Source organism: [Actinomadura] parvosata subsp. kistnae (assembly GCF_900323885.1).
GTDB classification, from domain to species: domain Bacteria; phylum Actinomycetota; class Actinomycetes; order Streptosporangiales; family Streptosporangiaceae; genus Nonomuraea; species Nonomuraea composti.
The window spans coordinates 3,412,785-3,523,205 of record NZ_OOHJ01000018.1 but is presented as its reverse complement, the minus strand read 5'-3'; the positions used below and the strand labels follow the sequence as shown (position 1 = coordinate 3,523,205).

Annotated in this window: 119 protein-coding genes, 1 tRNA gene, 1 pseudogene and 1 riboswitch (2 of these 122 running past the window's edge); of the genes and pseudogenes, 61 read left to right on the top strand and 60 right to left on the bottom strand. The window is 71.6% G+C overall.

The window, feature by feature from the left end:
• Positions 1-180 carry the end of a DNA-binding protein gene (locus KIS93_RS36730; RefSeq protein ID WP_080043356.1) on the top strand. Its footprint begins 258 nt before the window's first position, so the window shows 180 of its 438 coding nt (coding positions 259-438); its start codon lies off the left edge, out of view; the stop codon is at positions 178-180.
• A 21-nt stretch (positions 181-201) separates the two neighbouring features.
• Here KIS93_RS36730 and KIS93_RS36725 read toward each other — a convergent pair whose 3' ends face one another.
• Positions 202-1,110: an asparaginase gene (locus KIS93_RS36725; RefSeq protein ID WP_080043357.1), complete on the bottom strand. Its 909-nt coding sequence runs from the start codon at positions 1,108-1,110 to the stop codon at positions 202-204.
• Between the two features lie 68 nt (positions 1,111-1,178).
• Here KIS93_RS36725 and dtd point away from each other — a divergent pair, with 68 nt between their 5' ends.
• Positions 1,179-1,604 (top strand): D-aminoacyl-tRNA deacylase, encoded by a 426-nt coding sequence (dtd, locus tag KIS93_RS36720; protein ID WP_080043358.1) that lies wholly within the window; start codon positions 1,179-1,181, stop codon positions 1,602-1,604.
• Between the two features lie 818 nt (positions 1,605-2,422).
• On the opposite strand, the gene ygfZ is transcribed toward dtd, so the two are convergent.
• The 4 genes from ygfZ to KIS93_RS36700 form a co-directional block, all read right to left on the bottom strand.
• Positions 2,423-3,361, bottom strand: a complete 939-nt coding sequence (gene ygfZ / locus KIS93_RS36715) for a CAF17-like 4Fe-4S cluster assembly/insertion protein YgfZ (RefSeq protein ID WP_080043359.1) — start codon at positions 3,359-3,361, stop codon at positions 2,423-2,425.
• A gap of 74 nt (positions 3,362-3,435) precedes the next feature.
• Complete coding sequence (locus tag KIS93_RS36710) at positions 3,436-3,849, bottom strand: Fur family transcriptional regulator (RefSeq protein ID WP_080043360.1); 414 nt, start codon at positions 3,847-3,849, stop codon at positions 3,436-3,438.
• A gap of 296 nt (positions 3,850-4,145) precedes the next feature.
• A complete protein-coding gene (locus KIS93_RS36705; RefSeq protein ID WP_080043361.1) occupies positions 4,146-4,445 on the bottom strand; it encodes a DUF2470 domain-containing protein in 300 nt (99 codons plus the stop codon).
• A gap of 4 nt (positions 4,446-4,449) precedes the next feature.
• Positions 4,450-4,938 (bottom strand): heme-binding beta-barrel domain-containing protein, encoded by a 489-nt coding sequence (locus KIS93_RS36700; RefSeq protein WP_080043362.1) that lies wholly within the window; start codon positions 4,936-4,938, stop codon positions 4,450-4,452.
• A gap of 62 nt (positions 4,939-5,000) precedes the next feature.
• Here KIS93_RS36700 and KIS93_RS36695 point away from each other — a divergent pair, with 62 nt between their 5' ends.
• Positions 5,001-5,363, top strand: coding sequence for a DsrE family protein (locus KIS93_RS36695; RefSeq protein ID WP_080047300.1), 363 nt, complete (start codon positions 5,001-5,003; stop codon positions 5,361-5,363).
• On the opposite strand, the gene KIS93_RS36690 is transcribed toward KIS93_RS36695, so the two are convergent.
• From KIS93_RS36690 to KIS93_RS36665, 6 genes are all read right to left on the bottom strand, one after another.
• Positions 5,357-6,151: an ArsR/SmtB family transcription factor gene (locus KIS93_RS36690; RefSeq protein WP_080043363.1), complete on the bottom strand. Its 795-nt coding sequence runs from the start codon at positions 6,149-6,151 to the stop codon at positions 5,357-5,359. The genes KIS93_RS36695 and KIS93_RS36690 overlap by 7 nt on opposite strands.
• A 70-nt stretch (positions 6,152-6,221) precedes the next feature.
• Positions 6,222-7,250, bottom strand: a complete 1,029-nt coding sequence (locus KIS93_RS36685) for a YihY/virulence factor BrkB family protein (protein ID WP_080043364.1) — start codon at positions 7,248-7,250, stop codon at positions 6,222-6,224.
• Positions 7,251-7,321: 71 nt separating this feature from the next.
• A complete protein-coding gene (locus KIS93_RS36680) occupies positions 7,322-8,035 on the bottom strand; it encodes a type 1 glutamine amidotransferase (RefSeq protein ID WP_080043365.1) in 714 nt (237 codons plus the stop codon).
• Entirely contained in the window at positions 8,025-9,254 is a 1,230-nt protein-coding gene (locus tag KIS93_RS36675; protein WP_080043366.1) for a Mur ligase family protein, read from the bottom strand. Before KIS93_RS36675 ends, KIS93_RS36680 begins: the two co-directional genes overlap by 11 nt.
• Before the next feature lie 87 nt (positions 9,255-9,341).
• On the bottom strand, positions 9,342-12,188 hold the full coding sequence (locus KIS93_RS36670; RefSeq protein WP_230465629.1) for an ATP-binding protein: 2,847 nt from the start codon (positions 12,186-12,188) through the stop codon (positions 9,342-9,344).
• A 179-nt stretch (positions 12,189-12,367) separates the two neighbouring features.
• Positions 12,368-14,311, bottom strand: a complete 1,944-nt coding sequence (locus KIS93_RS36665) for a hypothetical protein (RefSeq protein ID WP_186404612.1) — start codon at positions 14,309-14,311, stop codon at positions 12,368-12,370.
• A 169-nt stretch (positions 14,312-14,480) separates the two neighbouring features.
• Here KIS93_RS36665 and KIS93_RS36660 point away from each other — a divergent pair, with 169 nt between their 5' ends.
• From KIS93_RS36660 to KIS93_RS36650, 3 genes are all read left to right on the top strand, one after another.
• The gene (locus tag KIS93_RS36660; protein WP_080043368.1) at positions 14,481-15,143 is read left to right on the top strand and encodes a hypothetical protein; all 663 of its coding nucleotides are present in this window, start codon (positions 14,481-14,483) and stop codon (positions 15,141-15,143) included.
• The gene (locus tag KIS93_RS36655; protein WP_080043369.1) at positions 15,140-15,784 is read left to right on the top strand and encodes a hypothetical protein; all 645 of its coding nucleotides are present in this window, start codon (positions 15,140-15,142) and stop codon (positions 15,782-15,784) included. Before KIS93_RS36660 ends, KIS93_RS36655 begins: the two co-directional genes overlap by 4 nt.
• Before the next feature lie 424 nt (positions 15,785-16,208).
• Positions 16,209-17,135 carry a hypothetical protein gene (locus tag KIS93_RS36650; protein WP_080043370.1) on the top strand — a complete coding sequence of 309 codons (927 nt, stop codon included), beginning with the start codon at positions 16,209-16,211 and terminating at the stop codon, positions 17,133-17,135.
• Here KIS93_RS36650 and KIS93_RS36645 read toward each other — a convergent pair.
• A complete protein-coding gene (locus tag KIS93_RS36645; RefSeq protein WP_080043371.1) occupies positions 17,122-18,363 on the bottom strand; it encodes a hypothetical protein in 1,242 nt (413 codons plus the stop codon). The two genes, KIS93_RS36650 and KIS93_RS36645, sit on opposite strands and share 14 nt — an antisense overlap.
• 192 nt (positions 18,364-18,555) lie before the next feature.
• Between KIS93_RS36645 and KIS93_RS36640 the strand changes: the two genes are divergently transcribed.
• The gene (locus tag KIS93_RS36640) at positions 18,556-19,107 is read left to right on the top strand and encodes a helix-turn-helix domain-containing protein (protein WP_080043372.1); all 552 of its coding nucleotides are present in this window, start codon (positions 18,556-18,558) and stop codon (positions 19,105-19,107) included.
• Between the two features lie 454 nt (positions 19,108-19,561).
• Here the strand turns inward: KIS93_RS36640 and KIS93_RS36635 are convergent, their stop codons facing one another.
• The 10 genes from KIS93_RS36635 to KIS93_RS36595 form a co-directional block, all read right to left on the bottom strand.
• A complete protein-coding gene (locus KIS93_RS36635) occupies positions 19,562-20,308 on the bottom strand; it encodes a methylated-DNA--[protein]-cysteine S-methyltransferase (protein WP_080043373.1) in 747 nt (248 codons plus the stop codon).
• Positions 20,305-20,871, bottom strand: a complete 567-nt coding sequence (locus tag KIS93_RS36630; protein WP_230465630.1) for an RNA polymerase sigma factor — start codon at positions 20,869-20,871, stop codon at positions 20,305-20,307. Before KIS93_RS36630 ends, KIS93_RS36635 begins: the two co-directional genes overlap by 4 nt.
• 144 nt (positions 20,872-21,015) lie before the next feature.
• On the bottom strand, positions 21,016-21,321 hold the full coding sequence (locus KIS93_RS36625; protein ID WP_080043374.1) for a DUF1416 domain-containing protein: 306 nt from the start codon (positions 21,319-21,321) through the stop codon (positions 21,016-21,018).
• Positions 21,321-22,160 carry a sulfurtransferase gene (locus tag KIS93_RS36620; protein ID WP_080043375.1) on the bottom strand — a complete coding sequence of 280 codons (840 nt, stop codon included), beginning with the start codon at positions 22,158-22,160 and terminating at the stop codon, positions 21,321-21,323. Before KIS93_RS36620 ends, KIS93_RS36625 begins: the two co-directional genes overlap by 1 nt.
• A 346-nt stretch (positions 22,161-22,506) precedes the next feature.
• Positions 22,507-22,590 (bottom strand): putative leader peptide, encoded by an 84-nt coding sequence (locus KIS93_RS69200; protein WP_350668905.1) that lies wholly within the window; start codon positions 22,588-22,590, stop codon positions 22,507-22,509.
• A 78-nt stretch (positions 22,591-22,668) separates the two neighbouring features.
• The gene (locus KIS93_RS36615; RefSeq protein ID WP_080043376.1) at positions 22,669-23,004 is read right to left on the bottom strand and encodes a thioredoxin family protein; all 336 of its coding nucleotides are present in this window, start codon (positions 23,002-23,004) and stop codon (positions 22,669-22,671) included.
• A gap of 28 nt (positions 23,005-23,032) precedes the next feature.
• Positions 23,033-23,971: an anti-sigma factor family protein gene (locus KIS93_RS36610; protein WP_080043377.1), complete on the bottom strand. Its 939-nt coding sequence runs from the start codon at positions 23,969-23,971 to the stop codon at positions 23,033-23,035.
• Complete coding sequence (locus KIS93_RS36605) at positions 23,971-24,483, bottom strand: sigma-70 family RNA polymerase sigma factor (RefSeq protein ID WP_080043378.1); 513 nt, start codon at positions 24,481-24,483, stop codon at positions 23,971-23,973. Before KIS93_RS36605 ends, KIS93_RS36610 begins: the two co-directional genes overlap by 1 nt.
• Before the next feature lie 37 nt (positions 24,484-24,520).
• Complete coding sequence (locus KIS93_RS36600; protein ID WP_080043379.1) at positions 24,521-25,186, bottom strand: LmeA family phospholipid-binding protein; 666 nt, start codon at positions 25,184-25,186, stop codon at positions 24,521-24,523.
• Positions 25,187-25,267: 81 nt separating this feature from the next.
• Complete coding sequence (locus KIS93_RS36595; protein WP_080043380.1) at positions 25,268-25,519, bottom strand: MoaD/ThiS family protein; 252 nt, start codon at positions 25,517-25,519, stop codon at positions 25,268-25,270.
• A 176-nt stretch (positions 25,520-25,695) separates the two neighbouring features.
• Between KIS93_RS36595 and KIS93_RS36590 the strand changes: the two genes are divergently transcribed.
• The 3 genes from KIS93_RS36590 to KIS93_RS36580 all read left to right on the top strand — a co-directional run bounded on the left by KIS93_RS36590 (position 25,696) and on the right by KIS93_RS36580 (position 30,409).
• Positions 25,696-26,388 carry a response regulator transcription factor gene (locus tag KIS93_RS36590; protein WP_080043381.1) on the top strand — a complete coding sequence of 231 codons (693 nt, stop codon included), beginning with the start codon at positions 25,696-25,698 and terminating at the stop codon, positions 26,386-26,388.
• A 109-nt stretch (positions 26,389-26,497) separates the two neighbouring features.
• Positions 26,498-29,971, top strand: a complete 3,474-nt coding sequence (locus tag KIS93_RS36585; RefSeq protein WP_080043382.1) for a tetratricopeptide repeat protein — start codon at positions 26,498-26,500, stop codon at positions 29,969-29,971.
• Between the two features lie 69 nt (positions 29,972-30,040).
• The gene (locus KIS93_RS36580; protein WP_080043383.1) at positions 30,041-30,409 is read left to right on the top strand and encodes a hypothetical protein; all 369 of its coding nucleotides are present in this window, start codon (positions 30,041-30,043) and stop codon (positions 30,407-30,409) included.
• Between the two features lie 6 nt (positions 30,410-30,415).
• Here KIS93_RS36580 and KIS93_RS36575 read toward each other — a convergent pair whose 3' ends face one another.
• Positions 30,416-31,075: a hypothetical protein gene (locus KIS93_RS36575; protein ID WP_080043384.1), complete on the bottom strand. Its 660-nt coding sequence runs from the start codon at positions 31,073-31,075 to the stop codon at positions 30,416-30,418.
• Positions 31,076-31,127: 52 nt separating this feature from the next.
• Here KIS93_RS36575 and KIS93_RS36570 point away from each other — a divergent pair, with 52 nt between their 5' ends.
• Positions 31,128-32,039, top strand: a complete 912-nt coding sequence (locus KIS93_RS36570; RefSeq protein ID WP_080043385.1) for an aminoglycoside phosphotransferase/kinase family protein — start codon at positions 31,128-31,130, stop codon at positions 32,037-32,039.
• Positions 32,040-32,059: 20 nt separating this feature from the next.
• Here KIS93_RS36570 and KIS93_RS36565 read toward each other — a convergent pair whose 3' ends face one another.
• Positions 32,060-32,581: an SET domain-containing protein gene (locus KIS93_RS36565; protein WP_080043386.1), complete on the bottom strand. Its 522-nt coding sequence runs from the start codon at positions 32,579-32,581 to the stop codon at positions 32,060-32,062.
• 3 nt (positions 32,582-32,584) lie between these two features.
• Entirely contained in the window at positions 32,585-33,778 is a 1,194-nt protein-coding gene (locus KIS93_RS36560) for an FUSC family protein (protein WP_080043387.1), read from the bottom strand.
• An 87-nt stretch (positions 33,779-33,865) separates the two neighbouring features.
• Between KIS93_RS36560 and KIS93_RS36555 the strand changes: the two genes are divergently transcribed.
• The 6 genes from KIS93_RS36555 (at position 33,866) to KIS93_RS36530 (ending at position 40,746) form a co-directional block, all read left to right on the top strand.
• Positions 33,866-34,474 carry a dienelactone hydrolase family protein gene (locus KIS93_RS36555; protein ID WP_080043388.1) on the top strand — a complete coding sequence of 203 codons (609 nt, stop codon included), beginning with the start codon at positions 33,866-33,868 and terminating at the stop codon, positions 34,472-34,474.
• Positions 34,471-34,833, top strand: coding sequence for a VOC family protein (locus tag KIS93_RS36550; protein WP_080043389.1), 363 nt, complete (start codon positions 34,471-34,473; stop codon positions 34,831-34,833). Before KIS93_RS36555 ends, KIS93_RS36550 begins: the two co-directional genes overlap by 4 nt.
• An 88-nt stretch (positions 34,834-34,921) precedes the next feature.
• Entirely contained in the window at positions 34,922-35,560 is a 639-nt protein-coding gene (locus KIS93_RS36545; RefSeq protein ID WP_080043390.1) for an ATP-binding cassette domain-containing protein, read from the top strand.
• Positions 35,544-36,776, top strand: a complete 1,233-nt coding sequence (locus KIS93_RS36540; RefSeq protein ID WP_155128646.1) for a hypothetical protein — start codon at positions 35,544-35,546, stop codon at positions 36,774-36,776. Before KIS93_RS36545 ends, KIS93_RS36540 begins: the two co-directional genes overlap by 17 nt.
• Entirely contained in the window at positions 36,776-38,476 is a 1,701-nt protein-coding gene (locus tag KIS93_RS36535) for an ABC transporter permease subunit (RefSeq protein WP_080043392.1), read from the top strand. Before KIS93_RS36540 ends, KIS93_RS36535 begins: the two co-directional genes overlap by 1 nt.
• Positions 38,473-40,746: a hypothetical protein gene (locus tag KIS93_RS36530; protein WP_080043393.1), complete on the top strand. Its 2,274-nt coding sequence runs from the start codon at positions 38,473-38,475 to the stop codon at positions 40,744-40,746. Before KIS93_RS36535 ends, KIS93_RS36530 begins: the two co-directional genes overlap by 4 nt.
• A gap of 15 nt (positions 40,747-40,761) precedes the next feature.
• Here KIS93_RS36530 and KIS93_RS36525 read toward each other — a convergent pair whose 3' ends face one another.
• Both KIS93_RS36525 and KIS93_RS36520 read right to left on the bottom strand, forming a co-directional pair.
• Positions 40,762-41,457: a zf-HC2 domain-containing protein gene (locus KIS93_RS36525; RefSeq protein ID WP_080043394.1), complete on the bottom strand. Its 696-nt coding sequence runs from the start codon at positions 41,455-41,457 to the stop codon at positions 40,762-40,764.
• 34 nt (positions 41,458-41,491) lie between these two features.
• The gene (locus KIS93_RS36520; protein WP_471633760.1) at positions 41,492-42,016 is read right to left on the bottom strand and encodes a sigma-70 family RNA polymerase sigma factor; all 525 of its coding nucleotides are present in this window, start codon (positions 42,014-42,016) and stop codon (positions 41,492-41,494) included.
• A 180-nt stretch (positions 42,017-42,196) separates the two neighbouring features.
• Between KIS93_RS36520 and KIS93_RS36515 the strand changes: the two genes are divergently transcribed.
• The 5 genes from KIS93_RS36515 (at position 42,197) to KIS93_RS36495 (ending at position 49,773) form a co-directional block, all read left to right on the top strand.
• A complete protein-coding gene (locus tag KIS93_RS36515; RefSeq protein ID WP_186404611.1) occupies positions 42,197-46,375 on the top strand; it encodes an FtsK/SpoIIIE domain-containing protein in 4,179 nt (1,392 codons plus the stop codon).
• A gap of 5 nt (positions 46,376-46,380) precedes the next feature.
• Positions 46,381-46,545 carry a hypothetical protein gene (locus tag KIS93_RS36510; RefSeq protein ID WP_186404610.1) on the top strand — a complete coding sequence of 55 codons (165 nt, stop codon included), beginning with the start codon at positions 46,381-46,383 and terminating at the stop codon, positions 46,543-46,545.
• A gap of 182 nt (positions 46,546-46,727) precedes the next feature.
• On the top strand, positions 46,728-47,825 hold the full coding sequence (locus tag KIS93_RS36505; protein WP_080043397.1) for an NAD(P)/FAD-dependent oxidoreductase: 1,098 nt from the start codon (positions 46,728-46,730) through the stop codon (positions 47,823-47,825).
• 1 nt (position 47,826) lies between these two features.
• Positions 47,827-48,819 (top strand): aldo/keto reductase, encoded by a 993-nt coding sequence (locus KIS93_RS36500; RefSeq protein ID WP_080043398.1) that lies wholly within the window; start codon positions 47,827-47,829, stop codon positions 48,817-48,819.
• Positions 48,820-48,858: 39 nt separating this feature from the next.
• Positions 48,859-49,773, top strand: a complete 915-nt coding sequence (locus tag KIS93_RS36495; RefSeq protein WP_080043399.1) for an LLM class flavin-dependent oxidoreductase — start codon at positions 48,859-48,861, stop codon at positions 49,771-49,773.
• Between the two features lie 40 nt (positions 49,774-49,813).
• Here KIS93_RS36495 and KIS93_RS36490 read toward each other — a convergent pair whose 3' ends face one another.
• The 11 genes and pseudogenes from KIS93_RS36490 to KIS93_RS36440 form a co-directional block, all read right to left on the bottom strand.
• Positions 49,814-50,257 carry a hypothetical protein gene (locus KIS93_RS36490; RefSeq protein ID WP_080043400.1) on the bottom strand — a complete coding sequence of 148 codons (444 nt, stop codon included), beginning with the start codon at positions 50,255-50,257 and terminating at the stop codon, positions 49,814-49,816.
• A gap of 8 nt (positions 50,258-50,265) precedes the next feature.
• Positions 50,266-50,715, bottom strand: coding sequence for a hypothetical protein (locus KIS93_RS36485; RefSeq protein ID WP_080043401.1), 450 nt, complete (start codon positions 50,713-50,715; stop codon positions 50,266-50,268).
• Between the two features lie 3 nt (positions 50,716-50,718).
• Positions 50,719-52,236 (bottom strand): RHS repeat protein, encoded by a 1,518-nt coding sequence (locus KIS93_RS36480; RefSeq protein ID WP_186404609.1) that lies wholly within the window; start codon positions 52,234-52,236, stop codon positions 50,719-50,721.
• 21 nt (positions 52,237-52,257) lie between these two features.
• Positions 52,258-52,605: pseudogene (locus tag KIS93_RS69555) on the bottom strand (hypothetical protein); the annotation flags it as partial.
• Positions 52,602-55,262 carry a DUF6531 domain-containing protein gene (locus KIS93_RS36470; RefSeq protein ID WP_186404608.1) on the bottom strand — a complete coding sequence of 887 codons (2,661 nt, stop codon included), beginning with the start codon at positions 55,260-55,262 and terminating at the stop codon, positions 52,602-52,604. The gene KIS93_RS36470 and the pseudogene KIS93_RS69555, both read right to left, overlap by 4 nt.
• 4 nt (positions 55,263-55,266) lie before the next feature.
• Positions 55,267-55,569, bottom strand: a complete 303-nt coding sequence (locus tag KIS93_RS36465) for a WXG100 family type VII secretion target (protein ID WP_080047303.1) — start codon at positions 55,567-55,569, stop codon at positions 55,267-55,269.
• Between the two features lie 5 nt (positions 55,570-55,574).
• Positions 55,575-56,171 carry a hypothetical protein gene (locus KIS93_RS36460; RefSeq protein ID WP_080043403.1) on the bottom strand — a complete coding sequence of 199 codons (597 nt, stop codon included), beginning with the start codon at positions 56,169-56,171 and terminating at the stop codon, positions 55,575-55,577.
• Positions 56,164-56,550: a hypothetical protein gene (locus tag KIS93_RS36455; protein WP_155128648.1), complete on the bottom strand. Its 387-nt coding sequence runs from the start codon at positions 56,548-56,550 to the stop codon at positions 56,164-56,166. The genes KIS93_RS36460 and KIS93_RS36455 overlap by 8 nt, the downstream gene beginning before the upstream one ends.
• A 259-nt stretch (positions 56,551-56,809) precedes the next feature.
• Entirely contained in the window at positions 56,810-57,115 is a 306-nt protein-coding gene (locus KIS93_RS36450; protein ID WP_080043405.1) for a hypothetical protein, read from the bottom strand.
• Positions 57,108-58,373: a protein kinase family protein gene (locus tag KIS93_RS36445; RefSeq protein WP_080043406.1), complete on the bottom strand. Its 1,266-nt coding sequence runs from the start codon at positions 58,371-58,373 to the stop codon at positions 57,108-57,110. Before KIS93_RS36445 ends, KIS93_RS36450 begins: the two co-directional genes overlap by 8 nt.
• A gap of 182 nt (positions 58,374-58,555) precedes the next feature.
• On the bottom strand, positions 58,556-58,930 hold the full coding sequence (locus KIS93_RS36440) for a VOC family protein (protein WP_080043407.1): 375 nt from the start codon (positions 58,928-58,930) through the stop codon (positions 58,556-58,558).
• 81 nt (positions 58,931-59,011) lie between these two features.
• Between KIS93_RS36440 and KIS93_RS36435 the strand changes: the two genes are divergently transcribed.
• From KIS93_RS36435 to KIS93_RS36420, 4 genes are all read left to right on the top strand, one after another.
• Positions 59,012-59,446, top strand: coding sequence for a MarR family winged helix-turn-helix transcriptional regulator (locus KIS93_RS36435; RefSeq protein ID WP_080043408.1), 435 nt, complete (start codon positions 59,012-59,014; stop codon positions 59,444-59,446).
• 76 nt (positions 59,447-59,522) lie between these two features.
• On the top strand, positions 59,523-60,140 hold the full coding sequence (locus KIS93_RS36430) for a hypothetical protein (protein WP_080043409.1): 618 nt from the start codon (positions 59,523-59,525) through the stop codon (positions 60,138-60,140).
• A gap of 145 nt (positions 60,141-60,285) precedes the next feature.
• Positions 60,286-61,776 carry a M28 family peptidase gene (locus tag KIS93_RS36425; protein ID WP_080043410.1) on the top strand — a complete coding sequence of 497 codons (1,491 nt, stop codon included), beginning with the start codon at positions 60,286-60,288 and terminating at the stop codon, positions 61,774-61,776.
• Between the two features lie 139 nt (positions 61,777-61,915).
• Positions 61,916-63,304 carry a M28 family metallopeptidase gene (locus KIS93_RS36420; protein ID WP_080043411.1) on the top strand — a complete coding sequence of 463 codons (1,389 nt, stop codon included), beginning with the start codon at positions 61,916-61,918 and terminating at the stop codon, positions 63,302-63,304.
• Between the two features lie 83 nt (positions 63,305-63,387).
• On the opposite strand, the gene KIS93_RS67715 is transcribed toward KIS93_RS36420, so the two are convergent.
• Positions 63,388-64,884, bottom strand: a complete 1,497-nt coding sequence (locus KIS93_RS67715; protein WP_080043412.1) for a M28 family peptidase — start codon at positions 64,882-64,884, stop codon at positions 63,388-63,390.
• Between the two features lie 169 nt (positions 64,885-65,053).
• Positions 65,054-66,001, bottom strand: coding sequence for a DNA polymerase domain-containing protein (locus tag KIS93_RS36410; protein ID WP_080043413.1), 948 nt, complete (start codon positions 65,999-66,001; stop codon positions 65,054-65,056).
• Between the two features lie 10 nt (positions 66,002-66,011).
• Between KIS93_RS36410 and KIS93_RS36405 the strand changes: the two genes are divergently transcribed.
• From KIS93_RS36405 to KIS93_RS36385, 5 genes are all read left to right on the top strand, one after another.
• A complete protein-coding gene (locus KIS93_RS36405) occupies positions 66,012-66,275 on the top strand; it encodes a histidine phosphatase family protein (RefSeq protein WP_186404607.1) in 264 nt (87 codons plus the stop codon).
• A 45-nt stretch (positions 66,276-66,320) separates the two neighbouring features.
• On the top strand, positions 66,321-66,560 hold the full coding sequence (locus KIS93_RS36400; protein ID WP_155128650.1) for a hypothetical protein: 240 nt from the start codon (positions 66,321-66,323) through the stop codon (positions 66,558-66,560).
• A gap of 30 nt (positions 66,561-66,590) precedes the next feature.
• Positions 66,591-67,988, top strand: coding sequence for a WD40 repeat domain-containing protein (locus tag KIS93_RS36395; protein WP_186404606.1), 1,398 nt, complete (start codon positions 66,591-66,593; stop codon positions 67,986-67,988).
• A 21-nt stretch (positions 67,989-68,009) separates the two neighbouring features.
• Positions 68,010-68,105: riboswitch (TPP riboswitch) on the top strand.
• Entirely contained in the window at positions 68,099-68,902 is an 804-nt protein-coding gene (gene thiD, locus KIS93_RS36390; RefSeq protein ID WP_080043416.1) for a bifunctional hydroxymethylpyrimidine kinase/phosphomethylpyrimidine kinase, read from the top strand. (Overlaps the previous riboswitch by 7 nt.)
• 11 nt (positions 68,903-68,913) lie before the next feature.
• Entirely contained in the window at positions 68,914-69,582 is a 669-nt protein-coding gene (locus KIS93_RS36385) for a TenA family protein (protein WP_080043417.1), read from the top strand.
• On the opposite strand, the gene KIS93_RS36380 is transcribed toward KIS93_RS36385, so the two are convergent.
• From KIS93_RS36380 to KIS93_RS36365, 4 genes are all read right to left on the bottom strand, one after another.
• Complete coding sequence (locus KIS93_RS36380) at positions 69,571-71,694, bottom strand: carbon starvation CstA family protein (RefSeq protein ID WP_080043418.1); 2,124 nt, start codon at positions 71,692-71,694, stop codon at positions 69,571-69,573. The two genes, KIS93_RS36385 and KIS93_RS36380, sit on opposite strands and share 12 nt — an antisense overlap.
• A 3-nt stretch (positions 71,695-71,697) precedes the next feature.
• The gene (locus KIS93_RS36375) at positions 71,698-72,039 is read right to left on the bottom strand and encodes a hypothetical protein (RefSeq protein WP_080043419.1); all 342 of its coding nucleotides are present in this window, start codon (positions 72,037-72,039) and stop codon (positions 71,698-71,700) included.
• A gap of 93 nt (positions 72,040-72,132) precedes the next feature.
• On the bottom strand, positions 72,133-72,783 hold the full coding sequence (locus KIS93_RS36370) for a response regulator (protein WP_080043420.1): 651 nt from the start codon (positions 72,781-72,783) through the stop codon (positions 72,133-72,135).
• A gap of 37 nt (positions 72,784-72,820) precedes the next feature.
• Positions 72,821-73,930, bottom strand: coding sequence for a sensor histidine kinase (locus tag KIS93_RS36365; protein ID WP_222107710.1), 1,110 nt, complete (start codon positions 73,928-73,930; stop codon positions 72,821-72,823).
• Positions 73,931-74,089: 159 nt separating this feature from the next.
• Here KIS93_RS36365 and KIS93_RS36360 point away from each other — a divergent pair, with 159 nt between their 5' ends.
• The 7 genes from KIS93_RS36360 (at position 74,090) to KIS93_RS36330 (ending at position 80,471) form a co-directional block, all read left to right on the top strand.
• Positions 74,090-76,099, top strand: a complete 2,010-nt coding sequence (locus tag KIS93_RS36360; RefSeq protein WP_222107709.1) for a GxGYxYP domain-containing protein — start codon at positions 74,090-74,092, stop codon at positions 76,097-76,099.
• A 141-nt stretch (positions 76,100-76,240) separates the two neighbouring features.
• A complete protein-coding gene (locus tag KIS93_RS36355; protein ID WP_080043422.1) occupies positions 76,241-76,876 on the top strand; it encodes a LysE family translocator in 636 nt (211 codons plus the stop codon).
• 101 nt (positions 76,877-76,977) lie between these two features.
• Positions 76,978-77,439 (top strand): GNAT family N-acetyltransferase, encoded by a 462-nt coding sequence (locus KIS93_RS36350; protein WP_080043423.1) that lies wholly within the window; start codon positions 76,978-76,980, stop codon positions 77,437-77,439.
• 65 nt (positions 77,440-77,504) lie between these two features.
• Positions 77,505-78,236: a UMP kinase gene (gene pyrH / locus KIS93_RS36345; RefSeq protein WP_080043424.1), complete on the top strand. Its 732-nt coding sequence runs from the start codon at positions 77,505-77,507 to the stop codon at positions 78,234-78,236.
• Positions 78,233-79,201 carry a CehA/McbA family metallohydrolase gene (locus tag KIS93_RS36340; RefSeq protein WP_080043425.1) on the top strand — a complete coding sequence of 323 codons (969 nt, stop codon included), beginning with the start codon at positions 78,233-78,235 and terminating at the stop codon, positions 79,199-79,201. Before pyrH ends, KIS93_RS36340 begins: the two co-directional genes overlap by 4 nt.
• Before the next feature lie 86 nt (positions 79,202-79,287).
• Positions 79,288-79,689 carry a Cpe/LpqF family protein gene (locus KIS93_RS36335; RefSeq protein WP_080043426.1) on the top strand — a complete coding sequence of 134 codons (402 nt, stop codon included), beginning with the start codon at positions 79,288-79,290 and terminating at the stop codon, positions 79,687-79,689.
• Between the two features lie 20 nt (positions 79,690-79,709).
• Positions 79,710-80,471: an alpha/beta fold hydrolase gene (locus KIS93_RS36330; protein WP_186404605.1), complete on the top strand. Its 762-nt coding sequence runs from the start codon at positions 79,710-79,712 to the stop codon at positions 80,469-80,471.
• Position 80,472: 1 nt separating this feature from the next.
• Here the strand turns inward: KIS93_RS36330 and KIS93_RS36325 are convergent, their stop codons facing one another.
• The gene (locus tag KIS93_RS36325) at positions 80,473-80,868 is read right to left on the bottom strand and encodes a VOC family protein (protein WP_080043428.1); all 396 of its coding nucleotides are present in this window, start codon (positions 80,866-80,868) and stop codon (positions 80,473-80,475) included.
• A gap of 68 nt (positions 80,869-80,936) precedes the next feature.
• Here KIS93_RS36325 and KIS93_RS36320 point away from each other — a divergent pair, with 68 nt between their 5' ends.
• The 3 genes from KIS93_RS36320 to KIS93_RS36310 are packed head-to-tail and all read left to right on the top strand — an operon-like array spanning position 80,937 to position 83,259.
• A complete protein-coding gene (locus KIS93_RS36320) occupies positions 80,937-81,374 on the top strand; it encodes a MarR family winged helix-turn-helix transcriptional regulator (protein WP_080043429.1) in 438 nt (145 codons plus the stop codon).
• Positions 81,371-82,207: an alpha/beta fold hydrolase gene (locus KIS93_RS36315; RefSeq protein ID WP_186404604.1), complete on the top strand. Its 837-nt coding sequence runs from the start codon at positions 81,371-81,373 to the stop codon at positions 82,205-82,207. Before KIS93_RS36320 ends, KIS93_RS36315 begins: the two co-directional genes overlap by 4 nt.
• A 56-nt stretch (positions 82,208-82,263) precedes the next feature.
• Positions 82,264-83,259 (top strand): endonuclease/exonuclease/phosphatase family protein, encoded by a 996-nt coding sequence (locus tag KIS93_RS36310; RefSeq protein WP_230465632.1) that lies wholly within the window; start codon positions 82,264-82,266, stop codon positions 83,257-83,259.
• Positions 83,260-83,336: 77 nt separating this feature from the next.
• Here KIS93_RS36310 and KIS93_RS67710 read toward each other — a convergent pair whose 3' ends face one another.
• Positions 83,337-84,146 (bottom strand): helix-turn-helix domain-containing protein, encoded by an 810-nt coding sequence (locus KIS93_RS67710; protein ID WP_080043432.1) that lies wholly within the window; start codon positions 84,144-84,146, stop codon positions 83,337-83,339.
• A gap of 64 nt (positions 84,147-84,210) precedes the next feature.
• Here KIS93_RS67710 and KIS93_RS36300 point away from each other — a divergent pair, with 64 nt between their 5' ends.
• The 4 genes from KIS93_RS36300 (at position 84,211) to KIS93_RS36285 (ending at position 87,389) form a co-directional block, all read left to right on the top strand.
• A complete protein-coding gene (locus KIS93_RS36300; protein ID WP_080043433.1) occupies positions 84,211-84,621 on the top strand; it encodes a nuclear transport factor 2 family protein in 411 nt (136 codons plus the stop codon).
• Positions 84,622-84,656: 35 nt separating this feature from the next.
• Positions 84,657-85,223 (top strand): helix-turn-helix domain-containing protein, encoded by a 567-nt coding sequence (locus tag KIS93_RS36295; protein WP_080047305.1) that lies wholly within the window; start codon positions 84,657-84,659, stop codon positions 85,221-85,223.
• An 83-nt stretch (positions 85,224-85,306) separates the two neighbouring features.
• Positions 85,307-86,575 carry an MFS transporter gene (locus KIS93_RS36290; RefSeq protein WP_222107707.1) on the top strand — a complete coding sequence of 423 codons (1,269 nt, stop codon included), beginning with the start codon at positions 85,307-85,309 and terminating at the stop codon, positions 86,573-86,575.
• 10 nt (positions 86,576-86,585) lie between these two features.
• Positions 86,586-87,389, top strand: coding sequence for a class I SAM-dependent methyltransferase (locus tag KIS93_RS36285; protein ID WP_222107706.1), 804 nt, complete (start codon positions 86,586-86,588; stop codon positions 87,387-87,389).
• A gap of 244 nt (positions 87,390-87,633) precedes the next feature.
• Here the strand turns inward: KIS93_RS36285 and KIS93_RS36280 are convergent, their stop codons facing one another.
• Complete coding sequence (locus tag KIS93_RS36280) at positions 87,634-87,981, bottom strand: hypothetical protein (protein WP_080047306.1); 348 nt, start codon at positions 87,979-87,981, stop codon at positions 87,634-87,636.
• A gap of 201 nt (positions 87,982-88,182) precedes the next feature.
• Between KIS93_RS36280 and KIS93_RS36275 the strand changes: the two genes are divergently transcribed.
• The gene (locus tag KIS93_RS36275) at positions 88,183-88,908 is read left to right on the top strand and encodes a VOC family protein (protein WP_080043436.1); all 726 of its coding nucleotides are present in this window, start codon (positions 88,183-88,185) and stop codon (positions 88,906-88,908) included.
• A gap of 208 nt (positions 88,909-89,116) precedes the next feature.
• Here the strand turns inward: KIS93_RS36275 and KIS93_RS36270 are convergent, their stop codons facing one another.
• Positions 89,117-89,395, bottom strand: a complete 279-nt coding sequence (locus KIS93_RS36270) for a hypothetical protein (protein ID WP_080043437.1) — start codon at positions 89,393-89,395, stop codon at positions 89,117-89,119.
• 144 nt (positions 89,396-89,539) lie between these two features.
• Here KIS93_RS36270 and KIS93_RS36265 point away from each other — a divergent pair, with 144 nt between their 5' ends.
• The gene (locus tag KIS93_RS36265; RefSeq protein WP_155128652.1) at positions 89,540-89,719 is read left to right on the top strand and encodes a hypothetical protein; all 180 of its coding nucleotides are present in this window, start codon (positions 89,540-89,542) and stop codon (positions 89,717-89,719) included.
• A 63-nt stretch (positions 89,720-89,782) separates the two neighbouring features.
• On the opposite strand, the gene KIS93_RS36260 is transcribed toward KIS93_RS36265, so the two are convergent.
• From KIS93_RS36260 to KIS93_RS63690, 3 genes are all read right to left on the bottom strand, one after another.
• A complete protein-coding gene (locus KIS93_RS36260) occupies positions 89,783-90,211 on the bottom strand; it encodes a nuclear transport factor 2 family protein (protein WP_080043438.1) in 429 nt (142 codons plus the stop codon).
• Positions 90,212-90,366: 155 nt separating this feature from the next.
• Complete coding sequence (locus KIS93_RS69195) at positions 90,367-90,648, bottom strand: NUDIX hydrolase (protein WP_222107705.1); 282 nt, start codon at positions 90,646-90,648, stop codon at positions 90,367-90,369.
• A complete protein-coding gene (locus KIS93_RS63690; protein WP_222107704.1) occupies positions 90,638-90,946 on the bottom strand; it encodes an NUDIX hydrolase in 309 nt (102 codons plus the stop codon). The genes KIS93_RS69195 and KIS93_RS63690 overlap by 11 nt, the downstream gene beginning before the upstream one ends.
• Before the next feature lie 413 nt (positions 90,947-91,359).
• On the opposite strand from KIS93_RS63690, the gene KIS93_RS36250 reads away from it, so the two are divergent.
• Complete coding sequence (locus tag KIS93_RS36250; RefSeq protein ID WP_080043439.1) at positions 91,360-91,704, top strand: type II toxin-antitoxin system RelE/ParE family toxin; 345 nt, start codon at positions 91,360-91,362, stop codon at positions 91,702-91,704.
• Positions 91,705-91,709: 5 nt separating this feature from the next.
• Positions 91,710-92,009, top strand: coding sequence for a helix-turn-helix domain-containing protein (locus KIS93_RS36245; RefSeq protein ID WP_186404603.1), 300 nt, complete (start codon positions 91,710-91,712; stop codon positions 92,007-92,009).
• Positions 92,010-92,388: 379 nt separating this feature from the next.
• Here KIS93_RS36245 and KIS93_RS36240 read toward each other — a convergent pair whose 3' ends face one another.
• The gene (locus KIS93_RS36240; RefSeq protein WP_186404602.1) at positions 92,389-92,835 is read right to left on the bottom strand and encodes a hypothetical protein; all 447 of its coding nucleotides are present in this window, start codon (positions 92,833-92,835) and stop codon (positions 92,389-92,391) included.
• Positions 92,836-93,100: 265 nt separating this feature from the next.
• Here KIS93_RS36240 and KIS93_RS36235 point away from each other — a divergent pair, with 265 nt between their 5' ends.
• The 4 genes from KIS93_RS36235 to KIS93_RS36220 all read left to right on the top strand — a co-directional run bounded on the left by KIS93_RS36235 (position 93,101) and on the right by KIS93_RS36220 (position 96,658).
• Positions 93,101-93,955, top strand: coding sequence for a helix-turn-helix transcriptional regulator (locus KIS93_RS36235; protein ID WP_080043440.1), 855 nt, complete (start codon positions 93,101-93,103; stop codon positions 93,953-93,955).
• A gap of 190 nt (positions 93,956-94,145) precedes the next feature.
• Positions 94,146-95,090, top strand: a complete 945-nt coding sequence (locus KIS93_RS36230) for an NADP-dependent oxidoreductase (RefSeq protein WP_080043441.1) — start codon at positions 94,146-94,148, stop codon at positions 95,088-95,090.
• A 22-nt stretch (positions 95,091-95,112) separates the two neighbouring features.
• Positions 95,113-96,063, top strand: a complete 951-nt coding sequence (locus tag KIS93_RS36225) for an alpha/beta hydrolase (protein ID WP_080043442.1) — start codon at positions 95,113-95,115, stop codon at positions 96,061-96,063.
• 94 nt (positions 96,064-96,157) lie between these two features.
• Positions 96,158-96,658, top strand: coding sequence for a cupin domain-containing protein (locus KIS93_RS36220; protein WP_080043443.1), 501 nt, complete (start codon positions 96,158-96,160; stop codon positions 96,656-96,658).
• 425 nt (positions 96,659-97,083) lie between these two features.
• On the opposite strand, the gene KIS93_RS36215 is transcribed toward KIS93_RS36220, so the two are convergent.
• Both KIS93_RS36215 and KIS93_RS63685 read right to left on the bottom strand, forming a co-directional pair.
• Entirely contained in the window at positions 97,084-97,416 is a 333-nt protein-coding gene (locus KIS93_RS36215; protein ID WP_230465634.1) for a helix-turn-helix domain-containing protein, read from the bottom strand.
• 132 nt (positions 97,417-97,548) lie between these two features.
• Positions 97,549-97,992, bottom strand: coding sequence for a type II toxin-antitoxin system RelE/ParE family toxin (locus KIS93_RS63685; protein ID WP_080043445.1), 444 nt, complete (start codon positions 97,990-97,992; stop codon positions 97,549-97,551).
• A 278-nt stretch (positions 97,993-98,270) separates the two neighbouring features.
• Between KIS93_RS63685 and KIS93_RS36205 the strand changes: the two genes are divergently transcribed.
• Positions 98,271-98,732, top strand: a complete 462-nt coding sequence (locus KIS93_RS36205; protein ID WP_155128654.1) for a hypothetical protein — start codon at positions 98,271-98,273, stop codon at positions 98,730-98,732.
• 579 nt (positions 98,733-99,311) lie between these two features.
• Here the strand turns inward: KIS93_RS36205 and KIS93_RS36200 are convergent.
• A complete protein-coding gene (locus KIS93_RS36200; RefSeq protein ID WP_222107703.1) occupies positions 99,312-100,274 on the bottom strand; it encodes an Lrp/AsnC family transcriptional regulator in 963 nt (320 codons plus the stop codon).
• 125 nt (positions 100,275-100,399) lie between these two features.
• On the opposite strand from KIS93_RS36200, the gene KIS93_RS36195 reads away from it, so the two are divergent.
• Entirely contained in the window at positions 100,400-101,248 is an 849-nt protein-coding gene (locus KIS93_RS36195; protein WP_186404601.1) for an NAD(P)H-binding protein, read from the top strand.
• Positions 101,249-102,159: 911 nt separating this feature from the next.
• Here KIS93_RS36195 and KIS93_RS36190 read toward each other — a convergent pair.
• Entirely contained in the window at positions 102,160-102,606 is a 447-nt protein-coding gene (locus tag KIS93_RS36190; protein WP_080043447.1) for a hypothetical protein, read from the bottom strand.
• Positions 102,607-102,904: 298 nt separating this feature from the next.
• Between KIS93_RS36190 and KIS93_RS36185 the strand changes: the two genes are divergently transcribed.
• Positions 102,905-103,246, top strand: coding sequence for a hypothetical protein (locus KIS93_RS36185; RefSeq protein ID WP_155128656.1), 342 nt, complete (start codon positions 102,905-102,907; stop codon positions 103,244-103,246).
• Positions 103,247-103,857: 611 nt separating this feature from the next.
• Here the strand turns inward: KIS93_RS36185 and KIS93_RS67705 are convergent.
• Positions 103,858-103,986 (bottom strand): hypothetical protein, encoded by a 129-nt coding sequence (locus KIS93_RS67705; protein ID WP_268966904.1) that lies wholly within the window; start codon positions 103,984-103,986, stop codon positions 103,858-103,860.
• 408 nt (positions 103,987-104,394) lie between these two features.
• Complete coding sequence (locus KIS93_RS36175; protein WP_080047310.1) at positions 104,395-104,598, bottom strand: hypothetical protein; 204 nt, start codon at positions 104,596-104,598, stop codon at positions 104,395-104,397.
• A gap of 205 nt (positions 104,599-104,803) precedes the next feature.
• Here KIS93_RS36175 and KIS93_RS36170 point away from each other — a divergent pair, with 205 nt between their 5' ends.
• Positions 104,804-105,340, top strand: a complete 537-nt coding sequence (locus tag KIS93_RS36170; RefSeq protein ID WP_222107702.1) for a tyrosine-type recombinase/integrase — start codon at positions 104,804-104,806, stop codon at positions 105,338-105,340.
• Positions 105,341-105,420: 80 nt separating this feature from the next.
• Here KIS93_RS36170 and KIS93_RS36165 read toward each other — a convergent pair.
• Positions 105,421-105,494 (bottom strand) — tRNA-Gly (locus KIS93_RS36165).
• Positions 105,495-105,594: 100 nt separating this feature from the next.
• Between KIS93_RS36165 and dcd the strand changes: the two genes are divergently transcribed.
• The 3 genes from dcd to KIS93_RS36150 all read left to right on the top strand — a co-directional run bounded on the left by dcd (position 105,595) and on the right by KIS93_RS36150 (position 108,419).
• The gene (gene dcd, locus KIS93_RS36160) at positions 105,595-106,170 is read left to right on the top strand and encodes a dCTP deaminase (protein WP_080047311.1); all 576 of its coding nucleotides are present in this window, start codon (positions 105,595-105,597) and stop codon (positions 106,168-106,170) included.
• Between the two features lie 614 nt (positions 106,171-106,784).
• Entirely contained in the window at positions 106,785-107,402 is a 618-nt protein-coding gene (locus KIS93_RS36155; RefSeq protein ID WP_043625094.1) for a DUF47 domain-containing protein, read from the top strand.
• Between the two features lie 9 nt (positions 107,403-107,411).
• Entirely contained in the window at positions 107,412-108,419 is a 1,008-nt protein-coding gene (locus KIS93_RS36150) for an inorganic phosphate transporter (protein WP_080043450.1), read from the top strand.
• On the opposite strand, the gene mshD is transcribed toward KIS93_RS36150, so the two are convergent.
• Positions 108,420-109,328: a mycothiol synthase gene (gene mshD, locus KIS93_RS36145; protein WP_230465635.1), complete on the bottom strand. Its 909-nt coding sequence runs from the start codon at positions 109,326-109,328 to the stop codon at positions 108,420-108,422. It abuts the gene before it with no gap.
• Between the two features lie 107 nt (positions 109,329-109,435).
• Between mshD and KIS93_RS36140 the strand changes: the two genes are divergently transcribed.
• A protein-coding gene (locus tag KIS93_RS36140) for a bifunctional metallophosphatase/5'-nucleotidase (protein ID WP_080043452.1) crosses the window boundary here: on the top strand, positions 109,436-110,421 show its 5' portion. The gene runs 820 nt beyond the window's last position; 986 of the gene's 1,806 nt are visible here — the first part of the coding sequence; the start codon lies at positions 109,436-109,438; the stop codon falls past the right edge of the window.

The following is a 110,421-nucleotide window of genomic DNA, read 5'->3' as shown; positions in this document are numbered from 1 at the left end:
CCGCTGGTGCGGGGAGAGCTGGACGCGCTCGAGGCCACGCTGCTCCAGCTCGCCCGCGGTCGCGGCATGACCTGGCAGGACATCGCCTTCGGCCTCGGCCTCGGCACCCCCCAGGCCGCCCGGCAACGCTACGAACGCCTCGCCGACCGCGTCCCGGACGACCAGCCACCCGTTTCCTGAAGCACCCCGAGCCGGGCCACCTCAGCGGACCCGCAGCTCACCGACCGGCCGGCCGCCGCCCAGCACCACACCCCTGGCCAGCTCATCCAGCTCGGGCGCGTCCAGGCCCAGCGAGCGCAGCGCCGCCACGGTCACGGGCACGCGGGCGCGCGGGGAGCCGTCCTCGATCTTGACGGTGCCCGCGCGCCCGTCCTCGAACGCGAACGCGTCGAACGCCTCCGCCCCCGCCTTCAGCATCAGCCCCGGCAACGCCCGCATCAGCTTCGCCTCCGGCCGGTCCGTGCCGGAGGTCCACTCCGGGTAGGTGCGCATCGCGTCGAAGATCTTGCGCTCGTACGAGTCCTCCGACGACATCGGGAACGCCCGGAACGCCTTCGTCACCCCCAGCATCGAGACGAAGAACAGCGGCGCCCCGCACCCGTCCACCCCCGAGGCCGCCACCCGCTCGCCGGTCAGCTCCTCCACCGTCTCCCGGATCGCCCGCTGCAGCGGATGCGCCGGCTCCAGGTAGGTGGTCAGCGGCCAGTCGTTCGCCACGCAAGTGGCCAGCATGGCGGCGTGCTTGCCCGAGCAGTTCATGTAGACGCGCCCGCGCTCCGTCACCGCGCGATCGAACGGATAATCCTCCGGGCACCGCAACGCCGACTCGTCCAGCCCCGCGCCCGCCAGGATCTTCCTGACGCCGTCCACGTGAAAGGGCTCACCGGAGTGCGAGGCACAGGCCAGCGCCAGCAGCTCACCCTCCAGCCGCAGGCCACTGCGCAACATGCCGAGCAGTTGCAGCGGCTTCATCGACGACCGCGGCGAGGCCGGCACGTGCACCGCACCCCTGGTCTCGACCGGGCGGCCGGCCGCGTCCACGGTCAGCATGCGGGCCTGATGCGTCGACTCCACGAACCCGGACCGGACAACTTCCACAATCATCGACATATCGCTTTCCCTTTCGACATTCGACATGAGTGTATGAAGCGTTCGGTCCTGGTCCAGAATGGGATGCCATGCGAGCAGTCGTACAGAGAGTCAGCTCGGCCTCGGTCGAGGTCGACGGCCAGGTCGTCGGCGCCATCACCGAGCCCGGCCTCCTCGTCCTGGTAGGCGTCACCCACACCGACACGCCCGCCGAAGCCGCCAAGCTCGCCGCCAAACTCTGGGGCCTGCGCATCCTGCACGGCGAGAAGTCCTGCTCCGACGTGTCCGCCCCGCTCCTGGTCATCAGCCAGTTCACCCTGTACGGCGACGCCCGCAAGGGCCGCCGCCCCACCTGGCAAGCCGCCGCCCCAGGGCCTGTGGCTGAACCGTTGGTGGATGCGGTGGTGGCGGAACTACGGGCACTGGGGGCCCGGGTGGAGACCGGGGTCTTCGGGGCCGACATGAAGGTCTCACTGGTCAACGACGGCCCGATCACCCTGGTCGTGGACATGTGACATTTCGGCCCCCGCCCCCCACTCCCACCCTGGGCACCGCGCACATTGCGCCGCCCACCACCACACACCGCCCCGCCGACCCGGCGCCGGCCCGCCCGCCACGCAGGCCCTGGCAGGACAGGGCACGGGCCACACGTGCCACGCAAGCCCACCACACGTGCCGCGCAAGCCCACCGCACGGCCGCCCACCACGCCACCCCGGGCGCCGCGCACGTTGCGCCGAGCACCACCGCACACCGACCCGCCGACCCGGCGCCGGTTCGCACCAGGCGGGTCGGCACGTGAGCCTGCGTGGGCAGTCCGAGGTGCGGGCCACACGTGCCGAGCAAGCCCACCGCACGGCCGCCCACCACGCCACCCCGAGCGCCGCGCACGTTGCGCCGGGCACCACCGCACACCGACCCGCCGACCCGGCGCCGGTCCACACGAGGCGCCCGCCACGCAGGCCCGAGCATGGGCGCCAGCCGGAGGCGCACGCCGGGCGCACCAGCCGGACATGCACACCCCCAGCGCCCCGGCGCGGATCCCGACGCGCAAGCGGCGCGCCACACGTGCCACGCAAGCCCACCACACGACCGGACACCACGCCACCCTGGGCGCCGCGCGCGTTGCGCCGGGCGCCACCGCACACCGGCCCGCCGACCCGGCGCCGGTTCGCATCAGGCACTCCGGCACGTGAGCCTGCGCGGGCTGTCCTGCGCGGGCGGGTCGGCGCGAGGGCCGAGGGGCGGGCGGCGGGCGCCGTGAGTCGGGCGCGTAGGCCGGTGCGGTGGCGCGCGGCGCGTGGGTAAGGTGCGGGCCCGGGTGGGGTGGTGGGGTTAGCGGATGCGGCGGCGGAGGGAGGGGTCGATGGTGACGTTGCGGCCGGCGTCCGGGGGGACGATGACCTCCTGGGAGGCCGCTACCCCGCCCGCCAGAAGGGGTGCGTCCACCGGGACCGTGCGTTTGACGACGGCCAGGGCGATGGGGCCCAGCTCGTGGTGGCGGGCGGCGGAGCCGACGACGCCCACCTCCTGGCTTTCGAAGATCACGGGCGCGCCGTGCGCGGGCAGGGTGTCGACGCTGCCGTCCAGGTGCAGGAAGACCAGGCGCCGCGGCGGGTGGCCCAGGTTGTGGACGCGAGCCACCGTCTCCTGGCCGCGGTAGCAGCCCTTGCTGAGGTGGACGGCCGCGCCGATCCAGCCCACCTCGTGCGGGATCGTCTTGTGGTCGGTCTCGAAGCCGAGCCGGGGCCGGTGCGCCTCGATGCGCAGCGCTTCGTACGCCCACAGCCCCGCCAGCGGCTTGCCCAGGTGGTCGGCGAGCTCGGCGCGCGGCACGAGGAAGTCTTCGGTGGCCGTGGACAGGACGGCCAGGTCGTCGGCCCGTGAGACCTCGACGCGCAGCATGAACCGCATGCGGTCGAGGTAGTCGATCAGGCTCTGCGCGGTGCCCGGCTCCACGTGGGCCAGGACGCTCTCGCCGTCGTCGGTGAGCGTGAGGTGGTGCTGGACGCGGCCCTGGAGGTCGAGGTCGAGCGTCTGCGTCCACTCGCCCGGTTTGAGCGTGTCGAGCTTTTGCGAGGTGAGGTCGTTGAGCCATTTCAGGCGGTCCGCGCCGGAGATGCGGATCACCTCGCGGTTGCTGCGGTCGACGACCGCCTCTCCCTTGACCAGTGCGCGCTGCTCGGCGAACAGGTCGCCGTAGTGCGCGGCTACGTCGGAGTCGGGGGCGTCCGCCGGTACGGCGCCCGGGAGGTCGAGCAGAGGGCTACGCATGCCATCCAGGCTATCCGTACCGCCGGCGCCCGTTGCCCGGTGCCCGTCGCACTCGCCCGGGGTGGTGAGGGGGGTCAGCAGCAGTTGCGGCAGCGGCCGAAGACCGTGAGGTGGTGGACGTCGGCGACGAAGCCGAGCTCCTCGTCCAGCCCCCTGACCAGCCCGTCCGCCAGCTCGGGCCGGACCTCGAACACCTCGTCGCACCCCCGGCACACCAGGTGCACGTGGTCGGCCTCGGCGGCCAGGTGGTAGGTGGGGGCGCCGTGGCCGAGGTGGGTGTGGGTGACCATGCCGAGCTCTTCGAGCAGCTCCAGCGTGCGGTAGACGGTGGAGATGTTGACGCCGCGGGCGGTCTGGCGGACCTTGACGCAGATCTCCTCGGGTGTGGCGTGCTCCAGCTCCTTGACCGCCTCCAGCACGAGCTGGCGCTGGGGGGTGACCCGGTAGCCCTTGGCGCGGAGTTCCTCATGCCACTGCGTCTCGGTCATGCCTTCGATACTACGGCCGGACGATATTCACTTGCCCGTTTCGCGGCGGAGCGCATAGCTTCTTGGGTACGCGGAAAGGAGGTGGTCCGAATAATGGTTAGTCATAGTCGGGCTAGCGAGGTGGTTGTCCGCTGACGTCGCGGACTGTTGTCTCGTGACGTGACGCGAATACGAGGCAACCACCGGGGCCCCTGGCAGCCGGAGGGCGGGACGTTCGATCCCGACCATGGTCCATCCGGCCCGCCGCATCGGCGGAGTGTTGCCTGGGGCCCTCTTCAATTTCCGGGGTGATGTGGTCAGTGTTCGCCGCGGGCCGGGAGGCCGAGCTTGGCGCACGCCTCGCGGTAGAGCCGTACGACGGCCTTGCGCACCTGGGCGCGTTCGGTGAGGGTCTCGCCCCAGGGCACGCGCACCCGCTCGCCCCCGTCGATCGTGAACGTGATGGCTTCGGCGTCGACGTCGCTGGTGAGCGCCGTCTGGGCGTCGGGCCGGCCGCCGAGGGCGCGGACGATGGTCAGCCCGTCGTCGGCGTGGTCGTCGTTCATGTGCCGCTTGATCGCCTCGACGACGTCGGCGGTGAACGGGGCGCCGCTCATGGGGTCAGGCCACCTTCTTCAGCTCGGCCGACATGTGGTCGGTGAGGGGGTGCCCGACGGCGGCCATCTCGTAGGCCCACATGAGGTTGCCGTTGACGAGGCCGTAGAGGCGGTGGCCGGCGGTGTACTCCTTGGCGGAGGCGGTGCGCGCGACCACGTCCGTGCGCAGCTCGATCTTGTGGAAGACGACCTCGCCGATGTAGATCTCGACGATCCCGGTGGGGTGCGACAGCACGACCTCGATCTGCCGGTCGGGCTGGGGCCGCCAGTAGCCGGACTCGGTGGCCAGCGGTTTGACGCGGTTGCCGGCCTCGTCGAGCAGCCAGGTGCGGCTCACGTAGGTCAGGAACGGTTTGCCGTTGTGGCCGAACTCGATCTCCTGGCCGAAGTTGAAGCTCTCGATCGTCGGGTAGCCGCCCACGCCGGCGCCTTCCCACCGCCCGAGCAGGAACGCGATGGGCTCCAGGTCGGGGTGCACCTCAGGTTCTTCCATGGTACTCAAGCGTAGTGGCGTGGCACGCCCGTACGGGCTCGTGCGGGGCTAGGGTGGCGGACATGGCACGATCACTGGTGATCAAGGTGACCGCGGGGGCCGACGCTCCCGAGCGCTGCAACCAGGCGTTCACGGTCGCGGCCGCCGCGCTCGCGAGCGGTGTATCCGTTTCCCTGTGGCTGACCGGCGAGTCGTCGTGGTTCGCGCTCCCGGGCAGGGCGAAGGAGTTCGCCCTGCCGCACGCCGCTCCGCTGGCCGACCTGCTCGACGCCGTGCTGGCGGCCGGCCGGGTGACGCTCTGCACGCAGTGCGCCGCCCGCCGCAACATCACCGTGGACGACCTCATCGAGGGGGTCCGCATCGCAGGGGCGCCGGCGTTTGTGGAGGAGGTCACGACGGAGGGCGTGCAGGCGCTGGTCTACTGACCGGCGGGCAGGGTCTGGCCGGTTTCCAGCAGGGTCTTGAGGCTGGACAGGATCTGCGGCCAGCCGCCGCTGATGCCCTTGCGCACGGCGCTGCCGGGCCCGAAGCCGCCGTGCGTGACGGTCAGCTTGACCTGCTCCCCCTGCTGCTCGATGTCGAAGCTGACGGCGGACCTCGGGTCGTTCATGAGGGAGTCGAGCTGGTCGGCACTGAACCCGGCGACCCGGGCGAACTCCGGCGTGAAGGTGTGCCAGGTGTAGGCCAGGCGCCTGCCGGGCTCCGACTCCAGCACGACCTGCTCGGGGTCCTTCATCGTGACGCCCTGGTACTCCCAGGTCACGGGTGATCCGACGGCCCAGTCGGAGTCGAGCTTGACGCCCCAGTAGCGCTCGGTCCAGGCGGGGTCGGTGAGCGCCTGCCAGAGGCGTTCGGGGGTGGTGCGGATGTAGGTGGTGTAGACGAAGTCGGGGTCGTTGGCCATCGGGTGGTCCTCCAGAGCCGTTTTGAGATCCGCCAGGGCGTCGGCGCGCCGGCGGTCGTACCTGTTGATCCAGCGCTCGGCGATGGCGTTGATCGGCACGGCGTTCAGGTAGTGCAGTTTCTCCCGCCCGCGCCGCACGGTGGTGACCAGGTTGGCCTCCTCCAGCACGGCGAGGTGCTTGCTGACCGACTGCCTGGCCATGTCGAGCCCCGCGCACAGCTCGCGCAGGGTCTGGCCGTTGCGCGCGTTCAGGCTGTCGAGCAGCCTGCGGCGGCTGGCGTCCGCCAGCGCCTTGAACACTTCGTCCATCGTCTCTCGCCATCCCAACATGCAGCCGTTCGGCTGCCTTTTCCAAAATAGGCAGCCGAACGGCTGCATGTCAAACCCTCCTGAAGACCCTTCTGAACGCGGCGATCACCGCCGACCCCACCTCACCCACGAAGGGCTCGCGCTCCTCCTCGGCCGTGGGCCCCGGGTCGGGGTGCGCGGGCTCGACGCAGCCGGCCCGGCACGCCTCCAGCTGCGCCGCGAACGCCAGCCCCAGGAAGAGCGCGACCGAGCTGAGGAACGACCACAGCAGCAGCGCCATGACGGCCGTCAACGGCCCGTACGTGTCGCCGAACGTGCTGTTGTACTCGGTGTAGGCGGCCAGGCCCAGCGTGAACAGCGTCCATAACCCGAGCGCCACCAGCGCGCCCACGGCCAGCCACGTGTGCCCCGGCTGCCGGCGCCGCGGCGCGGCCCGGAACAGCGTGACCATGGACGCCAGCGCCAGCAGGAAGCCGAGCGGCCAGCGGGCCACGGCGAAGGCCCGGCGGGCCCCGGCACCCCAGCCGAACGTCTCGCCCAGCGCGTGCCCGAGCTCGCCCCCGCCCACCAGCACCGTGAACCCGGTGATCATGCACAGGCCCGCGGTCAGCGCGAGCACCACCGCTCTGGCGTACTTGCGGTGGAACGGCCGGTCGCGCTCCACGCCGTAGATCCGGTTCGCCCCCCGCTCGAACTGGGCCATCGCCGTGGTGAGCGAGGCCAGCGTGGTGGCCAGGCCCAGCCAGAGCGCCAGCTCGTCCTTGGCGCCCTTCCCGCCGTCGAGCACCTCCGAGACCGCCCGCGCGCCGCCGCCGGGCGCCAGGGCGCTCAGCGTGAGCCGCAGCACCCGGCCCAGCTCCTCCTGGTGGGTGACCGCGCTCAGGCCGACCACGGCGATGGCGCCGGGGATGATGGCCAGGCAGATCTGGAAGGCCAGGGCCCGCGCGTGGCTCATGCCGTCGCCGTAGCGGAACCTGACGAACGAGTCGCGCACGAAGTGCCAGACGCCGTACTTGCGCAGCGTCTCCCAGGCGTCGTCGGCGGACAGCTCCTCGCCGCCCATCGTGCGCGTCTGGGGGACGGTGACCGTGGATCCCACGGCGGACGTCCTACCCCAAGACCGGCATCATTCGCCCCCGGCCGCGGGAGCGGCCGGGGGGCGGGTCGCGGTCAGTCTTGCAGGACGGTCGCCAGGCGCTCCTGGCGCAGCGCCTCGTAGCGGGAGTCGTCGAGCGGCGGCAGGTCTCCCACCCGCCACGACAGCAGCAGGTCCGCCAGCGCGGGGTTGCGGGCCAGCGCCGGCCCGTGCAGGTACGTGCCCACCACGTGCCCGGCGTAGCAGCCCTCGAAGCCGTCGCCGTTGCCCACGCCCTTGACCGTCTTCGACAGCGGCCGGACGCCGGGGCCGAGGTGGGTGACGCCCATGTGGTTCTCGAAGCCGGTCAGCGTGGGCAGGTTGAGAGCCGCGTCCACCTCGGCGACCAGCTCGCCCACCGCGCGGGCGGGGCCGCGGGAGCTGGAGATGTCGAGCAGGCCGATGCCCTCGACCGGCTGGCCCTCCTCGCCGCCGAACGTGGTGCCCATGATCTGGTAGCCGGCGCACACGGCCAGCAACGAAGCACCGCGCGCGATCGCGCGGTGCAGGCCGCCGTCCTTGCGCAGCCGCCGGGCGGCCAGGATCTGCGGGCGGTCCTCGCCGCCGCCGATCAGGTAGATGTCGCCGGTCTCGGGGACCGGATCGGCCGAGCGGACGTGGATCGTCTCCGTCTCGATCCCCCGGCGCTGCGCCCGCTGCTCCAGGACCAGCACGTTGCCCTGGTCACCGTACGTGCTCATCAGGTCGGGATAGATCCAGACGATGCGAAGGGCGCTGTCAGACGGCACGGCCGAACTCCGATCGGATCTGCTGGAAGGCGGTGTAGTTGGCGATCACGTCCACCCGCCCCGGCGGCTGCATGGCCAGCGCCTCCATGAACGTGCCGCACAACGTGAAGGGCACGTCGGCGACGTCGAGGCGCAGCGCGAGGTCGAGCCGGCGCTCGCCGGTGACGAACACGGGACGGCCGCGCAGGATGCGGTAGTCGACGTCCCACAGCCACGACGTGTCACGCCCGTCGGGGCCCTGCGCGTTGACCGACAGGATGATCGGCAGCTGCGGGTCGGCGACGTCGAACGCCTCCAGCCAGCCCGCCGGGTTCTTCGCCAGCAGCAGCCGCGCGTGCCGCCCGTCGCGCTCGACGGTGGTGTAGCGGCCCGCCACCGAGGTCACCTCGCGCAGCCGGGGCAGCGCCCGGTCGACCGGCACCCCGAACGTCTCGGCCACCGCCAGCGCCATCACCGCGTTGGAGCGGTTGGCCTGGCCGGGCAGCTGGATGTCGAGCAGCCAGCGCTGCCCGCGCGGGTCGATCGCCGCGTCGCCGTCGACCACCCACTGCGGCTCGGGACGGTGGAACGTGCACTCCCGGCACGCCCAGTCGGCGTCCTTGCGGTCGAGCGGGCCGCCGCACTCGGGGCAGCACCACGAGTCCTCCTTCCACCGCTGGCCGCCCGAGACCCAGGTGACCTTGGCGGCGGTGGAGGCGCCCCACGTGACGAGCGGGTCGTCGCAGTTGGCGATGACGTGGGTGGGCTTGCCGGACAGGGCCTTGCGCCACTTCTGGGCGAGCAGCCAGATCTCGGCCGCGCGGTCCATCTGGTCGCGGCTGAGGTTCATCAGGCAGACGACGCCGGCGCCGGTCGTGGCGAGCACCTCGGGCAGGTATTTCTCATCCACCTCCAGCACGCCGTACGGGGCTCGCTTGTGCTGGGAGAGCGCGGAGACGTGACCGGCGGGCATGTTGGCCCCGAAGGCGTTGGTGGCCACCTCACCGAGCTCCAGCAGCGCCGAAGTGATGAGCCGGGTGGTGGTGGTCTTGCCGTTGGTCGCACTGACCAGGGCCAGCTTGCGGTCGCGGGCGAGCTGGCGCAGGAGGTCGGGCTCCAGCAGCAGGCCGACCCGTCCGCCGATCACCGAGCCGTCGCCACGCCCGGTCATCCTGGACAGCGTGGCGGCGCTGCGGCCCAGGGCACTGGCGAGCTGGGCCCGCAGAGGAAGCTGGGTCATGTGCATGGATCCTAGTCGGCGTTGGCCCCAAGTCTGGAGACACGCGCGAAAACCCGGCCGTTTGCGATCAAGACGCGGTGGCGGCGGTCATGAGCCCGGCGGTTCCGTGAAGGCGATCTCCGGGGAGCCGCCGTGCTCGAACGGCAGCACGAAGCGGCGCGGCCACGACAGCACGCTCTCCAGCCACCCCGCCCCCATCGTCTGCCCCACGTGCCGGATCCTGGCCGAGGACTCGACGCCGATCGCGACCGTCACGATGTCGCGCTGCACGCCCTCGTGCTCGTCGTCGCCGAGGATGACCCGCCAGGCCAGCGCCCTGTTGTGGTCCACCTCCATCGACAGCGGGTGGTGGCGCAGGGCCTTGGCGCGGTGGCCGAGCAGCTCGGGCTCGACGGAGCCGTGGCCGCCGCCGGGCTGGCGGAACAGGGCGTACTCCATGGGCGGGGCGGGGCTGCGCAGGTTCGGGGCCGGCTGCCCGTACGGGAAGAGCCGGTCCACCTCGTGCAGCCAGCGCACCTGCGGGATGACCCACGAGGCGCCGGGGCGCTCGCCGCCGCTGTCGGCGCCGGCCAGCAGCCGGGTGGCGGTCTCGGCGGCCTTCTCGGTCAGCAGGGCCGGGTCGAACCAGGTGCGCAGGGCCCAGGCGCGCCGCTGCACCGCCCGTTCCACAAGAGTGGCGAGCAGGCACTCGCGGCGCCGCGCCGGCAGCTCCGCCCAGGCGGCCGACAGGGCGCGCGGCACGCCGGGCAGCGGCCGGTTGCCGACGAAGGCCAGCACGACCGTGTCGCACCAGATGCGCAGCCACGCCCATTCGGCCGCGCCGGCCAGCACGTCGGCCTCGCGCAGCTCGACGAGCGTGCACGCCTGCCCGGTGCGGCACTGCGCGCCGCAGGCGGCCGAGCGGCGCCCGCGGATCGGCGGCGGCGGCCCCGGCAGCGCCTTCTCCCTGGACTCCCCGAGCGGGACGCGCACCCGCAGCGGCCGGTCCATGCCGCCGGCGAACACCGCCGCCGAGCCCGGCTGCAGCGAGACCACGTGGCGGGACTGCTCGTCGCTGAGGTTCATGGCGGCGCCGACGAGCTGCCGGTCGTCCTCGGCGGGCAGCCGGTGCACGACCTTCAGCGCCGTGTTCTTGACGACGTCGGAGACGAGCTTGGTGGGGATCTGCTCGGCCACCACGATGCCCTCCCCGTACGCCCTGATCTCGGCGAGCATCCCGGCCATCAGCTCGACCGCGTGGGTGGAGGCCCGGCCGGTGCCGCGGTCGCGCAGCAGCCGGTGCGCCTCCTCGATGACGATGACGTGCCGCAGCCCGCCGGAGCGCTCCCGCCTGGCCCGCATGCGGAGGTGCTCCACAATCCGGATGATCAGGGTGCCCATGAGGAACGCCTTGTCCTCGTCGTTGGCGACGTCCTCGATGGCGAGCACGACCTGGCGCTCCAGCAGGCCGCCGATGTCGGCGGGGTGGCCGCCCTCGAAGAAGCGGCCGGCGGAGCCGACGCGCAGCGAGCGCAGCCGCAGCGAGATGAAGCCCTCCACGTCGGCCTGCACCTCGCGGCCGTAGCCGATCTCCTTGATCACGTCCATGGCGTGCCGCTGGAGCTGTTCGAGGGTGGGGACGCTGGGCGGGACGTTCGAGCCGGGCACGGCGCCGCCGGTGACGACGTCCCAGCCGGTCGCCTCGTAGACGCGTTGCAGCGCCAGCGACATGATCTGCGGGAACGGCTCCTCGGCGTCGAAGGCGGCCATGAACAGCGCCCTGACCATGTCGATGTGCGCCTGGACGGGGTAGCCGGGCTCGGGTTCGAGCGGGTTGACGCTGAACGGCACGCCGTCGGGCGCCGACGGGTTGATCACGGTGACGGGGTCGTCGACGCGGCCGGCCATGGCGGCGTACTCGGACTTGGCCGGCTCGATGGCCAGCCACGGGATGCGGGCCCTGCTGAGCTGCTCCAGCAGGTGCCGCACGGTCTGCGACTTGCCCGAGCCGGTGGCGCCCGTGACGAACGCGTGCCGGTTCAGGGTGGCCAGCGGCACCCGGAACGCGCCCACCCCCCGGTCCTGGCCGTCGAGGATCTCGCCGAGCTCCAGCTCGCCGCCGTCCGACTCGGAGGTCACGTCGAAGAAGCCCGAGTCCAGCACGCGCACGCCGGGCACCTCCCGCCGGGGCAGCCCGGCCAGCGCGGCCAGCGCCCCCGCGGTGGCGGCGAACGGGGCGGCGGCGCCGTCGGCCGGGTCCTGCATGGTGATCGCCAGCGCTTCCGTCAGCGTGTACGCGGCCCCGTGCGAGCTGCGCAGCCGGTACGGGTGCTGGCTCATCTCGACGGACCCGACGAGCACGGGCGCGATCTGCCGCAGCTCCTCGGCCGTGGCCCCGCCGGCCAGCACGCGCACGTTCCACAGGCCGGCCTCGCGGAAGGCGTCCAGCTCCTGCATGCGCCGCTCGGCCCGCTCGGCGTCGAAGCGGGAGCGTTCGGAGGCGTCGCCGTACTGCCGCAGCACGTTGAGCTGCGTGCGCAGGTGCGCCACCTCGGCGTCGAGCAGGTCGGTCGGCTCGGCGACGACCAGCCACGCGAACGGCCGCGACATGAGCGTCACCAGCGTCGACTCGAACAGCGTGGGCCGTTTCAGCTCGTCGGGGTCGAACTCGCGCCCCTTGCTGCCCAGCGGCGGCGCCTGCCGCCCCGGGCACGGCGTCCACACCAGGTCCGACAGGTCGGCCAGGTACTCCTCGTTCAGCAGCACCCCGCGCGCGCCGCCCGGGAACAGCAGCGGCTGCGGCCCGCTCGGGTCGTCCGGCAGGTCGGTGGACCTGCGCGGCTGGCGCGGCGGCGACAGCGGGCCCGCGTTCGTGATGAGTTCGAGCGGCGCCCCCGAGCCCCGGGACAACCAGCCGATGACGAACGGCCGGCCACGCTGCGCCGCAGACAGCACCGCGGGAAGCACGGTGACGAAATCCCACTCCGCCGACGAGCTTCGCGAGGGTGCTGCGATCGACTGAATTCGATACCAGGGCCCGCTCAGCGAGACACTCGGCTGCATTTCAATCCCCCACAGACGGTTCTTTGTTAAATTCCGCCAACCGTCAGCTCGTCACGTTGACATTGACCATGTCATTGCCTGCCCTTGCGCCAGTCCAGGCGTGGCGGTGGTGGCCCGAGGTTCGGCGGCGGCTCTCCGTTGCCGTCGCCGGCCCGGGGGTCGAGGGCCAGGACGGCCTCACGGACGTCCTCCAGCTCGCCGAGCGTGGTCTTGGGGAAGGTGAGGATGGCCGGGTTCGCGTCGGCGAGGCGGACCCGGCGGCCGTCGGCGGTGGCGTCCGTGACGATCACGGACGTCGTGGGGAGCTGCTGGAGCTGGTGCGGCTCGACGAGGAACTCGCGCGAGCGCTGCAGCACCCGCTCCTTCTCGGAGATCTTGTCGGCGGTCCTGCCCCACTCGGTGGACTCGGTGATGTCCTCGGCCAGGTCGGCGCGGTCGCCGTCGTGCTCCTCCCGGTCGTCCTCGACCTGGGAGATCGTGGAGGTGTAGCCGCCGTCCAGGCCCGGCAGCGACTCGCTGATCGTCTCGGTGAGCTGGGCCAGCTCCAGGCGGTGCTCGGTGCCGACGTGCTCGCTGGCGACCCGCGCGTCCTCGGCGTTGCCGAGCCGCATGAACGCGACCGCCGCGTGCCCCCTGCCGAGCCGTTCCCGCACGGTCGGGGTCAGCGACCGGTACGTCAGCACGAGCCCCGTCCGGGAGGTCTCGCAGGCGTCCATGAGCCGGTCGAGCACGTCGCCCCTGAGCTTGTCCGCGCCCGCCACGATGATCGTGTGGTACCAGGGCCGGTCGGAGGAGGGCGACTGGCGCAGGATGTGGGTCAGGGCGGTCGCCACGTACGTGCCGAGCACCCGGTTGCCGAACACCCCGGCCTGCCGGTCCATGCTCACCACCCGCAGCCTGGCGGGCGGCAGCCGCACGGCCTCGGTGCCGAGCGTCTCCAGCTTCCGGAGCTGCGACTCCAGCGCCCAGGCCCGCTCGATCACCACCCGGTCGCTCACGCCGCGCCCGAACAGCGTGCCGATGCGTTCGAGCTGCGTCGCCGTGATCAGCCCGAACCGCAGGTCGTCGCGCGGGTCGCCCACCTGCGCCAGCGCCCGCAGCGCGGCGGTGACCTGGCTGATCGTCGCGTTCTCCCCCAGCACCTCCAGGACGCGCTCCAGGATCGCGTTGTCGAAGCTGAGGTCGCGGGTGCTGCGCTGCTCCTCGCTCACGCTCACCACGTGGGCCAGCACGTCCGCGAACGCCTCCGGCTTGAGCGTGGCGCCCAGGTCGAGCTTCGGCAGATCGACCGGCAGCACCCACACCAGCGGGTCGTCGCCGCCCTTGCGGGCCAGCTCGATGAGGTCCTTCGCGATCGCGCCCTCCGACAGGTCCAGCACGGTCAGGTGCCCGCCGCTGTAGAGCCGGGTGGCGCCCAGCAGCGTGACCAGCGCGGACCAGCCGGGTAAGGTGCCGCCCGCCACGTCGATGCGGTCGATCTCGTCCGGTACGGCCACCGCGTACCAGGTGAGCTGCCGGTCGTAGCGCTCCTTCGACTCCTGCCACTCCCGGTAGCGCTGGGCGTGCTCCTCCTGGGCGCGGAACAGGTCCTTGTCGCGTTCCCTGCGCTGCCGCTCGTCCCTGGCCTGCTGCTCCAGCACCCGGTACTTGACGGCCCGGTCGCCCTGCAGCAGCGCGTAGCTGAGGATCGCCGCCACGCCGCCCGCGGCGACCAGCGCGACCAGCGCGAACGGCCAGGCCAGGTAACCGGCCAGGGCGGCGGCGAGGATCACCACGGTCAGGGCCAGCATGACCAGGCGCAGGAACCGTACCGGCCGGTTGAGCATGTCCTCCTGCAGCCGCTCGCGGCGCAGCAGCTCCTGCCGGACGGGATCGGGCCCCTCCGGGGGCTCCTCCTCGACGGGCGAGGGACGCTTGGGCGGCGGGCCGGGGTCGGGGTGCAGCAGGATGTACTGCCAGCCCAGGTAGATGCGGTCCGCCTGGAGCTGGGCATGCTCGGGATGCACGTCCGTCACGTGACCCTCCGGCCGCCGATATGTCATGAGGAGTAGGGGTCAGCCCTTCCGCTCCGTGACAGCGTATGAGCTACAACCGCTATAGCGGCAGGGTTCTCGGCAATTTCGACCGGTCCGATGGGAGCATTGCGGCAGATGGGACAAGCGAGACCTATTACCATTCGTACCCATGACGGAACCCTCCGGCGGCAGCACTGACAAGCCCAGACGCCCGGTAGCCGTCCCGGCGATCGCCCTGGTGGCCATCACGGTCGTCGGCATCACCGCGCTGCTGGGCGGTCTGAACGAGGCCCCGGAGGAGCCGGAGACGCTCGGGCCGGGCGCGGTGCTCGACCAGGGCCGCTACACCACCAAGTTCGTCGAGTCGCGCGTGACGGTGGAGCGCGCCGACTCCGACTTCGCCGAGGACAAGCGGTTCCTGGAGCTGGTCTTCGACGTCACCAACACCAGCGACGAGACCTCCGGGGTGGGGAACCCGCCCGCCAAGATCGAGCTCGCCTACCAGGCCGCCGACTTCGCCGGCTCCCTCGTCAAGATCTCCCCGGCGTTCCCCGAGGACGCGGGGCCGTTCAGCTTCGTCCGGGTCAAGGGGGGCGAGAGCCGGCAACTGCACCCCGGGGTCACCCGCCAGGTGATCGTCCGGTACACGCTGAAAGAGGGCCAGCAGCCCCCGGACAAGATCACTCTCGACGTGGGCGCCTTCGAGTACTCCGAAGATCCCGTCGCCGCCGTCCCGCACTGGGGGCTGGAGAGCAAGGAGGCCGGCAAGGGATTCCTGCCCGAGATCAAGGCCCGGGTGGTCCTGCCGGTCAAGAAGGGTGACACGACGTGACCGCAACAGAGCAGGCGCCCGCCGTCGTGCCGTCCCGCCGCGAGAGACGCGAACGGCGCCGCCAGAGCGGCGGAGCCAGAGCGCTCGGCGCGGTCGCCGGCGTGCTCCTGATCGCCGCCGCCGTGTGGGTGCAGTCCCACCACATGACCGACAACGAGTTCAGCGACGCGCTCGTCTACACCGGCGACAAGGGCGAGGCCGTCGACGCGCGGCGCTTCAGCCTGCGGCTCGAATCCCTCACCACCGCCAAGGCGATCCAGAGCAGCACCACCACCGTCGAAACCGACGAGCTCTTCCTCATCCTCACCGTCAAGGCCAAGTCCGCCGTCAAGCCCTACCACCTCGGGCAGCCGGTGCTGGAGACCGCCGACGGCAAGAAGTTCGACGCCACGGACCGGGTGCCGTCCACCGTGACACTCCAGCAGAAGTGGGTGCAGCCGGACATCTGGACCAGCGGCCGGTACTTCTTCGAGGTGCCGGCCTCGGCACTGCCCGGCGCGAGCGTCACGTTCGGCCTGCCGGCCACCTTCATCGTGGAGTCCTACCAGCCCTCGGTCGAGATCGACCTCGGCCTCGACGAGGAGGCCGCCAAGAAGCTGGCCGCCGCGCCGCAGAACGTCTACTCGACCGACAAGAAGTGATCGCAGCATGAGTTCGCACGACGAGCGCGACTGGTTCGCTCCCCGGAACGAGAGCCGGCGCGACGAGCAACCGGCGCCGCCGCCCGTACCGCAGCCATCCGACCCGCAGGAACCGTCGGACCTGCGCCAACCTCCGCCCAGCCCGCAACCGCCGCCCGGCCTGGGCGCCTACCCTCCCACCCCACACCCCGTCCCCCCGCCCCACGCGGGTCCGGCTCACTCGGGTCCGGCTCACGCCGCTCCTTGGGGAGCCGATCCGGCGCAAGCGGGGCCGTCGGCGCAAGCCGGGCCGCCCCAGGGCGAGCCGTCGCCCGGGCAGCCGGGGCGGCACGCGCAGGGTGCGCCGCTGCGGCAGCGGCCGGCACGCAGGCACGCCGCGCCGCAGGGGCAGCCGCCGTCCCAGGACCAGGCCGGTGGGCCCGGCGTGCCCGGATACGGCCCTCAGCCACCCTCCGGCCGTCCGCTGGGGCAGGGGCGGCAGGCTCCGTCCGACCAGCAGGTCTGGCCTCCCGCCCCCAAGGGCGAGCATCCCATCGGCGCCGCCACCCAGCCCATGCCCGCCGTACGGCCTCCCGCGCCCCTCTACCAGGCACATCGGGCCGCGCACGGCATCATGCCCCCCACGCCGCACCCGGAGGACCCCGAGCAGACCGTCCCCGCCCCGGCCGCACGGCCCGCGATCCCACCGCCGGCGGCAGCCTCCCAGCACCCGGCCGACCCTGGACAGCCGGCGGACGCCGGGCAACCGGACGCGGCCCAACCCGCGCCCGGCAAGCCGCGACGAGGGCGCAAGGTCCTGATCGCGGTGGGCGCCGTCGCGGTGTCGCTGCTGATCACAGGGGCCCAGGTCTACGACGGCTACGGCTTCTACGAGGTGCAGACGACGAAGGAGACCAAGGAGATCAGGGTCGCCCCCGGCCAGGCCGCCCAGGTCAACGGCGTCGAGTGGACGGGCTCCGTCAAGCGCATGGAGCCGGCCCCGAAGGACAACGGCGGCTACGGCCCCGAGGTGACCTGGATGCAGGTGGACATCACGAAGAAGGTCGTCGACGAGGCCAGCGCCACCATGACCGCCCTCCCGGCCGACCTGCGGCTCACGGACCGCGCCGGCCGTACCTGGGTGGTGGAGGTCGCGACCACCGTCGAACGGCCCACGGACCGCATGGAGGTGGGCAAGACGTACGAGATCCCGGCGGGCGCCATCGTGCCCACCGCGGTGGCGGACGAGGTGGAGCTGTCGTTCCGGCCGAGCAACTACCGCTCCGACACCCCGACGGAGGACATCTTCAACCGCGCGGCCATCGAGAAGATGCCCAAGGACATCGAGGTCCTGCGGTTCACACGTCGGTGAGCGGCCGGCCGCTGAGCCGGGCCCTGGTGGCCGCGATGTCGTACGTGGCCGCCAGCAGCGCCATGGTGAGCACGGTCACGACCAGCTCGTGCAGGAAGAACAGGGGCGGCCCCTGAATCACCCACTCCCACTCCGTGCGGGAGCCGATCAGCGTCCGCACCCAGCGGTCGGCGAGCTGGCCGCCCACGTCGAGCGCCACGTAACACAGGCACATCATGCCGAACAGCGGCAGCCCGGCGTTGACGATCATGCGCAGCGAGTTGGCCAGCGGCAGCCAGCGGTCCCGGAACCCGCCCGTCACCTGGTTGAACGACTTCTGCGTCAGATCGTGGGAGCTTTCCAGCCGGTCGACCCCGCGCTCCAGGCGGGTGCCCTTGACGAGGGCGCGGGTCTCGTCGGAGTAGGCGCCGAACACCAGCATCGCCACGGTGAGCCAGGCCAGCGGCACCGCGACCGCGTCGAGGAACAGCGGCCAGAAGTCGCCGAACGCGTCGGTGATCGCCTTCCAGGCCGGCAGGTGCTCCTGCGCCTCCTGCCAGGCCTCCTTCGTGCCGGCCACCACCGTGCGGTGGTCCATCCACTCCGAGCGCGCGTCGGCGATGGCGACGGTGCCGTTGAGGCCGTAGAAGACGAAGGCGAACTCGGAGAAGGCCGCGCCGAAGCCGGCGAACTTCCCCTTGCCCTGCTCCACGAGCTTGGCGAACAGCAGCTTCAGCACGAACGTGACGGCCATCGCCCCGATGGACACCCGCCAGTCGAGGTCGATGAGCCCCCGGCCGACGAGGTTGCCCTCGCCGAAGAACGAGTCGTTCAGCCCTTCCTGCAAGTTGTGGAAGTAGTCCATCTGGATGACTTCTCTGGCGTCCGCGTTCTGGAACCCCCAGGCCAGGTAGAGCACCGCGAACGCCGGGGCGACCCGGTCGAGCGCCCTGAAGAAGCGCTCGTCCGCCACCCCGTCACCGGCTCTGGCGCGCATCTCCCACAGCGCGCCGCGCAGGCTGTAGAGCATGCCGGTGGTGACCGTCAGCGACGCCAGCACGATGATCGTGAGCAGCGTCATCACGATGACCAGGCGGACCTGCCGCGCGTCGCCGTAGGCCACTTCGGTGGCGGCATACATCAGGACGAACCGCGCCAGCTCCCCCGCCGAGAACCACAGGATCAGCGGCATGGCGCACTTGCCCGCCAGTCGGAGGGCGTGCAGGGGCAGCGAGTACGGGGACGGCATCTGCTGAGCCGGCGTAGGCCCAGGTCGCGGGGGTGCCGTCACACCTGTCGATCCGGACATCTGTGGAATCGTAGCGGTCTGTCCCGTGGAGCGCAGCAGCACCATGCCAAAAGCGCTACTCTCCGCAGATCGATCATGAACAGGCGGCTAACGCGGCCCACAGGCTGGACGAATGTGCGGCAATATGACTGTATGGACCCGCAGCCCGCACTCGACACCGATCCGCGCGTGGTAGGCGATCGGTTGCGGCGGCTGCGGCAGGCGCGCGGGGTCTCGCTCTCCGAGCTCGCCAAACGCGCCGGCATCGGCAAGGCCACGCTGTCCGGCGTCGAGACCGGCACCCGCAACCCCACCCTGGAGACGCTCTGGGCGATCACCGCGCAGCTCGGCGTTCCGATCGGGGCCATCCTCGACGCGCCGCCCGAGCCGCAGATCATGCGCGGCACCGCGATCGAGGCCGAGCTGCTCGAGGTGTTCGAGGACGACCGGGTCACGTACGAGCTCTACCGCGTCCGCATCCCGCCGGGGCTCACCCAGACCTCACCCGCGCACCACGAGGGCGTCAGCGAGCACGTCACGGTCTTCACCGGCACCCTCAGCGCCGGCCCCATCGACGAGCCCCTGACGGCGGGCCCCGGCGACCATATCTCGTGGGTGTCGGACGTGCCCCACGGCTACCGCGCCCACGGCCCCGACGTCGTCCGCGCCACCCTCCTCATGCGCTACCCGACCAAACCCATCTGAGCCACGCGGGAATGTCCTCCAGGGCTGGGCGGCAGGCACGGCACGGGCGGTAGCGCGCCGCGCCGCCCCGCCCATCTCACGCCCCTCCAACCGGCGCCGGGTCGGCGGGACGGTGTGCGGCGGAGCTCGGCGCGACGTGTACGGCGACCGAGGCGGCCCGCACAACGACGGCCGTCCCAAGGCCGCACCGACCGAGGGGGGGCGGGGCTGGGCAGGGGGCTGGACGCGACGCCGTGCGGGCCGGACGGGCCCGGCACAGAGGCGCCGGACTGTGCACGCATCGTCGGCAGGGCCGTGCAGAGGGCAGGACCGTGCAGGGAGCACGGCTGCGCAGGGAGCACGGCTGCACGCACACGGTGGGCAGGGCCGCCCCAGGAGGCAGGGCTGCGCACGCCGCAGGGCGCGCAGGATGGGCGGGATGGGGACGGCAGGTGGGATCGGGGGTGCGGAGGGGTTAGGCGGGGACGTCCTCGGCTGGGCGGCAGGTGCGGCAGGGGCGGTAGCCGGCTGCGCGGGCCTGGGCCACGCTGCGGAAGCCGTGCCGGTGCGCCGGGGTGATGCGGCGGGCGTTGTGGCAGGTCGGGAAGCACACCACGCCGGTCGTGTCGCTGGCCAGGTAGAACACGCGCTCCCCCGCCAGCCCCCGGAGCCGGTCCAGGTCCACGCCTTCGGCGAGCAGGAGGCGTTCCTTGGCCGTGGTGCCGAAGACGTAGTCGCCTACGGCGCCGTCGGAGCGGGTGACCCGGTGGCAGGGGATGAGCAGGGGGACGGGGTTGCGGCCCAGGGCGGTGCCGACGGCGCGTACGGCCCGGGGGGAGCCGATGCGGGCGGCGATCCAGGAGTAGGGGCGGACCTCGCCTCGCGGGATGGCGCGGGTGGCCTCCAGCACGGCGCGCTGGAAGTCGCTGAGGCCGCGCAGGTCGAGCCGGAGGCCGGACAGGCGGCCGGTGCGCAGGGCGGGGAGCAGGCCGGCGGGCGGGCGGGCGGCGGGCAGCAGGGGGCGGCCGAAGCGTTCCCTGAACGCCTGCGTGAAGCCGTCGCCGGCGTGCACGTAGGCGATGCCGTGGTCGGTGTAGGCGACCGTCAGCTCGCCGATGGGCGCCGGCACGCGGACCCAGCGGGCCGCGATCCGGTCGAGCAGGCTCTCCGGCGGCTCCGCGGCGAGTGCCGCGAGTCCGGTGAGCAGGGGATCCTGAGTCATCGGGCACCTCCTAGTGCGCGTAGCCGCCTCAGCCCTCGTGACACGTGTGATTTGACCGTGCCCTGGGGGATCTTCAGTACGGTGGCGATCTCGCTGACCGGCAGGTCCACGACGTGCCTGAGCACGACGGCGGCGCGTTGCTCGTCGGGGAGCTGCCCGAGCAGGGCGGCGAGCTCGTCGCCGATCTCGCGGCGGACCGCGGCCGCCTCGACGCCCTCGCCGGGGTCGGCCTCCTCCACCGGCTCCTCCACCAGGTCGGTGGGCGGGCGCCGGGACTTGGCGCGGGCGCAGTTGCGCCAGACGTTCATGAGGATGGTCATCAGCCAGGCGCGCGGCTGCAGCCCGGCGATGCGCTCGGGTGAGTAGCCGGCCAGGGCCCGGTACGCGCGCAGGAACGCCTCGGCGGTGTAGTCCTCGGCGTCGGCCCAGCGCCCGCTCAGCCGCAGCGCGGTCGAGAAGACCAGGCCGCGGTAGGCGCCGTACAGCTCGGCGAAGCCCTCGTCGAGGTCGTCGAGCAGCGCCTTGCGCACCGGGTCGGGACAGTCGGTTTCAACCACGTTCACTACAACACCGCCACGCGCCGACCGGTTGCACCCGATTCGCCCCCCGCGGGCGTCCGGTCGCACCCCTGGGCTCATCCACGGCATGCGGAAAGGCCCGCGTCCCCCAGCACGGGAGAACGCGGGCCTCTGTGGTCTTCGTGGTGCTCAGACGGCCACCGCGAGCTGGGCGACCTCGCCCAGCTTGGCTTCCACCTGCACGTCGCGGGTGACGCCGCCGCCCGCGATGATGCGGACGGTCCAGTCGCCGGGCGCGGCGAAGAAGCGGAAGATGCCGTCGTCGGAGACGACGACCTCGCCGGTGAACTCACCGGAGTGGTCGAGCAGTCGGGCGTACGCCGTGCCGGCGCCGGTGACGACGCCCTGGATGACGGCCTGGTTGGACAGGTCGATCCCGGCGGGCAGCGCGATGGTCTGCTCCGGCGCTCCGCACCCCTGTGCTGCAGTCGACATTAGCGGGCCTCCCCAAGCTCGATCGGCACGCCCACGAGCGAGCCGTACTCGGTCCACGAACCGTCGTAGTTCTTCACGTTGGACTGCTCGAGCAGCTCGTGCAGCACGAACCAGGTGTGCGCGGAGCGCTCGCCGATGCGGCAGTAGGCGATGGTGTCCTTGCCGAAGTCGACGCCGGCCTCCTGGTAGAGGGCGCGCAGGTCGTCGTCGGACTTGAAGGTGCCGTCGTCGTTGGCCGCCTTGGACCACGGGATGTTGCGGGCGGTGGGCACGTGGCCGCCGCGCTGGGCCTGCTCCTGCGGGAGGTGGGCCGGGGCGAGCAGCTTGCCGGTGAACTCGTCGGGCGAGCGCACGTCGACGAGGTTGAGCTTGCCGATGGCGGCGACGACGTCGTCGCGGAAGGCGCGGATCGCGGAGTCCTGCTCCTTGGCGACGTACTGGGTCTTGGCCCGCTGCGGCACGTCCTTGACCAGCTCGCGGGAGTCGAGCTCCCACTTCTTGCGCCCGCCGTCGAGGAGCTTCACGTTCTCGTGGCCGTACAGCTTGAAGTACCAGTACGCGTAGGCGGCGAACCAGTTGTTGTTGCCACCGTAGAGGACCACGGTGTCGTCGTTGGAGATGCCACGGTCGGACAGCAGCGCCTCGAAACCGGTCTTGTCCACGAAGTCGCGACGCACCGGGTCCTGCAGGTCGTTGCGCCAGTCGACCTTCACGGCGCCACGGATGTGGCCCTTGTCGTAGGCGCTGACGTCCTCGTCGACCTCGACGAGCACGACTCCGGGGGTGTCGAGGTTGGCCTCGACCCAGTCGGCGTCCACCAGGGCGGCGGAGCGGCTCATTTGGATACCTCCATGTTGGCAGCGGGCAGTAGTCGGCGAATGAGCAGGTACGTTTCGCAGCCGAGGCAAGATCCGATGGCTGCGTTGAGGAAGGCGGGGTGACCTTCCGATCGCTCCGGACGAGCGCCTTGGAGAGCATCGCGGACGGCGAGCGGTGGAACGCTCCGGGCGCGAGGACCACGGCCTGGACGGCGAGCAGCCTGAAGCCCTCCGTCACGGGGACGGAGGCGTGGACCAGGGTGGGTGGTGGCCGCGCCGGAACGCAGCGCTCTTGGGTAGGCACGCATCGCGGGATGCTCCTGAAGGGTCGATTGGGGCGGATCGAAAAGTCCGCGCGAGATCGTCCTCAGGCAGCGCGACAGAGCGCAGTGGCGACGCGGCAGAAGTCAACCGCGCGCCGCTTCGTCAGCAGCTCTGTCGATGGGTTCATGGCGACGACACTACTCGGCGTCTCGTCATCTGTCACATCTCGTCCGGTTGGTGAGACGACTTGTGAGACGGCTCACAGTCATGACGCGGGTACGGCGGCCGCGAGAGCGGCGAGGACGGCGGCCTTGCGCGGCTGCCCCGAGGCGATCTTGACGATGCCGCCGGCCGCGTCGAGCACGAGCACGGTGGGGGTGCTGGTGATGCCGAGCCTGCGGACGAGGTCGAGCCGGGACTCGGCGTCGATCTCGACGTGGCGCACGCCGGGCACGAGCGCGCTCACGTCGGCCAGCACGCGCCGGGTGGCCCGGCACGGCTGGCAGAACGCGGTGGAGAACTGCACCAGAGTGGCCCGCTGGCCCAGCTCGGCGCCGAGGTCGGCGGCGGACAGCCGGCCGCCGCCGGCATCGGTCGTCATGCTTCAGTGCAACCGCGCGGCGGGCCCGTTACTTCCCCCGGGCCGTCGCCGTCATGGGCACCTTGACGAGCAGCCTGCCCGAGCCGTCGACGATCTCGAAGCGCCGGATCCGCTCCAGGGCCGTCGCGCTCTGGTAACGGAAGATCTTCCCGCTGTCGTAGTCCTGCTGGCGGATGGTCCAGGTGCCCGCGCGCTCGCGCCGCCCGTCGGTGCCGACGACGACGAGGCCGCAGGTGGTGCCGACCGGCACGCCGTTGACGTGCACGCCGACGGCGGTGCCCGCGGCGGCGGGCCGGACGAGCACGGTGGCGTAGTAGTCGAGGCGCTCGTTGTCGCCGTGGAAGGCGAGCTCGTCGGTCGCGCGCGCCCGCGCGCTGGGCCGCAGCTGGGAGTCGGACGCGCTGTCGGGGACGGCCGGGCTCTGGGACGGTGCGGCAGCGCTCTGGGACGGTGCGGCAGCGCTCTGGGACGGTGCGGCAGCGCTCTGGGACGGTGCGGCGGCGCTCTGGGACGGTTCCGCGGTGCTCTTGGGTTTGGCCTGCTCCTGGGCGAACCCGCTCTGGTCGCGCAGCAGCTCGGGCGGCGCCTGCGACGACGCGGGCTGGGGAGCCCCCGCCGCGCTCGACGAGCCCCCGCCGGAGCCGGTCGCGATCGTCGTCCACACGGTGCCGCCCACGACCAGGACCGCCGCCGCGGCGGCCACGGACAGCAGGACGCGGCCCCGCCTGGTGCGCTTGACCCGGTCTTTCAGCAGCCGGTCGAGCACGCGGCGCGGCGGGCTGGCCACCAGCTCGACGTCCCGCTCCGACACCTTGCCCAGGAAGGCGCCGACACCCTCCAGCTCCATCAGCTCGGCGCCGCACGCCTCGCACGTCGCCAGGTGGTTGTCGACCTCCAGCGCCTCTTCCTCGTCGAGCGCGCCCAGGGCGTGCGCGCCCAGCGAGATGCGGACCTCCTCGCAGGTCATCACGGTGCCAGCCCCCGTTCCTCGAGCGCCAGCTTGAGCGCGCGCAGCGCGTAGTACGTACGGGACTTGACCGTGCCCGGCGGTATGCCCAGCGTCGCCGACGCCTCCTTCACCGATCGTCCCCGGTAGTAGACCTCCAGGAGCACCTCGCGGTGCTCGGACCGCAGCGCGGCCAGCGCCTCGGCCACCGCCCACGACTCGACGGCGCGCTCCAGCTCGTCGTCGGCCGGCAGGACCGCCAGCGCCTCGTCGCCGGTCTCGGGCGGCCTGGCCTTCTTGGCGCGGTGCTGGTCCACGACGAGGTTACGGGCCACCGTGAACAGCCACGCGCGGATGGGCCGGCCGGACATCGCCTCGGGGTGCCGCCAGGCTCGCAGCAGCGTCTCCTGGACGACGTCCTCGGCCCGCCCGGAGTCACCGGTCAGTCGCAGAACGTAGCCGTAGAGGGGCCCGGCGTGCTCGTCGAAGAGGGTCTTCACGAGTTCCTCGTCGGCGGTACCGGCTGTGCTCACGCCCTCATCACGTATGGCGGGCCGGAGCGGTTCAGCGTCATCCACGGATGGGCACGTCAGACGCTTCGGCCGAGAACTCGAGCCCTTCGGCCACGCTCTTGACCCCGGTCACCTTCACGTCGAAGGGCAGCTTGCCCTGGAACGGGATGGTGTAGGAGATCAGCCGGGCGACCTGGTCGGGCACGCCCTGGATCTTCTCCGCCTGGAGCTTGATCCCCCCGTCGGCGAGCTCGACGCGCATCTCGGCGTTGAACTTCACCTTGTTCACCCCCATCGTGACCTCGCCCGACGCCGTGAGCCGCCGCCCGTTGCCGCCGATCTTGACGCCTTGGGGGGCGTACTTGTCGATGGTGGCCCTGGTGAGGGTGCCACTGATGGTCACGCGACCGGCCCGGATGTTGGGTCTGTTCTGGATGATGTCGGCCAGGGGGGCCGTCACGTCGTAGGCGGCGCCCCGCAGGTTCTTCACCGGCACGTCTCCGTAGGTGAACGTGCCGAGATTGAACCGTACCTCCGGATAGCGGCCGGTGACCGCCTGGGTGAGAAATGGGATGCCCTCAATTGTCACCGTCGGCGTTCCGGAGAGGTCGGCCGTCGCCGCGATGCGGTTGGCGAGATCGCGCTCGACGCCGGCCACGGCGACGCGATCGACGGCGACAAGGAGAATGACGAGCACGATCAGAAATACGATCAGCTTGCGCATGGGGCTCCCTGTCTCGAGCGGGGGGTCATGAGACTACCGACAGCACTGCCCCATTCCCTCGTGGATCAAGCAATCACCTGTTCAGCCGCCCGCGAAGGGCGGCAGCACCTCGACCGTGGCGCCGTCGGCGAGAACCACCTCGTCATGGGCCCGCTTGCCGACGGGGGAGCCGTCCACGAGGAACGAGCATCGTCGCACGACCCGCGCCAGCTCTGGCCGGGTTTGTGTGATTTTCGTCATGAGTTCACCAAGAGTGACCGCTTCGAACGGTTCCTCGGCCACTCCCGCCGCTTCCTTGGCAGCCGCCCAATAACGCACTTTTCCCATGGCCATGCCTTGCCTCACAATCCTTTCCACACTATTGTGCGCCGCCCTTAACAAGGTTGTTCCAGGAGACGCGCTGTTCACCTGCCGGACGCGCAATGGACGCGACTTACTCGTGGGATATCCTCACTCACAGGACCTGGGCGACGTAGCCCCCGGGTCCTTGCGTGTTTGAGGAGGCCGTAATGAGCAACCTGCTCCTGCTGACCAACGCCCTCGAGCCGTCCGCCGAGGTGCTACCGGCGCTGGGCTTGCTGCTCCACTCGGTCCGTGTCGCCCCGGCGGAGGCGTCCGCCCTCATCGACACCCCTCCCTCCGACGCCGTCATCGTGGACGCGCGCAAGGAGCTCGTGCAGGCCAAGAGCCTGTGCCGGTTGATCCGCACCACCGGCATCGACTGCCCGCTCCTCGTCATCGTGACCGAGGGCGGGCTGGCCGCGATGACCGCCGAGTGGGGCGTCGACGACGTCCTGCTCGACAGCGCCGGCCCGGCCGAGGTGGAGGCCCGGCTGCGCATGGCCATCGGCCGCATCTCCCAGGCCGCCGCCGAGGACGTGCCCGACGAGATCCGCAGCGGCGACCTGTCGATCGACGAGGCCACCTACACGGCGCGGCTGCGCGGCCGCGTGCTCGACCTCACGTTCAAGGAGTTCGAGCTGCTCAAATACCTCGCCCAGCACCCCGGCAGGGTGTTCACCCGCGCACAGCTCCTCCAGGAGGTGTGGGGCTACGACTACTTCGGCGGCACCCGCACGGTCGACGTGCACGTGCGGCGGCTGCGCGCCAAGCTCGGCACCGAGTACGAGTCGCTGATCGGCACGGTGCGCAACGTCGGCTACCGCTTCGTGCCCGACCGGGCCGACACCGCCAACGTCTGATTGACAGCGGGTTCCCGCTGCGCTGCACTGATGTGACAGGTCGTCCGACGAACTGTTTCGTGCCTGTCATGCCGAGGACACCGCCGTCCTAAAAGGGGGTGGTGTCCTGGTGAGTCTCTTCCGGTCGCTGGTCGACGAGGGCGCCCGTCCGCGCGTCTACCACCGCAACGAGACGATGTGCTCACCGTCGCGCGCCGACCACCACGTCTACGTGATCGAGTCGGGCTACGCCCGCGAGTACACCCCGGCGGGCGGGCGCGAGGCCGTGCACGACCTGCGGGGCCCCGGCGACCTCGTCGGCGAGCTGGCCTTCTGGAGCCCCGCCGACCGCGTCAGGATCGACGCGCTGACCGAGGTCCGCGCCTGGCCCATCGACCTGCGGCGGCTGCGCGAGCACGCCTCCGCCGCCCCGGCCGTCGCGACCGCGCTGGTGCAGGAGCTGTTCGCCAGGAACGTGGCCGCCCGCCGGCACGAGGCGCTGGCCCGCGCCCCCGTCGCCGCCCGGCTGGCCGTGTGGCTGCTGCACCTGGACGAGCGGTACGGGCTGGGCTCCGAGCACGCGCCGCCGCTGACCATGGAGACGCTGGCCGACCTGGTCGGCAGCTCCGCCGACGTGGTGCAGCGGCAGATCACGCAGTGGGCGCAGCGCGGCTGGCTGGTCCGGCTGCGCTACCGGCGGCTGCGCATCGCCGACCCGTCCGCGCTGCGCGGGGCGGCCGGGAGCTGGGAGCACCTGTCGGCGCCGTGGGCCGGGCGGGTGACCCCGTTCCTGGTACGTCCGAGCGGGCCGGCCGACCTCCTGCCCGTGGGCGAGGTGCCCAAGCCGCGCCAGCTCCCCGCCGACATGCCCGACTTCATCGGCCGGCAGCGCAGCCTCGACCTGCTCACCGCCTGGCTGGAGCGGCCCAGGCGGACGAACACCATGGTCGTGCAGGGCCTGCCGGGCGTCGGCAAGACCGCGCTGGTGACGCACTGGGGCCACCTGCACGCCGACCGATTCCCCGACGGGCAGATCGTGATCGACCTGCGCGGGCAGTCGCCGAGCCAGCCGCCGATGAGCACCGTGGAGGCGCTGGGGCAGATCCTGCGCTCGCTCGGCCTCGGCGAGCCCGCCTCCGACGAGGCGGAGCTGATGCTGCTCTACCGCAGCAGGATCGCCGGGCGGAAGCTGCTGCTCATCCTCGACAACGCCGCCGACCCGGCCCAGGTGCGGGCGCTGCTGCCGGGCGGCAGGGACTGCGTGGTGCTGGTGACGAGCAGGACCCGGATGGCGCCGCTGCGCGCCACCGGGCACGCCGACCTGATGGACCTGCCGGTGCTCGACCCGGGCAACGCGGTGGCGCTGCTGATCGCGGTGCTCGGCGAGGACTCGCCGCAGGCCGCCGACCGCGACGCGCTGGCGGAGCTGGCGCGGGTGTGCTCCTACCATCCGTTCGCGCTGCGCATCTCGGCCGCGAAACTGGCCGAGAACCCGGGGCTGAGCGTGCAGTCGCGGGCTCAGGAGCTGCGCCGCCCCGACCGGCCGCTGGTGGGCGATCCCGAGGAGGCGTTCACGCAGGCGCTCAACCTGGCGTACGAGTCGCTGACGCCGGTGCAGCGGCGGGCGTTCCGGCACGTCGGGCTGCTGCCGGGGCGGGACTTCACGCCGGAGGTGCTGGCCGCGGCGCTGGGCGTGCCGGTGAGCGAGGCGGTGGTGGCGGTGGAGGGGCTGCACCGGGCGTACCTGGTGGAGCCGTTGCCGGGGCCCCGCTACCGGGTGCACGACCTGGTCAAGCGGCTGGCCAGGGAGCTGGGCCGGCACGCGGAGGCGGGCGTGCGGGAGGCGCGGGCGCGGCTGCTCGACCACTACCTGGCGGTGGCGACCGACCCGGCGACGCCGCGCGAGTGGTTCGAGGCCGAGCGGCGCTCGCTGGTCTCCGCCGTGCGGCTGGCCGGGGAGAGCGGCGCGCACGGCATGGCGTGGCGGCTGGCGGAGGCGGTGTTCGAGCCGTTCCGCCGGCTGCGCTTCTACGAGAACAACCTGGAGGTGCAGCAGGGCGGCCTGACCTCGGCGATGCAGGTGGGCAACCGGCGGGCCGTGGCGCTCATGCGCAGCCGCCTGGGCACCCTGCACCGCGACATCGGCCCCTCCACGCTGGCGGCCCGGCTGATCGGCGAGGCGCTGACGGACTACGCCGAGCTCGGCGACCGCGAGGGCCAGGCCCGCGCGCTGAACGAGCTGGCCGAGGTGCACGGCATCGCGGGCAACAGCGAGGACGCCCTGCGTTACGCCTCCCAGGCGCTCGACCTCTACAAGGAGATCGACGACCCGGCCGGGGTGGCGGGCTGCCTGCACACGCTGTCGCGGCTGCACCTGTCGCAGGAGCGGTACGAGGCGGCGCTGCACCACGCCGGCCAGGCCCTGGAGCTGCGTGAAGAGCTCGGCGACCGGCGCGGCACCGCGCAGAGCCTGATCATCCTCGCCACCGTGCAACGCAACCTGGGCGAGCCCGACGCCGCGCTGTCGGAGGGCCTGGAGGCGCTGTCCATCTGCCACGAGCTGGGCGACGAGCACGCCGAGGCCGAGACGCTGCTGTGCCTGGCCGAGATCTACGACCTGCTCAGGCTGCCGCACGACGCCCGGCGCGACGCCGAGCGGGCGCTGGCCGGCTACACCGCGACCGGCGACCAGTACGGCTGCGGCCGGGCCCTGTGCGCGCTGGGCCGCATCGCCCGCAACGGCTCCCGCTACGACGAGGCCCTGTCCTCCTACGAGCAGGCGCTGTCCATCCAGGTCGAGCTGCACCACGAGCAGGGCAAGGCCGAGACGCTGGGCGACATCGGGCTCGTGCACTGGCGGCTGTCGGACTACCTGCGGGCCGACGAGTACCTGAGCCAGGCGCTGGCGATCAGCCGGGTCATCAGCGACGGCCCGGTCGAGGCCCGCATGCTCAACCGGCTCGCCCGGGTGCGGCGGCGGCAGGGCCGGCCGCAGGTGGCCTTCGTGTACGCGCTCGAAGCCCTGGACATCGTGCAGGGCCTGGGCAACCGCCGGGTCGAGGCCGACGTGCAGGAGACGCTGACGTACACGTACCTGTCGCTGGGGCAGCACAAGGCGGCGCTGCGGGCGGCCAGGGCCGCGCTGGCGATCAGGGAGGAGCTGCGCGACAACCGGGGCAGCGCGCTGCTGTCGATGGCGCAGGCGCTGCTCGCCGCCGGCCGGTCGGCGCAGGCGCTGGAGCCGGCCAGGGAGGCGGTCGAGCTGCAGCACGAGAGCGGCACCCGCGACCGGTGGGCGGCGGCGCTCACCACGCTCGCCCTGGTCCTGCTGGACCTCGACCGGGCCGGCGAAGCCCTGGTGCACGCCCGGCAGGCCAGGGACACGCACCGGGAGTGCGGGACGCGCCGCGACCTCGGCTGCGCGCTGCGGGCGCTGGGCCTCATCTCGGCCCGGCTCGGCCACCGCGCGGCCGCCGTCGCCTACCTGCGCGAGGCCGTGCGCACGCTGGAGGACGTGGGGGACGTCTTCGAGGCCCGGCAGGTGGCGGAGGAGCTGCGGCTCCTGCACGAAACGCCGACAAAAGTCGTCAAATCCCGCGCCTGAGGTCGCAGATCTTTTCCCGCTCATCCCGTTGGCTAGGGACTTCAGCTACTTCCAGCGGAGGTGATCCGGATGCTCAAGAACCATCTGCGTCGAGACCTTCAGTGGCTCAAGCGCCAGGCGCGCAAGGACAGGCGGATCACCACCGCGCTGCTCGCCGGGCTGCTCGGCGCCTGGGCCCACCAGCTTCCCGCCGCCTGGTCGGCCCCGTCCTCGCCGGTGCTGCTCGCCCTGTCGGCCGCGCTCGCCATGGGGTCGGCGGGGGCGTGGCTGCTGGGCGCGTACTTCGTCTCGCGCAGCCTGCGGGTGCGGCGGGAGCCGGCCGAGGAGCTGCGGTGGATCGCGCGGATCAGCAGGGGCAAGGAGTGGGCGTTCTGCTCGCTCTTCGCGTACATGGCCTGGTGGCTGCTGCACTTCCTGGCCGCGCTGGTGCTCGGCTAGAAGCGGCTAGAAGGCCGCCCGTTCCCAGGGGACGACGTGGATGCGCCCGCCGGTGAGCACGAACTGCACGATCTCCGCCGTGCGCAGCTCCGCCGTCCCGAAGTCGGTGTCCGCGTGCGCGTCGCACCACGCGACGAGCTCGCGGGCGTTCGTGAGCGGGGCCGCGAAGTGCACGAGGCTGACGTACCAGAGGTCGCGGACGCGGCCGTGCTCCAGGTCGCGGATGCCCCGGCACTCCAGCGCGTGGGCGAAGCGCTTGCGGACCGTGTCGAGGGTGTCGTCCTCCGGGTGCGCGCCCACGAGGACGCCGCCCTGGTGCGGGTGCACGCCCGCCAGCCGCACTCGTGCCGGGGGCAGGCCGTCCACCGCCTCGGCCAGCGCGGCGCCGTACCCGCGGCGCAGCGGGTCGTCCTCGGGGACGCGCGTGCGGTACGGCTCCAGCGACCTGAGCGTGACGTGCAGCGTGCGGCCACCGTGGACCCAGTGGCCGGGGGCGTCCACGGTGGCGGCCAGCTCCGTCATCCGGTCCACGACCGCGCCCTCGGGGCGCAGCACCGCCGCGGCGCCCCACCGCAGGGCGCCCTCCACCATGGGCACGTCGTACGTGGCCCGGCCGGCCAGCAGGGTCGCCCGGCCCTTCGCCCGGAACTCCGCGAAATCGGACATTCGTGCAGTATGCCATGATCACCGCGGCCGGTCGGGGCCGCATACTGGCGCTGTGGAGCTGGCGGAGTGGTGCGAGACGTGGCTGGGGGCGGCGCCGGGGCGGGAGCTCTTCCGGACGGGGCACCTGTCGGTGGTGCGGGGGCTGGAGCTGGGCGACGGGCGGCGGGTGGTCGTCAAGTGCCGGGCGGCGGACGAGGCGCGGATCCGGGGGTGCGTCGAGGTGCAGCGGCACCTGGCCGCCGCGGGCTTCCCGTGCCCGGCGCCGCTCACCGGCCCCGCCCCGCTCGGCGACGGATCCGTCGTGACGGCGGAGGAGTACGTCGAAGGGGACGAGCAGTTCGGCGGGTCCGACCCGGCGCGGGCGTTCGCGCAGGCGCTGGCCCGGCTCGTCCGCCTCGCGCCCCCTCCCGACGCCGTCGGCCCGCTCACGCCCGCGCCGCCGTGGATGGGATGGGAGCACGACGAGGACGGGGTGTGGCCGTGGCCCGACGACCTGGACGCCGACCTCAACGCCGCCCCCGGCCCTGACTGGCTCGACGACCTGGGGCGGCGGGTGCGGGCGCGGCTGACCGGCACGCGGCTGCCGCCCGTGGTCGGGCACGGGGACTTCGAGTCGCAGAACCTGCGCTGGCGCGGGGGCGAGCTGGCCGCCGTGCACGACTGGGACAGCGTCGTGGCGCTGCCCGAGCCCGCCGTCGCGGGGGCCGCCGCGGCGGTGTTCACCGAGACGGGGCGCTCCACCGTGCGGGCCGGTGTGGAGGAGAGCGCGCGTTTCCTGGAGTGCTACGTACGGGCGCGCGGGCTGAGCTGGGGGCCGGAGGAGTGGGGAGTGGCGTGGGCGGCCGGGCTGTGGGTGCGGGCGTTCAACGCCAAGAAGGCGGTGGTGGCGGGCGCCGGCCAGGACGCGCTCGACCAGCTCGCCGCCCAGGCCGAGACCCGGCTCCACCTCATGGGATCGCTCTGACGATCAGGCCGAGGCCCGGCTCATGGGAAGGCTTTGACGATCAGGTCGAGGAGGGCGGGCACCCAGTGGTCGCCGTAGCGCCGCACGAGGTCGGGGCGGCGCCAGTCGGCCCCGGTCACCCGGCCCCGGCACAGCGGTGTGCCGCACCGGCAGTCCAGCGCGAAGCCGGGGTCGGCGGTGCTGGTGGCGTAGTCGCTGGTGACCTCCTCACCGGGGCGCAGGTCGCGGCGGGCGGCCAGCGTGTACGGGCCGGTCCACCACAGGTTCGGGTCGCAGGAGTGGTTCGCCTTGCCGATGGCGGTGCCGGGCGGCAGGACCAGGTGCAGGTCCGCGGTCACCGTGATGGTGTCGACGTAGGGCACGTCGGGGTCGGCGATGAGCGCCTGGAGCCGGTCCCACGTCACCAGCCGCCCGCCCAGCCGGGCGACGACGGTGCCGGCGGGGATGGCCGCCGTGCTGAACAGGCCCTCGCCCGCGATCGGTGAGGGGCGTACCTCCAGGGCGGGGTGGAGCCGGCAGGCGGGCTCCGGAGCTTCCGTCACCCGTCAATCCTGCCGCGGGAAGGCGGCCTTGTGGGGGCCGGTGTCCGGGTCGAACTCGTGGCGGATGCGCGCGCAGTCGTCCAGCAGCGCCCCCTGCAGCGAGCGCAGCTCCGCGTGCCGGGTCTGGTGGAACGCGGTGGCCAGCCGCCGCTGCTGGCGTTCGCCGTCGTCGAGGGCGGCGCACAGGTCCTCCATGTCCTCCCGCCGCCCGTTGCCGATCTGGAGCATGCCGAAGTCCCTGAAGACGCGCGCGAGCGCGGCCAGCTCGTCCGCCAGGGGCTCCGGCAGGTCGGCGCCGCGCTGCCCGGGCAGGCCGCGGACGCCGGCGACGAGGTCCATCAGCCCCCTGGCGATGCCCCTGAGCTGGTGGCAGGCGTGGTCGAGGCAGGTGGCGGCCTCGGCGACCTGGCGCAGGCGGCGGTCGTAGCGGCGGCGGCGCGGCGACAGCCGTACGGACTCCGCCGCCTGGTCGGCGGCCTGCTCGGTGTCCTCCAGCCGCTGCGACAGGCCGCGCGCCCGCTCCAGCCAGTCGCGCGCCTCGTCCTTGCCCCAGTCGCCGCGCAGGCCCCGCGACATGTCCTCGGCCAGGTCGGCCAGCTCGCCGGACAGGCCGCACAGCTCCCTACCGGCCTTGTCGACGAAGCGCGGCGGCAGGACGAGCAGGTTCGCGGCGATGCCGATGCCGGCGCCGAGGAGCACGTCCCAGAGGCGGGCGAAGCCGTACGTGCTGCCGAGCGCGAACACCAGCAGCGCCGTGATGGGGATCTGCACGTTCTGGGCGGGCAGGTTCAGCAGCCGCGTCAGGACGAGGCCGGCCACCACCAGCACGGCCAGCGTCCACGCGTTGGCGCCGATGAGCCAGATCAGCGCGGTGGCCGCGCCGACGCCGACGACCACGGCGAGGATCTGCTGGCCGCCGCGCACGAGGGTGCTGTACGCGGTCGCGGAGACGGTCAGCAGCACGCCGATGGGGACGAGCACCGGCAGGTCCACCTTGAGCACGTACGCGGCCAGCCACCAGGCGACCGCGCACGCCGCCGTCACCTTGATCGTCTGGGCCAGCGCCTCCCGTTCCATGCGCAGCCAGCGCCCGAACCCCATGCTGCGCACGCGGGCGAGCGCCGCCGCCCCGCCCGACACGATGCGTTCGAGCGGGGAGCCGGGCACCTCGCGTCCATGCCCTGTCTCTCCCTCCATGTCCGTTTTCCTGCCCCGTGAGAGCGCTGATAGAGCCGCCGCCGAGCGGGTAGCGCCAGAGGAGGGCCAGGGGAGGGCGGGTGACACATGTCCGGCGATCTGATCGTTCCTGACGCCGCGCGCGGCATGGTGGTGTTCGTGCACGGCAGCGGCAGCAGCCGGCACAGCCCGCGCAACCGTTACGTGGCGGGCGCGCTCAACGAGGCGGGCCTGGCCACGCTGCTGTTCGACCTGCTCACCCCCGAGGAGGAGGCCGACCGGGCGAACGTCTTCGACATCCCGCTGCTGGCCGATCGGCTGCTGGAGCGCACCTCCTGGGTACGCGCCCACCCCGACGCCAAGGGCCTGCCGATCGGCTACTTCGGCGCCAGCACCGGCGCGGCGGCGGCCCTGTGGGCGGCGGCGGAGCCGGACAACGCGATCACCGCGATCGTCTCGCGCGGCGGGCGCCCCGACCTGGCCGGGGACCGGCTGGCGGCGGTGCGCGCGCCGACCCTGCTCATCGTGGGCGGCCGGGACCCGGTCGTGGTGGAGCTGAACGAGGAGGCGCGGCGGCGGCTGCGCGCGGACAGCCGCATCACGGTCGTGCCGGGGGCGACCCACCTGTTCGAGGAGCCCGGCGCGCTGGAGGCGGTGGCCGGGCACGCAAGAGACTGGTTCAGCACCCATTTCTCCGCCCCCCAGGAGGCTTTGTGAGACTGTCCGCCACCGTCCTGGAGTCGCCCGACGCGAACGCGCTGGCCGCCTTCTACCGCGCCCTGCTGGGCTGGAAGGTGAGGGAGGAGGAGCCCGGCTGGGTGATGCTCGCGCCGCCCGACGGCGGGGCGGGCCTGTCGTTCGCCACCGACCCGCAGTACGTGCGGCCCACCTGGCCCGCGCGGCCCGGCGCCCAGCAGATGATGATGCACCTCGACATCGAGGTGGACGACCTGGAGGAGAGCAGCGCCAGAGCGGTGGAGCTGGGCGCCACGGTGGCCGGCTTCCAGCCGCAGGAGCACGTCCGCGTGCACCTCGACCCCGACGGCCACCCCTTCTGCCACTTCCTGAACACGTAGCGGTATCGATCAATCACGTTGAAGTCATGCACCGTTTGTGCCAACGTCAAGTGCGGAGGTCATCCCGACGTTGACGGCGGTTGCGGACGTGCCACTTCTGAAGATCGACGGTCTCACCTGGGACACGCACGGAGCCCGGCGCCGCCTGTCACCCGACCCCCTCACCCTCGACCCCGGCCGGACCGCCGTGGTGGTGGCCCGCGGGCCGGCCGACGCCGACGCGTTCGCCGACATCCTGCTCGGCCTGGAGATGCCCGTCGGTGGCCGCATCGGCCTCGACGGCCACGAGATCACCATGCGGCCGCCGGCGGAGCGCGAGATCGGGCTGGTGCCGGCGGGCGCGGGCCTGCTGCCGCACCTGACCGTCGAGCGCAACCTGGCGCTGGCCGCGCGTGACGACCTGGCGCCGTCGTTCGTGCAGGGCCGCATCGCGTTCATGGCCAGGCGGCTGGACATCCAGGGCTTCCTGCGTTCCCGGCCGCACGAGCTGGCCCACGACGAGCGGCTGAGCGTCGCGCTGGCGCGGGTGTTGTGCCGGCCGCTGCCCGTGAAGGTGGTGGTGATCGAGGACCGCACGGGCTGCGGGCCGTGTCACGCGGCGGTGAGCGGGGCGCTGGGCGCCGACCCCGGGCTGGCCGTGCTCGTCGTCACCGACGACGGCACGAGGGTGGCCAGCCTCGCCTCCCCTTCCTGCCTCTGGGAGATCGCCGATGTCGATGAGCCGTAGGGCGTTCCTGGCCGCCGTTCCCGCCGTCACGCTGGCGGGCTGCGCGGGGCCGCCGCCGCTGCGGGTCGCGGTGGTGTGGAGCGGCGAGGAGTTACGACGCTTCCTGCGCGTGGTGGACGCGTACGTGGCCGAGAGGCGGCGGCCGGTCAGCGTCTACTCGGCGGGCGACAACATCAGCGCGCTGCTGCGCGGCCCGGCCGCGGACGTCGTGCCCGACGTGGCGGTCATCCCCCGGCTGGGGCTGCTGTTCGATCCCGTCGTGCGGCCCCGCATCAGGCCGCTGACCGGCGGGCACGCGCAGCCGGCCTTCTGGCGGCGGCTGGCGACCGCGCCGGAAAGCGGTGAGACGCTGGGCGCCTGGTTCAAGATCGCCAACAAGTCGCTGGTGTGGCACCGCACCGGCGAGCGGCACGCGCCCCCGAGCCTGGCCGCCTGGCAGCCGCGCCCCGGCACGCTGGCGATCGGCGCCGCTGACGGGTGGGTGCTCAGCGACTGGTTCGAGAACGTCCTGCTCGCCTACGCCCCCGAGGTGTACGACGGCCTCTTCCCCCCGGCCGAGCGGGGCAACCAGGCATGGTGGGGCGTGGCCAAGGTGACCGAGGCGCTCACGCTGCTCGCCACGATCTGGCGCGAGGCGTTCACCTACGACCAGGGCAGGCGGGCGCTCACCCTGCAGTTCCACGACTCGGTCCTTGACGTGTTCAGCTACCGCACCGCCGATGTCGTGGCCGCGCCCGACTTCGCGCTGCCCGTCATCGAGCGGTACGGCGGCAAGGACGTGGCCCGCCACTTCCCCTTCCCCGCCTACCCGGGCGGGTCGCCGCCGCTGGTGGTCGGCGGCGACGTGGCGGTGGCGATGCGCGGCGGCGGCCAGGACGCGGTGGACTTCGTCGACTGGCTGACCAGGCCGCGCGCGGGCGGCGAGCGGGACGCGCTGACCGCCTGGGTGGACGAGGGCGGGTTCCTGACCCCGTACCGACAGCCGGCGCACCCGCTGCTGCGCGGGCCCGCCGAGGCCCTGAACACGGCGGGCAACCGCCACTACGACCTGTCCGACCGGCTGATCGGCCGGCTGGAGGGCGGCGACGGGCGCGGCCTTTGGCGGGTGCTCACCGAGCTGTTCGCCGACGTCACCGCGGGCACCGCCGCCCCCGCCGCGGCGGCCGCCGCCGCCCGCGAGAAGATCGTGGCCGCCGCCGGGGAGGGCCCCGCCTGATGAGCGAGCAGAACGCGTTCCTGTTCGAGGTGGCCCCGCACCACGACGCCCGGATGCCGCCGGCAGGGCACGGGCTCAGCCGCTGGCGGGCCGCCCTCTACCTGCTGCTGGCGGTGCTGCTGGCGGCGGGCGTGATCCTCGCGCCGCTCCTGGTGACCGTGGTCATCAGCCTGTCCAGGCCCGGCGCGTGGGCCGGCGTGCTGAGCGACGGCCAGGCGTGGCAGGCGGTCGGCAACACGCTGATCTGGTGGGTGCTGGTCGTGGTCGTGTGCGCGGTCGGCCTCGGCCTCGCCTGGCTGGTCAGGAATGCCGGGCCCGCGCTCGGCCTGGTCATGCGCGTCATCCTCGTGCTGCCCGCCGTCGTCTCGCCGCTCACCACCGGGGCGGTCTTCCGGCTGCTGTTCGACACCAGCCGCGAGCGCGGCATGGCCGCCGCCCTCCTGGGCCGCGACACCGCCTTCCTCGGGCCCGGCTGGATCTGGCTCGTGCTCGGGCTGGCCTTCGTCTGGCAGTACGCCGGGGTCGCGTTCCTCGTCTTCCACGAGGCCCTGGCCCGGCTGCCGTCGAAGCTGCTGCGCATGGCCAGGGCGTTCGGCGTGGGGCGGCGGCGCCGGCTCTGGTCCGTGGTGCTGCCCGCGCTGGCCGGGCCGGCCGCCCTGGCGTACCTGTTCGCGCTGGTCGCGGCGGCCCGCGTGTTCGACCTCGTGCTGATGGGGGTGCCGGGGTCCACGCAGGCATTGGTGGAGGGCGGCGGGCTGTTCTGGTGGCGGCACAACGACGACCTGGGCGACGCCGGGGCCGCCGCGCTCGCCGTGCTGATGTCGCTGCTGGTGGCGGGGCTGGCCGCGCCGGCACTGCTCGGCCTGCGCGGGCGCGTGAGCTGGACCGACCCCGCCCTGACGGCACGTCCACCGGCCGCTTCCGGGCGGCGCCTGTGGCCGCTCGGCGGGACGGTGGCGGTGCTGTGGCTGCTGCCGTTCGCGGCGCTGCTGCTCACCTCGCTGCGCGACCCGGTCGCCGCCGCCCAGACGGGCTGGTGGAACGGCGAGCCGTGGACGCTCGCCTCCTACGCGGAAGCGCTGTCCGACAGCGCGTTCACCGGCGCTCTCGGCACCACGTTCCTGCGGGCCGTGGCGGTGGTGTGCGTGGTGCTGCTGGCCGCGGTGCCGGCCGCGTACGTGCTGGCCCACGAGCACCTGCTGCCCCGCCGCGCCTGGCGGCCCGTCCTGCTCGTCACGGTGGCCCTCGCGGCGCTGCCGCCACAGGCGTTCGCCGTGCCGCTGCAGCGCTGGCTGAGCCCGGTCGGCACGCCGCTCGCGCTGACCATCGTGCACGCGGCGCTGGTGATCCCGCTGGCGGTGCTGGTGCTGCACAACGCGTTCGTGCGGGTGCCGGCGCCGATGCTGGCGCGCGACCGGTGGGAGCTGGTCCACGTGGTCCGCGAGGCCCGGCCCGCCGTGGTGCTGGCCGGGGTGCTGGCGTTCGTCCTGGTCTGGAACGACGCGGTCGTCGGGCTGCTGCTCAACTGGCCGTCGGGCGACCACCTGCCGCTGATCCTGCTGGAGCAGGCCCGCCACTTCATGAGCGCGGCGAGCCCGCTGGCGGCGCAGGCGGTGATCGCGACCGCGGTGCCGGTGCTGGTGGTGGCGCTGACCGCGCGCCGGCTGTACCGGGGGCTCACGCGGGGGGTGCGCCGATGACGGACATTTCGCGCCGCGAACGGCTGAGCTACCGGCTCTCCCGGCTGTACCGGCGGGCCGCCGCGCACTGGGCCGAGCTGGGCGTCGGCGGGGTGCTGACGGTGGGCGGCACGGTCCTGCTCCTCCAGGAGGAGCTGATCAAGCAGCTCATCGGCGGCTTCCCGACCTGGCTCCTGGTCGTCCTCGTGGTGCTGGTGCCGATCGCGGCGGCGCTGCTCACGTACGCGATCCGCCGCCGCCGCGAGCCGGCCGCCCGCCCCGCCCTGGCGCCCATGCCGTTCCCCGACCGGATCGACGGCCTCGTCGGCAGGGACGCCGAGCTCCAGCGGATCAAGGACGAGGCCCTGGAGCGCGGCGTCGTCGTCGTGCACGGGCCGATCGGCATGGGCACGTCCGCCGTGGCCGTCCAGGCGGTGTGGGACCTGGCGGGCGAGGCACGCAAGCAGCGCTACGCCGACCTGCGCGGCCCCGACAGAGACCGCCCCGAGACGCCGCTCAGCGTGGCCCAGCGGGTGCTGCGCACGCTGAACCGGCCGCCGGGCGCCATTCAGGAGCCGCACGACGCGACCGCGCAGGTGATCGAGGCGCTCACCGGCACCGGCCACGTGCTGCTGCTCGACAACGTCAGCTCGTGGAGCCAGGTCGAGTGGCTGCCGACCCGGGTGCCCGGCGCGCACATCGTGGTGGCCGGCACGCTCACCGACGCGCCGCCGCAGCACGTCGAGCCGATCCAGCTCGGCCCGCTCGCCCCCGACGCCGGCCGGGCGCTGCTGGCCCGCCACATCGGCGACGACCGCGCCGCCCGCGACCCGAAGGCGCTGGAGCTGCTGGTGGACGTCTGCCTGGGCAGCCCGCTGGAGCTCGTCAGGGTCGGCCGCTGGCTGGCGGGCAACCCGGGCGTGCCGCTGCAGTCGCTGGTGGACGACCTGCGCAGCCTGCCCGTCTCCGACACGCTCGACTTCGTGCTCACCCTCGGCGTCAAGCAGCTGCGGCCCATGGCCAAGCAGCTCTTCGTGCTGCTGGCCGGGCTGCCGATCGCCGAGGTGGACCACCAGGCCGCCGCCGCGCTGCTCGGCGTGCCGTCCGCCGCCGACGCGATCGCGGAGCTGGCCGAGCTCGGCCTGGTGGAGAACGTACGGATGACGCGCGTCAGGGTGTCGGGCGCGTTCCGCGGCGGCGGCGCGGAGGGCACGCCGAGGGAGGTGGCGGCGTGGCGGCGGCTGGTGGAGCACTTCGCCGGGCAGGCCGCCGCCTACGCCGACCGGCTGCCCGCCGAGGAGGCCAGGGCCTGGTTCGCGATGGAGGACCGGGTGCTGCTGCAGGTGCTGGCCCGCCACGACCCGGCGCCCAGGACCGGCCGCGCGCTCGCCCGGATCGCGGACGCGCTGGAGACCTGGTTCCGGCTCGAACAGCGGCACGAGGACCGGCTGCGCGCGGCGGCCGAGCTGGCCAGGGCCGCCAAGGCGCTCGGCGACGAGCAGGTGCAGGCCACGGCCGAGCTGCGCCAGTGCGCGGTGCTGCTCACCTGGGGTGACCCGCGCAAGGCGCGCCAGCACTTCAACCGCGCGGCGGCGCTGCACGTCAGGGTCGAGTCGTGGCCGGCCGGCCTGCACCTGGCGCACGCGGCGCTCCTGCTGGCCGGCGGCGACGAGTTCACCGCCGTCGAGTCCGCCCTCGTCCGGTACGGCCAGGCGCTGGCCGGCGGCGACGTCCTCGGCCAGGCGCTGCGGCTGGCGAACGTGGCGGCGCTGCTCATGCGCAGGGCCCAGACGCTCGACCACGACGGCCGCGGCCCCGAGGCGCGCACCCTGCACGCCCATGCCAGGGTCGTGCTGTTCCAGGCGCTCGACCTGGCCCGCCGGGCCGGCGACCCCGGCGCCGAGGCGCACGCCCGCGAGCTGCTCGCGCTGGCCCACCACTACCTGGGCCAGAGCCACGACGCCGGCCTGCACCTGGGCGAGGCCGAGCGGCTCTACACCGGGGCGGCCGACGAGATCGGGCGGGCGCGCTGCCTGGTGCACCGGGCCGGGATCATGCTGGAGGACCCGGCGCACGAGCCGGCCGCCGTGGTGGCGCTGCTGGAGGAGGCCGAGCCGCGCCTGCCCCCGGCGGGGGTGAGCACCGCGCTCGCCCACCTGCACCTGGCGCGGCTGCGGCGCGAGCGCGCCGCGGAGCACCAGGAGGCGGGCCTGGCGGCCCTGTCGCCCTGGGACGGGATCGCCGAGCCCAAGCAGGTGAGCGAGCTGCGGGTGCGGTTACTGGCCCTTTAGACGGTTACTGGCCCTTCAAACGGTGACGGTCGCCAGGGTCCTTCCGTCGGAGGTCTGGATGGCGAAGTGGTTGAGCTCCGCCTGCGGCAGGCTGGTGCCCCCGTGCAGGACGAGCGGGTCGGGCGAGCCCGGCACGCCGTACCCCTTCTCCGGCACGCCCCAGCTCGCGACCACCTCCGAGCGCCCGTCGTCGCCGAACGCCACGAGCCGGCACTGCAGCGGCCCCTTGACGCCCTTGAGCTCCAGCGCGACGTGGGTGCCCCAACCCTTGTCCTCCAGGCCGACGACCCCCGACACGCCGGTGGCCGGGTCGGTGACGGAGTAGGTGTGGCCGGTCAGCAGCAGTTCGCGGGCCGGGCCGTGGACGCTGTCGGGGTTGGGGCCGCTCGTCACGGAGCTGACGGCGAGGAAGACCCCGGCGGCGACCACCAGGCAGGCGGCGGCCGTCATGAAGCCGCGGTGCAGGCTGCGGCGCCGGCGCTCCTTGGCGGCCCGGTGCACCAGCAGCGACTCCACCTGCGGGTCCGGTGGTTGCGGCAGCAGGTCGTCCGGATGGACGCCCTTGATCAGCTCGCCCATCGCGGCGAACGAGCCCACCTCGGACGCGCAGGTCCCGCACGCGTCCAGATGGCGCTCGAAAGCGGCCCGCTCCTCCTCGTTGAGCAGGCCGAGCGCGTACGCGGCCACGTCCTCGTGATGTACCTCGGTCATCGCGCCACCCCCCTGTCATCGTGACGCTCCTCGATCACGGCAGCGTCACCCCCCTTTCCTCCAGCGCGACCCGTAAGGCGCGCATGGCGTAGTACACGCGGGACTTCACCGTGCCGACGGGCACGCCGATCGTCTCCGCCGCCTCCTGGACGGTGCGGTCCAGGAGGAACGTCTCGGTGAGCACCTGCCGGTGCGCGGGGGACAGCGACATCATCGCGTCGGTCACGACGATCTCCCGTAACAGTCGCTCGTCCTCGGCCGCGACGGGCTGGGCGCGGTCGCCGATGTCCTCCACGGTGTCGAGCGGGCGCGCGCCGGAGCGCCTGCGGTTGTCGATGACGACCCGGCGCGCGACCGTGGCCAGCCAGGGCATCAGCGAGCCGGACTCCGTGCGCAGGTCGTGGAGGTTGCGCCAGGCGCGCACGAGCGTCTCCTGGACGACGTCCTCGGCCCAGCGGCGATCGCCGCCCGTCAGCCTGACGGCGAAGGCCATCAGGGGGGCGCCGTATTCGCGATAGAGGGCTCTGACCATGGCCTCGTCGGTTACGCGGTGAGACACTCCGCGGCTCCCTGCGCTGCGGATATCATGAAATATCGCGCTCGGTAGGCTGATATTGAGAATTATCACTCTAGCCACGAGACGGGGCCAAGGTTGGATAGTTTGCCTGTCTCGCCTAAAGCTAGATTTATCTGCTGAATCGTGCTTCAGTCCCCTGGAGAGGGGATTATGATCATTCGGTTGACGATCCGCGATCCGGCGGCTTCCACCGCCGTCGACGCCGAGGTGACGGCGGAGCCCGAGACCCTCGTCGGCTCGCTGCTGCGGGCGCTGCCCTTCCCCGTCCGCGGTCGTCCCTGCTATGTCGGCGGCGACAAGCTCGACCCCGACTCCCCCGTGTCCGACAGCCCGCTGGTGCCGGGGGCGACGATCAGCGTCGGCGAGCCGGAGCGTACCCAGCCGTGGAGACCCCTGGCGGCGGCCGGCGCGATCCGCGTGTTCGCCGGCCCGGACGCGGGCCGGGTGATCTGGCTCAGCCCCGGCAGCCACGTCATCGGCCGCGAGTGGACCGACATCAGCCTGCCGCTGGACCAGAAGGTGTCCAGGCGGCACGCCCGCCTCGACGTGTCGTGGACGGGTGAGGCCACGGTCGTGGACCTCGGCTCGCGCAACGGCACCCTCGTGGACGAGTTGGGCGTCCAGGCGCCGGTGCCGCTGCGCCCCGACGGGGTGCTCCAGGTGGGCGACGACCGGCTGCGGTGGGCGCCGCTGCCGTCGTCCCGGCTCAGGACCACCCGCGCCCGCGACGGGCGCATCGACTTCGACCGGGCCTTCTCCCCCGCCCCCGCCGTCGCGGGCACGCGCGTCACGCTGCCGCGGAACGAGGCTCCGCAACGCAATATCGGGGTGGCGCTGGTTTCGTCGCTGCTGCCACTGCCCATTTCCATCGCGATGGCGATCTTCCTGAAAAGTCCGTACTTTTTGCTGTTCGGATTATTGACGCCGATCACGTTCTTCGGCACGCAGTGGGTGGAAGGGCGGCAGCGCAAGAAGAAAGAACGCGAGTTCGCCCAGCGCAAACAGGACACGATGGAGCGCGTCCGGCAGCACGTCGTGCACGAGCAGTGGCTGCGGCACGTCGTCGCCCCCGACGAGGTGGACCTCACCTTCGCCGCCACCCACGAGGGGCCGGGGCTGTGGCCGCGCAACGCCGACTCGCCCGACGGGCTGACGTTACGGGTGGGCGTGGCGGACGAGCCGGCCACGATCGCGTTCGAGGGCGAGCCGTGGCCCGGGTTCGTCCCGCCGGTGCTGCGCGGGGTGCCCGTCACCGTGGACCTGCGGCAGATCGGCGTGCTCGGCGTCATCGGCCCGCCCGGCCCCGTGGACGCGCTGCTGCGCTGGCTGCTGGTCCAGCTCGGCACGCTGCGCGCCCCCGACGAGCTGCGGCTCGTGCTGATCACCGCCTCCGGGGGCGAGCACCTGGCCTGGACGCGCTGGCTGCCGCACCTGAACGTGGACGCCCCCGTACCGTGCCTGGTCGGCAACACGCCCGAGACCCGCACCGAACGGATCGAGGAGCTCAAGGACCTGGTCACCGAGCGGCTCAAGGCCAAGGAGCGGCACGTCACCTTCGCGGAGGAGATCGTCGTCGTCCTCGACGGGGCACGGGCCTTACGTGACATCCCCGGCATGAAGGAAGTGCTCAGGGAGGGCCCCTCCGTCGGCGTGTACGTCATCTGCGCCGACCAGCGCAGCCTGAACGAGTGCCGCGGCGTCTGCGAGCTCGACGGCGCCGGCATGCTGCTCACCCGCGGCCGGCAGGGACTGCCCGTCCCCGTGCAACCGGAGAGCCTCGGCGAGCAGGCCGCCGAACGCATCGCCCGCGCCGTGGCGCCCATGCGCGACCGGCTCACCCTGGCCAGGGCCGACAGCGTCATCCCCGACGCCGTCCGCCTGCTCGACGCGCTCGGGATGGGCGCGCCCGACGCCGAGGCCGTCCTGACGCGATGGGCCGCCGACCCCGGGCCCACCACCCGCGTGTGCGTCGGCGCCGACGGCACCGGCCCCGTCACCGTGGACCTCGCCGCCGACGGGCCGCACACCATGCTCGGCGGTGCCACCGGGGCCGGCAAGAGCATCCTGCTGCAGACCCTCGTCACCTCCCTGCTGCTCGCCAACCGGCCCGACGAGCTGAACCTCGTGCTGGTCGACTTCAAGGGCGGCAGCGCGTTCCTGCCGTTCGAGCACTGCCCGCACGTGGTCGGGCTGATCCGCTCCACCGGCGACACGGCCGCCGACGTCTTCGACGAGGCCGCCGCCCGCCGCGTGCTCGCCTCCGTACGGGCGGAGGTCCGCCGGCGCGAGGCCGTCCTCGCCCGGTACGGCGGCGAGATCGACGCCTACTGGAACGCCGGAGGCCGGCTGCCCCGGCTCGTCATGGTCTTCGACGAGTTCGCCCGCGTGCTGGAGACCTCGCCCGACTTCCTGCGCGAGCTGGTCAACGTCGCCGCCAAGGGGCGCTCGCTCGGCATGCACCTCGTGCTGGCCACGCAGTCGTTGCAGGGCAAGCTGTCGCCCGAGCTGAAGAACAACATCTCCCTGCGCATCACCCTGCGCCAGAACGAGCCCTCCGACAGCGTCGAAGTGCTCGGCGTGCCCGACGCCGCCACCATCCCGTCCCGGCTGCGCGGCCGGGGCATGATCATGCGGGTGGGCGGCGAGCAACGCACCCCGCAGCTCTTCCAGACCGGCTACCTCGGCGACCCGCCGCCCACCGGCGCCGCGCCCGCCACCGCCCGCCTCGCCCCCTGGCCCACGCTCGGCCTGCCCCGCCCCGAGTCACGGGACGGCGGGCGGCGGGCCAGCCGCACCGACCAGGACCTCGCCATCGCCGCCGTCCTGGAGGCGGCGCCGCGCCTGCCGGTCGAGCCGCCGTTCCGCCCCCTCCTGCCGCCGCTGCCCGCCACACTGCCGCTGGCCGCCCTTTCAGGAGCGGACGGGGTGCCGTTCGCGCTGCTCGACGACCCCGCCAACCAGGCGCAGCCCGTCATGTCCCTGAACCTGGCCGGGACCGAACGGCTCATGGTCGCCGGCGGGCCCCAGTCGGGGCGCACCACGTTCTGCCGCACCCTGATCTCCAGCCTGGCGGCGCGCTGCTCGCCCGAGCACGTGTGGCTGTACGTGATCGAGAACCAGCCGGGCGGGCTGGCCGCGTACGCGTCGCTGCCGCTCTGCGGGGCCGTCGTCGGCGGCGGCGAGCCAGACCGGATCAGGCGGCTCGTCACCTGGCTCGCCGAGGAGGTGGAGCGGCGGCGGCTGGCCCGCCTGACGCCCGGAGGGCCGGCCGCGCCCGCGATCGTGCTCGTCATCGACGGGTGGGAGTACTTCGAGGACCGTGGCAGCCCCGACTTCTTCGAGACGCCCCTCCTCGTCACCCTGCGCGGCATCGTGGCCGGCGGGGCACCCGTCGGCATCCACACGGTGGCGGTGGGCGGGCACGACATGCTGCGTGGCAAGACTCCCGACCTGTTCTCGCGGCGGCTGTTCCTGCCGTTCCCCCGGGAGGAGACGCGGCGCTCGTACCTCACCTCCGGGATGGTGTCGCCGCCGGTGCTGGCGGGGCGGGCGATCGAGGCGGCCAGCGGCCTGCACGCCCAGATCTGCCTCCCACCCGAAACCCTCCCTGGCCCTGTTCCACCGGTCTCCGGCCCGCTTGTCTCCGGTTCACCCGTCCCTGGCTCACCCGTCCCTGGCTCACCCGTCCCTGGCTCACCCGTCCCTGGCTCGCCCGTCCCTGGCTCGCCCGTCCCTGGCTCGCCCGTCCCTGGCTCGCCCGTCTCCGGCCGTCACAGCCGCGCGCCCGCCCCCGCCCACGCCGTGTCCGCCCACCTCGGCCCCGGCCTTTCCCCCCGCTCCCGGCGGCCGTCGCGCTCCGCGACCTCCCCTCCCCGGCCATCGGCGTCGGCGGGCCCGGCGTCACCCCGGTCGGCCTCGACCTGTTCGACCTCGGCCCGCACCTCGTGCTCGTCTCCGGCCCCGCCGGGTCGGGCCGCAGCACGGCGGCGCTGGTCATGGCGACCGTGCTGCTGCGGGCGGGCGTCCGGGTGCTCGCCATCGCCCCGCCCCGCTCCCCGCTGGTCCGCTCGCTCCCGGAGGCCAGGGCCCTGGCCGGCACCTCGTTCACCGACGAAGAGCTGCGCGAGGCCGTGGAAGCCTTTGAGGGGGACCGGTACGCGGTGGTGGTGGACGACGTCGACCAGGTCACGATCACCCCGCGCGAGCAGGGCTTCGACACCCTCCCCACCCTGCTCCAGGACCTCCTCGCGCCGTCGGAGCTGGGCCGGCGGGCCCTGGTGCTGTGCGGCGACGCCACCCCGCTGCTGGAGGGGCACCGGCGGGCGCTGGCGAGCGAGGTGAACGAAGTGCTGCGCTCAGGCACCCGCTTCCTGCTGACGCCGGCGAGCCGGGTGCACGCCCGCGAGCACGGGATCAACCTGGAGCCCGACCAGTTCTTCGCGGGCCCGCCGGGCCGGGCCTACATGGGATCGGCCCGCCGGCTGGACCTGATGCAGTTCGCCACCCTCTAGACAGCAGTTCGCGTTACGAACTGCACGAGGTCGCGAGGGCCGCGCGACAACGGCCACCACCAGGTAGCGCCGCACTTCACCGGCCAGAACCCGAATTTCTCCCACTCCGGAGTTGCAGTTCGTGCCACGAACTAATATGGTTCGTAGCACGAACTCACCACTTTCTGATTGGGGCTTGAACCATGAGTCGTACAGTTGTGGTCATCGGCGGTGGTTACGGGGGCGCGGCGGTCGCCAAGGCGCTGGACGCCGAGCCCGAGGCCGAGGTCGTCCTCATCGACCCGCGCGACGCGTTCGTCAACACGGCCGGCTCGCTGCGGGCGCTCACCCAGCCCGACTGGGGAAGCAACATGTTCTTCCCCTACACCGGATTCCTGACCAGGGGCACGGTGATCCGCGACCGGGCGGTCTCCGTGGATCCCGGCGGCGTCACGCTGGCCTCGGGCCGGCGGGTCGAGGCCGACTACCTGGTGCTGGCCACCGGCTCCAGCTACACGTACCCGGCCAAACCGGTCGCCGACTCCACCGAGCAGGTCCTGGAGGACCTGCGCGGCACCCACAAGGAGCTGGCCGGCGCCGAGCACGTGCTGATCCTGGGAGCCGGGCCGGTCGGCCTCGAACTGGCCGGGGAGATCAAGGAGGTCTGGCCGCACAAGCAGGTGACCGTCGTCGACCCGGCCGAGCAGCTGCTGCCCGGCTTCGAGCCGGAGATGCGCCAGGACCTGCACCACCAGCTCGACGAGCTCGGCATCGACCTGCGGCTCGGCACCACGCTGACCGCGCCGCCGGCGACCGAGCCCGGCCGGGCCGGCACCTTCACCGTCACCGCGGCCGACGGGCAGGAGATCACCGCCGACATCTGGTTCCGCGCCCACGGCGTCCGCATCAACAGCGACTACCTCGCCGACGGCCGGCTCACCACCCGCACCCCGCGCGGGCACGTGCCGGTCACCGACGGACTGAACGTCCGCGGGTACGAGCACGTGTACGCGATCGGCGACATCACCGACGTGCCCGAGGCCAAGATGGCGGGGTACGCGATGCAGCACGCCGAGGTGGTGGCCCGCAACATCACCGCCCAGCTGCGCGGCGAGCCGCCCACGGCCACCTACCAGCCGCTGCCCCACCCCATGATCCTGCTCCCGCTCGGCCCGCGGGGCGGCGCCGGGCAGCTGCCCAGCCCCGACGGCCCGGCCGTCGTCACCGCGGAGACCGTGTCGGCGTACAAGGGCGCCGACCTGTTCACCGGCCGCTTCACCGAGCAGTTCGGCGGCGCCTGACATGAACTACACGCAACTGGGCCGCAGTGGCCTGTCAGTGTCCCGGCTCGTCCTGGGCACCATGAACTTCGGGCCGCAGACCTCCGAAGCCGACAGCCACACCATCATGGACCGCGCCCACGAACACGGCATCAACTTCTTCGACACGGCCGACGTGTACGGCCGCACCCCCGGCGACGGCGCCACCGAAGAGATCATCGGCAGGTGGTTCGCCAAGGGCGGAGGGCGGCGCGACCGGACCGTCCTGGCCACCAAGCTCTACCTGCCCACCGGCGACGGGCCGAACGACCGGTTCCTGTCGGCGCTGCACATCCGGCGCGCGGCCGAGGCGTCGCTCAAGCGCCTGCGGACGGACCACATCGACCTGTACCAGATGCACCACGTCGACAGGAACACGCCGTGGGAGGAGATCTGGGAGGCGTTCGGCGTCCTGCGCCAGCAGGGCAAGGTCCTCTACTACGGCTCCTCCAACTTCGCCGGCTGGCACATCGCCCAGGCGCAGGAGGCCGCCCGGTCGCGGCACTTCCTCGGCCTGGTCAGCGAGCAGTCCATCTACAACCTGATGAACCGCTGGGTCGAGCTGGAGGTGCTGCCCGCCGCCCGCCACTACGGGCTGGGCCTGATCCCGTGGTCGCCGCTGCACGGCGGCGTGCTCGGCGGCGTCCTGCGCAAACAGCGGCAGGGCGGCGCCGCCCGCGGCTCCTCCGGGCGCTCGGCCGCCACCCTCGCCGCCCACCGCGACACCATCGAGGCGTACGAGAAGCTGTGCGCCGACCTCGGCGAGGACCCCGCGCACGTCGCCCTGGCCTGGCTGCTCGCCCAGGACGGCGTGACCGGCCCCATCATCGGCCCGCGCACCGCCGAGCAACTGGACAGCTCGCTCCGGGCCCTGACGATCACCCTCGACGGCGACACGCTGGCCAGGCTGGACACCTTGTTCCCGGCACCCGCCCCGAACGGGTCCAAGCCCGCGCCCGAAGCCTACGCCTGGTGATCACAACCTCCCGCACGTAAAGACCTGAAAGGCACAACCATGCCCGCCCATGACGTCATCTTCGGCTTCGGCGCGCACAGCAACGTCGACGACGGACCGGAGCTGCTGCGCATGGTCCAGCAGGCCGACCGCGACGGGCTCGACCTGTTCTCGCTGTCGGACCACCCCTACCTCGGCAGGCGGCTGGACGCCTACGCCACGATCGCCTTCCTCCTCGGACAAACCCGGCACATCGCCGGCCTGGCCAACGTCACCAACCTGCCGACCAGGCCCGCCCCCATGCTCGCCCGCACCGTGACATCGCTGTCGGCGCTCACCGGCGGCCGGGTCGTGCTCGGCATGGGCGCCGGCGGGCTGTGGGACCGCATATCCGACATGGGCGTCCCACGGCTGTCGCCCGGCGACGCCGTCGACGCCTTCGAGGAGGCGATCATCCTCATCAGGAAGCTGTCGGGCGGCGGCCCGCCCATCACCCACCAGGGCCGCCACTACCAGGTGCGCCGCATCGAGCCCGCCCCCGTGGCCGCACCCCCCGTGTGGACCGGCTCCAACGGCCCGAAATCGCTGGCCGCCACCGGCCGGGTGGCCGACGGCTGGCTCCCCGGCCACGCGGCCGACTGGCGCAGCGAACGCTACCGGACCTCACGGCCGATCATCGACGAGGCGGCCGTCGCCGCCGGCCGGGACCCGCGCGAGATCCGTACGATCTACAACTTCCCCGGCCGCATCACCGACCGCCCCCTGCCCGCGACCCGCGACCGCGACGACCGCTGGATCGGCGGCTCCGTCGGCCAATGGATCGAGGAACTGACGGAGGCCGTGCTGGAGCACCAGGCATCCGGCTTCATCCTCTTCTCCGCCGATCACGGCGCCGTCGACCCCACCACCCTCGCCCGCTGGTCCAGGGAGATCGTCCCCGCCGTCCGCGAAGCGATCGCCAAGGAAACCCCCTGAAACGGCGCCCCACCAGGCCGCCGCCCTCGTGACCGACCGCTCACGGGCGGCGGCCGGTCACCAGCAACCGGACAGCCTCACCCACCTCCAGCGGCGCCTCCCGCAGAACCTGGCTCAGCAACGCGTTGGCGGTGCGGTCGGCGCGCTCGAAGGGGTAGTTGTCGTCGTCGAGCGTGCCACCGGTGAGCAGGGCGGCGACCGCCGACAGGACGATCATGAGCAGCTCGGTGACCTGCTCGTCCCCCCGGCCCGCCTCGATCGACAGGTACCAGTGGCCGGCGAACTCGTGCCGGTCCGCGGGCACGAAGAACGCGGCGACCTGCCCCGCGCCGCCCCAGTGGAACCGCCAGAGGTCGTCCTCGTCCACGAAGGTGACCTCGACGTTCGACACCTCCAGGATCGTCCGCATGACGAAGCCGGCCACGCGCGCGAGAGTGCCCGGATCCGGCCGCTCCGGGCACACGACTCCGATCTCGATGGACATGCGTCACCTCAGGCAGGCGCCGGCTGCCCGGTCCGCAGCAGGTGGACGGCGGCCTCCGCGGGCAGGGGCGCCTCGCGCAGGACCTGGGCCAGCAGGATCTCGGGGTCGAGGTCCGTCCGGCTGAACGGGAAGTTGTCGTCGTCCAGGGTGCCACCCGTGAGCAGCGCCGCGGAAGCGGACACGACGATCATGAGCAGGTACGGTACGGCCATCCCACGGGCGCTCGGCATGAACGACAGGTACCAGGCGCCGTTGACCTCGAACTCGGTGGGCGGCGCGAAGAACGTGGCGACGTGCGCCTCCTCCCCCCAGTGGAACCTCCAGGATCTCTCCCTCTCCTCGAAGCGGATCTCGCCGTCGGGCACCCCGAGGATCGTGCGCATCGCGAAGGCGGCCATGCGCGCCAGAGCCTCCGGATCCGGACGCTTCGGGCAGTGCACTTCGATCTCCACGGACATGCGTCACCCCGGAAACACGACCCAGCCATCGGCTGTGTTGACGTAGATGCTGCTGAGAGTCCCCTGCTTCGGTATACCCGGCAGCGGGCCGTTGCGGGCGAAGTCGAGCAGCTCCTGCTTGGGCACGTTCTTCGCGTTGATGTAGAGCTCCACGCCCGAGAAGCCGGCGTCTCTCGCCTCGTCATCGGCTCTGCCCGCCTTTTTCAGCACGAAGACGGGCTTGTTCCCACCGTATTCCTTGAGGCTGACCGGCACCCCGTCGAGCCACCCGTCGATGCCCGCGTAGTTGGTGGTCGGCGGTCCGACGAACTCGCCGCCGCGTAGTCTCGCCACTTCGAGAGCCTGGGCGGGCTCGTGGTCCGTCAGCCCGTTCCGTACCACGGACGGCGGTTTGCCCGCGGGCAGTTCCCGTGGATAGGCGGAGAGGCCGAGCGGGTCTGTCCACACCTGTGGATTGAGGACGTACGCGTGCGGATCCCACCCGCCCCGCAACCCGATCGGGTCCGCCGTCGTGTAGCGGCCGGATTCCGGGTCGTAGTGGCGCAGCAGGTTGTAGTACAGCCCCGATTCCGGGTCCTCGTACTGGCCGGGGAAGCGCAGCGGGCAGTCGGGGCCGGTGGTGAAGGTGTCTCGTGGGGTGCCCCAGAGGGTGCGGCGGGGGCGCCAGGCGATGTCGCCGTCGGGGGTGATCAGTTCGGTGGGGGTGCCGAGGAGGTCGGTGGCGATGGCGTAGAAGCGTTCGTCCGCCCCTTGGCGGGAGCGTTCGGTCTGGGTCAGGGGGCGGAAGGTGCCGGGGGCCCAGTCCCAGGAGGTGGTGCGGTCGTCGGTGGACTGCTCGGCGAGGGTGAGACCGTCCCAGGTGAAGTCGGTGCGGTGGGCGCCGTCGGCGCGTTCCTTGGCGATGCGGCGGCCGAGCGGGTCGTAGAGGTAGCGCCAGCGGGTGCCGTCGGGGGTGGTGACGGCGGTGAGGCGGTCCTCGGCGTCCCAGGTGTAGTGCCAGGTGCGGGGTTTGGCGGACAGGCCCTTGCGCCGGCGCAGGATGGTGCGGCCCTGGCGGTCGTACTCGTAGCGGGTGCGGCCGGCCTGGCGGACCATGGTGCCGGTGTAGGCGCGCGGCCCCTGCGTGTCGCCGGGGGCGGGCCAGGTGGCGTCGGTGATCTGGCCGGCGGTGTTGTAGTGGTAGGTCTCGGTCCAGCCGGTGGCGTGGACGGCGGTGACGCGGCCGGCGGGGTCGAGGTCGAAGCGGCGGCGGCCGGACAGGAGGTCGTCGATCTCGGTGAGCGCGCCGTCCCTGCGGTAGCCGTACGTGCGGCGTTGCGCCATGCGGCCGGCCGGGCCCCTGGTGAGGGTCTGGGAGTGGAGGCGGCCGTCGTCGTCCCAGTCGTGCAGGAGGGCGGTGCCGGGGCCTAAGGTCCGGGAGGTTTCGCGGCCGGACGCGTCGTGGGTGAAGCGGAGGAGCCGGCCGGCGGTTTCGAGGGTGAGGGGCAGGTCGCGGGCGTCGTACGTGCATAAGGTCTCCACCCCTGACGGGGTGCGGCGCAGCACGCGGCGGCCGAGCGCGTCGTAGGCGGAGGTGAGCGTGCGCCCGTTGCAGGTCTCGCGGACGACGCGGCCGTGCGCGTCGCGGGTGAGGGTGAGGTCGGCGTCGGGGTTCGCGGCGTGGACGAGGCGGCCCAGCGGGTCGTAGTCGTACGTGGTGAGCCGGTCGCCGGCCCGCCGGCCGATGAGCCGGTCGAGGACGTCGTAGACGAAGCTGGTGGACTGGCCGGCGCCGTTGACGCGCTCGGTGAGGTTGCCGACGGGGTTGTGCAGGTAGCTGAGGACGCGGCGGTCGAAGTCGGTCTCCTCGACCAGGTTGCCGGCCGGGTCGTAGGTGTAGTGCCAGGTCAGGCCCTGCGGGTTGGTGACCTGGGTGAGGCGCAGCTCGGTGTCGTAGGAGAACGTGAGGCGGGCGCCGTCGGGGTGGTGCGGGCGGTGGGCACGTCGAAGGGGCCGATCTCGACGCGGGTGGTCTCGCCCATGGCGTCGGTGTGCTCGACCAGGTTGTTCTCGGCGTCGTGGGCCCAGCGTTCGACGGCGCCGCCGGGCAGGGTGCGGCTGGCGGGCCGGCCCTCGACCGTCCAGGTGTGGCGGGTGGTGCGGCCCAGGGGGTCGGTGACGGCGGTGACGCGGCCGAACGGGTCGCGCTCGTAGCGGGTGGTGGCGCCGGTGGGGTCGGTGATCGTCAGCGGCAGGCCGGCCGCGTCGGTGGTGAGGGCGTGGGTGTGGCCGAGCGCGTTCGTGACCGCGGTCAGGTGGCCGCGCTCGTCATAGCCGAACGTGGTGTCGCCGGCGGCGACGAGGTTGCCGCGCTCGTCGTGGCGCAGCGTGGTCGTGGTGCCGTCGAAGTCGGTGACGGTGACCGGCAGGTGCCGGGCGTCGCGGGTGCAGCGGCGGGTGGCGCCGTCCGGGCGGGTGACCGACAGGGGGGCGCCGGCCTCGTCGTAGGTGTGGCGGGTGGTGCGGCCGAGCGCGTCGGTGCGGGCGAGCAGCCGGTCGTGGCGGTCCCAGCGGTAGCGGGTGGTGTGGCCGAGCGGGTCGGTCGCGGCGGTGACCTGGAGCAGGTCGTTGTGATGGTACGTGGTGAGGTGGCCGAGCGAGTCGCGGGCCCTGGTGACGCCGTCGGCGTACGCCAGCTCGGTGTTGAAGACGCCCGCGGAGCCGGTGCCGTACACGCAGCGGCCCTCCAGGTCGTAGGTGTAGGCGTACCAGGTGCCGATGCGGTCCTGCCAGCGGGTCATCCGGCCGTCGGCGTCGTAGGTGAAGCGCAGCGGCAGGCCGGAGGAGTTGGTCACCTCGGTCAGGTCGCCGGCCTCGTCGTAGGCGTACGAGAGCAGCCGCTGGCCGGCGCCGCGCAGCCGCAGCTCCACGACGCGGCCCCGGGACGTCTCGATGTCGAGGTGGTAGCCGCCGGAGTGGACGATCTCGGAGGGCAGGCCGTCGGTGTAGCGCACCTCGATCCGGTTGCCGTTGCGGTCGGTGACGGCCGCGACGGGCAGCACGCCGGGCTCGGTCGTCTCGGCGAAGTGCGTGGTACGGCCGGTGAGCGGGTCGGTGACCGCGTAGCCGTCGTCGGTCTCGCGCAGCTCCAGGCGCGGGCCGTCGCCCGGGTACGCCGGGCGGTCCTGCTCCGGGTACGGGAACGCGAGCAGCGCGCCGGTCTCGGTGGCCAGGCAGAGCCCTTCCGCGTCGGCCTCCAGGCGCTGGTCCAGGGTGGAGGCCCAGGAGCGGCCGAACCAGCGGCCGGCCCGGTAGGTGGACAGATGGGTGCGTTCGAGGCGGAGCGGCAGCACGCCGGGCAGCTCGACGTCGGTCTGCGGGAGCAGCACCGTACCGGTCGGGAAGTGCACCGGGTCCTGGCTGAAGAACTGGCGGCCGCGCTGCCACGACGTGGTCGCGGCCGTGCCCCGGCGGGCGCCGCCGCCACCCATCAGCGTGCGCAGCGCGTTCCCGCCGCCGCGCGTCCCCACGGCGCCGGTGCCGCCGCGTATCCCCAGGACGCCACCGCCGCCGCGCATGCCCAGGGCGCCGGTTCCGGTGCCGAGGAGGGCGCCGCCGCCGCCGCGTACCGTGCTCGCCGCGCCGCGCAACCCCAGGACGGCCTTCGCGCCGCGCCCCAGCAGGGCGAGGCCCTTGCCGACCGGCAGCACGCCCAGCGCGGCCAGGCCGACCTCGCCGAGCGAGCCCTTGCCCCGCCGGTACTTGTCGAGCGCGTCGCCCAGCACCACCGCGCCCGCCGCCACCGCCACGCCGGCCACGATCACCCCGGCCACCCCGCCGGTGCCGATGACCAGCACCACCAGCCCGGCCACCGCCCCCACGGTGGCCGCGAACGACACGAAGTCGTCCCAGGACCGGAACGGCGCGCTGATCGTGTCCCACGCCTTCCGCAGCCACGACTTGTCCTTGATGCCGCTGCCGTCGAGCGCCTGCTCGATCTCCCGGGTGGCCCGGTCGGCGGCGTCGTCACGCAGCCGGGCCGCCTCCTCGGCGATCCGGCGGGCCCGCTCGCGGTCGTCCTCCGCCCGGCGGGCCCGTTGCAGCGCGGGGCGTGCGGCCTCCTGGGTGGGCAGGTCGGCCAGCGCCAGGGCCGACTCGGCCTCGGGCAGGTCGCGCACCGGGCCGGGGAGCCGCGCCTGGATCTCGCGCAGCGCCCCCTGCGACTCGGCGGCGGCGCTGCGGCCCCGGCGCAACGCCGTGCCGGCCCGGGCCCTGGCCGCCTCCAGGCTGCCCGCGTACGTCATCAGCGCCTCACCGGCGCCCCGGTACGCCCTGCCCAGCTTGGCCAGCTCGCCGGGCAGCTCGCCCAGCGCCTCGGTGTAGCGGGCCGCGTAGTCGCCGCGCATCCGCAGCGCCGCGCTGCCGCCCGACACGGTGCTCAGCCTGGCCGTGTTGTCCTCGGCCAGCCGCGCTTCGTCGAGCAGCCGGTCGGCGAGCCCCCTGACCTGCCCCGGATCCCCCGGCGCGGGGTCGCCGGCCAGGCCCAGTACGTCCCATCCGCCCGGCACGACCTCACGCTCCCGCGCCGCCGCTGAGCGAGGCGTCCAGCTCGCGGTGCTTGGCGATGGCCGTCTTCAGGAACTGGCTCATGCCCTCCAGGCCCTGCATGACCTGCTTGGCGCCGTTGTTCCACTGGTCATAGTCCTGCTGGAACTTGCCGGAGGCCCGCTCGGTGACGAAGTCGCTGCTCACGAGCTGGTCGATCATCGACTTGAGCTGGGTGAGCCGGCCCTCGATGTCCTCCTTCTCCTTGTTGAGCCGGGTGGCGCTGTTCTCCACCTGCGGGAAGCTGAGGTGATGGGTTCCGCCTGCCATGACGTTCACTCTCCTTGGGGGTCGGACCAGGCCAGGGTGGCGCTGATCGCGTCGAACAGGTCGAGCATCGGCTCGGCCAGGCTGAGGTGCGGGCTGGTGAGCACCACGTCGAGCACGCCGTGCCCGCCGGGCACGGGGACGAGGGTCTGCATGACCACCGTGTCGAGCTCGCCGGTCTCGATGCCGCGCACGCGGACGGCGCGGCCCGCGTCCAGCTCCACGATCTCGACGCTGCGCCAGGCGGGCGTGCCCGGCGTGCGCGGCACGGCGACGACGCCTGAGGCGATCGCCTCGACCGTGTTGCCGCCGGGGTCGGAGCGGCCCCGCGTGTGCAGGACCATGAGCGTGGCCAGGACGGTGCCGGCGTCCTCGACGTGATCGGTCATCGCCGCCCCGAACACCGCCCCGTGCCGCGCCGCCAGCTCCGCGACCTCGCGCAGCACCTTCAGCAGCACCGGCCGGTGCGGGGCCAGCTCCGGCGTGGCCGCCACCCGGGCGTCCACCAGGCGGGCCAGGTCCGCGGTGCGGCCCGCGCGCCAGACGTCGAACTCGTACCAGGACTCGGGCACCCGCAACGTGAACCCGAAGGGGAGGTCAGCCATCGGTCAGCTCCTTGATCGCGGTGTTCACCGGCTCGGGGGCGCGCTCGACGGCGGGCGCGGTGAAACGGAAGGCGTCCTCGCCGAGCACCAGCTTTCCCTTCGCGGCGCCCTTGCCGAGGTCGGCGGTCATCAGGGCGCGCCCGCCCTGGAGGGTGGCGCGGTCGCCGCGGGCGTCGCCCGACATCCACACCTCGCGGCGGCCGTCCCGGAAGTAGCCGACGGCCTTGCCGTCGCGGACGGACAGCGCGACGAGCCCGCCACCGCCACCACCGCCCGTCACCCGCCCGGCGAAGTCGGCCTTCTCCGGCGCGGGGTCCTGCGCCGCGCTGAGTTCCTGCTCCGCGCTGAGTTCCTGCTCCGCGCTGGGGTCCTGCTCCACGCTGGGGTCCTGCTTCGGTGTGCGGCCCTCGCTCGGAGGGGACGTGACCGCCCGTCCCGCAGGCTCGCCGGGGTCCCCGGCCGCTCCGACCCCTCCGACCCCTCCGACCCCTCCGCCCCTCCGCCCCCTCCGGTCTCCCCGACGAGGGCGGCGCGGGCGGCGGCCGGCGCCATGGGCCGGTCCGTCAGTGCGAACACCAGCGACACCGCCACCGTCGCGACCAGCACCCCGGTCAGCACGCCGAACCCGAGCGCCTTCATCACGAGCTCCCCGAGCCGGTCGAGGAGCTGGTCGAGAGCGAGTCGGCCAGCGAGCCGTCGAGCGTGCCGGTGCCGTCCACGAGGGCGTCCAGCAGGCCCGCGGCCCGCTCCAGGAGCTGGTCCATGCGCTCGCGGTTGTCGGAGGACTCCTCGAAGAACCTCCGTACGGCGTCGTCGACCTTCTCCGAGCCGGTCCTCGCATCGAGCGCGCCGGTCTTGCCGCCGTCCAGCGCCGCGCGGATGGCCTTGAGATCCCGCGAGACCTTCGCGGCCTCCTGGCGGTCGGCGGTGAATTCCTCAGCCATTGGTCGTCATCCCCTTGATGGCCTCGAACGCGCGCCAATCCCGATAAACGGTCTCGACGATCTGGGGTGTGCTGCCCCGGCCGGCCAGGCGCAGCTCCAGCCGTACCGGCCGGCCCTGGCCGTCCACCTGCAGCGTGAACCGCACCGGCCCCTCGGCCGGCAGGCCCGCGTACGTGCTCTGGCCCTCCTCGCCCCGCACCCGGTGGGCCAGGGCGGAGCCGGTCAGCGTGCGGCCGTTCGCGCTGGTCACGTCCGTCCCGGCGGCGTCGAGCAGGCCCTTGATGGTGCGCGGCGAGCTGAGCTCTCTGACGGTGCGCGCCGTCCACTGGACGCACGACTCGACCGGCGGGCGGTCGGCGTCGAACGCCGTCCCGCCGGCCACGCCCCTGCTCCCGACGAGGGAGACGGGCGTGGGCTGTGGATCGTTCCCGCAGCTGATCCTCATGTCGTACGACGTGGCGGGCGCGCCGGGGTCGAAGCTCAGCCGCCCCTCGGCCACGGTCTGCCCGGTGGTCCGCGTCTCCCTGATCACCTGCCGGAACGTGGCGGTGCGCCGGCCGACCGCGCTCACCACGTCGCTCGCGCCCGTCCCGCCCGTCCCGCCCGCCTGGCCGGAGATCATGACCACCGCGCCGGCCGCCCCCGCGACGAGCGCGATGCCGATGGCGATGCCGGTGAGGTACGCGGGCCTGCGCCAGAACGGCACAGCCACGACGTGCTCCTCGTACGGCGCCGGCTCCTGGGGCGGCCTGGTGCGCCGCTCGGCCTCCAGCAGCAGGTCGTGCGCCGAGGCGCGGCGGGCGGTGCCGGAGTGGCCGAGCAGGACGCGGACCAGGTCGACGGCCGACGGGCGGGCGGCCGCGTCGGCGCGCCGGCACTCGTCGATGACCGCGCGCAGGGCGGGGAGCAGCTTGTCGAGGTCGGCCCCGTCGCCGGGCCGGTGCCCGGTGGCCGCGAAGACGACCGTGTCGGCCCAGTCCTTGACGTCGTGGGCGGGGAACAGGCTGTCGCGCGGCCCCGGCGCGAACGTCACCTGGCCGTGCCGCCCGACGATGATGCTGCCGGGGTTGAGCCGCAGCCCGGCGATCCCGCCGAGGTGGAGCCTGGCCATGGTGGTGGCGCTGCCGAGCGCGAACAGGTAGAGGGCCTCGCCCGTCAGCGGTCCCGCCGTCCTGACGACGGCGGCGAGCGTGTCGCCCTTTCCCAGGTAATCGCGTGGCCGCAGGGCCAGGCCGTCGCTCCATCCCTGAAATTCCATCGCCATCCCCGTGGCAGCCGGTCAGCGCGGCGAAGCACGCTCGAAATCCGCCTTCGCGCAGGTCAGGTGGCGTTTTTCGGTGTGGGTGCGTGCTGTTGTCCGACAGGTTGTACGCGGTCGGCCGGGGACGGGTTCAACCGAGTTCGCGAAAATTCCTCCCGTCGAAGTGAACGGGTATCGGTTCAGCCGGGGACGGCCGTGAAGAGCTCGTAGCTGTGGCCGTCGGGGTCGCGGACGTACACGCCCCGGCCGCCGCCGAGCCGGTTGATCCGCCGGTCCCAGCCGTTCATGGGGCCGGAGCCGTAGTCGATGCCCGCGTCGGTTTCGAGCCGGTCGAGCACCGCGTCGAAGGTGGCGTCGTCCACGAGGAACGCGTAGTGGCCGGGCTGGGGGGCGCGGCGGTCGTCGAAGTCGAGCGTGAGGTCGCCGTTGACCCGCACCGGGACGAACGGCCCTGCCGGCGGCCCCGCCTCGACGCCGAGGAGCCCGGCGAGGAACGCGGCCGAGGCGTGCTTGTCGGCGGCGGGGACGATCAGGTGGTTCAGGACGATGCTCATGGTGGACCCCTTTCAAAATGTATGCGATACGCACGTAATCATATGTGCGTATCGCATGCAAATTGGCGTAGGGTGAGACCCATGAGCGAGGCGGACGAGGGCGGCCCGGCGCTGTTCCGGCTGGTGCGGTTCTGGTCGCGGCGGTGGGCGGGACAGGCCGCCACCCGCACCGGCCAGGCCGCTCACGTGCAGCACATCCTGGTGCTGGAGGCCGTGCACACCGACCCGGGAGAGGCGACCGTCGGCACCGTGGCCCACCAGCTCGGCCTCGACCACTCGGGCGCCAGCCGCATGGTCAAGGACGCGGTCGACGCCGGCTACCTGGAGCGCGCCACCTCCGCGCACGACCGCCGCCGCGCCGCGCTCCGCCTCACCGACAGCGGGCACGCGCTGCTGGCGGGGGCCCGTGAGTGGCAGCGGCACGCCTTCGCCGACCTGACCGCCTCCTGGGACGAGCCCGACCGGCTCCGCTTCGCGGCCTACCTGTCCCGGCTGGCCGACGAGGTCGGCGCCTAGCGACGGGCAGCGCTTGACCTTGACGCGACGTCAACGTTTCTAATCGGGAGCGACGCCACCTACGGGAAGGAACGTGATGGTCCGGGTCGTGCTGCGCATCCTGACGTTCGAGCTCACCGGCCTGGCCGCCATCGGGATGTGGGCGCTGCGCCGCAAGCACGGGGTGCCCCGGGGCGCGACGGTCGTGACGTACGCGAAGGAGCAGGCGTTCGTGCTGACGTTGTTCGCGTTCGCGATGGCGGTCGAGACCCTGGTGGTGGATCTGCTGCTGCTCTCGCTCGGCGTGCCGGCGTGGCTGCGGATCGCGGTGCTGGTCGGCGACCTGTACGGGCTGCTGTTCGTGGCGGTGATGGCCGCCGGCTGCGCGACCCGGCCGCACGTCGTGACCCGCGACGAGCTGCACATCCGGTACGGCGTCTACTTCGGGGTACGGGTGCCCAGGGAGCTCATCACCGCCGTGCGGGCCGGAGGGTCGCTCAACGAGGACAGCATGGTCGCGGTAAAGGACGGCCGGCTGACGGTGGCGGTGGCCTCGCGGGTCAACGTGACGGTGGAGCTGGCCGAGCCGGTCACCGTCGTGCGGCCGCTGGGCCGGCGGGCCGAGGTGACCTCGATCCGCTTCTTCGCCGACTCGCCGGAGACGCTGATGGCGGCCCTGCGCTCCGGAGAGCCCGCCCAGCACCAGCATCCCTAGAGGGCGCTGCCCGGCAGCGGGGCCCTAGGCGAAGACCTTTTGCGGCGTTACGGTCCAGGGAGCACCATCTCGGGATCTTCCACCCTCGCCCTCGGATGGAGGCGCCGCCATGCTCTTATCTAGGCATTTATCCTGGAAAAACAGCATGAGAACGGCCATCGTGGCGACGATCGTCGCCCTCACCCCCGCCCTGACCGCACCGGCCGCCCAGGCCGCCGCGCCACCGGACATCCCGCTGGCCAACGTCAAGGCCCACCTCTCGCAGCTCCAGTCGATCGCCAACGCCAACGGCGGCACCCGGGCCCACGGGAGGCCCGGCTACCTGGCCTCGGCGAACTACGTCAGGTCACAGCTCGACGCCGCCGGCTACACCACCACCCTGCAGTCGTTCACCTACAACGGCGCCACCGGCTACAACGTGATCGCCGACTGGCCGGGCGGCGATCCGGACGACGTCCTCATGGTGGGCGCGCACCTCGACAGCGTGACGGCCGGGCCCGGCATCAACGACAACGGCTCCGGCAGCGCGGCCATCCTGGAGACCGCGCTCGCGGTGTCCAGGCAGGCGTTACAGCCGGCCAAGCATCTGCGTTTCGCCTGGTGGGGCGCGGAGGAGCTGGGGTTGCGCGGCTCGCAGTTCTACGTGAACAACCTGCCGTCCGCCGAGCGGGCGCGGATCAAGGGGTATCTGAACTTCGACATGGTCGGCTCGCCGAACGCCGGATATTTCGTGTACGACGGCGACAACTCGGACGGAACAGGTTCGGGGCCGGGGCCGGCCGGGTCGGCGCAGATCGAGCGGACGATCCAGGACTACTTCACCTCCATCGGCGTGCCCACCCGGGGCACCGACTTCGACGGGCGCTCCGACTACGGCCCGTTCATCGCCGTGGGCATCCCGGCGGGCGGCACGTTCACCGGCGCGGAGGGCATCAAGACCGCCGCCCAGGCCACGCTGTGGGGCGGCACCTCGGGGCAGGCGTTCGACCCCTGCTACCACCGCTCCTGTGACACGACCGCCAACATCAACGACACGGCGCTGGACCGGAACGCCGACGCCATCGCGTACGCGGTGTGGACGCTCGCGACGGCCGTCCCGCCGGTCACGGTCTATGCGGACACGTTCGAGACGGCGACGGGCTGGACCGTCAACCCGGCCGGCACCGACACCGCCACGCTCGGACAGTGGGAGCGCGGCGACCCTGAGGCCACGACGTCGAGCGGCGCCAAGCAGCTCGGCACGACGGTCAGCGGCACGAACGACCTGGTCACGGGCCGGCTGGCGGGCTCGTCGGCGGGCGCGTACGACATCGACGGGGGTGTGACGTCGATCCAGTCGCCGCCGATCACGCTGCCGTCGGCGAGCACGCTGAGCCTGTCGTTCTCGTGGTACCTGGCGCACGGCTCGAACGCCTCCAGCGCCGACTACCTGCGGGTGCGCGTGGTCGGCAGCACCACGGCCACGGTGTTCACACAGGCAGGCGCCGCCGCCAACCGCAACGGCGCCTGGGCGACGGCCTCGGCGAGCCTGAGCGCGTTCGCGGGCCAGACCGTCCACATCCTCGTCGACGCGGCCGACGCCTCGGGCGCCTCCCTGGTGGAGGCGGGCATCGACAACGTGACGATCACGCGGTGACCCTCCGGGCCGACCCACGCGAAGGATCGGCGCGGTGACTCCTCAGACCGATCCACGCGAAGGGGCGGCGCGGTAGCTCTTCGGGCCGGTCCACGGAGAAGGACCGGCCCGAAGCACCCAGCATCCTCATGGAGCCGTCATGGCACTATCCCTATTTGCCCTGAAAAAGGTCCGTAAATCAACCCTGCCTTTCCTGGTCGCCGTCCTGCTCGCCGGAGCGCTCACCCCGGCCGCCGAGGCGGGCGCGCCGCGCGACCCCGAGATCGCGACGATGGTCCGCGAGGTGGACGCGCGCAACCTGGGCCGGATCATCGCGAAGCTGGCCTCGTTCGGCACCCGGCACACCCTGTCCAGCCAGGACGACCCCGCGCGCGGCATCGGCGCCGCCAGGGACTGGATCCACGACGAGCTCTCCCGGATCGCCGCCACCTCCGGCGGGCGCATGACCGTGGAGAAGCAGTCGTTCGTCCAGCCCGTCTCGCCGCGCGTCCCCGCCCCGACGGTGATCACGAACGTGGTCGCCACGCTGCGCGGCACCCAGGACGCCTCCGCCGGCCGCACGTACGTGGTCAGCGGCCACTACGACTCGCGCTGCACCGACGTCATGAACGCCACCTGCGACGCGCCCGGCGCGGACGACGACGCCTCCGGGGTCGCGGTCGCCATCGAGGCGGCCCGCGTGATGGCCACCCGCACGTTCGACGCGACCGTGGTGTTCATGGCGGTCGCGGGCGAGGAGCAGGGCCTGTACGGGTCCGCGCACTTCGCCCAGCAGGCCAAGCAGCAGGGGGTGGACGTCCAGGGCATGTTCACCAACGACATCGTGGGCAGCGCCGACGGCGAGAACGGGCGCGACGCCCGGGCCGTGCGGGTCTTCTCCGAGGGCGTGCCCACCTCGGAGACCCCCGCGCAGGCCTCCGTCCGGCAGTCGGTCGGGGGCGAGAACGACGGCGTCTCGCGGCAGCTCGCCCGCTTCGTCCACGAGACGGCCGCACGGTACGTGCCGTGGTTCGACGCGCGCCTGTACTACCGCAGGGACCGCTACCTGCGGGGCGGCGACCAGATCCCGTTCCTGCAGCAGGGGTACGCGGCGGTGCGCTTCACGGAGGTGCACGAGGACTACCGGCACCAGCACCAGGACGTGCGGGTGGAGGACGGCGTCCAGTACGGTGACCTGCTGTCGTTCGTCGAGAACGACTACGTGGCGCGGGTGACGCAGGTGAACCTGGCCGCGCTGGCGGCGCTGGCCCGCGCGCCGCGCTCGCCGGCGCGGGCGGCGATCGTGACGAGCCGGCTGACGAACGACACGGATCTGCGGTGGGACGCCAACCCTGAGCCCGACATTTCCGGTTATGAGGTGGTCTGGCGGGACACGACCGAGCCGACGTGGACGCACTCCCGCTTCGTCGGGAACGTCACCGCGTACACGGTGGAGGGCCTGTCGAAGGACAACTACCAGTTCGGGGTCCGGGCGGTGGACCGGCAAGGCCACCGCAGCCCGGTCAGCTACCCGACCCCCGCCACCTGAGCCCCGGCCCGCCGCGAGCGCGGTGCGGCCGGACGAGGCCGGGCGGGCGGGGAGTACCGCCCGCCCGGCGCCGCCACGAGACGTCAGCTCGCCGACAGGGCGGCGACCGCCGCCTGCGGCGCCGTCCTGGCCGGGATCCCGCGCAGGTTGTACGCGAACCGCGCCACCGAGTCCGCGATCGCGTCCGAGTCCACGTCGAGCGCCGTGTCGTTGATGTTGGCGATCGTGTCGCACGCCTGGTGGTAGCACTCGTCGTACGCCACCCCGGCCGTCCCGCCGAACATCGCCGCCTCCTCGGGCGTCTTGATGCCCTCGGCGCCGGTGAAGATGCCGCCGGACGGGATGCCGACCTCGATGAACGGCCCGTAGTCGGAGCGCCCGTCGAAGTCGGTGCCCACGGTGGGCAGCGAGTGGGAGCCGTAGAACGCCTCGAACTGCTTCTCTATCTGCGCCGACCCGGGTGGCCCGGCGGGCGAGCCGACGCCGTCGGAGTCGTCACCGTCGTACAGCTTGTACGCGTAGTTCGGCGAGGCGATCATGTCGAAGTTCAGGTACACCCTGATCCGGTCGCGCTGCGCCTCCGACAGGGACGCCACGTACTGGTCGGAGCCGAGCAGCCCGATCTCCTCGCCCGCCCAGAACGCGAAGCGCACCTTGTTCTTGACCGGGACGAGAGCCATCTCCTCCGCGATCTCCAGGATGGCCGCGCTGCCGGAGCCGTTGTCGTTGATGCCGGGCCCGGCCTCCACGCTGTCGAGGTGGCCGCCGACCATGACGACGTTGCGCGGGTCGCCGAAGCGGGTCTCGGCGATGACGTTGTCGCTGGTGCCGAGCACGAGGTTGGCGTCCACCTTGAGGCGGACGGTGGCGCCGGGCGTGTTCGCCAGCTCGTTGCCGACGGCGAAGCTCGCGAACACCATCGGGATGCCGGCCCGCCACTCGCCGATGTTGAGCGGGTAGGGGTCGGTGCGTCCCGGCTGGCCCTCGTTGAAGACGATGAGGCCGGAGGCTCCCGCGCGGGCGGCGTTCATCACCTTGTTGACGAAGGGGCAGGTGCCGCGCTGGATGAGCGCGATGCGGCCGGCGACGAAGCCGGCGAAGTCGGACTCCTCGCAGCCGCTGGTCGAGCTGGGCGTCGGAGTCGGCGGCAGCGTCAGGTCCACGCCCTGGACCTGCGCGGTCACGTCGCCGGACGGGGAGGGCTCGAAGGTGACGAAGTCGGTGCCGGGCGTGTATGTCTTCGAGGTGGGAGCGGTGAGGTTGAGGACGGGCGGGGTGTTCTCGCTCCAGCTCTCGGGGAAGTTGATCGGCTGACGCGTGACCTTGTAGCCGGCCCTGCGCAGCTTGCCCTCCACGTACGCGGCGGAGGCGTCGTAACCGGGTGTGCCGATGGCGCGGGTGCCGCCGTTGGCGTCGGCGATGGCCTGGAGTGCCTGGAGGTGCTTCTTGACGTTGGCGCCCTTGACCTTCTTGACGAGCACCTTGGCGAAGGCGTCGTCGAGGCCGCCGGCGTGTGCCGGCACGGCCATGGCCAGGGGTAAGGCGAGTGTGGCGATCAGCGCGATGACGAGTCTCCGCATGCAGGTCCCCCATGGGTCACCGGGATGGCACGGCCCTTGCCCCCGAGCTGCCGTTGCCCGAACGTAACCCGGCGCGGGATCAGCGTGAAGACCCACAATTGTCGCGAATTCGCGACATCATGCGCTGCCGCGAGTTCGCGACATCATGCGCTGTCGCATATTCGCGACATCACTCCGCGCGGCGGGCGCGGGCGCGCCGCTTGCCCTCGTGCATCGCCTGGACGCGGGCGACGGGGATCGTGTGCCCCTCCTCGACGAGGTCGGCGGGCAGCCGCTGCGGCGCGGGCATGTGCTCGGCCCACGGGTCGCCGCCCTTCAGCAGGCCCGGCGCCGTCCGCAGCGTGAAGTCGCCCGGCGCCACCCGTTCGAGGTCGGCCCACGCGAGCGGGAAGGAGACGGGCACGCCGGGCCGGATGCGCGGGCTGTAGGCGGCCACCACCGTGGCGCCGCCCGCGCGGGTGGAGTCGAGGAACACCTTGCCCTCGCGGTCCTCCCTGATGAACGCCGTGGTGGCCAGCGCCGGATCCAGCCGCTCGGCCCGCGCCGCCAGCGCGCGGGTGGCCGCCGCGAGGTCGTCCATGGCGGTGCCCTCCGCCACGGGCACGAACACGTGCACCCCCTTGGCGCCGCTCGTCTTCACCGCGCCCGCCAGCCCCATGTCCGCCAGCGCCTGCCGCACCAGGAGCGCGCCGCGCACGGCCAGCGCGAAGGAGTCGTCGTGCTCGGGCGGGTCGAGGTCGAGGACCAGGTGGGTGGGGTGGCCGCCGGCGTACAGGGCCGGATGGAACTCCACGGCCCGCTGGTTGGCGAACCACAGCAGTGTCTTCCTGTCGTCGCACAGCGCGTACGTCACCTGCCGGCGCGACGCCTCCGCCCACACCGACACCGACCGCACCCAGGCGGGGGCGTACTTGGGCAGGTTCTTCTGCATGAACGGCTCCTGCCCCGGGCGCACGCGCACGACGGAGAGCGGGCGCTCGCGCAGCACGGGGAGGATGCGGTCGCGCACGGCGTCGAGGTAGTCGACCAGGTCGCGTTTGGTGGCACCGGCGCCGTCGAACAGCGGCTGGTCCAGGTTGGTCAGGTCGACGCCGTCGCGCGTCTCGTCAGCGGCCACCCGCCCTACGATGCCGACATTCGAACGTGTGGTCAACAACCCGACGAGAAGGCGGCTGCGCGACGCCCTGCTCGCCGTCGTCCACCACGGCCCACTGCCGCGTGCCGCCGAGACTGCCCGGGTGGCGGGCGAGCACTTCCCCGGCATTCCTGTACGCGTCTCGGAGGCCGCCGGGGACTACGTGCCGTACGCGGACGGCGTGCCCGAGGCGTACGTGCGATTCAGGGGCTCACCGGCCCCAACTGCACACAGGGGGAAAGCAGGCAGGATGTGAGCTACACCATCTGTCAGAACGGCAGCGCCGGTGTGCGTCACATACGTGAGCGAGGCCGACGAGAACACCATCGAGAAGGGCGGCGAACTGCCCATGGTCATCCTGACCGCCGGGCTTGATATCTGCGCGGCGGTCAAGGGTGGAACCGCGCCGGAGGTCGCCGCGGGATGCGGCGTGGTGGAGGCGGTGATCGACATCATCGACAATTGCAGGTTCAGTAAGTACGCGCCCACCTGCAAACCCGAGTACGCGCACGTCACAGACACCACATACGCGCCGCTGTGATCGCGGGCCATGGAAGCCGATGGAGAACAGATGACGGATGTGGCCGGAGCCCGGCGAAGCTCGACCGGCTTCCACCGTGCCCTCCCAGCGGCGCTCGCCCTCTGTCTGGTCATCGTCCTGGGTGCCGGCGGCCTCGCTTGGAAGCGCGAGCACGACAGAACATGGGCCCAGGAACGCCTCGCCCTGGCTCGTGGGCTCGCACTACACGCCGCCGAGACGCGTGACACCGACCCGGTGACGGCACGCAGGTTCGGAGCAGCCGCGGTCGCGCTCCATCCCGACGAGCAGACACGCGCCGGGCTGGCGGACACCCTGCTCATGTGGCGGCGCGAGCACCTGTCCGGCCCCACGACCGGCGGTGATCAGGACGTGGCCCTGAGCGCTGACGGACAGATCGCTCTTACCGAGGACGCGGACGGAGTGAGTGTGCACGACCTCAAGACCTGGCTCGATCCGGAGGTCGCCGGGAAAGCCGGCCGGCTCGCCGTGCTGAAGGGACATGAAGGAGAGGTGACCGCGGTGGCGCTGTCGCCTGACGGGCGGACCGCCCTGGTAGGCGGCGGCGATGGCGCCACGATCGTCTGGGACCTTCTCGACCCGGCCCACCCGAGACGCGAGACCACGCTGGCCGGTGAGGTGAAGGACGGCCCCGTTCGCGAGCTGGCGCTCTCGGATGACAGCCGGACCGTCGTGGTCGGCGACGACAGCGGCCGCATGACCGTGTGGGATCTGACCGACACGTCCCGTCCAGCGCGGCGCTCGGTCACCCAGGCCGACCGCGACGGCGTACAGGACCTGGCGCTGAGCGCCGACGGCAGGACCGCCGTCACCGTGGGAGACGGAGGCTCGGCAGTCGTCTGGAACCTGGCGGACCTCTCAGATCCCGTCAGGACAGCCGAGCCCGCGTTCTCCGGCGGCCCGGTGACGGCCATGGCCATGAGCGCGAACGGCAGGACCGCGCTCGTCGCCGACCCTGAGCGGGTCACCGTATGGAACCTCGATGATCCTACGGCTCCCGGTGAGGTCGCCGGCGTGGATCTGCCGGACATCACCGGGATGGCCCTGACCTCGGACGGACGGACCGCCCTCCTCGCGAGCAGCCTCGGTGACGGAATCCTCTGGAACCTGTCCCAGCCATCTCGCCCAGTCCGGCTGGCCTCCTTGAAGGGGAACACGGAGGACGTCAATGCCGTCGCCTTGAGCGCGGACGGCCGGGCCGCCCTGATGGCCAGCTCGTACCGAGGAGTGTTCGTCTGGAATCTCAGCGGCCTGGCCGACCTCGTCGCGGATCCCCTGAAGGCGATCTGCCGCCAGTCGGGCAACGGGGAGACCATCAGCAGGAAGGAGTGGACCACATTCGCGGGGGACGCGGACTGGTCACGGTACGGCGGCGGCGAGGCGGCGCTCTCCGTCTGTGCCATGCGCTGACCCCCGCCCCTGTTACAGTAGGCCGTTGACGCGGGGTGCCCGGAGGGCCGGGCTGAGATCACACCCGTCGAACCTGATCTAGCTCGTACTAGCGAAGGGACGTCACAGCCGTGAGCGCTGTTCCCAAAGTCCTGTCCATCGCGGGCACCGATCCCAGCGGCGGCGCCGGGATCCAGGCGGATCTGAAGACCTTCTCCGCGCTCGGCGCGTACGGCATGACCGTCGTCACCGCGCTCGTCGCGCAGACCACCACGGGCGTGACCGGCATCCACGAGGTGCCGGCCGAGTTCGTCGCCCAGCAGCTCGACACGTTGCTGACCGACGTGCCCGCCGACGCCGTGAAGATCGGCATGCTGGGCAACGCGGCGCTGATCAAGGCGGTGGCGGCGGCGCTCGACACCTACAAGCCGGCGTACGTGGTGCTCGACCCGGTCATGGTGGCCAAGAGCGGCGACCGGCTGCTGCCGGCCGACGCCGTCGCCGCGCTGCGCGAGACGCTGCTGCCCCGCGTCGACCTCATCACGCCCAACCTGCCCGAGGCGGCCGACCTGCTCGGGGAGGAGCCGGCCGCGAGCCTGGCGGACATGCACGGGCAGGCGCAGCGGCTGCGGGCGCTGGGCGCGCGGCAGGTGCTGCTCAAGGGCGGCCACCTCGACGGCGACACGTGCGTGGACGCGCTCGCGACGCCGGAGGGCACGGTCGAGCTGTCCGCGCCGCGCGTCGAGACGACGAACACCCACGGCACCGGTTGCACGCTGTCCTCGGCCATCGCCGCGCTGCGGCCCCGCCACGACGGCTGGGAGGGCGCGGTGCGGGCCGCGAAGGCGTACCTCACCGAGGCGCTGCGCGCGGCCGACAGCCTGCACGTCGGACACGGCCACGGCCCCGTCCACCACTTCCACGCGATCTGGTGAGGGGGCCCACCATGTTCTGCGACGACGTCCGGCAGCGGACGGCCGAGCTGATGCGCGCCATCCACGAGCACCCCTTCATCACCGCGCTCGGCGACGGCACCCTCGACCCGGGCCGGTTCGGCTTCTACATCGCCCAGGACGCCCGCTACCTGGAGGCGTTCTCCAAGGCCCTGGCCACGGCGTCGGCGCGGGCCACGGATCCGGGCGAGGCGGCGTTCTGGGCGCAGAGCGCGCACACCGCGCTGGCCGCCGAGCGCATGCAGCACGCCGGGTACATCGAGGAGCTGGGCGTGGAGGGCTTCGACGCCTCGCCCACGTGCCTGGCGTACGCGTCCTACCTCCAGGCCACCGCGCTGACGGCGCCCTACCCGGTGATCGCGGCGGCGGTGCTGCCGTGCTTCTGGATCTACCAGGACGTCGGCACGGCGCTGCTGGAGCGCGTCGGCGACACCGGCGGCCACCCGTACGGCAAGTGGATCTCCACCTACGCCGACCCGGGCTTCGCGGCCTCCGTGGAGCAGGCCAAGGCGATCGCCGACCGGCTCGCCGCCACCGCCGGGCCCGATCTGCGCGCGGCGATGGCGCAGGCGTACTGCCGGGCGGCGGCGTACGAGTGGATGTTCTGGGACAGCGCGTGGCACCGCGAGACCTGGCCGACCCAGCGGTGGCTATCCGCTTGAGGAGGCTCTGGCCATCATCTCCTTCTCCTCGCGGGTGGCGATGAGCCCGGCCGGGGCGTAGATCTTCGACTCCTCGAACGGCTCCTCCGTGCTGGGCAGCGGCTCCCGCGCCCGGATCGCCGTGACCCACACGCGGGCGGCGTCGAGGATGACCACGATGATCAGGAGCGCGAACAGCGCCGCCAGCACGCCGTCGACGGTGGAGTTGAGCACGATCTGCTGCATCGCGCCGGTCGTCTTGGCCGGCGGGAGGAGCTGCCCCTGGTCGAGCGCGGCCTGGTAGCGGTCGCGCTGGGCGAAGAAGCCGAGCGTCGGGTCGGGCGAGAACACCTTCTGGTAGCTGGCGGTCAGCGTGACCGCCGCGTCCCAGGCCAGCGGCACGCCCGTCACCCACGCCCATTTGAGCCGGCCGCTCTTGATCAGCAGCGTCGTGGCCACGGTGAGCGCGACGGCGGCGAGGAGCTGGTTGGCGATGCCGAACAGCGGGAAGAGCTGGTTGATGCCGCCGAGCGGGTCGTTGACGCCCTGGTAGAGGAAGTATCCCCAGGCGGCCACGACCACGGCGCTGGTCGCGACCAGGCCGGGCCACCAGCTCACCCGGGAGATCGGCCGCCACAGGTTGCCCAGCGTGTCCTGGAGCATGAAGCGGCCCACCCGCGTGCCGGCGTCCACGGTGGTGAGGATGAACAGCGCCTCGAACATGATCGCGAAGTGGTACCAGAACGCCTGCAGCGCCGTGCCGCCGAGGAAGCCGGAGAAGATCTGCGAGATGCCCACGGCCAGCGTGGGCGCGCCGCCCGTTCTCGCGATCAGCGTCTGCTCCTGCACGGCCGCCGCGGCGGCCTGGAGGTCCTGCGGCGTGATGACGAAGCCCATGTTCGTGACCGCCGCGGCGGCGCTCTGCACGGTGGGGCCGAGCACGCCGGCCGGGGAGTTCATCGCGAAGTACAGGCCGGGCGTCAGCACGCAGGCCGCCGTGATCGCCATGACCGCCACGAACGACTCCATGAGCATGGAGCCGTAGCCGATCATGCGGACCTGGGTCTCCTTCTGGATCATCTTCGGCGTCGTGCCGGACGAGATCAGCGAGTGGAACCCGGACAGCGCCCCGCACGCGATGATGATGAACACGAACGGGAACAGCGACCCCGCGAACACCGGCCCCTTGCCGTTGAAGGCGAAGTCGGTGAAGGCCGTGGTGCGCAGCGGCGGCGCGGTGATCGCGATGCCGATGGCGATCAGCACGATCGTGCCGATCTTCATGAACGTCGAGAGATAGTCGCGCGGCGCCAGCAGCATCCACACGGGCAGCACCGCCGCCACGAACCCGTACGCGATCAGCCACAGCGCCAGCGCCGACGGCGTCAGCGTGAAGAACGGCGCCCAGCTCGACCCCTGCACCCAGCCGCCCGCCACGATCGCGAGAAGCAGCAGCGCGACCCCGATGACGGTCGTCTCGACGACCCGGCCCGGCCGGATCACCCGCAGGTAGAAGCCCATGAACAGGGCGATCGGGATGGTCATCGCGATCGAGAAGACACCCCACGGCGACTTCGCCAGCGCGTTGACCACGACCAGCGCCAGCACCGCCAGCAGAATGATCATGATGGCGAACACCGCGACCAGCGCCGCCGCCCCGCCCACCGGCCCGATCTCCTCGCGGGCCATCTGCCCGAGGCTGCGGCCGTTGCGGCGCATGGAGAAGAACAGGACCACCATGTCCTGCACCGCTCCCGCGAAGATCACGCCCGCGATGATCCAGATGGTGCCGGGCAGGTACCCCATCTGCGCCGCCAGCACCGGCCCCACCAGCGGCCCCGCCCCCGCGATGGCCGCGAAGTGGTGGCCGAACAGGATCCGGCGGTCGGTCGGCTGGTAGTCGATGCCGTTGTCCAGCCGCTCGGCCGGAGTCGCCCTGCGGTCGTCGGCACCCAGCACCTTGCGCACGATGAACCGGGCATAGAACCGGTAGGCGATGGCGTACGAGCCGAGCGCGGCGCACAGCAGCCACACCGCGTTGACGTTCTCGCCCCTCGACAGGGCCAGCACCGCCCAGCCCACGGCGCCGACGACGGCCACCGCCGTCCAGATGATGATGGAACGCAGCTTCACCCGTTACCTCCCCTGCAGAGAGCCGTCTATGGGGCGCCCCAGGCAGCAGCGCAGACCGGCGTCCGGCGGCAGATCGGAGACGAAGCGCCGCCAGCGCCACAGCGGGCGGCAGTCGACCGTGACGGGCAGGCCGGTGAGGTGCACCCAGGCGGTCGGGTGGGCGTACACCAGCCCGGACCGCCCCAGCGGGCGGGCCCTGCGGGGCAGCCTGGCGCGGCGCACCGCCCTGACCGAGAACTCCCCCGCGTCCGCGCAGCAAAGACCGGTCACGTGCCAGTCGAAGAAGACCACTTCTCCGTCGCGGAGTGCTTCACGGGCTGCGGAAGTGAGCGTGATACGGGACATCTGTGGCTCCTGAGGACCAGGCAGCTCAGAATCAACCCGGGCCTACCCACCGTAATCGCTTCCGAAACGGCACCGGCCGATGTGCGGCTGCCCCTAACGGACCAGGCGGCTCTCCCACGCCCAGGCGACGATCTCGACCCGGTTGCGCATCCCGAGCTTGGTCATGACCGACGACACGTGCCCCTTCACGGTGCTGAGCGAGATGCACAGCTCGGCGGCGATCTCCTGGTTGGTGCGCCCCCTGGCGATCGCGCGCACGACCTCGGTCTCGCGCTCCGACAGCGGTTGCGCGGGCGCGCGGGCGGGCCTGCGCGCGGTGGCCGTGACGTGGCGCAACAACCGGAGCGTGACCGACGGCGAGATCAGCGCGTCACCGGCGTGCGCGGCCCTGACCGCCTCGACGAGCAGCTCGGGCCCGGCGTCCTTCAGTACGAAGCCGGCCGCGCCGCCCCGGAGCGCGCCGTAGACGTACTCGTCGAGGTCGAACGTGGTGACCACGATCACCCGCAGCGGGTCGCGGGCCTCGGGGCCGGCCAGGGCGGCGGTGACCTCGATGCCGTCCATGCGGGGCATCTGCACGTCCACGAGGCACACGTCGGGGCGCAGCCGGCGCGCCAGCGCGACCGCTTCCACGCCGTCGCCCGCCTCGGCGATCACGCGGAGGTCCGGCTGGTCCTCCAGGATGAGGCGCAGGCAGCTCCGGATCATGGGCTGGTCGTCCGCCAGCAGCACCGTGATGCTCATGACCGCCCCACCCGCTCGGCCCGCAGTCCCATGACGCTCATCCCCGCACCACCCGCTCGGGCAGGGGCAGGGTGGCGTGCACGGTCCAGCCGCCCTCCGGGCGCGGGCCGGCCGTCAGCCGTCCGCCCAGCGCCTCGACGCGTTCGCGCATCCCGACCAGCCCGTACCCGCCGCCCAGCCGGCCGCGGGTGCGATGCGGCGGCGGGGCGTCGTCCGTCACCTCCACCACCAGCTCCTGCTCCTCCTGCGTGACGCTGACGACCACGGCTTCGACCTCGGGCGCGTGCCGCGAGACGTTCGTGAGCGACTCCTGGACCACCCGGTAGACGGTCCCGGCCACCTCGGACGGCCACGCGGGCTCCCCGTCGGGCAGCCGCAGGGTCACCGGAGGCCCGCTGAACCGGGCGACCAGCTCCCCGAGCCGCTCGGCGGGCCCGAACGCGGCCCGCCCGCCGCGCTCGCGCAGCAGCCCGACGACGCGCCGGGTGGCGGCGAGGGCGTCGGAGCCGGCGGCCTCGATGTCGGCGAGCGACCCGGCCACCCGCTCGGGGTCCTTGCGGGCGACGAGCCGCGCGGCCTGGGCCTGGAGCACCACGCAGGTGACGTGGTGGGCGACGACGTCGTGCAGCTCCCTGGCCAGCTCCAGCCGTTCCGACTGGCGTACCCGCTCCTCGGCGGCGGCACGGCGGCGTGCCAGGAGCCGGGGCCCCAGGCCGCCGGCGAGGGCGGCGAGCCAGGCGCCGACGTTCAGGACGAGGACGGAGGAGTGCGGCGACCCGGAGAGCTGGCTGGCGAGCGCGACCGCGAGCCCGCCGGTTCCGACGCCGGCGGCCTGGGGCAGCGGGAGCGTCCTGAAGGCGGAGCCGACCAGCACGGACAGGCCGAGCGCCGTCCCGGGGCCAGGCTCGGCGGGCAGGTCGTGGAGGCGGGCGACGAGGATGGCCACGGCGGCGACGGCCAGGCCCGCGACGGCCGCGGGGAGCCGGGCGCGGCGGCGTACGAGGGCGAGGGCGCACACCACCGCGCCCGCCGCGCACCCGAAGATCCAGTAGCCGCCGCCCCAGCTGTCGGCGACCTGGTGGGCCCAGAAGGCGAGCACCACCGCGCACGCGACGCCGGTCCCGGCGGCCTGCCACCACTCCCGCACCTCTCCGACCCTAGGAGGCGGGGCGGTGGCGCGGCACCGGCCGAAAGTACGGTTCGGCGCGCGCCGTTTTACGGCATGGACAACATCCGGTCACGTTGTTACGTTCGCAGTCAGCAGATGACAACGCTGTCATTCCTGGTCTCCCCCCGACGAGGAGCAGTGAACGCCGATGGTGTCCCGACGTACCTTCCTGCGGGCCAACGCCGTGGTCCTCGCGGCCGGCGGGCTCGGGGTCAGCCTCCCCGCCCAGGCCGCCACCGCCGCGACCCCCTCCTGCCCGGCTTCGGCCGCCCGTCCCGCCTCGACTTCGCCGACGTCAGCACCCTGCACGGCGACGACCAGTTACTCCTGACCACCCTCCAGGGCGTCGTCAACCGCCGCGACCCGCGCCTGTACTTCAACTACAACCCCGAGGGCTACGACACCGCCTGGCTCGACAGCACCGGCGCCCGCGTCACCCGCCACGACCGGCCGCTCGACCTGATCGCCCGCTACCGGGGCGAGGCCCGCGGCGCGATCCTGCACGACCCGGCCGTCCCCGACTCGGTGAACGTCGCCACCACCCTGGCCGGCCTGGAGAACGCCGTGGCCGCCACCGCCGAGCAGGCCGCCGAGCACGGCTTCAAGGTCATCACCGACCTGCGCGGCCGCTTCGATCCCGACGACGTGCCGGCCACCTACCGCTGGCAGCTCGACCACCTCTTCCCCCGCTGCACGAAAGCCCTGCTCAGCGGCCTGCCGCCGACCAGGACCGTCAAGGTCGACAACGTCCAGTGGCGCGAGGTCGCCAGGGAGAGCGAGCGGATCAGGGACTCCTCCAACCGGCAGGTCCGCACGTTCGACCTCAGCCAGGAGCTGTCCGGCCAGGACGGCGTCTACCTGCGCTTCCAGGACTCCCTGGGCGACGACGGCTGGGGCGCCTCCGTCGGCTCCGTCACGGTCAAGGCCGACGGGACGACCATCGCCTCGTTCACGCCCGGCACCGACGCCGAGACCCCGTACCTCTTCGACGGCCTCAACTCCGCCCTCGGCGGGGACTCCAACCGGTTCGCCGACGGCGGCAACTACTTCATCTACCGCTTCACCGCCCCCGCCGGCACGCGGCAGCTGCTCGTCGAGGTGGACCTGTGGAACCAGTTCCTGGTCACCGCCACCACCACCGCGCCCACCCGCGTCGAGCCCTTCCCGTACTTCCGCGACTACACCGTGGCCATGCGCGCCATGGTGTTCTGGCTGCCGCCCAGCGGCGCGACCGGCGCGCTGCTGGACGAGATCCTGGGCAAGGTCAAGCCGACGACGCCGTACGCGGGCTGGTTCTCCAACGACGTGGCCGGCGAGTGGGGTGGGGTCGACCGGGCCTCGCAGCACGCGGTCGAGGTGGTGCCCGCCGACTACTACATGAACGCCACCGTGCACGCGGGCGTGCCGGCCAAGATCTCCGACCGCGTACGCCCGGTGCCGCGCGCCACCCTGCGCAACCGCGTCTACCTCACGCTCACCGTCGGCGAGGGCGACAACATCCAGTACTGCCAGCGCCGGATGCGCCAGATCTGGGACGACCCCGCGCGCGGCCGGGTGCCCACCAACTGGACGGTCAGCCCGCTGCTGGCCGACATCGGGCCCGCCCTGCTCGCCTACTACCAGCGCACGGCCACGGAGCACGACCTGCTGATCGCGGGCCCGTCCGGCGCCGGCTACACCTACCCGGGGTCGTGGCCCCAGAACGCCCTCGACGCCTACACCGCACTGACCGGCCGGTTCCTGCGCCGCACGGGGATGAACCTCGTCTACGCCTACAACCATCGCAACGCGGCCGGCGACGGCTGGGTGGCCTTCGACGAGCGGATCGCGGCCTCGTACCGGAAGAACACGCCGCTGCGGGGCATCATCCAGTCGTGGGAGACCGGCGACCTGCAAGCCGCTCCGGCCGGGCTGCCCGTCATCGGGAACTTCTCGCCGCAGGGCAAGGCGCAGGAGTACCGGGACACGCTGGTCAAGCACATCGAGGGGTGGGACGGGGCGCGGCCGCTGTTCATCGCCGGGGCGGTCAACGCCTGGAACTGGGCGCCGAGCGACATCGCGGAGCTGGGCACGTTGCTGGGGGACCCGTTCGAGATCGTCCGCGGCGACACCTTCTTCAAGCTGCTCGCCCAGTCCATGAACCCCTGATTCCTGCTCTTGGAGGCGCCGATGCCGGCCGAGCTGCGCGACGGCGGCGGAGCGGTATCGGCGCTTCCCGCCCCTTGAGAGTGTGGTGCTGAGGGCTCCCCCGTAGATCCGCAATGTAGGACAACGTGGGAAAATCCGGATATGCCGATCGACCCCCACCTCCTTGCCCTCTTCACCGTCACCACGATCATCGCCATGATCACCCCGGGGCCGGACATGCTGTTCGTGCTGGGCTGCGGGATGCGCGGCGGCCCCCGGGCCGGCCTGCTCGCCACCGCGGGCGTCGCCACCAGCGAGGCCATCCACGTCGCCGTGGCCGCCGCGGGCCTCGCGGCGCTCTTCGAGGCGGTGCCGATCGCCTTCACCGTCGTCCGGATCGTCGGCGCCGCGTACCTGATCTACCTGGGCGTCCAGGCCATCCGCAACCGCGACGACAGCCCGCTGGAGGTCGCGGTGGGCGGCGGCAGCATGTCGGGGCGCCGGGCGTACCTGAGCGGGCTGATGACGAACCTGCTCAACCCCAAGATGGTCACCTTCACCATCGCGTTCCTCCCGCAGTTCATCAACCCGAGCCTCGGCCAGGTGTGGCTGCAGTTCGCGATCCTCGGAGTCATCCTGATCGCCATGGAGTTCGTGGTGGACGGGGCGGTCGGCGTCCTCGCGGGCCGCATCGGCGGCTGGCTGCGCCACCGCCGCGCCGCCCGCCGCCGCATCGACGTCGCCACGGGCGGCATCTTCGTCGGGCTCGGCGTGAAACTGGCCCTGGAACAACGGTGACGCTCTGAAAACGGTGACGGCGCCGCGCTGAAAATGAGTGGCGCCGGATCCCCCGGTAAGGGTGCACTGGAGCGACCGTCCCCTCACAAGATTGCCGCACCATGCCTGAGCTGCGCCTCGCCCGCATCACCCCGGCCAACATCGACACGGCACTCGCCGTGAAGGTCCGCCCCGACCAGGAGCACTTCGTCTCGCCGGTGGCGAAGTCGCTGGCTGAGGCGTACGTCCACGGAGAGACCGCGTGGCCGCGCCTCATCCTCGACGAGGACGGCACCGCCGTCGGCTTCCTCATGACCTTCCTCGACATCGACTGGAACGGCAAGGGGGTCGACTTCCGTTCCGGGCTGTGGCGCCTCAACGTGGTGCCGGACGCGCAGGGGCGCGGCGTGGGCCGGTTCGCGGTCTCATCGGTGGCCGACGAGCTGCGGCGGCGCGGCGTCACCCGCATGTACGTGACCTGGCATCCGGGCGACGACGGGCCGGAGGGCTTCTACCGCAAGCTCGGCTTCGAGCTCACCGGGGAGACGAGCGGCGGCCAGACGGTCGGCGTGCTGCACCTGTAGGGCTGGGCGGCCGAGCCGTATCCTTGGCCGGGTCGCCGAACGCGCGGCCCCGAAGGGATGGCGGGATGCGTCGTTACTCACGTGTCGTGGTCAAGCTCAGCGGCGAGGCCCTCTCGGGCGAGAGCGGCTGGGGCACCGACCCGGCGAGCCTGGCCCAGCTCGCCGACGAGATCCTGTCCGTCCATGACCTCGGCGTGCAGATCGCCGTGGTGATCGGCGGCGGCAACTACTTCCGCGGCCGCATGGCGGACGGCTGGGGCATCGGCCGGGCCGAGGCCGACAACATCGGCATGCTGGGCACGGTCATGAACGCTCTGATGCTGCGCGGCGTCCTGACCGCCCGCTCCGACACCGACGTCCGGGTCATGACGGCCATGCCCATGCAGAGCGTGGCCGAGCCGTTCATCCGGCTGCGCGCCGACCGGCACCTGCGCCGCGACCTCATCGTGCTGCTCGCCGGCGGCATCGGCCAGCCGTACGTCACCACCGACTACCCGGCCGTGCAGCGAGCCCTGGAACTCGACGCGGACGCCCTGCTGGTGGCCAAGCGCGGCGTGGACGGCGTGTACGACACCGACCCGAACCTCAACCCTGACGCCAAGCGCTACACGAACCTCACCTACCGGGAGGCGCTGGCGGCCGGGGTGCGGGTCATGGACGAGAGCGCGTTCGTCCTCGCGAACGAGCAGGGCCTGCGCATGCACGTGTTCGACGTCGCCGCCAGGGGCGTGATGCGGGCCATCTGCGAGGGCGAGGACATCGGCACCCGCATCACCGTCGACGCCCCCGGCTCATGAGAGCGGGCCGCCGCTGGTACCGGGGCGACTGCCACGTCCACTCGCTGCGCTCGCAAGGCGCGGACCAGACGCCGGCGCAGCTCGTGGCCGCCGCCCGCGCCGCCGGGCTCGACTTCATCGCCGTCACCGAGCACAACACCGCCGCCGCGTACGACGAGTGGCGCGCGCTGGCCGGCGACGACCTGCTGGTGATCCCCGGCCAGGAGGTCGTCACCGGCACCGGCCACTGGCTGGCCCTCGGCCTGGCCCCCGGCCAGGAGGTGGAGTGGCGTTACGGCGTCCGCGACGACGCTGTGCACCGGCACCTGGACGAGGTCCGCCGCTCCGGCGGGCTGTGCGTGGCGGCCCACCCGTACGCGCCGTACCCGTCCGGGACGTTCATGTACCCGTACGAGGGGTTCGACGCGGTGGAGGTCTGGAACGGCCAGTGGACCTCCGACCTGCCCTGGAACGCCGACAACGAGGCCGCACTGGCCGAATGGGGCCGCACCCTGGCCCACGACGTGCACCGCGGCTCGTGGCGCCCCGCGATCGGCAACAGCGACGCCCACCTGGAGGGCCAGCTCGGCACCCCTCACACCGTCGCCCTGGCCGACGAGCCGAGCACCCCGGCCCTGCTCACCGCCCTCCGCACCGGCCGCACCTGGATCGCCGCCGCCACCACCATCGACCTGACCTTCGAGGCCCACACCGCCGTCTCCTCCACGCCCGCCGGCATCGGCGAACGCCTGGAGACGGGCGGCGAGCCGGTCGTGGTGCAGCTGGAGGTGCACGGCGTCCCCTCCGGCACCGTCACCTTCCACACCGAACGCGGCACCACCCACCGCGCACCGCTGCCCGCCGACGGCGGCCCGGGCGTCGTGGAATGGCGGACGAGCGCGGCGGAGTCCCCGTTCGTCCGTGCCGAGATCCGCCACCCCACCGGCCACATGGCCGCCCTCACCAACCCGATCCTCCTGCGCTGACCCGGCGCCCGTCACTCGCGGGACGTTCTTGACGGCGCGGGTTGCTAGCATGCGCTTTCCCGAAAGTCGATCATCAGGAGTCCTCAGTGCGTTCTCTCTCGGCGTTAGCCGGCTTCATCGCTCTGCTCGCCGTCCTCGTGACGGGCTGCTCGGCCGGCGGCAGCGGCGGCGGTGAGAAGGCCGTGGCCGTCCCCGACAGCTCCGTCGGCAAGCAGCTGCAGTGGTACCTGGACGCGGTCAACCGCACGCCGATCCCGGACGGCGAGCTCAGCGAGCACCTCAGCGAGACCTTCCTCAAGGAGGTGCCGGCGGCGAAGTTCAACGAGCTGGCCAAGGACCTGGCCGGGCTCAAGCTGGAGGAGCTGAGCAGCACGAAGCCGACCGAGCTGGCCGGGGTGACGTCGATTCCGGCCGGGCAGAAGTACGACACGAAGATCTCCGTGGACGACGACGGCAAGATCGACTACTTGCTGCTCGAACCCAGATAGGTGCTCAGATGGCGACGGTCATGAACGGTCCCGTACCGATCATGACGGAGGACCACGGCGGTTCCGGGCAGGACGTGCTGCTCCTGCACGGCGGCGGCCGTACCCGTGCCGACTGGGAGCCGCTCGCCGGGCTGCTCGTGGGCGCCGGTTTCCGGCCGGTCTCCATGGACCTGCGCGGCCACGGCGAGTCCGGCGCCGCGCCGTGGTCGTGGCCGGCGGTGCTTGAGGACGTCGCGGCCGTCGCCGACGCGTACCAGCTGCACCGGCCGGTGGTCGTCGGGCACTCCCTGGGCGGCATGATCGCGGCCCTGTGGGCGGCGGAGCACCCGGAGTGCCGGCTCGCCGTGAACCTCGACGGCCACGGCAACCCGACCCGCCCCGGCCAGTTCGCCGGCCTGGACGCGAACGCGGCGGCCGGCGCCTGCCGGGAGATGACCGCGTTCCTGGCGGAGATGGGCCAGGGGCTGCCGGAGTCGTTCTTGCAGGTCATGCGGGAGATAGACGCGCTCGACCTCTTCCCGGTGTATCGGCGCGCCCGGTGCCCGCTGCTGGTGGTCAGCGGCGACGCGCCGGCCTTCGCCGCGGTGTTCCCCGACCGGCTGGTGCCGGCGTGGGAGGCGTACTGTGCGTGGACCCGGCGGGAGCTCGACGCGGTCACCCGCGAGTTCCCGCTGGTACGGCAGGCGTCCCTGCCGACGGGGCACGACCCGCACGTCGAAGCCCCCGAAACGGTGCTGCGCCTGCTCATGCAGCACCTCGCCCGCCCGGCGGCTCCGGCCTGAGTCAGGGGCGGGGGCGGGACAGCTCGGGGCGTTTGAGGTAGTCGGTGAAGCCGATCACGTTGCCCCACGGGTCGGCCACCTCGACGGCCCAGCCCGTACCGACCTCGAAGGGTGCGGCGAGCGGGCGGATGCCGCGTTCGCCCAGCTCAGCGGACACGGCGCGGGCGTCGGGGACTTCGAGCCACAGCCGCATCGCGGGCCCCGGCCCCGGCCGGCCCGCGCGGGCGTCGACGCGGACGAGGATGCCCGGCGCCTCCGCCCCCACCGAGAACAACGCGACCCCCTGCGCCTCCATCTCGAACTTCACCTTCAGGCCGAGCCCGTCGGCGTAGTACCGCCGGGCCGCGGCCAGGTCGCCCACGGGGATCAGCACGTTGTCGACGCCGAGGATGTCCATCCGCCCATTGAACACCCGCCCGCGAGCAGTAACTTGCCTTGGCTAAGTTAGAATGTTAAGTTGCGGACGTGGATCGCAACCTGAGCCTCAACCTCCATGTGCTGACCGCCCGCCTCGACCGGGCGGCCGACCGGATCCTGCGAGCCGAGCACAACCTGTCCTACAGCCGCTACCTGGCCCTCGTGCTGGTGGGCGAGCTGGGCGCCTCGACGCAGCGCACCCTCGCCGAATACCTCGGCGTGACCGAGCCGTCGGTGAGCCGCATGACAGGTGTGCTGGCGGCCGACGGCCTCCTCGACGTGCGGCCCGACCCCGCCGGGGGCAACCGCAGGCGGCTCAGCCTCACCGACCAGGGCAAGCGGCTGGTCGCCTCGATCCAGGAGGGGTTCGAGGGGCGGCTGGCCGAGTTGGTCGCGCGCAGCGGCATCCCCTACGACGAGTACGCCGAGCACACGGCCCGGCTGCTGGCCACCTTCGACCAATGGGAGCAGGAGAAGACGACATGAGCCACCCCCCGTCCTTACGTGAGCGCGCGGTCACCTCCGCCGACGGCACGACGATCGCCTACCGGACGACCGGCGACGGCCCCGGCCTCATCCTGGTGGGCGGCACGCTGCGCACCTGCGACGACTACCTGCCGCTGGCCCACGGGCTGGCGGGCTCGTTCACCGTCCACGTCGTCGAGCGGCGCGGGCGCGGCGCCAGCGGCCCCCAGGGCCCGCACTACACCCTGGCCGACGATGTCGAGGACGTCCTCGCCGTGCAGGCGGAGACCGGGGCGCGGCTCGCGTTCGGGCACAGCTACGGCGGGCTGGCCCTGCTGGAGACGGCGCGCACGCACCCGGTGTTCGAGCGGATCGTGGCGTGGGAGCCGGGGGTGCCCGTCGCGCCCGTCCCGACCGGGTGGATCCCGCGCTACCGCGAACTGCTGGCCGCCGGCGACCCTTACGGCGCGTTCGCGTGCTTCATCCGCGGCTCCGGCGGCGCTCCCGCCTTCATGACCAAGGTGCCCGGCTGGTACCTGCGGCTGGTGCTGCGCATGGCCTTCCACGGCGAGGCGTGGCGGCGGATGCTGCCCCTGCTGGAGTGCAACGCGGCCGAGCACGAGCAGATCGCCGCCCAGCACGGCCGGCTCGCCGGGTTCGCGGACGTGTCCGCCACGGTGCTGCTGCTCTGCGGCGGGCGGTCCAAGGCCGCCCACCGGGCCGAGTTCGCGACGCTGAGCGAGGTCCTGCCGCACGCCACCCTCGAAACCCTGCCCGGCCTCAACCACCTGAGCCCGTCGGAGCGCAAGGCGGCGCCGGCCATCGCCGGGCGAGCTCTGCGGTTCTTCCTGTGACGGCCTGATGCGATCATCGAGTCGATTCGCGTCAGGGGCAGGAGCGGGGGGTGCACGTGAGCGACGGCCTTGGGGCAGGTGAGGGGCGGGGCGTGCGGGGCCGGATCCTCGTCGTGGCCGCCGTGCTGGTGGCCGGGCTCCTGGCGTTCCACTCCGCCGTCCCCAACGTCGTCGGCAACCTCGGCAGCCTGCTGGAGACGTTCCTCCCCTGGCTCGGCCTGGTGGTGGCGGCGCTGCTCGTCCTGGCGCTGTGGCGGCGCTCGCCCGCCGCGATCATCGCGGCGGCCCTTCCGGCGGTGGTCTGGGGCGCGATGTTCGGCGGGTCCGTGTTCGGCGGGTCCGTGTTCGGAGGGTCCGTGTTCGGAGGGTCCGTGAGCGTCGCCGGCCCGGCGCCCGTCCTGACGGTGCTCCAGCACAATGTCGCCGACGACAATCCCGATCCAGCGGGTACGGCGCGCGCCCTGGCCGCCGCCGGAGCCGACCTCGCCGCCCTTGAGGAGCTGACCCCGGAGGCGCTGCCGGTCTACGAGGCCGCCCTCGCCCCCGAGCACCCGTACCACGTCGTCGCCGGCACGGTCGGGCTCTGGTCCCGGCATCCTCTCGCCGACGGCCGTCCTGTGGACATCAAGCCCAAGGGCATCACCGACGACTGGAACCGCGGGCTGCGCACCACCGTCCGCACCCCGTACGGTGACATAGCCGCATATGTCGCCCACCTCCCCTCGGTCCGCATCCGTCCCCAGGACGGCTTCGGCACCGCCTGGCGCGACGAGAGCGCCGTCGCGCTCGGCGCCGCGCTCGCCACCGAGCGGCTGGAGCGGATCGTCCTGCTGGGCGACCTCAACGGCACCCTGCACGACCGCGGCCTGTCCCCGCTCACCTCCCGCCTGACCCCGGCGCGGGCCGGGTTCGACTTCACGTGGCCGGCCGCCTTCCCGCTCGCCCGGATCGACCACGTCATGGCCCGCGGCGCGGCCCCGTACGACACCTGGGCCCTGCCCGCGACCGGCAGCGACCACCTCCCGACCGCGGCCCGCCTGCGGCTCGGCTGAGCCCGGTCACCACGCCCACGCGAGGCCGTCCCCCACGTGAGGCCGTCCACTCACCTCGCCCACGCGAGACCATCCACTCACCGCCCCCACGCGAGGCCGTCCACCGCCAGCCAGGGCTGGCCCACCGCGGTCGCGGGCGTCATCGCCGTGAACGCCACGAAGTCCCGGTGCAGGTGCGACTGGTCGACGTACCCGCTGTCGGCCGCCACCCCGGCCGCGCCCTCGCCGGCGGCCAGGCGGTGGGCGGCGTGGTCGAAGCGGACCAGCCGCGCGGCCCGCTTGGGCGCGAGCCCAATCTGCGACAGGAACCGCGACCACAGCCGCTTGCGGCTCCACCCGACCTCCGCCGCCAGCGCCTCCACCCGCGCCCGGCCCCGGCTGCGCACGATCCGGCCCCACACCCAGGCCACCTCAGGGTCCACGCCCGGCCCCGCCTGCGCCTTGCGTGCCACCAGGGCCTCCGCCAGCGCGAAGCGGTCGTGCCAGGAGGTGGCGTCGCCGAGCCGCTGCCGCAGCCGGGCCGCGTCCCGTCCCCACAGGTCGTCGAGAGGGACCACGGTCCGGTCGAGCGCAACCGGGGAGGCGCCCAGCACGGCCCGCGCGACCAGCGGCGACAGGCGTACCTGCACACACTCCACCCCGGCGCCGCGCACGCGGAGATCGCGGTGCAGGAACCCGGCCACCAGGTCGCCCCGCCGCTGCCGCCCGGTGGCGCGATCCACGACGAGCGGCCCGTTCCCGAACTCCAGCACCAGCGTGAGCGCCGGATGCGGCACCACCCGCACATCGACGGACCCCGCGCTGCGGAACCCGGCCATGCACACACCCGCCACCCGGCCCGGCCCCGGGGGCCTGACGACGTCCCACCCCGCCACGGCGGATCGCATGACCCCATGCTAGAAGGAACATTTCTCCAAGACTCGGGCGCGCGGCGGCGGCGACAGTCACGACATGAGCCTCGACATCATCCAGAACGCGCTCCAGGCGCTCGCCAGCAACGACCCCGACCGCGTCGCCGCCGTGCTCACCGAGGACGCCGAATGGCTCTCGCCCCCGGGCAACGCCACCGCCGCCGCCCTCGGCGCGACCCACCACATGGTGGGCAGGAAGGCGATCGTCCGCTTCTTCACCGAGGACTTCCCCCGCCTCTTCGCCCGCGACGTCGCCCTGTCCGTGCACGGGTTCCACACCGACGGCGTGCGGGCGACCACGGAGGCGACCCTGTCGGCGACGCTCGCCGACGGCACCCCTTACAGCAACGACTACTGCTTCGTCTTCGAGCTCCGGGGCGAGCTGATCCACCGGGTCCGCGAGTACGTGGACACGGCGCGCGGCCACCGCCTGGTCTTCGGTCAGACGTAGTTACACAAGAGCTCTTGTGCATCTACGCTGAGATCATGCCGACCGACCGCTCCAGGCGCGAGATCCGCGACTCCAAGGTGCTCGCCGCCATGTCCCACCCGCTGCGGCGGCGCCTGCTCGACATCCTGCGCGTCGACGGCCCCGCGACGGCCTCCGCTCTGTCGGCCAAGACCGGCCAGGCCGTCGGCAACATCAGCCACCACCTCAAGGTCCTCGCCGCGAGCGAGCTGGTGGAGGAGGTGCCCGAGCTGGCCCGCGACCGCCGCGAGCGCTGGTGGCGCCGGTCGCCGGGCGTCCTGAGCTGGTCGCCCTCGGACTTCCCCGACGACCCCGTGGCGGCCGCCGCCGAGTCGCTGCTGCTCGACCGGCAGGCCGGCCTGGTCAGGCAGTGGTTCGCCGAGCGGGAGAGCTATCCGGAGGAGTGGCGGCGGGCGGCGTTCACGGCCGACCACTGGGCGCGGCTGTCGGTCGCCGAGCTGGCCGAGCTGGAGGAGCGGATCCTCGCCCTGCTGGCGCCGCTGGCCGACCGCGAGGTGCCCGACGACGGGCAGGAGCGCCGGCTCGTCTTCCTGTCGGTACGCGCCGTCCCGGGCAACCCGTGACCCCGGCACCGCCGGTCATCCGCACCGTGCCGGCAACCCGTCACGACGGCACCATCGGTCATCCGCACCGTCCCGGACCGGCCGTGAGTGCGGCGCCGGCCGTGCGGGGCTCCCGGCTGCCGCGGGACTTCCGGCTCTTGTGGGCCGGTGAGACGGCCAGCATGCTCGGCGGCTCCGTAGCCGCCGTGGCGCTCCCGTTGGTCGCCGTGGTGACGCTGCAGGCCGGCACCCTCGCCGTCGGCCTGCTGACCGCCGCCGCCTGGCTCCCCTGGCTGGTGATCGGCCTGCCCGCCGGCGCGTGGGTGGACCGCCTGCGCAAGCGGCCGGTGATGCTGGCGTGCGACGTCGTCTCGATGGCGGCGTTCGCGAGCGTGCCGGTCGCGGCGTGGCTCGGCGGCCTCACGATGGCGCACCTGCTCGTGGCGGCCACGGCCGGCGGGGCGGCGAAGGTGTTCTTCACGCTCGCCTACCGGGCGTACCTGCCCGTCCTGGTGGGCGGCGAGCGGCTCCTGGACGCCAACACCAAGCTCCAGGGCAGCGAGTCGGCGGCGCAGATCGCCGGACCCGGCCTGGCGGGCCTGCTCGCGCAGGCGTTCGGAGCGGTGAGCGGCGTCCTGGCCGACGCGGTCAGCTTCGGCGTCTCCGCCCTGTGCCTGCGCTCCGTCCGTACGCGCGAGCCCCGTCCCCCCGCCCCGGCCGAGCGGCGGCTGCTCAAGGAGATCCTGGACGGGGTGCGGTTCGTCGTCCCCGACCCGTACCTGCGCCCGCTCACCCTCTTCAGCGCCCTGTCGAACATCGCCCTGATGGGCTACCACTCGATCCAGGTCGTGTTCCTCGCCCGGGAGCTCGGCGCCGGCGCGGGGCAGGTGGGCGTGGTGCTGGCGCTGGCCGGCGCGGGCGGCCTGCTCGGCGCGGCCCTGGCCGGCCGGGTCGCCGCGCGGTTCGGCACGGCCCGCGGGTTCCTGCTGTGCGAGGCGTTCGCGGCGCCGATGATGCTGCTCGGGCCGGTCGGCGACGGCGGCGCGGGCCTGGCCTTCTTCACCGCGTCGGGCTTCTGCACCGGCGCGGGCGTCGTCGCCTCGAACATCCTGACCAGCACCTTTCGCCAGAGTTACTGCCCGCCTGAGCTGTTCGCCCGGATCACCGCGAGCACGTCGGCGCTCAACTACGGCGCCATCCCCCTTGGCGCGCTGCTCGGCGGCACGCTGGGCGAGGCGCTCGGCGTCCGGGAGACCATGTGGCTGATGGCCTGCGTCCAGCTCGGCGCCCTCGCCGTCCTCCTGCTCAGCCCGATCCGCCGCGCACGCGACTTCCCTTTTATCCGCTCGCCCCGCCCGACACCGGACAAATAGAGTGCCCACCGTGACGGACGAGGTCTACCGCTACAACATGGAGCGCTGGGAAGCCCTGGTCGAGGCCGACGCGCTGTTCACCCGCCCGATGCTCGACCTCGACGCGGAGCGGTCCCGCGCCTACCTGGGCCTGGAACGCCTGGGCGTCCCCAGCGACCTGACCGGCCGCAGGGTGCTGTGCCTGGCGAGCGGCGGCGGGCAGCAGTCGGTGGCGTTCGCGCTGCTCGGAGCCGACGTGACGGTCTTCGACATCTCTCCCGGGCAGCTCGAACGGGACCGCCTGGCCGCCGAGCACCACGGCGTCGACCTCCGCACCGTCCAGGGCGACATGCGCGACCTGTCGGCGTTCGACGAGTCGTCGTTCGAGCTGGTCTGGCACCCGTACTCGCTGACCTTCGTCCCCGACTCCCGCGTCGTCTTCCACCAGGTCGCCCGGGTCGTCGAGCCGGACGGCCACTACTACCTGATGTGCGCCAACCCGTTCTTCTCCGGCCTCACCCACCACGCGTGGAACGGCGAAGGCTACACACTCACGCAGCCCTACACGGACGAGGCCACCACCTCCTACCCCGACCAGGACTGGGTCTACGACCGCCACCCGTCCGGCCACCACATCCAGGAGCCCAGGGAATACCGGCAGACGCTCGGCCGCATCGTCAACGGCCTCATCGGCGAAGGCTTCGTCCTGACACAGCTGTCCGAGGTCCGCGGCGACTATCCGGACGCGGAGCCGGGCAGCTGGGCGCATTTCACGGGGGTGGCTCCGCCGTGGCTGGAATTCGTCTGGCAATACCGTCCCGGCCTCCTGCGCTAACGCGAGGCCGACTCGTCCCCACCGCCTGCGGGTCCGCGCTCAGGGATGGTGGCTGGCCACCCCGTCCACCACCCCGGACGCCGTCCTGCGGGTGCTCGCCGAAGACCCCCGGCCCGCCGTGGCCGGCCAGGCCCTGGCGAACCTCGCGAGTCGGGGAACGCCTTAGACCTGCCGGACGCTGCTCAGGAAGAGGAACGACTGACGCCTGCCGGACGCTGCTCAGGCAGGCGTTGCCCGCAGGGCGCTACTTCCACAGGTAGTCGTAGCGCGGCGCGGCCGGCGCGATGACCACCTCGCCATCGCGCACCTGCCACTCGAACTGGCCGTCCGTCTCGTGGAAGGCGAGGAAGAGGCCGCAGACCCGGTCACCGTCCGCGTCGGCGGGCAGCGCCGCGATCCTCCGCAGCTGATCGAGCAGGTCGTCCACGTCACTCGCCCGCACGGCCCTGGCGTAACAGGCGGCGTCGAGCCAGCCGCCCGCGGGAAAGGCCCATCCCTCGGCGTCCCGCTCCCGGATCACCCGCTCCGCCTCGGCCCGCTGCCCATGACCGTGGAACTCCAGCCAGCCCCGTACATAAACCCAGGTCCCCATGACGCCATGATGCCGCCCACCGAGGAGCACCCTGCCCCGCCCCGACCACCGGGAAAACCTGTGGAGGATCGGGACCGAACCTGCCAGCATGATCGGCACTGCCCTGCTTCACCCGGCGGCCCGCAAGCGAGCGAGCACCCACGCCGGAGCACCGAACAGCAGACAAGGCAGGACAAGACAGGACAGGAGGTGCGGAGCGGAGTGACTTCTCGCCTTGTCGCGCTCTGTTTCGACGCGCACGACCCGCAGGGCCTGGCCCGCTTCTGGGCAGGCGTCCTCGGCTGGGAGCTCGCCGACGATCCTCACGAGGGCTTCACGCTCCTGCCGAACGACGACACGGGCTTCCGGATCCGGTTCCTGCCGTCGCAGGAGCCGAAGCTCGGCCCGAACCAGATGCACTTCGACCTGACGAGCACGTCCCTTGAGGACCAGCGGCAGACGGTCGCGCGGGCGCTCGCGCTCGGCGCCCGCCACCTCGACATCGGCCAGGGCCCGGACGCCGAGCACGTCGTGCTCGGCGACCCGGAGGGCAACGAGTTCTGCGTCATCGAGCCGGGCAACAAGTTCCTGGCCGAGTGCGGGTTCATCGGCGCGCTCGCGTCCGACGGCTCGCAGGCGGTCGGCTACTTCTGGAGCAAGGCGCTGAACTGGCCGCTGGTGTGGGATCAGGACGAAGAGACCGCGATCCGCTCACCGCACGGCGGCCCGAAGATCACCTGGGGCGGCCCGCCGCTGGAGCCGAAGCTGGGCAAGAAGTACCGCCTGCACTTCGACCTCGCCCCACCACCCGGCGAGGATCAGCAGGCGGAGGTGGACCGCCTCATCTCCCTGGGCGCGACGCGCGTCGACATCGGCCAGGGGGACGTCGACTGGGTGGTCATGGCCGACCCCGACGGCCACGAGTTCTGCGTCCTGCCCCCGCAGTGAGGCCGGCGGCGCTACTCCTCAAAGAGCCGCCAGAGCAGAGCATCTTGCCCGGCTGCAGGACATGCCCGTGTTCGAGCGGAATCCAGAAACACTCGAACCGGATCGCTGTGATCCACGTGACGAAAAACGAGCAGCCGCCCGTCCGGGACGATGTAACAAAGGACTTTCCCGCTGACGGCCTTCTCAGGCACGGCCTCTCCTCCTCGCATCACCGCTCGGGCCGCCGCCGACGGAGGACCGCCAGCAGGACACCGGTCGGCGTCACAAGCGCGATGAGCATCATGAAGAACAGCGCATCGATGCGGATGTCCATCTGGGGCTGATAGGTCACCATGTACCACTCTTCCAGCGCCGCGAGAAACCAGACCACCGCCGGCAGCAGCAGGTAGAAGGACCGGAACCGGGTACGGCGCAGAACCACGGACAGCACCACGAAGACCATTCCGCCCAGCGCCAGGAGCAAGGGCTGGTAGAGCATCCCGATCATGCAGCCATCTCCAGGTCCCGCTCGCGATCACCAGCAATCACCGGAAGCCGCCGATCAGGCACTCCCCACCCATGACATCAGTCATACGGCACCGGTGACTACAACCTCTACAGCCGCACCCCCCTCACCCGCCATCGTTGGCCCATGGCGTGCAAGAAGAACTCCTCGAACCCCAACTGGACCCTCGGCATGGCCTGCGCCCTGCCCATCGGCATCGCCGTCGGCACGTCGTCCGACAGCCTCCCGCTCGGCATCGCCCTGGCGCTCTCCCTGGGGGTGGCGCTGGCCCACGGGATGGCGAAGAAGCCGGAGAACGAAAGCTGACATCCGGTCCACGTTGAACGGGCGGCGCCGTCCACCCAGCCAAAGGGTGGACGGCGCCGGAGGTCAGCCCCGCTTGGCCACGGGCCAGCCATGCCCCCAGCCGCCCTGCACCATCGTCTGGAACGCCCACCCGTCCTCGGTCCGTACGAGCAGGTCGACGTAGGACATGCTCTCGGTGCGGCCATCGACCGTCATGGTCGCCTCGGTCTCGACGACGACCAGGTTCTCGCTCACGAAGTGCGGCGTCCGCACCGACCGCAGGTCGAGCCCCGCCGTACCACCCCCCATGGCCTGCCGCATCGCCTCGACGTACTCCTCCCGCGTCCACTGCCGCACGGCCGCGCGCCCACCCGGCACGTCGGTGGCCAGGTTCATCGGAAAGACCGCCAGGTCGGCAAGCTGCTCAATCGCACCCTGCTCGGCCAGCGCGTCGTACTCCGCGAACCACGCCTCAACGCTCTTCAGATCCTCATCGCTCGGCTGGTACCCCAAGACCCCTCCCTTTCTCTTTCGTAACCGTACGCCGTACCGTACGCCATACGGCTGATGAACGCAACGCAGCAGCCAAGCCGTGCCGTCACCGGCGGAAAGCCGTCGAGCCCGCACTCCCCAAAGACATAGGCCGCTTCAGCCACCGCCCTCGCCTGCTACAACCCGTTCATGAGCTTCCGGACGAACCTATGCATGTGCGGGTCAAGAACCCCGATGGGCTCTTCGAGGATCTGCTGCGGAGCGAACCATCGAACGCCGGCGAACTCCCGCCGGTCGTAAGAAACGACCGTGTCGAGATCCAGCACGTACCAGAGGGAAACATCAGTGTGCGCGCCCTCGCCCCGAGTCCGCGCACAGGTGACGAAAAAGGGCCGCTCCCCGGCAACCCGGCCGGCCACAGCGGCGGCGTGCAACTCCTCCTGGCACTCACGGACCACGGTGTCCCAGGGGGTCCTCCCCCGGCTCCACGTGCCCACCACTCGGCAACCACAACCCCGCCTTACGGTGCGCCACCAGCAGCAGCTCACCGCCCCGGTTGCGCGCCACGAAGTAACTCACCAGGTGAGGATCGGGGACATCAGGCTTCCTGGTCCGATAGAGCGGCGCCCCACTGGAGATCCAGCTCAACACCTCAGCCTGCTGCCCGGCCTCCGTGTCGTCCCACGGCTCGACGCCCCGGACAAGCCGCATCAGGTACGCACGGGAGTCGGTGCTCGATGAGCCGTCGGCCAGCATAGAAAGAACCTACCGAGGCGGGACACCCAGAGCGGTGACAAGCCGTTTCGCGACGGGCCGTGCACGAGAACGGCATACGTTTCGCGTACAGGCGGACCGTGGGCCCTCCCCACCCCGCCCAGGCTATTACCGCCACTGGCACTATCTGCGGCGACGCAGAGCCACTCAGGCGAGCCAGACGATGGCGGGCAGGAGGATCAGCAGAACGACGAAGCCAGTCATCATCGCTCCATGGCTGGGCCACAGGATCGGCCGATCCACCATCTGCCATCGACCCGATGGAAGGGGGGAACCCGCCAAGCTCAAGGGACGGTGACGTCCGAACGTACATCGCTCACGGTCCATGTGGTGCGTACCAGGGCAATTTCACTTCTCGAAGACCTGGCTCTTGCCCGCGCTATAACGTCCATGTTATGAACTGGGGAGAGGTGGAGCTGGAACCAGAGGTTGATGAGTGGTTTGACACGCTCGATCAGGAAGACCAGGAAACTGCGGCGTTCTACATCGACCTACTGGCCGCGCGAGGCGTCCTGCTCGACGAGCCTTACACTCGTCAGCTCTGCGGCAAGCTTCGGGAGTTGCGGTTTCACCTTCACCGAGAGGCGGTTCGGATGACCTACTGGATCGCTCCGGGGCGACGGATCATCATGCTGACGGTGTTCCGCAAGCAGCGGATGCGCGAGACCGCTGAGATCGATCGTGCGTGGCGGGTCATGCAGCGGTGTATCGCTGAGGCCCATACCACTGATGAGGGGTGAGCAGAGTGAGCGAGCGCAGGACTTGGGCTGACAGGAAGTCCGAAATCATGAGTCGCCCTGGTGCCGGAGCAGCCTACGATGCGGCCAGAATCCGTTTCGAGCTGGGTGAGGCCGTGAGACTGCGGCGTGAGCAACTGGGTCTGACCCAAGCCCAACTGGCAGAGCGCACTGGGCTGAAGCAGCCGGCAGTCGCAAGGTTCGAGGCAGGGGGCACCATGCCGACCATCCCCATGCTGGAGCGCCTGGCAGAAGCCTTGGAGATGCGGCTCAACGTCGAGTTCCAACCGCTACGGGAGGCCAGCTGATCACCCTCGAAAGCGGTGCCGACGGCCAATACCTGGCTGTCGGCACTGCGTCGTTAGTCGTATTGAACACAAGATCGAGAGCGGATCCCGGACCGGTCGAACCCTGAGAGCTGGTGACTGCGATCGGACCCGCGCTCCCAGCTTGGCATCGTCATGGCCATGGCCTATCGGCAGGCCGAACAAGGCATATGTCAATAGGGCGGCCGCGAGCCCCTTGACTTCCCGCTGATCGCGCTGCGAACGGGCCCGCGATGCGCGCGAGCTTGGCGAAGCGTCACGCACGCTTGCTTACCTCCCTTTCGTGCGCTTCACCAACTTGAGCTTGCGACGCCCGAGAGGCCGGGGACCGACAATTCCGGACAACCTCGAATAACGTGAGTCAGAGCTCGGGAATACGCCATAGGATTCGGATCTGCTGGTCAGGAGGGAGAGACGGGCCGCCGACGTAGATGCGATGAATGAGATAGAGGATCACCAGCCGAAATGCCTTCGGCTCGATGTCGTCCATCGTCGTCACCGTCGCTCGGCTCAGCTTGTTCACCTGACTGACGATGCTTGGGTCAGATTCAAGAGGACCGAGCTCAGCGACGATATCCGGATCGAGCTCACCTTCCTCGCGCATGGCCAGGATCGAGCGCTGCATCAGGTCAGGCTCAGCTTCGATTCGGTCGAGAACGCGGGCAAGGACGTATTCATGAAGCACATCCGCCGCAATGTCAGCGTGCTCCTCGCCCGTACAGCTCGGGCATCCCTCGCATTCAGCGAGGTCGTCCTCCGGTCCTTCATCAGCCTGCTCAGTGGAGATGAAACAAGATATCGCCCACATGACTTCGGATTGGCTCAGCTCCAGATCTTCGGCGGCCCAGAGGCCGTCGGCGGCGGATGCGCTACGTGATCATGTCGTCGCCGCCCCGGGTGGCGCTGCGCGGCGGCGAGGTCACGCGGCTGGAGTTGGACGACGTTCGGCTGGAGAGCCGGGCAGGTGAGCATCCGCGGCAAGAGCCGCCGGAGGGACGTGTTGCCGATGCCGGGCGGTGCCGGTGCGGCCGCCCCCGTTATCTGCTGCTGGACGGTCCGGGCACTATTGGGCTGTGGAACGTCACGAGTTCGGTGTCGCGGTGCGCCAGTTGCGGGAGAGTACGGCGCCCGCGGCCGTCGGGCTGCCGGTCGGCCGTCGGCGGGTGCGGGGGTTGCGGCGGGAGGAGCTCGGCGAGCTCGCGGGGATGTCCGCGGACTACGTGCGCCGGCTGGAGCAGGGGCGCAGCCATCCGTCGGCGGGCGTGGTGAACGCCATCGCCCGGGCGTTGCGGGTCGGGCGGGCGGAGTACGAGCGGCTCTGCGCGCTGGCCGGGTACGCCGCCGCGGACGGTCGGGTGCCGAACGACGTCGGCCCGGGCGCGATGCGGCTGCTGGAGCGGTTCACGGACACTCCGATGTTCGTCTCCGACGCGGCGATGAATCTCGTGGCCGTGAACAGTGCGTTCATGGCTCTGGGGCATTGGCAGCTCACCGGGGACCCGTGGGAGTGGAACATCGCGTGGCGGACGTTTTGCGACCCGTTCGATGGTTTCAAGCAGTCTGCGGGTGACGCGACCGACCATCAGGCGGTGCTGGTCGCCCGCCTGACGAGCGCGCTGTTGCGCTACCCCGCCGACGCGTCGCTGGCCGCGCTGGTGGACGAGATGCGGAGCCGGAGCCCCCTGTTCGACACCTTGTGGCGCGCGCCGCATCCGGTGGCGGCCTATGAGAGCAGTGCCGCGTTCATTCATCCGGACGGCGGTTCCGTGACGCTCGTCGGCAGCCTGCTCGCCATTCCGGGCGACGATCTGGCCGCTCTGATGCTGACCGCGGCGCCGGGCTCGGCCGATGCGGCGCGGCTGGCGGAGATCGTCTCCGACGGCGGGGAGCCGGCCATCATCAAGGTGGGCCAGCCTGGCCCAGGCTGACCGCGGCGGATCCTGCGAGATTGAGTGACGTCTCCAGCAGGCGCTGACCCAGTGGCTGCCTCCGGGCAGCTTCGGTGACGCGGGGCTGGACGCCTTCGCACCTCGAAGCAGCAGGTCGCAGGGTCACCTCTGCACCGGAATCGCTTCGAGTTCGAAGCATTTGACGGCACTCTAAGAGGCAGGTTCTGCGATGAAGTCAGTCCGTTTTCACGAGTTCGGCGGTCCTGAGGTCCTGCGATACGAGGACGTGGCCCAGCCCACCCCCGGAGCCGGCCAGGTCCGGATTCGCGTCGCCGCGACCTCGTTCAACGGCGTCGACGGCAACATCCGCGCGGGCTACATGCAGGCCCCCATCCCGGTCGAGCTGCCCCACACCCCCGGCATCGACGTCGCCGGCACGGTCGACGCACTCGGTGACGGCGTGGACGACATCGCGGTCGGCGACCAGGTCGTCGGCCTCCTGCCGATGACGGAACCCGGCGCGGCCGCGGAGTACGTGCTCGCCCCGGCGGAGATCCTGACGGGGGCGCCCAAGAACGTCCCGCTGGCCGACGCGGCGGCGTTGCCTCTGGTGGGTCTGACCGCGTGGCAGGCGCTGTTCGACCACGGCAAGCTGACCGCCGGCCAGCGGGTGCTGATCAACGGCGCCGGCGGCGCGGTCGGCTGGTACGCGGTGCAGCTGGCCAAGGAGGTCGGTGCCTACGTGATCGCCACGGCGAGTCCCCGCAGCGCCGAGCGGGTCAAGGCCGCCGGCGCCGACGAGGTGATCGACCACACCACCACCGACGTGACCGCCGCGGTGACCGAGCCGGTCGACCTCGTGCTCAACCTGGCGCCGGTCGCCCCGGAACGGCTGGCCGCGCTGGTCACGCTGGTCCGTGACGGCGGCGCCCTCGTCAACACCACCGTCTGGATGCCCGCCCCTTCCGCCGAGGAGCGCGGTGTGCGCGGCATCGACGTGTTCGTGCGCAGCGACGCCGACCAGCTCGCCGACCTGGTCGCTCGGGTCAGCACCGGCGAGTTGCGCGTCGACGTCGCCCAGCGGGTGGCGCTGGCCGACCTGCCCGCGCTCCACGCCCGGGCCGGCGCGGGCGAGCTGCCGGGCAAGACCATCGTCCTCGCGCCCTCGGCCTGACACACTCACAGGAGGAGCAGTCATGTCTTTGTCCTTGGACCCCGAGATCGCCGAGGCGCTGGCCCCGATGGCCGAGGCGATGGCCGAGGTCACGCGACTCGAAGTGGGCGACGTCGAGGGGCGTCGCGCCTTCTGGGAGCCGATCATCGGTGCCGCGAGCAACGCCCAGCCCATGCCGGCCGACGTCACGACGACCGACCACACGGTGCCCGCCGCCGATGGCGCGCAGATCAAAGTGCGCTGGTACGTCAAGGACGGCGCGACGCCGGGCTCGGCCGTGGTCTTCTTCCACGGCGGCGGATACATCTTCGGCCACATCGACCTGTTCGACGGCCCGGTCGCCCGTTACGTGGCGGCCTCAGGCGTGCCGATGTTGTCGGTGGAGTATCGCCGCGCGCCCGAGTTCCCGTTTCCGACGCCGCTGGAGGACGCCTACGCCGCGCTGCGCTGGCTGCACGACCGCGCTCCCGAGCTGGGCGTCGACCGCGACCGGATCGCGGTGATGGGCGACAGCGCCGGCGGCGGCATGGCGGCGGCGCTGGCGATCCTGACCCGCGAGCGCGGCGGCCCGGAGATCGCCCACCAGATCCTCATCATGCCGATGCTCGACGACCGCCCCACCGCACCCGACCCCCACATCGAGCCGTACGCGTTGTGGTCCTACGACGACAGCCGCACCGCCTGGCCGGCGCTGCTCGGCGAGGCTGCCGGCGGACCCGGCGTCCCGCCCACCGCCGCCCCGGCCCGGCTCGAGGACGCCGCCGGCCTCCCGCCTGCCTACATCGAGGTGGGCCAGCTCGACGTCTTCCGCGACGAGGACCTCGCCTACGCGGCCAAACTCGGCCGCGCGGGCGTCCCGGTCGAGTTTCACCTGCATCCCGGAGCCCCGCACGAGTTCGACTCGATCGCCTTCAAGGCCGACGTCGCCCAACGCGCCATCGCCGACCGCGTCCGCGTCCTCAAATCCCTGTAGAACCGCCCATGAAGACTCGCTGGACCTCGACCACCGACGCATCGTCGTCCAAGCGACGGAACCAGCCGACCGCACACCCCAGGAGACGATCACGATGATTCCCGCCGACGATCCCGCCCGCTCGCTGACCGTGGCGAACCCCGACGACCCCGCCACCACCTACATCTCCCTGGTGGGCAACACCTACGCCATGCTGATCACCGGCGAGCAGACGAACGGCGCGTACTGCCTGATCGACATGCGCGTCCCCGACGGCGGCGGCCCACCGCCGCACCGGCACGACTTCGAGGAGATGTTCACGATCCTCGAGGGCGAGATCGAGTTCACCTTCCGCGGCGAGAAGCACACCGTGCGGGCCGGATCCACCATCAACATCCCGGCCAACGCGCCGCACAACTTCCGCAACGTCTCGGGCGCACCGGCCCGCATGCTCTGCATGTGCACGCCGGCCGGGCAGGACGAGTACTTCATGCGCATCGGCGACGTCGTGGCGGGCGCGGACGCGCCGCCACCGCAGCTGTCCCCGGACGACCTCGCGGAACGCCGCCGCCGCGCGGCGGAGCTGGCCCCGCTCTACCGCAGCGAATTCCTGTGACGCCTGCTCACGGTCTTACCGGTGTTCGAGCCGGTCAATTGGATGGTGGCGCGTCCGTCCCCTCCGCAACGTCCGCCAGGGCAGGGCAGTGCGTTCCGCGACGCTGGAATACCTCGACTGGTACGACCAGCACGCCTCAACACCGGCTGCGGTCACCGGCCGCCCCCGAAGTTCGCAGCCATCTACTACGGTCACAACTACACCCCCGTCGCAACAGCAGAAACTCAGTAGGCAGCCGTCCATCAAACCTGGATGGGTTCAGCCGGACCGTGACCGCGGACATCGCTCACCACCTCTGAACCCGTACGCCGACTCCGGTTCTGGTGTCTTGATCGCTTCCGGCCAATCCCATCAAAAGGCGCCACACCGGTGGGCGATCACGGCCCATTGTGGAACTTCGACCAACGGAGCCGATCCTGGTCTCCTCACGCGGCGGTGATGGCCCGAAACTCCACCGGCGCGGAAATGTCACCATGCATCACCACATCAATTTCCAACGCCGCCGCCAACCGCACCATCAGCGGAATCGTCGGCAGGTGCGCGCCACCCTCCAAGCGGGATACCTGCGGCTGCGTCATGCCTGCCCGCTCGGCGAGCTCTGTCTGAGACAGGCCCAGCTCGACGCGGCGGCGGTATACGGCTGCGCCGAGCTCCTGCCCCAATCGCGCCTCCTCCACCATCGCGGCGTACTCAGGATTAACCTCCCCACCAGCAAGCCGCTTGGCCTTGACCGTCTTCCACTTGCTGTGCCCGGCCACGTCTTCAGCCCCTTCCCTCATAGATCCAGTGCGCGGCGCCGTGCTCCAAGCCGCCGGCCATGCATTCAGCCATCGCCTTGCGGGCGCGCTCCACATCGCGCGGCTGTCTGTCTCGCGTCTTGCAGAAAGCAGTCAGCAACACCGCCCGGCGCCCCTCGGCCAGTAGGTAAGGCGCACCGAGTGGTGTGCGATGTCGAAGCGCAGCTCCCACAACCCATCACCCAGGTCGCGAGCATGACCGTACGGCATCCGGTCGCCGAACTGAGCGAGCCGTTCGACAGCGGCCTCGACAGCAGCGTGATCCCGGTCGGACAACGTGTCCAGCCAAGCCTCCACCGCCGGCTCCAGCTCGATGTCGTACAGCTCCTCGCCCATGCAACGGATTATATATGCCATGCTTTGCATGGCCTGACTGCTGCCGGGCGTGACAGCCATGCGAATTGTCGTTGCCGATACGCCCCTCCCGCCCATGGTTGCGGCCAGCCCACGGCGGAGAGGAACCTCTGCCGGGGTCACGCGGAAGAACTCGCGCCGCAGGTTGACCTTGTTGAGGCGACGATCGTTGAGCTCCGCCATACTGCAAACGTGGCGATCAACGATGTGACGGATCCTCCGTCAGATCCACTTGCGCTTATCACGCAGACCGACTGGGCCTCGCTCGAACACGCGTTGGGTCCAGCCGACGACACCCCTGCCGCGCTGGCCGACCTCCTCTTTGGCACTCCGGAAGCCCAAGCCGACGCCGTCCGCCACCTCAACGACCCGGTGCACCATCAAATACTCTCTACTCCGCGACAGGCCCGGCAGCCTTATACGTCGCTGCGATCCTTAGCGATCCGCGGACCGACACCTTGGTGCCAAGTCGCAAGGATGGCCAGCGGTATCCCTTACGTCAGGAGCTGCTGGAGTGGCTGGGATCCATAACTGATGAAGTCGGCAACGATGTCGAAGCGGTGTTGGTGCGCTTGGGCCGCCTGCCGGAAAAAGACCCGGTATTCACGGAAATCCGGGCCCTTCGTCCCACGATCTTTCGCGCCGTGTCCGCGTTCTTCCAAGACCCCAATCTCCCCGTACGGGAAGCGGCCCTCGCCGCAGCCGTCCCGCTCTTGGACGCCCCCGAACTCGCACATCATCAAGTCAGCCTCGCACCGATCGTGCGCAGCGTCCTGGCTACTAGCTCAGACCGGTCCTACCGGGCCATCGCGGTAGACGGCCTCCGTGCATGGGGCGAAGAAACCGCCTCGCTGGTCGAGCAGGAAGATTTGGAGTGCACGCCCTGGACAGCAGAAGGATGCAGCGACGACCCGCCCTTTTGAGCCGCGGGAGTGTCCATATCGACCAGTGACGCTGGCTGGCCACGCCATCCGGTGAGCCAGGGTGAGGAACGAAGCCTGGATCGTCTATCGCTCCTGGCCACCTACGATGACCGGTCATGCAGTGGCGATCGTCGGGCTGATCTGCGCGCCTGGTCCGGCGGGAGGTAGTTCGCGAGCAAAGTCCTCCGCGCGTGATCGAGTACACCTGTGAGTGCGATGACACTGTTTACGAACGGTGTCGCGAGGGCGGCCTTGCCTACATCCGTCGGACTACGCGTGCCGATGGGGTGGTGCAGCAGGTTCACGAGACTTATCGGTGGCGGTCCAAGAAGGCGCAAGACGTCTGGATCGTCCTCCTCAATGGCGCGGCTCAATAGGCGGACGCGAGTGGGTGGCTAACCGCGTATCCAGAAATTCTTCGCGTACGTAACAGGGCGTGAGACCACCAAGGCGGACAGGCATTGACAGGGGCCCGCCGGGGGTGGGGTCGAGGTCGCCGCACATCCTCTCCCCGGCCCCCGAGACGGACCGACACAAGCCGCGATCTTGCCCGTACCGCTACCGGGTCAGAACCGCGGATCAAGCACCCAGGAGGCGGCCGACGCGTTTACGGGTCTGCATGATCGGCGCCGTCTCCACATGGGTGATGGAGGGCAGAGCCGCGACGCGTTCGGTGAGGTACCGGTACACGTCGTGCGCGTCGGTGCAGATCGCCGTGGCGACCAGATTGGTGGGCCCGGTGGTGGCGGCGGCGAAGACTATTTCGGGATGAGAGGCCAGGGCCTCCGCGGCGGCGGCCAACTCGGCGGGCGGGGCCGAGGCCCACAGCCACGTGCTCGCGCGGTAGCCGAGGTAGGCGGGATCAAACTCGGCGTAGAAGTGCAGCGCGCCGTCGGCTCGAAGGTCGGCCATCCGCCGCCGCACGGTCGACTGCGACCAGCCGGTGGCGGCGGCAAGATCGGCCAGTCCCGTACGGGCGTCGCGGGCCAGGACGCTCAACAGGCGTAGGTCGTCGGCATCGCAGTGCGACAGGCCGGCGCCCGTCACCGCGTCGGGCTCCGGGCCGAGCCTGCCTGCTTCCTCCGGCGTGAGGGCGTTGAGCAGCCGAACGCGTCCGGGCGAGCCGTAGAAGGTGTGCAGCAGCGAGCAGGCAGTGACGTCCACCACTCGTCCGTTGCGGGGCAGGCGTTCCAGGAGAAGCTGCTCGCTCTCGCCGGGAGCCCGGGCGCGGATGACGCACTGCACCTCGGTGCCTCCTGAGACCAATTGCACCCACGCCGTGTCGGGCCGACGGGCCAGCGCGGAGGCGATCGCGTCGGCCGCCCCCGGGACGCACCGCAGCCGCAGCATCCAGCGGCCGTGCCCGTGGAAGTTGGCGGGTGGCACCGCCACGACCCGCAGCAGATCGGCCGTACGCAACCGCCTGTAGCGACGCGCAACCGTCTGGTCGGAGACGCCCAGAACCTCAGCGATGCGGCTGAACGGAGCACGCGCGTCGAGCTGGAGCGCGTGGATCAGCCGTCGGTCAAGCTTGTCCGCCATGCCGGTTTCCACCATCACAGACTATTCAGTGTCGAATTCTGCTCATCCAGCCGCTTCTGAGTCGCCATAAAGCCCACCAGGCCGCACGATCGTCAGGAAAGGAGACCTCAGAAAGGAACGAGACAATGATCTTGGTGATCGGGGCCACGGGAAACGTTGGGCGACACGTGCTCTCCCAACTCCACGCGATGGCCAGGGCCGATGTCCGCGCCCTCGTGCTTCCGGGCAAGGCCGCGGCCACCCGGGTGCCCCACGGCATCAGCATCGCAACAGGAAGCCTTGGCACCCCAGAAGGACTGACCGAGGCACTGACCGGGATCAAGACGGTCTTCCTGGTATGGCCGTTCCTCACCACCCGAGGCGCGCCCGCGGTACTGGAAACGATCGCCCGGCATGCCCAGCGCCTGGTCTACCTCTCGTCGATCGGCGTGGACGGCCGCCCCGAGGAACGCGACGACCCCATCTTCAAGATGCACGCCGACATGGAACGTCTGATTGAGGACTCCGGCCTGCCACGGACCATCCTGCGTGTGGACACCATCGCCAGCAACACCCTGGGCTGGGCCGAGCAGATCCGAGCCACCGGAGTGGTGCGTGGCCCGCTGACCGCGCCGACGGCGGTCATCGACCCGCGTGACATCGCGGCCGTCGCCGCCCGCACGCTCGCCGACGACGCGCATCTGGGCGCGACCTACCAGCTGACCGGGCCTCAGACGATCAGCCGCCCTGAACAGGTCGAGGCGATCGGTGCGGCGATCGGCCGTGAGCTCCGTTTTGAAGAAGTGCCCGTCCAGGACGCGCGGGCGCAAATGCTGGCCGACGGCCGTCCGCCCGCTCTCGTGGACGCGCTGTTGTCGGCGGCCGAGAACCGCTCGGCCTCGACTCTGGTCACTTCGACCGTCGCGGAACTCACCGGGGAAGCACCGCGCAGCTTCCAGCAGTGGGCGCGCGACCACCGTGATGCCTTCCGCTGAACGAGCGCCCCCGAGCCGAACTGGGCGGACACACACCTCCTGTCGCCCCTTCCGAGGCGCGCCACGGAAGGGGGTAGGTCGATCCGCTCCCCGGCGAGGCCCCTGTCAGCGCCTGTCCACCTTGGCGATCTCGCGCCCTGTTACGCGCAGAACTTCTGGATACGCGTTGGTTCAGGGGTACCGTGGTGTCGCGTCTTGCTCATGGAGGGGCTGTCTGTCGCGCAGTCCATGGTTCCTTCACCAGCTCGTACGCGCGGCCGCACTGCGGCCGAGTCCCCTCAAGCAAGGCGGCCTGAAGCCCATCAGGACCACAGGAACCGGCAAATCCCGGCGACCCTCTGTCTTCAGTGCCGAGTCTGCACGTCCATGAACTCCGTCACAAGCGAAGAGTGATCACGGTGGTCTCGGCGCCCGGCGCAAGACCTCAGGGCACGCATCGGGCGCCACGACGCCCGCGCCCCGATGATCCATCTACGCCGTTCGTGGCGCCGGCAAGCTGATCGCTTGAGCCGTCGACAAGCACCTCATCCGGCGCAAGAAGAGGCAAGGCGCCGCCGAACAGGGCGGCGTCGGCCATCTGCGGTATAGGCGGGTTGTGGTGTCGGGCAGGCGCTCCTTCTGGGGCGAGATCCCAACGGTCAACCCGTAAGTGGGCAACGGGCGAGTGCTTTTCTGGGGTCGAAGGGGGCGGAGCCCCCTGGGAGGCGCTGGCTGGAGCCCAGATGCGCGAAGCGCCCCAAAATGGAAGGCGATGCAGTGGAGCGGGTGACGGGAATCGAACCCGCGCTGTCAGCTTGGGAATTGCAGGGATCTTGGCTCGTAGGGGCGTTGACCTGGGCCTGAGGCCGGTCGTGAGTGACCGTGGTTCACCCCTCGTCACCGCCCTTAATGGCACGCTAATGGCACGTCGATCAAGGCTCTGAGCTGGGCTCGGCGGTGATGGTGCGGAGTCGCTCGATCTCGGCGAAGATCTCTTGATCGGTGAGCACGGACCGAACGACCAGCCCTTGCGGCCCCGGTTCGCTGTGGTACTTGCGAAGAGAGAAACAGAGGCCGGCTCGGAGGTCTGACAGTTCCCGACGGAGCGCGTCGCGTTCGGCGATCAGTTCGTCTACGTCGTCCAGGGTGAAGAGCGTCTTGGAGGGGTCATTTATGGTCCAGCCACGATCGCCGGGCTCCCAGGAGATATTGATCTCAACACCTTCAAGAGGGTCGCCACCGGGTGTCGCGTCTTGGGCGGTGGTCACGTTCAGATCTTCTACGCGGAGATACCAGCCCCCTGCGTTGACGTCGACTACGACGGGGGTTTCGTCGGGCTGGCCGGTGAGGTAGTCGAGAAGTTGGCGGACAGTGAGCACAGGCGCAGCGTGACATGAATTGCGCACCTGCGCACACCCCACCCGCCTCAACATCCCGTCTGCCGTCGACCCGCCCGAAGGGGAAGCGGGCCAGAGCCACGGAGACAAGGTGAAGCGCCCCGCTGGACGAACGACCTTGGCCCCGCGGTCCTGGTCTGCTCGGCTTGTCCCGGGTCGATGGCGAGCGGGATGATCAGACTTCCACCTCAGCCACCTACTGCCCCGCTGCCCAGCACAGCGATCATCCCCGAGCCGGAGCGCCCCGGCCAGAGGCATCGATGTTGTTACCTTGTGCACCATGGATTCGCAGGCGCGAGCATTCAATGAACGCGGCGATACTGTCGAAGGCCCCACCTCCGATGACCTCCATGGTTTGTTGCGCGGATTGACTGCGTCCAACCGGTTCCTCGTGGTCGAGCGCCAGGACGCAGAAAATGACGAGTACTACATGCAGGCGTATCTTCGGGATGACGGGGCCTACTGGCTGGAGTATCGCGAAGGCCGTGCTGACGCGCACTTCCGTGCTTCCTGCCACACCCTGCAGCTTCTGGTGCAGGTGTTCACCATGTGGCTCTACCGGCTGCCCGGGTGGAGAGAGACCCTCATTTGGGCTGCATGGTCAGCGGAGTCCGAAGTTTGATGCTGCGGCGCGGCAACCCCGGCCGGCACTTGAGCCACCGACAAGCACCTGATCGGACGCCAGAAGAGGCAAGGCGCCGCTGAACAGCGGCAGCCCGGCCATCTGCGGGCATTTCATGGGTTGCGGGAACGGGCAGGCGCTCCTAGGCAGCTCCGACGCTGTTGGCTGCGCAGGAATCTCCATGGTGAAGAACAACTCGCTCGCCGGTCTGCCGGGCCGGGGTGCTCGAGGGGCGGTAGCCCCTCGAACCATGGCGAAGCCCCAGGGAGGAACAGCCCGAGCCGAAGGCGAGGACCCTTTGGGGCGGGGTCCCAACGGTCAAGCCGGTAAATCGGCAACGGGTGGGTGCTTTTCGGGGGTCGAAGGGGGCGGAGCCCCCTGGGAGGCGCGGGCTGGAGCCCAGATGCGCGAAGCGCCTCGAAGTGGAAGGCGAAGCAGGTGGAGCGGGTGACGGGAATCGAACCCGCGCTGTCAGCTTGGGAACTGCATCGATCACGGCTGATGGCAGCCTTGAGCTGGGCGGGAGGCCGGTCGCGAGTAACCGTGATTGACCCCTCGTTCCCCTGGCTAATTGCACGCTAGTTGCACGGCGATCACAGCAAAGCGCCAGGTCAGCGTTCGTCAGTCACGTAATCGAAGTACACCGTGATGTTGTGCCACGGGCCGTCAGCGGTGATCTCGGTGTGCATGAGCAGATCATGCACCTCGACCTTGCCCAACTCCTCGATGCTGTCGGCCACTCGTCGGAGTAGTGCGGGCACGTCATCCTGTCCTGGCCCTTACGGGTTCGCTTGGGAGAAGTGGCGCATGGTCCACTCGATCCGCTCCGACATAACCCCCATCTCCTCATGCGCACGACACTGCTCCTGATCATAAAGAGCTTGCGATCTCGCATCGCGCACCCCGCCCGCCTGATCATCCCGTCTGCCGTCGACCCGCCCGAAGGGGAGGCGGGCCAGGGCCACGGGTCAAGGGCGGAGCGCCCCACCGGACGAACGACCCTTGACCCGTGGCCCTGGTCTGCTCGGCTTGTCCCGGGTCGATGGTGGGCGGGATGATCAGGCTTCCACGCCAGCCACTTACGGTCCTGGCTCACCGTATGGCGATCATCCCGGAGTCGGAGCGCCCCCGCCGGAGGCCTAGGTTAATCAGGAGTAGAAGCCCTCCCAGTACTCTTCGTGGCTCTCGGTGAAGTCATTCGGACGCGTCTGGCGCAGCTTGCGATACCGGTCTACATAGAACTCGAGGGCTTCGTGAAGAGTGCATTCAAAGGTGTCCTTGATGAGCTTGATGCCTCTGATCGTTTGCCCTTGGATGACGAGGTCGTCCAATCCGGCCAGTTCATCGCTCATGCGGTGATCCTTGAGGTGGGACCACTGCTCCGGCAAATCGTTTTCCGGTTGAGAGTGAGCCGTGGGCGGTGGTGCGGCAACCCCGGTGCTGAGGGTTCGGTCCGTACGGCGGGGCAGGTGTGCGGTGGCCGGCCCGGTGTGCCGCCGCCGTCCGGGACCGGCCCCCAGGCCGCATGCCCGGACGGTGGGCGGGCGGAGGGCCGGGGTGCGGCGGCGCGCCGCGCCGCCGCTTGACCTGGACGCGGGCACGATCCGCGTCGTCGGCACCACGACCGAACTCAAGGACGGCTCGGTGACGATCGGTCCGCCCAAGTCTGAAGCGGGCAAGCGCCTCGTCAGCATCCCGGCAACCCTGCTTCCGGACCTCCGCAAGCACATGGAGACGTACGCCGAGAAGGGCGAGCACGGACACGTCTTCGTCGGCCCCAAGGGCGCCAAGCTCCGTCGCGCGAACTTCACCCGCGTCTGGGCTGCGGCGCTCAAGAAGGCCCAACTCAGTGGCTTCCACTTCCATGACCTTCGCCACACCGGAAACACTCTCGCCGCTCAGTCCGGCGCAACCCTTCGGGACCTGATGACCCGCATGGGCCACTCGTCCACCCGGGCCGCGCTGATCTACCAGCACACCGCGATGGAGCGCGACAGGGCCATCGCAGACGCTCTCGGCAAGCTCGCCGAGGAGGCCCTGAAGCCCGAGGAGCCCGAGCCTGACGACCAAGATCCAGACGGATCGAGCACGTAACGGGCACGGAAGATCGAACAGAGCCCTAGAAACGATCAGAGCCAGGTCGGGAATCCATCCCTGACCCGGCTCTTTCAGTTTGGAGCGGGTGACGGGAATCGAACCCGCGCTGTCAGCTTGGGAAGCTGATGTTCTGCCATTGAACTACACCCGCGCACGCCCCGAAGGCTGCGTCCCCCACTGTAGCGGAAACTTGGCCCACAACAGCAATCCCAGCCCCACACTCTTCGGGCCAGAACGGTAAGTTGCTCACCGTGTTGCTATCTGACCGTGACATCCTCGCTGCGATCGACGCCGGCCGGCTGGGCATCGACCCGTTCGACCCTGAGATGATCCAGCCGTCCAGCATCGACGTGCGGCTCGACCGGTTCTTCCGGGTTTTCGAGAATCATCGGTATCCGCACATCGATCCGTCCGAAGAGCAGCCGGATCTCACGCGGATGGTGGAGCCTCAGGGGGAGGAGCCGTTCATCCTGCATCCGGGTGAGTTCGTGCTGGCCTCCACGTACGAGGTCGTCAGCCTGCCGGATGATCTGGCGTCGCGGCTGGAGGGGAAGAGCTCGCTCGGGCGGCTGGGGTTGTTGACGCATTCGACGGCGGGGTTCATCGATCCGGGGTTCAGCGGGCATGTGACGCTGGAGTTGTCGAACGTGGCGACTCTGCCGATCAAGTTGTGGCCCGGGATGAAGATCGGGCAGCTGTGTGTGTTCAGGCTCAGCTCGCCTGCCGAGCATCCGTACGGGTCCAGCAAGTACGGGTCCCGCTACCAGGGGCAGCGGGGGCCGACGCCGTCACGGTCGTTCCGGAACTTCCACCGGACGAAGATCTGAAAGAGGACCAAGATCTGAAAGAGGACGGGGATCCGAAAGGAGGCGGAGACCCAAGGAGGAGGCGAAGAGCCGAGGAGGAGGCGGAGATCCGCGCGAGGCAGCAAACTGAGCGAGGTGGAGGCTGAGCGGGGGCAGGAGGCTGAGTGAGGTAGACGGCTGAGCCTGATCAAGGGCCGAGCGAGACAGCAGGCCCAGCCTGATCGAGGTCCGCGCAAGACAGCAGGCCGAGCGCGACCGAGGTCTGCGCGAGACGGAGGTCCGAGCGTGATCAAGGTCGAGCCGGGCGGAGGTCCCAGCGTGATCAAGGTCGAGCGAGACGAAGGTGCGAGCAAGATCGAGGTCTGAGTAGAACGAAGATCTGAACAAGGTGAACAGTAGATGAACACTTGGCGAACGGACGGCGGCCTTCACCCGCCTCACCCCGCCCAAGTGAGCCGTTATGGGCAGCCCCAAACTAGGCCCGAGCAGCAAAAAACCGCCTAAAAGTACGCGGTTCTGCGGTGTCGCACAACATACGCCGGGTAGCCAGTAGGCGAAGGGGACATGAAGTTCGCATTTCGCCTGGTTAGCCATACCCTCTTCCACGGACCATCCCCGCACATCTGGAGAACGACGTGCGCCTGCGTCTCACGCCACGTGAGGACAGCTACTACGACCTGTTCGCCGACTCGGCGAACAACCTGGTCACGGCATCGCGTCTGCTGGTTGAGATCATCAGCGACGGCTCGGACAGGGAGGCCCTGGCCGAGAAGATGCGCGCCTGCGAGCATGCCGGTGACGAACGCACCCATGCGATCATGAACCGGCTCAATGAGAGCTTCATCACTCCGTTCGACCGCGAGGACATCTACCGGCTGGCCTCGAACCTCGACGACGTGATGGACGCCATGGAGGCCGCCTCCGACCTCATCGTCCTCTACCAGCTCGACCACCTCCCCAAGGACGTCGTCCGTCAGGTGGAGGTGCTGGAGCGGGCGGCGGAGCTGACCGCCGAGGCGATGCCGCGCCTGCGGTCGATGAAGAACCTCAACGAGTACTGGATCGAGGTCAACCGCCTGGAGAACCAGGGCGACCAGGTCTACCGGAGGCTGCTGGCCAAGCTGTTCAGCGGTGAGTACGACGCTCTCACCGTCATGAAGATGAAGGAGGTCGTCGACGCCCTTGAAGAGGCGGCCGACGCCTTCGAGCACGTGGCCAACACCGTCGAGTCGATCGCGGTCAAGGAAAGCTAGGGCCCAGCCGTGGACCTCACGCTCGCCCTCGTCATCGGCGTGGTCGTCATCGCCCTTGCCTTCGACTACACCAACGGCTTCCATGACGCGGCGAACGCCATCGCGACCTCCGTCTCGACCAGGGCCCTGACCCCCAGGGCCGCGTTGTTCATGGCCGCGGCCATGAACTTCATCGGCGCCCACCTGGGCACCCAGGTCGCCCAGACGGTAGGCAAGGGCATCATCGACGCGCCGAACGGCTCGCACGGCCTGGTCATCGTGGCCGCGGCGCTGATCGGCGCGATCTGCTGGAACCTGATCACGTGGTACTTCGGGCTGCCCTCCTCCTCCAGCCATGCCCTCATCGGCGGCCTGGTGGGCTCGGCGCTGGCGTCGTCCAGCGTGGTGCACTGGGACGGCGTGGTCGAGAAGGTCGTCATCCCGATGGTGCTGTCGCCGTTGATCGGCTTCAGCCTCGCCGCGGCGATCATGATCGCAATTTACTGGATCTTCCGCAACAGCCAGCCGGGGAAGACCAACCGCGGCTTCCGCTACGCGCAGACCGTCTCGGCCGCCGCCATGGCGCTCGGGCACGGGCTGCAGGACGCGCAGAAGACGATGGGTGTGATCTTCCTGGCGCTCACCGTCGGCGGGTTCGCCCAGCAGACGGATCCCATCCCGCAGTGGGTCATCCTGGCCGCCGCCGGGGCGATCTCGCTCGGCACGTACGCGGGCGGCTGGCGCATCATGCGGACGCTGGGGCGGCGCATCATCGCGCTGGACCCGCCCCAGGGGTTCGCCGCGGAGTCGGCGGCGGCAACCGTCCTGTACGGGGCCGCCATCGGGTTCGGGGCGCCCATCTCCACCACACACACGATCACCACGGCCATCATGGGCGTGGGCGCCACCAAGCGGCTCAGCGCCGTGCGGTGGGGCGTCGCGGGGAACATCGTGACCGCGTGGATCCTGACCATCCCGGCCGCCGCCATCGTGGCGGCGGTGTCCTACTTCATCCTGCACGCCATCATCGAGAGCTGATCACTGGGGCGCGTACATCACGTCCACGTCCCACCGGTTGAACCCGAGGGACTCGTACAGCCGGATCGCCGCCGTGTTGGTCTCGTCCACGTACAGCATCGCCTGGGCGAGGCCACGCGCGCGCAGGTGGACGAGCCCGGCCAGGGTGAGGGAGCGGCCCAGGCCGGTGCCCTGCTGCGACGGGTCCACCCCGACCACGTACACCTCTCCCAGCGGTTCGTGGCCGTGGTCGGAGGAGCCGTGGATCTTCGTCCAGTGGAAGCCGGCCAGCCGGTCGCCGCGGTAGGCCAGGAAGAAGCCCTCCGGGTCGAACCAGGGCTCCTGCTCGCGCCGCAGCAGGTCGTCCATCGTCCAGGCGCCCTGCTCGGGGTGGTGGGCGAAGGCGGCGGCGTTCACCTTGAGCCACGCCTCCTCGTCCTGTCCGGGCACGAACGTGCGCAGCGTCACCCCGTCCGGCAGCGTGTAGGTGGCGAGCGGGGCGAACAGGGAGCGGCGCATCTGCCACAGCGAGCGCACCCGCTCGAAGCCGAACGCGGCGGCCAGCGCGCCGGCTCCGGCATGGTCTCCGTGCGCCCACAGCCGCACGGGGCTCCCGGTCAGCTCCAGTACGGCGCGCAGCAGCCGCGTGCCGTGGCCCTGGCGGCGATGGGCCGGGTGGATGACCAGCTCCACGCTCGGGCCCTCGACCTCGTCGGTGGGGTCCACGTGCGCGTAGCCCGCGAGCGTGCCGTCGTCGGTGCGCAGCAGCAACGACCGCGCCAGCGGATCTCCGCCGTAGCGCAGATGGAGCATCACGTGCTCGTTGAGAGGGCGGACGCCGTCCGCCTCGGTGGCCTGCTCGACGACGTCGAGCACTTCGGCGACGTCGCGGTCGCCGAGCAGTTCCCTGATCTTCACGTGCGCACCCACACGACGAACTCTAGGCGTCCCCATGGCGAACAGTGCCAGCAGGTAGTCCCGTCAATCGTTACCTTTCAGACATTTGTTGCATAGCGTCACGCCGTAACGTTCCTGTCATGACGTCACGCACCCTCCTCCGGCTGCTCTCGGCCGGAGCCGCGGCCGCGGCCGGGATCGCCCTGGCCGTCGCCCCCGCGGTCGCCTCGACCGGCGGCCACGGCGGCCATGGCGGCCACGGCAAGCAGACCGTCCCGGTCCGCCTGCTCAGCATCAACGACCTGCACGGCAACCTGGAGCCCCCGTCCGGCTCCTCCAGCCGCATCCTCGACCCCGACGGGCCCCTGGTCGACACGGACGGCACCCTGACCGGCATCGCCGGCGGCAAGTACTCGATCGCCGGCGGCGTGTCGTACCTGGCGACGCACATCAAGCAGGCCCGTGACAGGAACACGCTGCTCGTGGCGGCGGGCGACCTGATCGGCGCGTCCCCGCTGATCTCCGCCGCCTACCACGACGAGCCCACGCTGGAGGTGCTCGGCTCGCTCGGCCTGGACACCACCTCGGCGGGCAACCACGAGTTCGACGAGGGCTACGCCGAGCTGCAGCGCCTGATGAACGGCGGCTGCCACCCCGTGGACGGCTGCTCGCCCGCGGGCGAGTGGAAGGGCACCGACTTCGACTTCCTCGCCGCGAACGTCCTGAAGCAGGACACCGGCACGTACGCGCTGCCGCCCTACTACGTCAAGACGATCAACGGCGTGAAGGTGGGCTTCATCGGCCTGGTCACGGCCACCACCCCGACCATCGTCACCGCGGAGGGCATCAAGGGCCTGCAGTTCACCGAGGAGGTGGCCGCGGCGAACCGGGCGTCGGCCTACCTGGCGCGCAAGGGCGTCAAGGCGCAGGTCGTCCTGGTGCACGAGGGCGACTCGATCACGCCGAACCAGAGCCCGGACGCCTGCTCGGTGAACACCACGAACGCCGGCTCGCGCATCGCCAGGGAGCTGAACCCGCAGATCGACCTGGTCATCAGCGGCCACTCGCACCAGGCGTACATCTGCAAGACCAGCGACCCGGCGGGCCAGGACCGCTACTACACGCA

Coding starts and splice junctions, on each gene's coding strand:
- KIS93_RS36625 (WP_080043374.1), bottom strand. CDS start 21,321: ATGTCGACTGCAGCACAGGGGTGCGGAGCGCCGGAGCAGACCATCGCG.
- KIS93_RS36270 (WP_080043437.1), bottom strand. CDS start 89,395: ATGATCGGGATGCTCTACCAGCCCTTGCTCCTGGCGCTGGGCGGAATG.
- KIS93_RS36300 (WP_080043433.1), top strand. CDS start 84,211: ATGAGCCTCGACATCATCCAGAACGCGCTCCAGGCGCTCGCCAGCAAC.
- KIS93_RS36385 (WP_080043417.1), top strand. CDS start 68,914: ATGTTCTGCGACGACGTCCGGCAGCGGACGGCCGAGCTGATGCGCGCC.
- KIS93_RS36575 (WP_080043384.1), bottom strand. CDS start 31,075: ATGTCCGATTTCGCGGAGTTCCGGGCGAAGGGCCGGGCGACCCTGCTG.
- KIS93_RS36430 (WP_080043409.1), top strand. CDS start 59,523: ATGGTCCGGGTCGTGCTGCGCATCCTGACGTTCGAGCTCACCGGCCTG.
- KIS93_RS36425 (WP_080043410.1), top strand. CDS start 60,286: ATGAGAACGGCCATCGTGGCGACGATCGTCGCCCTCACCCCCGCCCTG.
- KIS93_RS67710 (WP_080043432.1), bottom strand. CDS start 84,146: ATGCGATCCGCCGTGGCGGGGTGGGACGTCGTCAGGCCCCCGGGGCCG.
- pyrH (WP_080043424.1), top strand. CDS start 77,505: ATGCGTCGTTACTCACGTGTCGTGGTCAAGCTCAGCGGCGAGGCCCTC.
- KIS93_RS36555 (WP_080043388.1), top strand. CDS start 33,866: ATGTCCGGCGATCTGATCGTTCCTGACGCCGCGCGCGGCATGGTGGTG.
- KIS93_RS36540 (WP_155128646.1), top strand. CDS start 35,544: ATGTCGATGAGCCGTAGGGCGTTCCTGGCCGCCGTTCCCGCCGTCACG.
- KIS93_RS69200 (WP_350668905.1), bottom strand. CDS start 22,590: ATGAACCCATCGACAGAGCTGCTGACGAAGCGGCGCGCGGTTGACTTC.
- KIS93_RS36375 (WP_080043419.1), bottom strand. CDS start 72,039: ATGTCCCGTATCACGCTCACTTCCGCAGCCCGTGAAGCACTCCGCGAC.
- KIS93_RS36225 (WP_080043442.1), top strand. CDS start 95,113: ATGTCTTTGTCCTTGGACCCCGAGATCGCCGAGGCGCTGGCCCCGATG.
- KIS93_RS63685 (WP_080043445.1), bottom strand. CDS start 97,992: ATGGCGGAGCTCAACGATCGTCGCCTCAACAAGGTCAACCTGCGGCGC.
- KIS93_RS36590 (WP_080043381.1), top strand. CDS start 25,696: ATGAGCAACCTGCTCCTGCTGACCAACGCCCTCGAGCCGTCCGCCGAG.
- KIS93_RS36240 (WP_186404602.1), bottom strand. CDS start 92,835: ATGTGGGCGATATCTTGTTTCATCTCCACTGAGCAGGCTGATGAAGGA.
- KIS93_RS36725 (WP_080043357.1), bottom strand. CDS start 1,110: ATGTCGATGATTGTGGAAGTTGTCCGGTCCGGGTTCGTGGAGTCGACG.
- KIS93_RS36535 (WP_080043392.1), top strand. CDS start 36,776: ATGAGCGAGCAGAACGCGTTCCTGTTCGAGGTGGCCCCGCACCACGAC.
- KIS93_RS36405 (WP_186404607.1), top strand. CDS start 66,012: ATGCCGACATTCGAACGTGTGGTCAACAACCCGACGAGAAGGCGGCTG.
- KIS93_RS36440 (WP_080043407.1), bottom strand. CDS start 58,930: ATGAGCATCGTCCTGAACCACCTGATCGTCCCCGCCGCCGACAAGCAC.
- KIS93_RS36500 (WP_080043398.1), top strand. CDS start 47,827: ATGAACTACACGCAACTGGGCCGCAGTGGCCTGTCAGTGTCCCGGCTC.
- KIS93_RS36450 (WP_080043405.1), bottom strand. CDS start 57,115: ATGGCTGAGGAATTCACCGCCGACCGCCAGGAGGCCGCGAAGGTCTCG.
- KIS93_RS36505 (WP_080043397.1), top strand. CDS start 46,728: ATGAGTCGTACAGTTGTGGTCATCGGCGGTGGTTACGGGGGCGCGGCG.
- KIS93_RS36420 (WP_080043411.1), top strand. CDS start 61,916: ATGGCACTATCCCTATTTGCCCTGAAAAAGGTCCGTAAATCAACCCTG.
- KIS93_RS36340 (WP_080043425.1), top strand. CDS start 78,233: ATGAGAGCGGGCCGCCGCTGGTACCGGGGCGACTGCCACGTCCACTCG.
- KIS93_RS36355 (WP_080043422.1), top strand. CDS start 76,241: ATGCCGATCGACCCCCACCTCCTTGCCCTCTTCACCGTCACCACGATC.
- KIS93_RS36595 (WP_080043380.1), bottom strand. CDS start 25,519: ATGGCCATGGGAAAAGTGCGTTATTGGGCGGCTGCCAAGGAAGCGGCG.
- KIS93_RS36435 (WP_080043408.1), top strand. CDS start 59,012: ATGAGCGAGGCGGACGAGGGCGGCCCGGCGCTGTTCCGGCTGGTGCGG.
- KIS93_RS36600 (WP_080043379.1), bottom strand. CDS start 25,186: ATGCGCAAGCTGATCGTATTTCTGATCGTGCTCGTCATTCTCCTTGTC.
- KIS93_RS36635 (WP_080043373.1), bottom strand. CDS start 20,308: ATGACTCAGGATCCCCTGCTCACCGGACTCGCGGCACTCGCCGCGGAG.
- KIS93_RS36645 (WP_080043371.1), bottom strand. CDS start 18,363: ATGCCGTCCCCGTACTCGCTGCCCCTGCACGCCCTCCGACTGGCGGGC.
- KIS93_RS36675 (WP_080043366.1), bottom strand. CDS start 9,254: ATGACCCAGCTTCCTCTGCGGGCCCAGCTCGCCAGTGCCCTGGGCCGC.
- KIS93_RS63690 (WP_222107704.1), bottom strand. CDS start 90,946: ATGCTGGCCGACGGCTCATCGAGCACCGACTCCCGTGCGTACCTGATG.
- KIS93_RS67715 (WP_080043412.1), bottom strand. CDS start 64,884: ATGCGGAGACTCGTCATCGCGCTGATCGCCACACTCGCCTTACCCCTG.
- KIS93_RS36580 (WP_080043383.1), top strand. CDS start 30,041: ATGCTCAAGAACCATCTGCGTCGAGACCTTCAGTGGCTCAAGCGCCAG.
- KIS93_RS36695 (WP_080047300.1), top strand. CDS start 5,001: ATGGCACGATCACTGGTGATCAAGGTGACCGCGGGGGCCGACGCTCCC.
- KIS93_RS36315 (WP_186404604.1), top strand. CDS start 81,371: ATGAGCCACCCCCCGTCCTTACGTGAGCGCGCGGTCACCTCCGCCGAC.
- KIS93_RS36295 (WP_080047305.1), top strand. CDS start 84,657: ATGCCGACCGACCGCTCCAGGCGCGAGATCCGCGACTCCAAGGTGCTC.
- dtd (WP_080043358.1), top strand. CDS start 1,179: ATGCGAGCAGTCGTACAGAGAGTCAGCTCGGCCTCGGTCGAGGTCGAC.
- KIS93_RS36640 (WP_080043372.1), top strand. CDS start 18,556: ATGGACCCGCAGCCCGCACTCGACACCGATCCGCGCGTGGTAGGCGAT.
- KIS93_RS36495 (WP_080043399.1), top strand. CDS start 48,859: ATGCCCGCCCATGACGTCATCTTCGGCTTCGGCGCGCACAGCAACGTC.
- KIS93_RS36330 (WP_186404605.1), top strand. CDS start 79,710: ATGAACGGTCCCGTACCGATCATGACGGAGGACCACGGCGGTTCCGGG.
- KIS93_RS36195 (WP_186404601.1), top strand. CDS start 100,400: ATGATCTTGGTGATCGGGGCCACGGGAAACGTTGGGCGACACGTGCTC.
- KIS93_RS36395 (WP_186404606.1), top strand. CDS start 66,591: ATGACGGATGTGGCCGGAGCCCGGCGAAGCTCGACCGGCTTCCACCGT.
- KIS93_RS36350 (WP_080043423.1), top strand. CDS start 76,978: ATGCCTGAGCTGCGCCTCGCCCGCATCACCCCGGCCAACATCGACACG.
- KIS93_RS36445 (WP_080043406.1), bottom strand. CDS start 58,373: ATGGAATTTCAGGGATGGAGCGACGGCCTGGCCCTGCGGCCACGCGAT.
- KIS93_RS36185 (WP_155128656.1), top strand. CDS start 102,905: ATGGATTCGCAGGCGCGAGCATTCAATGAACGCGGCGATACTGTCGAA.
- KIS93_RS36560 (WP_080043387.1), bottom strand. CDS start 33,778: ATGGAGGGAGAGACAGGGCATGGACGCGAGGTGCCCGGCTCCCCGCTC.
- KIS93_RS36705 (WP_080043361.1), bottom strand. CDS start 4,445: ATGAGCGGCGCCCCGTTCACCGCCGACGTCGTCGAGGCGATCAAGCGG.
- KIS93_RS36690 (WP_080043363.1), bottom strand. CDS start 6,151: ATGGACGAAGTGTTCAAGGCGCTGGCGGACGCCAGCCGCCGCAGGCTG.
- KIS93_RS36710 (WP_080043360.1), bottom strand. CDS start 3,849: ATGACCGAGACGCAGTGGCATGAGGAACTCCGCGCCAAGGGCTACCGG.
- KIS93_RS36490 (WP_080043400.1), bottom strand. CDS start 50,257: ATGTCCATCGAGATCGGAGTCGTGTGCCCGGAGCGGCCGGATCCGGGC.
- KIS93_RS36370 (WP_080043420.1), bottom strand. CDS start 72,783: ATGAGCATCACGGTGCTGCTGGCGGACGACCAGCCCATGATCCGGAGC.
- KIS93_RS36280 (WP_080047306.1), bottom strand. CDS start 87,981: ATGGGGACCTGGGTTTATGTACGGGGCTGGCTGGAGTTCCACGGTCAT.
- KIS93_RS36700 (WP_080043362.1), bottom strand. CDS start 4,938: ATGGAAGAACCTGAGGTGCACCCCGACCTGGAGCCCATCGCGTTCCTG.
- KIS93_RS36610 (WP_080043377.1), bottom strand. CDS start 23,971: ATGACCTGCGAGGAGGTCCGCATCTCGCTGGGCGCGCACGCCCTGGGC.
- KIS93_RS36615 (WP_080043376.1), bottom strand. CDS start 23,004: ATGACGACCGATGCCGGCGGCGGCCGGCTGTCCGCCGCCGACCTCGGC.
- KIS93_RS36250 (WP_080043439.1), top strand. CDS start 91,360: ATGAACTGGGGAGAGGTGGAGCTGGAACCAGAGGTTGATGAGTGGTTT.
- KIS93_RS36265 (WP_155128652.1), top strand. CDS start 89,540: ATGGCGTGCAAGAAGAACTCCTCGAACCCCAACTGGACCCTCGGCATG.
- KIS93_RS36200 (WP_222107703.1), bottom strand. CDS start 100,274: ATGGCGGACAAGCTTGACCGACGGCTGATCCACGCGCTCCAGCTCGAC.
- KIS93_RS36525 (WP_080043394.1), bottom strand. CDS start 41,457: ATGACCGAGGTACATCACGAGGACGTGGCCGCGTACGCGCTCGGCCTG.
- KIS93_RS36460 (WP_080043403.1), bottom strand. CDS start 56,171: ATGGCTGACCTCCCCTTCGGGTTCACGTTGCGGGTGCCCGAGTCCTGG.
- KIS93_RS36175 (WP_080047310.1), bottom strand. CDS start 104,598: ATGAGCGATGAACTGGCCGGATTGGACGACCTCGTCATCCAAGGGCAA.
- KIS93_RS36620 (WP_080043375.1), bottom strand. CDS start 22,160: ATGAGCCGCTCCGCCGCCCTGGTGGACGCCGACTGGGTCGAGGCCAAC.
- KIS93_RS36530 (WP_080043393.1), top strand. CDS start 38,473: ATGACGGACATTTCGCGCCGCGAACGGCTGAGCTACCGGCTCTCCCGG.
- KIS93_RS36230 (WP_080043441.1), top strand. CDS start 94,146: ATGAAGTCAGTCCGTTTTCACGAGTTCGGCGGTCCTGAGGTCCTGCGA.
- KIS93_RS36220 (WP_080043443.1), top strand. CDS start 96,158: ATGATTCCCGCCGACGATCCCGCCCGCTCGCTGACCGTGGCGAACCCC.
- KIS93_RS36660 (WP_080043368.1), top strand. CDS start 14,481: ATGACGGAACCCTCCGGCGGCAGCACTGACAAGCCCAGACGCCCGGTA.
- KIS93_RS36465 (WP_080047303.1), bottom strand. CDS start 55,569: ATGGCAGGCGGAACCCATCACCTCAGCTTCCCGCAGGTGGAGAACAGC.
- ygfZ (WP_080043359.1), bottom strand. CDS start 3,361: ATGCGTAGCCCTCTGCTCGACCTCCCGGGCGCCGTACCGGCGGACGCC.
- KIS93_RS36485 (WP_080043401.1), bottom strand. CDS start 50,715: ATGTCCGTGGAGATCGAAGTGCACTGCCCGAAGCGTCCGGATCCGGAG.
- KIS93_RS36325 (WP_080043428.1), bottom strand. CDS start 80,868: ATGGACATCCTCGGCGTCGACAACGTGCTGATCCCCGTGGGCGACCTG.